The 112,007-nt window shown below is 69.2% G+C and carries 114 protein-coding genes (1 of these 114 running past the window's edge); 53 read left to right on the plus strand and 61 right to left on the minus strand.

Annotated elements, in window-relative coordinates:
- The first annotated feature begins 311 nt into the window (after window positions 1-311).
- Window positions 312-953: an HNH endonuclease signature motif containing protein gene (locus ACLJOO_RS12705; RefSeq protein ID WP_410787156.1), complete on the plus strand. Its 642-nt coding sequence runs from the start codon at window positions 312-314 to the stop codon at window positions 951-953.
- An 878-nt stretch (window positions 954-1,831) separates the two neighbouring features.
- Here the strand turns inward: ACLJOO_RS12705 and ACLJOO_RS12710 are convergent.
- Window positions 1,832-2,926, minus strand: a complete 1,095-nt coding sequence (locus tag ACLJOO_RS12710; RefSeq protein WP_410787157.1) for a ScyD/ScyE family protein — start codon at window positions 2,924-2,926, stop codon at window positions 1,832-1,834.
- 130 nt (window positions 2,927-3,056) lie between these two features.
- Window positions 3,057-4,022 (minus strand): heme o synthase, encoded by a 966-nt coding sequence (locus ACLJOO_RS12715; protein ID WP_410788663.1) that lies wholly within the window; start codon window positions 4,020-4,022, stop codon window positions 3,057-3,059.
- A gap of 222 nt (window positions 4,023-4,244) precedes the next feature.
- Here ACLJOO_RS12715 and tkt point away from each other — a divergent pair, with 222 nt between their 5' ends.
- The 8 genes from tkt to ACLJOO_RS12755 are packed head-to-tail and all read left to right on the plus strand — an operon-like array spanning window position 4,245 to window position 14,005.
- Window positions 4,245-6,413, plus strand: coding sequence for a transketolase (gene tkt, locus ACLJOO_RS12720; RefSeq protein WP_410787158.1), 2,169 nt, complete (start codon window positions 4,245-4,247; stop codon window positions 6,411-6,413).
- Between the two features lie 38 nt (window positions 6,414-6,451).
- A complete protein-coding gene (tal, locus tag ACLJOO_RS12725; protein ID WP_410787159.1) occupies window positions 6,452-7,561 on the plus strand; it encodes a transaldolase in 1,110 nt (369 codons plus the stop codon).
- A complete protein-coding gene (locus tag ACLJOO_RS12730) occupies window positions 7,558-9,138 on the plus strand; it encodes a glucose-6-phosphate isomerase (RefSeq protein ID WP_410787160.1) in 1,581 nt (526 codons plus the stop codon). Before tal ends, ACLJOO_RS12730 begins: the two co-directional genes overlap by 4 nt.
- Before the next feature lie 26 nt (window positions 9,139-9,164).
- Window positions 9,165-10,715, plus strand: coding sequence for a glucose-6-phosphate dehydrogenase (gene zwf, locus ACLJOO_RS12735; protein ID WP_410787161.1), 1,551 nt, complete (start codon window positions 9,165-9,167; stop codon window positions 10,713-10,715).
- Entirely contained in the window at window positions 10,712-11,821 is a 1,110-nt protein-coding gene (locus ACLJOO_RS12740) for a glucose-6-phosphate dehydrogenase assembly protein OpcA (RefSeq protein ID WP_410787162.1), read from the plus strand. Before zwf ends, ACLJOO_RS12740 begins: the two co-directional genes overlap by 4 nt.
- Entirely contained in the window at window positions 11,818-12,594 is a 777-nt protein-coding gene (pgl, locus tag ACLJOO_RS12745; RefSeq protein ID WP_410787163.1) for a 6-phosphogluconolactonase, read from the plus strand. The genes ACLJOO_RS12740 and pgl overlap by 4 nt, the downstream gene beginning before the upstream one ends.
- Before the next feature lie 45 nt (window positions 12,595-12,639).
- Window positions 12,640-13,455, plus strand: a complete 816-nt coding sequence (locus ACLJOO_RS12750; protein WP_410787164.1) for an oxaloacetate decarboxylase — start codon at window positions 12,640-12,642, stop codon at window positions 13,453-13,455.
- A complete protein-coding gene (locus tag ACLJOO_RS12755; RefSeq protein ID WP_410787165.1) occupies window positions 13,445-14,005 on the plus strand; it encodes a hypothetical protein in 561 nt (186 codons plus the stop codon). The genes ACLJOO_RS12750 and ACLJOO_RS12755 overlap by 11 nt, the downstream gene beginning before the upstream one ends.
- Here ACLJOO_RS12755 and ACLJOO_RS12760 read toward each other — a convergent pair.
- Window positions 13,964-14,581 carry an NADPH-dependent F420 reductase gene (locus tag ACLJOO_RS12760; RefSeq protein ID WP_410787167.1) on the minus strand — a complete coding sequence of 206 codons (618 nt, stop codon included), beginning with the start codon at window positions 14,579-14,581 and terminating at the stop codon, window positions 13,964-13,966. The two genes, ACLJOO_RS12755 and ACLJOO_RS12760, sit on opposite strands and share 42 nt — an antisense overlap.
- Window positions 14,582-14,646: 65 nt before the next feature.
- On the opposite strand from ACLJOO_RS12760, the gene ACLJOO_RS12765 reads away from it, so the two are divergent.
- The 3 genes from ACLJOO_RS12765 (at window position 14,647) to def (ACLJOO_RS12775) (ending at window position 16,548) form a co-directional block, all read left to right on the plus strand.
- Window positions 14,647-14,973, plus strand: coding sequence for a winged helix-turn-helix transcriptional regulator (locus tag ACLJOO_RS12765; protein ID WP_410787168.1), 327 nt, complete (start codon window positions 14,647-14,649; stop codon window positions 14,971-14,973).
- Window positions 14,974-15,016: 43 nt separating this feature from the next.
- A complete protein-coding gene (locus ACLJOO_RS12770) occupies window positions 15,017-15,832 on the plus strand; it encodes an LLM class F420-dependent oxidoreductase (protein ID WP_410787170.1) in 816 nt (271 codons plus the stop codon).
- Between the two features lie 110 nt (window positions 15,833-15,942).
- The gene (gene def, locus ACLJOO_RS12775; protein ID WP_410787171.1) at window positions 15,943-16,548 is read left to right on the plus strand and encodes a peptide deformylase; all 606 of its coding nucleotides are present in this window, start codon (window positions 15,943-15,945) and stop codon (window positions 16,546-16,548) included.
- Between the two features lies 1 nt (window position 16,549).
- Here def (ACLJOO_RS12775) and ACLJOO_RS12780 read toward each other — a convergent pair whose 3' ends face one another.
- The 7 genes from ACLJOO_RS12780 to cobT are packed head-to-tail and all read right to left on the minus strand — an operon-like array spanning window position 16,550 to window position 22,450.
- On the minus strand, window positions 16,550-17,089 hold the full coding sequence (locus tag ACLJOO_RS12780; protein ID WP_410787172.1) for a phosphotransferase-like protein: 540 nt from the start codon (window positions 17,087-17,089) through the stop codon (window positions 16,550-16,552).
- Between the two features lie 21 nt (window positions 17,090-17,110).
- On the minus strand, window positions 17,111-17,956 hold the full coding sequence (locus ACLJOO_RS12785) for an MBL fold metallo-hydrolase (RefSeq protein ID WP_410787173.1): 846 nt from the start codon (window positions 17,954-17,956) through the stop codon (window positions 17,111-17,113).
- Between the two features lie 56 nt (window positions 17,957-18,012).
- A complete protein-coding gene (locus ACLJOO_RS12790) occupies window positions 18,013-18,822 on the minus strand; it encodes a helix-turn-helix transcriptional regulator (protein ID WP_410787174.1) in 810 nt (269 codons plus the stop codon).
- 5 nt (window positions 18,823-18,827) lie between these two features.
- On the minus strand, window positions 18,828-19,352 hold the full coding sequence (locus ACLJOO_RS12795; RefSeq protein WP_410787175.1) for a GNAT family N-acetyltransferase: 525 nt from the start codon (window positions 19,350-19,352) through the stop codon (window positions 18,828-18,830).
- Window positions 19,353-19,362: 10 nt separating this feature from the next.
- The gene (locus ACLJOO_RS12800) at window positions 19,363-20,169 is read right to left on the minus strand and encodes a TrmH family RNA methyltransferase (RefSeq protein ID WP_410787176.1); all 807 of its coding nucleotides are present in this window, start codon (window positions 20,167-20,169) and stop codon (window positions 19,363-19,365) included.
- Complete coding sequence (gene cobA, locus ACLJOO_RS12805) at window positions 20,166-21,371, minus strand: uroporphyrinogen-III C-methyltransferase (protein ID WP_410787177.1); 1,206 nt, start codon at window positions 21,369-21,371, stop codon at window positions 20,166-20,168. Before cobA ends, ACLJOO_RS12800 begins: the two co-directional genes overlap by 4 nt.
- Window positions 21,368-22,450: a nicotinate-nucleotide--dimethylbenzimidazole phosphoribosyltransferase gene (cobT, locus tag ACLJOO_RS12810; RefSeq protein WP_410787178.1), complete on the minus strand. Its 1,083-nt coding sequence runs from the start codon at window positions 22,448-22,450 to the stop codon at window positions 21,368-21,370. Before cobT ends, cobA begins: the two co-directional genes overlap by 4 nt.
- Before the next feature lie 142 nt (window positions 22,451-22,592).
- Between cobT and ACLJOO_RS12815 the strand changes: the two genes are divergently transcribed.
- Window positions 22,593-23,123: a YbhB/YbcL family Raf kinase inhibitor-like protein gene (locus ACLJOO_RS12815; RefSeq protein ID WP_410787179.1), complete on the plus strand. Its 531-nt coding sequence runs from the start codon at window positions 22,593-22,595 to the stop codon at window positions 23,121-23,123.
- 3 nt (window positions 23,124-23,126) lie between these two features.
- Here the strand turns inward: ACLJOO_RS12815 and ACLJOO_RS12820 are convergent, their stop codons facing one another.
- On the minus strand, window positions 23,127-23,504 hold the full coding sequence (locus ACLJOO_RS12820) for a YchJ family protein (protein WP_410787180.1): 378 nt from the start codon (window positions 23,502-23,504) through the stop codon (window positions 23,127-23,129).
- Between the two features lie 39 nt (window positions 23,505-23,543).
- Between ACLJOO_RS12820 and ACLJOO_RS12825 the strand changes: the two genes are divergently transcribed.
- Window positions 23,544-24,407, plus strand: a complete 864-nt coding sequence (locus ACLJOO_RS12825) for a hypothetical protein (RefSeq protein WP_410787182.1) — start codon at window positions 23,544-23,546, stop codon at window positions 24,405-24,407.
- Here ACLJOO_RS12825 and ACLJOO_RS12830 read toward each other — a convergent pair.
- The gene (locus ACLJOO_RS12830; RefSeq protein WP_410787183.1) at window positions 24,396-25,343 is read right to left on the minus strand and encodes a DNA glycosylase AlkZ-like family protein; all 948 of its coding nucleotides are present in this window, start codon (window positions 25,341-25,343) and stop codon (window positions 24,396-24,398) included. The two genes, ACLJOO_RS12825 and ACLJOO_RS12830, sit on opposite strands and share 12 nt — an antisense overlap.
- 58 nt (window positions 25,344-25,401) lie before the next feature.
- Here ACLJOO_RS12830 and ACLJOO_RS12835 point away from each other — a divergent pair, with 58 nt between their 5' ends.
- Entirely contained in the window at window positions 25,402-26,271 is an 870-nt protein-coding gene (locus ACLJOO_RS12835) for a GNAT family N-acetyltransferase (RefSeq protein ID WP_410787184.1), read from the plus strand.
- 4 nt (window positions 26,272-26,275) lie between these two features.
- Here ACLJOO_RS12835 and ACLJOO_RS12840 read toward each other — a convergent pair whose 3' ends face one another.
- Window positions 26,276-26,785, minus strand: coding sequence for a hypothetical protein (locus ACLJOO_RS12840; protein WP_410787185.1), 510 nt, complete (start codon window positions 26,783-26,785; stop codon window positions 26,276-26,278).
- A 104-nt stretch (window positions 26,786-26,889) separates the two neighbouring features.
- Entirely contained in the window at window positions 26,890-27,351 is a 462-nt protein-coding gene (locus ACLJOO_RS12845; protein ID WP_410787186.1) for a winged helix-turn-helix transcriptional regulator, read from the minus strand.
- Between the two features lie 60 nt (window positions 27,352-27,411).
- On the opposite strand from ACLJOO_RS12845, the gene def (ACLJOO_RS12850) reads away from it, so the two are divergent.
- Both def (ACLJOO_RS12850) and ACLJOO_RS12855 read left to right on the plus strand, forming a co-directional pair.
- Window positions 27,412-28,041, plus strand: a complete 630-nt coding sequence (gene def / locus ACLJOO_RS12850) for a peptide deformylase (RefSeq protein ID WP_410787187.1) — start codon at window positions 27,412-27,414, stop codon at window positions 28,039-28,041.
- A 19-nt stretch (window positions 28,042-28,060) separates the two neighbouring features.
- On the plus strand, window positions 28,061-28,183 hold the full coding sequence (locus tag ACLJOO_RS12855) for a hypothetical protein (RefSeq protein WP_410787188.1): 123 nt from the start codon (window positions 28,061-28,063) through the stop codon (window positions 28,181-28,183).
- Window positions 28,184-28,248: 65 nt separating this feature from the next.
- Here the strand turns inward: ACLJOO_RS12855 and ACLJOO_RS12860 are convergent, their stop codons facing one another.
- Window positions 28,249-28,977: an SDR family oxidoreductase gene (locus ACLJOO_RS12860; RefSeq protein WP_410787189.1), complete on the minus strand. Its 729-nt coding sequence runs from the start codon at window positions 28,975-28,977 to the stop codon at window positions 28,249-28,251.
- A gap of 76 nt (window positions 28,978-29,053) precedes the next feature.
- On the opposite strand from ACLJOO_RS12860, the gene ACLJOO_RS12865 reads away from it, so the two are divergent.
- A complete protein-coding gene (locus ACLJOO_RS12865) occupies window positions 29,054-29,428 on the plus strand; it encodes a MerR family DNA-binding transcriptional regulator (RefSeq protein WP_410787190.1) in 375 nt (124 codons plus the stop codon).
- A 123-nt stretch (window positions 29,429-29,551) separates the two neighbouring features.
- Here ACLJOO_RS12865 and ACLJOO_RS12870 read toward each other — a convergent pair whose 3' ends face one another.
- Entirely contained in the window at window positions 29,552-29,902 is a 351-nt protein-coding gene (locus tag ACLJOO_RS12870) for a MerR family transcriptional regulator (protein ID WP_410787191.1), read from the minus strand.
- Between the two features lie 74 nt (window positions 29,903-29,976).
- Between ACLJOO_RS12870 and ACLJOO_RS12875 the strand changes: the two genes are divergently transcribed.
- Both ACLJOO_RS12875 and ACLJOO_RS12880 read left to right on the plus strand, forming a co-directional pair.
- Window positions 29,977-30,297 (plus strand): DMT family transporter, encoded by a 321-nt coding sequence (locus ACLJOO_RS12875; protein ID WP_410787192.1) that lies wholly within the window; start codon window positions 29,977-29,979, stop codon window positions 30,295-30,297.
- Between the two features lie 4 nt (window positions 30,298-30,301).
- Window positions 30,302-30,655, plus strand: coding sequence for a DMT family transporter (locus ACLJOO_RS12880; RefSeq protein ID WP_410787193.1), 354 nt, complete (start codon window positions 30,302-30,304; stop codon window positions 30,653-30,655).
- An 80-nt stretch (window positions 30,656-30,735) separates the two neighbouring features.
- Here the strand turns inward: ACLJOO_RS12880 and ACLJOO_RS12885 are convergent, their stop codons facing one another.
- The 5 genes from ACLJOO_RS12885 to ACLJOO_RS12905 form a co-directional block, all read right to left on the minus strand.
- Window positions 30,736-31,620: a carbohydrate ABC transporter permease gene (locus ACLJOO_RS12885; RefSeq protein WP_410787194.1), complete on the minus strand. Its 885-nt coding sequence runs from the start codon at window positions 31,618-31,620 to the stop codon at window positions 30,736-30,738.
- Window positions 31,620-32,582 carry a carbohydrate ABC transporter permease gene (locus ACLJOO_RS12890; protein WP_410787195.1) on the minus strand — a complete coding sequence of 321 codons (963 nt, stop codon included), beginning with the start codon at window positions 32,580-32,582 and terminating at the stop codon, window positions 31,620-31,622. Before ACLJOO_RS12890 ends, ACLJOO_RS12885 begins: the two co-directional genes overlap by 1 nt.
- On the minus strand, window positions 32,579-33,862 hold the full coding sequence (locus ACLJOO_RS12895; RefSeq protein ID WP_410787196.1) for an ABC transporter substrate-binding protein: 1,284 nt from the start codon (window positions 33,860-33,862) through the stop codon (window positions 32,579-32,581). Before ACLJOO_RS12895 ends, ACLJOO_RS12890 begins: the two co-directional genes overlap by 4 nt.
- A 218-nt stretch (window positions 33,863-34,080) precedes the next feature.
- Entirely contained in the window at window positions 34,081-36,216 is a 2,136-nt protein-coding gene (locus ACLJOO_RS12900) for a 3-hydroxyacyl-CoA dehydrogenase NAD-binding domain-containing protein (protein WP_410787197.1), read from the minus strand.
- Window positions 36,213-37,433: an acetyl-CoA C-acetyltransferase gene (locus ACLJOO_RS12905; RefSeq protein WP_410787198.1), complete on the minus strand. Its 1,221-nt coding sequence runs from the start codon at window positions 37,431-37,433 to the stop codon at window positions 36,213-36,215. The genes ACLJOO_RS12900 and ACLJOO_RS12905 overlap by 4 nt, the downstream gene beginning before the upstream one ends.
- Window positions 37,434-37,495: 62 nt before the next feature.
- Between ACLJOO_RS12905 and ACLJOO_RS12910 the strand changes: the two genes are divergently transcribed.
- Window positions 37,496-38,242, plus strand: a complete 747-nt coding sequence (locus ACLJOO_RS12910; protein ID WP_410787200.1) for a MerR family transcriptional regulator — start codon at window positions 37,496-37,498, stop codon at window positions 38,240-38,242.
- 1 nt (window position 38,243) lies between these two features.
- On the opposite strand, the gene ACLJOO_RS12915 is transcribed toward ACLJOO_RS12910, so the two are convergent.
- From ACLJOO_RS12915 to ACLJOO_RS12925, 3 genes are read right to left on the minus strand one after another with little or no spacing between them, the layout of a single operon-like run.
- Window positions 38,244-38,504, minus strand: coding sequence for a DUF6510 family protein (locus ACLJOO_RS12915; RefSeq protein WP_410787202.1), 261 nt, complete (start codon window positions 38,502-38,504; stop codon window positions 38,244-38,246).
- Entirely contained in the window at window positions 38,501-39,259 is a 759-nt protein-coding gene (locus ACLJOO_RS12920) for a ferredoxin reductase (protein ID WP_410787203.1), read from the minus strand. Before ACLJOO_RS12920 ends, ACLJOO_RS12915 begins: the two co-directional genes overlap by 4 nt.
- Complete coding sequence (locus ACLJOO_RS12925) at window positions 39,229-39,825, minus strand: sulfite oxidase-like oxidoreductase (RefSeq protein WP_410787204.1); 597 nt, start codon at window positions 39,823-39,825, stop codon at window positions 39,229-39,231. The genes ACLJOO_RS12920 and ACLJOO_RS12925 overlap by 31 nt, the downstream gene beginning before the upstream one ends.
- 274 nt (window positions 39,826-40,099) lie before the next feature.
- Here ACLJOO_RS12925 and ACLJOO_RS12930 point away from each other — a divergent pair, with 274 nt between their 5' ends.
- Window positions 40,100-40,888 (plus strand): GAF and ANTAR domain-containing protein, encoded by a 789-nt coding sequence (locus ACLJOO_RS12930; RefSeq protein WP_410787205.1) that lies wholly within the window; start codon window positions 40,100-40,102, stop codon window positions 40,886-40,888.
- Window positions 40,885-41,607: an ANTAR domain-containing protein gene (locus ACLJOO_RS12935; RefSeq protein ID WP_410787206.1), complete on the plus strand. Its 723-nt coding sequence runs from the start codon at window positions 40,885-40,887 to the stop codon at window positions 41,605-41,607. Before ACLJOO_RS12930 ends, ACLJOO_RS12935 begins: the two co-directional genes overlap by 4 nt.
- Window positions 41,608-41,833: 226 nt before the next feature.
- On the opposite strand, the gene ACLJOO_RS12940 is transcribed toward ACLJOO_RS12935, so the two are convergent.
- Genes ACLJOO_RS12940 through ACLJOO_RS12980 form a run of 9 tightly spaced genes read right to left on the minus strand, consistent with a single transcriptional unit; the run spans window position 41,834 to window position 49,025 of the window.
- On the minus strand, window positions 41,834-42,976 hold the full coding sequence (locus ACLJOO_RS12940) for an acyl-CoA dehydrogenase family protein (RefSeq protein WP_410787207.1): 1,143 nt from the start codon (window positions 42,974-42,976) through the stop codon (window positions 41,834-41,836).
- Window positions 42,977-42,989: 13 nt separating this feature from the next.
- On the minus strand, window positions 42,990-44,111 hold the full coding sequence (locus ACLJOO_RS12945; RefSeq protein WP_410787208.1) for a CaiB/BaiF CoA transferase family protein: 1,122 nt from the start codon (window positions 44,109-44,111) through the stop codon (window positions 42,990-42,992).
- Window positions 44,112-44,145: 34 nt separating this feature from the next.
- The gene (locus tag ACLJOO_RS12950) at window positions 44,146-44,535 is read right to left on the minus strand and encodes a DUF4345 family protein (RefSeq protein ID WP_410787209.1); all 390 of its coding nucleotides are present in this window, start codon (window positions 44,533-44,535) and stop codon (window positions 44,146-44,148) included.
- Window positions 44,532-45,257, minus strand: coding sequence for an SDR family oxidoreductase (locus ACLJOO_RS12955; protein WP_410787210.1), 726 nt, complete (start codon window positions 45,255-45,257; stop codon window positions 44,532-44,534). Before ACLJOO_RS12955 ends, ACLJOO_RS12950 begins: the two co-directional genes overlap by 4 nt.
- 18 nt (window positions 45,258-45,275) lie before the next feature.
- Window positions 45,276-46,184: an RNA polymerase sigma-70 factor gene (locus ACLJOO_RS12960; protein ID WP_410787211.1), complete on the minus strand. Its 909-nt coding sequence runs from the start codon at window positions 46,182-46,184 to the stop codon at window positions 45,276-45,278.
- On the minus strand, window positions 46,177-46,740 hold the full coding sequence (locus ACLJOO_RS12965; protein ID WP_410787212.1) for a DinB family protein: 564 nt from the start codon (window positions 46,738-46,740) through the stop codon (window positions 46,177-46,179). The genes ACLJOO_RS12960 and ACLJOO_RS12965 overlap by 8 nt, the downstream gene beginning before the upstream one ends.
- Window positions 46,737-48,188 (minus strand): cobyric acid synthase, encoded by a 1,452-nt coding sequence (locus ACLJOO_RS12970; RefSeq protein WP_410787213.1) that lies wholly within the window; start codon window positions 48,186-48,188, stop codon window positions 46,737-46,739. The genes ACLJOO_RS12965 and ACLJOO_RS12970 overlap by 4 nt, the downstream gene beginning before the upstream one ends.
- A gap of 4 nt (window positions 48,189-48,192) precedes the next feature.
- Entirely contained in the window at window positions 48,193-48,729 is a 537-nt protein-coding gene (locus tag ACLJOO_RS12975) for a YbaK/EbsC family protein (RefSeq protein ID WP_410787214.1), read from the minus strand.
- Window positions 48,726-49,025, minus strand: coding sequence for a GNAT family N-acetyltransferase (locus ACLJOO_RS12980; RefSeq protein WP_410787216.1), 300 nt, complete (start codon window positions 49,023-49,025; stop codon window positions 48,726-48,728). Before ACLJOO_RS12980 ends, ACLJOO_RS12975 begins: the two co-directional genes overlap by 4 nt.
- 52 nt (window positions 49,026-49,077) lie before the next feature.
- Between ACLJOO_RS12980 and ACLJOO_RS12985 the strand changes: the two genes are divergently transcribed.
- From ACLJOO_RS12985 to ACLJOO_RS13000, 4 genes are all read left to right on the plus strand, one after another.
- On the plus strand, window positions 49,078-51,843 hold the full coding sequence (locus ACLJOO_RS12985) for a hypothetical protein (RefSeq protein WP_410787217.1): 2,766 nt from the start codon (window positions 49,078-49,080) through the stop codon (window positions 51,841-51,843).
- A gap of 23 nt (window positions 51,844-51,866) precedes the next feature.
- Window positions 51,867-53,417 (plus strand): LuxR C-terminal-related transcriptional regulator, encoded by a 1,551-nt coding sequence (locus ACLJOO_RS12990; protein WP_410787218.1) that lies wholly within the window; start codon window positions 51,867-51,869, stop codon window positions 53,415-53,417.
- Between the two features lie 77 nt (window positions 53,418-53,494).
- Window positions 53,495-54,574, plus strand: coding sequence for a flavin-containing monooxygenase (locus ACLJOO_RS12995; RefSeq protein ID WP_410787219.1), 1,080 nt, complete (start codon window positions 53,495-53,497; stop codon window positions 54,572-54,574).
- A gap of 96 nt (window positions 54,575-54,670) precedes the next feature.
- A complete protein-coding gene (locus ACLJOO_RS13000; protein WP_410788664.1) occupies window positions 54,671-55,507 on the plus strand; it encodes a helix-turn-helix domain-containing protein in 837 nt (278 codons plus the stop codon).
- Here ACLJOO_RS13000 and ACLJOO_RS13005 read toward each other — a convergent pair.
- Together ACLJOO_RS13005 and ACLJOO_RS13010 are read right to left on the minus strand one after the other, a co-directional pair.
- Window positions 55,494-55,925 carry an organic hydroperoxide resistance protein gene (locus ACLJOO_RS13005; RefSeq protein ID WP_410787220.1) on the minus strand — a complete coding sequence of 144 codons (432 nt, stop codon included), beginning with the start codon at window positions 55,923-55,925 and terminating at the stop codon, window positions 55,494-55,496. The two genes, ACLJOO_RS13000 and ACLJOO_RS13005, sit on opposite strands and share 14 nt — an antisense overlap.
- Before the next feature lie 22 nt (window positions 55,926-55,947).
- Window positions 55,948-56,901, minus strand: a complete 954-nt coding sequence (locus tag ACLJOO_RS13010) for a quinone oxidoreductase family protein (RefSeq protein ID WP_410787221.1) — start codon at window positions 56,899-56,901, stop codon at window positions 55,948-55,950.
- A 62-nt stretch (window positions 56,902-56,963) separates the two neighbouring features.
- On the opposite strand from ACLJOO_RS13010, the gene ACLJOO_RS13015 reads away from it, so the two are divergent.
- Window positions 56,964-57,620, plus strand: coding sequence for a TetR/AcrR family transcriptional regulator (locus tag ACLJOO_RS13015; protein ID WP_410787222.1), 657 nt, complete (start codon window positions 56,964-56,966; stop codon window positions 57,618-57,620).
- On the opposite strand, the gene ACLJOO_RS13020 is transcribed toward ACLJOO_RS13015, so the two are convergent.
- The 4 genes from ACLJOO_RS13020 to ACLJOO_RS13035 all read right to left on the minus strand — a co-directional run bounded on the left by ACLJOO_RS13020 (window position 57,604) and on the right by ACLJOO_RS13035 (window position 61,051).
- Complete coding sequence (locus tag ACLJOO_RS13020; RefSeq protein ID WP_410787223.1) at window positions 57,604-58,350, minus strand: sulfite exporter TauE/SafE family protein; 747 nt, start codon at window positions 58,348-58,350, stop codon at window positions 57,604-57,606. The two genes, ACLJOO_RS13015 and ACLJOO_RS13020, sit on opposite strands and share 17 nt — an antisense overlap.
- A gap of 102 nt (window positions 58,351-58,452) precedes the next feature.
- Window positions 58,453-59,598, minus strand: a complete 1,146-nt coding sequence (locus ACLJOO_RS13025) for an SPFH domain-containing protein (RefSeq protein ID WP_410787225.1) — start codon at window positions 59,596-59,598, stop codon at window positions 58,453-58,455.
- A gap of 80 nt (window positions 59,599-59,678) precedes the next feature.
- On the minus strand, window positions 59,679-60,197 hold the full coding sequence (locus ACLJOO_RS13030; RefSeq protein WP_410787226.1) for an NfeD family protein: 519 nt from the start codon (window positions 60,195-60,197) through the stop codon (window positions 59,679-59,681).
- A 71-nt stretch (window positions 60,198-60,268) separates the two neighbouring features.
- On the minus strand, window positions 60,269-61,051 hold the full coding sequence (locus ACLJOO_RS13035) for an ABC transporter ATP-binding protein (RefSeq protein ID WP_410787227.1): 783 nt from the start codon (window positions 61,049-61,051) through the stop codon (window positions 60,269-60,271).
- A gap of 61 nt (window positions 61,052-61,112) precedes the next feature.
- Between ACLJOO_RS13035 and ACLJOO_RS13040 the strand changes: the two genes are divergently transcribed.
- The 3 genes from ACLJOO_RS13040 to ACLJOO_RS13050 all read left to right on the plus strand — a co-directional run bounded on the left by ACLJOO_RS13040 (window position 61,113) and on the right by ACLJOO_RS13050 (window position 64,651).
- A complete protein-coding gene (locus ACLJOO_RS13040; RefSeq protein ID WP_410787228.1) occupies window positions 61,113-61,847 on the plus strand; it encodes a hypothetical protein in 735 nt (244 codons plus the stop codon).
- Window positions 61,848-61,921: 74 nt separating this feature from the next.
- Complete coding sequence (gene serB, locus ACLJOO_RS13045) at window positions 61,922-63,139, plus strand: phosphoserine phosphatase SerB (RefSeq protein WP_410787229.1); 1,218 nt, start codon at window positions 61,922-61,924, stop codon at window positions 63,137-63,139.
- Between the two features lie 174 nt (window positions 63,140-63,313).
- The gene (locus ACLJOO_RS13050) at window positions 63,314-64,651 is read left to right on the plus strand and encodes a glycoside hydrolase family 16 protein (protein WP_410787230.1); all 1,338 of its coding nucleotides are present in this window, start codon (window positions 63,314-63,316) and stop codon (window positions 64,649-64,651) included.
- 121 nt (window positions 64,652-64,772) lie between these two features.
- Here the strand turns inward: ACLJOO_RS13050 and ACLJOO_RS13055 are convergent, their stop codons facing one another.
- Window positions 64,773-65,615, minus strand: coding sequence for a hypothetical protein (locus tag ACLJOO_RS13055; RefSeq protein WP_410787231.1), 843 nt, complete (start codon window positions 65,613-65,615; stop codon window positions 64,773-64,775).
- Between the two features lie 59 nt (window positions 65,616-65,674).
- Entirely contained in the window at window positions 65,675-65,803 is a 129-nt protein-coding gene (locus tag ACLJOO_RS13060; RefSeq protein WP_410787233.1) for a hypothetical protein, read from the minus strand.
- Between the two features lie 203 nt (window positions 65,804-66,006).
- On the opposite strand from ACLJOO_RS13060, the gene ACLJOO_RS13065 reads away from it, so the two are divergent.
- The 5 genes from ACLJOO_RS13065 to ACLJOO_RS13085 are packed head-to-tail and all read left to right on the plus strand — an operon-like array spanning window position 66,007 to window position 72,391.
- Complete coding sequence (locus tag ACLJOO_RS13065) at window positions 66,007-67,092, plus strand: cyanophycinase (RefSeq protein WP_410787234.1); 1,086 nt, start codon at window positions 66,007-66,009, stop codon at window positions 67,090-67,092.
- Window positions 67,089-69,890, plus strand: coding sequence for a cyanophycin synthetase (cphA, locus tag ACLJOO_RS13070; protein ID WP_410787236.1), 2,802 nt, complete (start codon window positions 67,089-67,091; stop codon window positions 69,888-69,890). Before ACLJOO_RS13065 ends, cphA begins: the two co-directional genes overlap by 4 nt.
- On the plus strand, window positions 69,887-71,053 hold the full coding sequence (locus ACLJOO_RS13075) for a Dyp-type peroxidase (RefSeq protein WP_410787237.1): 1,167 nt from the start codon (window positions 69,887-69,889) through the stop codon (window positions 71,051-71,053). The genes cphA and ACLJOO_RS13075 overlap by 4 nt, the downstream gene beginning before the upstream one ends.
- A 46-nt stretch (window positions 71,054-71,099) precedes the next feature.
- Window positions 71,100-71,621, plus strand: coding sequence for a SigE family RNA polymerase sigma factor (locus ACLJOO_RS13080; RefSeq protein ID WP_410787238.1), 522 nt, complete (start codon window positions 71,100-71,102; stop codon window positions 71,619-71,621).
- The gene (locus tag ACLJOO_RS13085; RefSeq protein WP_410787239.1) at window positions 71,618-72,391 is read left to right on the plus strand and encodes a hypothetical protein; all 774 of its coding nucleotides are present in this window, start codon (window positions 71,618-71,620) and stop codon (window positions 72,389-72,391) included. Before ACLJOO_RS13080 ends, ACLJOO_RS13085 begins: the two co-directional genes overlap by 4 nt.
- Before the next feature lie 3 nt (window positions 72,392-72,394).
- On the opposite strand, the gene ACLJOO_RS13090 is transcribed toward ACLJOO_RS13085, so the two are convergent.
- From ACLJOO_RS13090 to ACLJOO_RS13110, 5 genes are read right to left on the minus strand one after another with little or no spacing between them, the layout of a single operon-like run.
- Window positions 72,395-73,243 carry a hypothetical protein gene (locus ACLJOO_RS13090; protein ID WP_410787241.1) on the minus strand — a complete coding sequence of 283 codons (849 nt, stop codon included), beginning with the start codon at window positions 73,241-73,243 and terminating at the stop codon, window positions 72,395-72,397.
- A 40-nt stretch (window positions 73,244-73,283) separates the two neighbouring features.
- A complete protein-coding gene (locus ACLJOO_RS13095; protein ID WP_410787242.1) occupies window positions 73,284-74,969 on the minus strand; it encodes a Mur ligase family protein in 1,686 nt (561 codons plus the stop codon).
- A gap of 2 nt (window positions 74,970-74,971) precedes the next feature.
- Window positions 74,972-75,748, minus strand: a complete 777-nt coding sequence (gene fabI / locus ACLJOO_RS13100; RefSeq protein ID WP_410787243.1) for an enoyl-ACP reductase FabI — start codon at window positions 75,746-75,748, stop codon at window positions 74,972-74,974.
- 22 nt (window positions 75,749-75,770) lie between these two features.
- The gene (gene fabG / locus ACLJOO_RS13105; RefSeq protein WP_410787244.1) at window positions 75,771-76,475 is read right to left on the minus strand and encodes a 3-oxoacyl-[acyl-carrier-protein] reductase; all 705 of its coding nucleotides are present in this window, start codon (window positions 76,473-76,475) and stop codon (window positions 75,771-75,773) included.
- A 60-nt stretch (window positions 76,476-76,535) separates the two neighbouring features.
- Entirely contained in the window at window positions 76,536-76,748 is a 213-nt protein-coding gene (locus tag ACLJOO_RS13110) for a dodecin (protein ID WP_133788218.1), read from the minus strand.
- A 70-nt stretch (window positions 76,749-76,818) separates the two neighbouring features.
- Here ACLJOO_RS13110 and ACLJOO_RS13115 point away from each other — a divergent pair, with 70 nt between their 5' ends.
- Window positions 76,819-77,202: a DUF3099 domain-containing protein gene (locus ACLJOO_RS13115; protein WP_410787246.1), complete on the plus strand. Its 384-nt coding sequence runs from the start codon at window positions 76,819-76,821 to the stop codon at window positions 77,200-77,202.
- Window positions 77,203-77,392: 190 nt separating this feature from the next.
- Window positions 77,393-77,614: a hypothetical protein gene (locus tag ACLJOO_RS13120; RefSeq protein ID WP_410787247.1), complete on the plus strand. Its 222-nt coding sequence runs from the start codon at window positions 77,393-77,395 to the stop codon at window positions 77,612-77,614.
- A gap of 74 nt (window positions 77,615-77,688) precedes the next feature.
- Here ACLJOO_RS13120 and moaA read toward each other — a convergent pair whose 3' ends face one another.
- A complete protein-coding gene (gene moaA / locus ACLJOO_RS13125) occupies window positions 77,689-78,702 on the minus strand; it encodes a GTP 3',8-cyclase MoaA (RefSeq protein ID WP_410788665.1) in 1,014 nt (337 codons plus the stop codon).
- Between the two features lie 78 nt (window positions 78,703-78,780).
- Between moaA and ACLJOO_RS13130 the strand changes: the two genes are divergently transcribed.
- Both ACLJOO_RS13130 and ACLJOO_RS13135 read left to right on the plus strand, forming a co-directional pair.
- Entirely contained in the window at window positions 78,781-79,557 is a 777-nt protein-coding gene (locus ACLJOO_RS13130) for an SURF1 family protein (protein WP_410787248.1), read from the plus strand.
- A gap of 81 nt (window positions 79,558-79,638) precedes the next feature.
- A complete protein-coding gene (locus ACLJOO_RS13135) occupies window positions 79,639-80,412 on the plus strand; it encodes an SDR family oxidoreductase (RefSeq protein ID WP_410787250.1) in 774 nt (257 codons plus the stop codon).
- 3 nt (window positions 80,413-80,415) lie between these two features.
- On the opposite strand, the gene ACLJOO_RS13140 is transcribed toward ACLJOO_RS13135, so the two are convergent.
- Both ACLJOO_RS13140 and ACLJOO_RS13145 read right to left on the minus strand, forming a co-directional pair.
- The gene (locus ACLJOO_RS13140) at window positions 80,416-80,886 is read right to left on the minus strand and encodes a carboxymuconolactone decarboxylase family protein (RefSeq protein ID WP_410787251.1); all 471 of its coding nucleotides are present in this window, start codon (window positions 80,884-80,886) and stop codon (window positions 80,416-80,418) included.
- Window positions 80,887-80,951: 65 nt separating this feature from the next.
- Window positions 80,952-82,043: a DNA polymerase domain-containing protein gene (locus tag ACLJOO_RS13145; RefSeq protein WP_410787252.1), complete on the minus strand. Its 1,092-nt coding sequence runs from the start codon at window positions 82,041-82,043 to the stop codon at window positions 80,952-80,954.
- A gap of 168 nt (window positions 82,044-82,211) precedes the next feature.
- On the opposite strand from ACLJOO_RS13145, the gene ACLJOO_RS13150 reads away from it, so the two are divergent.
- The 6 genes from ACLJOO_RS13150 (at window position 82,212) to ACLJOO_RS13175 (ending at window position 92,040) form a co-directional block, all read left to right on the plus strand.
- Window positions 82,212-83,807 carry a M4 family metallopeptidase gene (locus tag ACLJOO_RS13150; protein WP_410787254.1) on the plus strand — a complete coding sequence of 532 codons (1,596 nt, stop codon included), beginning with the start codon at window positions 82,212-82,214 and terminating at the stop codon, window positions 83,805-83,807.
- 103 nt (window positions 83,808-83,910) lie between these two features.
- Window positions 83,911-85,638, plus strand: coding sequence for an FAD-dependent oxidoreductase (locus ACLJOO_RS13155; RefSeq protein WP_410787255.1), 1,728 nt, complete (start codon window positions 83,911-83,913; stop codon window positions 85,636-85,638).
- Entirely contained in the window at window positions 85,631-86,992 is a 1,362-nt protein-coding gene (locus ACLJOO_RS13160) for an adenylate/guanylate cyclase domain-containing protein (protein WP_410787256.1), read from the plus strand. Before ACLJOO_RS13155 ends, ACLJOO_RS13160 begins: the two co-directional genes overlap by 8 nt.
- A 72-nt stretch (window positions 86,993-87,064) precedes the next feature.
- Window positions 87,065-89,449 carry a lamin tail domain-containing protein gene (locus ACLJOO_RS13165; RefSeq protein ID WP_410787257.1) on the plus strand — a complete coding sequence of 795 codons (2,385 nt, stop codon included), beginning with the start codon at window positions 87,065-87,067 and terminating at the stop codon, window positions 89,447-89,449.
- A 62-nt stretch (window positions 89,450-89,511) separates the two neighbouring features.
- Complete coding sequence (gene msrB, locus ACLJOO_RS13170; RefSeq protein ID WP_410787258.1) at window positions 89,512-89,937, plus strand: peptide-methionine (R)-S-oxide reductase MsrB; 426 nt, start codon at window positions 89,512-89,514, stop codon at window positions 89,935-89,937.
- A 63-nt stretch (window positions 89,938-90,000) separates the two neighbouring features.
- Window positions 90,001-92,040: an AAA family ATPase gene (locus tag ACLJOO_RS13175; RefSeq protein WP_410787260.1), complete on the plus strand. Its 2,040-nt coding sequence runs from the start codon at window positions 90,001-90,003 to the stop codon at window positions 92,038-92,040.
- On the opposite strand, the gene ACLJOO_RS13180 is transcribed toward ACLJOO_RS13175, so the two are convergent.
- Genes ACLJOO_RS13180 through hemE form a run of 5 tightly spaced genes read right to left on the minus strand, consistent with a single transcriptional unit; the run spans window position 92,037 to window position 96,063 of the window.
- Window positions 92,037-92,414 carry a VOC family protein gene (locus ACLJOO_RS13180; protein ID WP_410787261.1) on the minus strand — a complete coding sequence of 126 codons (378 nt, stop codon included), beginning with the start codon at window positions 92,412-92,414 and terminating at the stop codon, window positions 92,037-92,039. The two genes, ACLJOO_RS13175 and ACLJOO_RS13180, sit on opposite strands and share 4 nt — an antisense overlap.
- Window positions 92,414-93,109: a hydrogen peroxide-dependent heme synthase gene (hemQ, locus tag ACLJOO_RS13185; RefSeq protein ID WP_410787262.1), complete on the minus strand. Its 696-nt coding sequence runs from the start codon at window positions 93,107-93,109 to the stop codon at window positions 92,414-92,416. Before hemQ ends, ACLJOO_RS13180 begins: the two co-directional genes overlap by 1 nt.
- Window positions 93,106-94,515, minus strand: a complete 1,410-nt coding sequence (hemG, locus tag ACLJOO_RS13190) for a protoporphyrinogen oxidase (protein ID WP_410787263.1) — start codon at window positions 94,513-94,515, stop codon at window positions 93,106-93,108. Before hemG ends, hemQ begins: the two co-directional genes overlap by 4 nt.
- Window positions 94,512-95,015 carry a GNAT family N-acetyltransferase gene (locus ACLJOO_RS13195; protein ID WP_410787265.1) on the minus strand — a complete coding sequence of 168 codons (504 nt, stop codon included), beginning with the start codon at window positions 95,013-95,015 and terminating at the stop codon, window positions 94,512-94,514. Before ACLJOO_RS13195 ends, hemG begins: the two co-directional genes overlap by 4 nt.
- Window positions 95,002-96,063, minus strand: coding sequence for a uroporphyrinogen decarboxylase (gene hemE, locus ACLJOO_RS13200; RefSeq protein ID WP_410788666.1), 1,062 nt, complete (start codon window positions 96,061-96,063; stop codon window positions 95,002-95,004). Before hemE ends, ACLJOO_RS13195 begins: the two co-directional genes overlap by 14 nt.
- 114 nt (window positions 96,064-96,177) lie before the next feature.
- On the opposite strand from hemE, the gene ACLJOO_RS13205 reads away from it, so the two are divergent.
- Window positions 96,178-96,780, plus strand: a complete 603-nt coding sequence (locus ACLJOO_RS13205) for a DUF3000 domain-containing protein (protein WP_131462042.1) — start codon at window positions 96,178-96,180, stop codon at window positions 96,778-96,780.
- Window positions 96,777-98,033: a ribonuclease D gene (locus ACLJOO_RS13210; RefSeq protein WP_410787266.1), complete on the plus strand. Its 1,257-nt coding sequence runs from the start codon at window positions 96,777-96,779 to the stop codon at window positions 98,031-98,033. The genes ACLJOO_RS13205 and ACLJOO_RS13210 overlap by 4 nt, the downstream gene beginning before the upstream one ends.
- Here the strand turns inward: ACLJOO_RS13210 and ACLJOO_RS13215 are convergent.
- Window positions 98,030-98,521, minus strand: a complete 492-nt coding sequence (locus ACLJOO_RS13215) for a glutathione peroxidase (protein ID WP_410787267.1) — start codon at window positions 98,519-98,521, stop codon at window positions 98,030-98,032. The two genes, ACLJOO_RS13210 and ACLJOO_RS13215, sit on opposite strands and share 4 nt — an antisense overlap.
- Window positions 98,518-99,204, minus strand: coding sequence for a hypothetical protein (locus tag ACLJOO_RS13220; protein ID WP_410787269.1), 687 nt, complete (start codon window positions 99,202-99,204; stop codon window positions 98,518-98,520). Before ACLJOO_RS13220 ends, ACLJOO_RS13215 begins: the two co-directional genes overlap by 4 nt.
- 167 nt (window positions 99,205-99,371) lie before the next feature.
- On the opposite strand from ACLJOO_RS13220, the gene ACLJOO_RS13225 reads away from it, so the two are divergent.
- Both ACLJOO_RS13225 and ACLJOO_RS13230 read left to right on the plus strand, forming a co-directional pair.
- Window positions 99,372-100,568 carry a thiolase family protein gene (locus tag ACLJOO_RS13225; RefSeq protein WP_410787270.1) on the plus strand — a complete coding sequence of 399 codons (1,197 nt, stop codon included), beginning with the start codon at window positions 99,372-99,374 and terminating at the stop codon, window positions 100,566-100,568.
- Complete coding sequence (locus ACLJOO_RS13230; protein WP_410787272.1) at window positions 100,565-102,676, plus strand: 3-hydroxyacyl-CoA dehydrogenase NAD-binding domain-containing protein; 2,112 nt, start codon at window positions 100,565-100,567, stop codon at window positions 102,674-102,676. The genes ACLJOO_RS13225 and ACLJOO_RS13230 overlap by 4 nt, the downstream gene beginning before the upstream one ends.
- Window positions 102,677-102,766: 90 nt before the next feature.
- Here ACLJOO_RS13230 and ACLJOO_RS13235 read toward each other — a convergent pair whose 3' ends face one another.
- From ACLJOO_RS13235 to dxs, 5 genes are all read right to left on the minus strand, one after another.
- Window positions 102,767-104,071: a peptidase MA family metallohydrolase gene (locus ACLJOO_RS13235; protein ID WP_410787273.1), complete on the minus strand. Its 1,305-nt coding sequence runs from the start codon at window positions 104,069-104,071 to the stop codon at window positions 102,767-102,769.
- A 61-nt stretch (window positions 104,072-104,132) separates the two neighbouring features.
- Window positions 104,133-105,614, minus strand: a complete 1,482-nt coding sequence (locus ACLJOO_RS13240) for an amino acid permease (RefSeq protein WP_410787274.1) — start codon at window positions 105,612-105,614, stop codon at window positions 104,133-104,135.
- Window positions 105,615-105,701: 87 nt separating this feature from the next.
- Entirely contained in the window at window positions 105,702-107,063 is a 1,362-nt protein-coding gene (locus ACLJOO_RS13245; protein ID WP_410787276.1) for a hypothetical protein, read from the minus strand.
- Window positions 107,064-107,129: 66 nt separating this feature from the next.
- Complete coding sequence (locus ACLJOO_RS13250; RefSeq protein ID WP_410787277.1) at window positions 107,130-108,464, minus strand: hypothetical protein; 1,335 nt, start codon at window positions 108,462-108,464, stop codon at window positions 107,130-107,132.
- 9 nt (window positions 108,465-108,473) lie between these two features.
- A complete protein-coding gene (gene dxs, locus ACLJOO_RS13255; RefSeq protein WP_410787278.1) occupies window positions 108,474-110,360 on the minus strand; it encodes a 1-deoxy-D-xylulose-5-phosphate synthase in 1,887 nt (628 codons plus the stop codon).
- A 109-nt stretch (window positions 110,361-110,469) separates the two neighbouring features.
- On the opposite strand from dxs, the gene ACLJOO_RS13260 reads away from it, so the two are divergent.
- The 3 genes from ACLJOO_RS13260 to ACLJOO_RS13270 all read left to right on the plus strand — a co-directional run.
- On the plus strand, window positions 110,470-110,970 hold the full coding sequence (locus ACLJOO_RS13260) for a DUF402 domain-containing protein (protein ID WP_410788667.1): 501 nt from the start codon (window positions 110,470-110,472) through the stop codon (window positions 110,968-110,970).
- Between the two features lie 193 nt (window positions 110,971-111,163).
- On the plus strand, window positions 111,164-111,472 hold the full coding sequence (locus tag ACLJOO_RS13265; RefSeq protein WP_410787279.1) for a hypothetical protein: 309 nt from the start codon (window positions 111,164-111,166) through the stop codon (window positions 111,470-111,472).
- 95 nt (window positions 111,473-111,567) lie between these two features.
- Window positions 111,568-112,007, plus strand: partial view of a DUF4132 domain-containing protein gene (locus tag ACLJOO_RS13270; RefSeq protein WP_410787280.1) — the beginning only. Its footprint extends 1,879 nt past the window's final position; 440 of the gene's 2,319 nt are visible here — the first part of the coding sequence; its start codon is at window positions 111,568-111,570; its stop codon lies beyond the right edge, outside the window.

The following is a 112,007-nucleotide window of genomic DNA, read 5'->3' on the forward strand; positions in this document are numbered from 1 at the left end:
CCATCCAAGCCATGGCCATCCTCGCCAAACGCAACACCCCCACCACCAACCCCGGCCCCGCAGACACTCCCGGCAACCCAGCTCCCCGCAACCCAGCTCCCGGCAACCCAGCTCCCGGCAACCCAGCTCCCGGCAACCCAGCGGACTGGGTCGGGTCATCGGGTTGTTCTGCGCCCGGCGCGCCTACGGATCCCGCACCGGTGGCGGTGCCTGCGAACGCCGGTCCGGCATCCGCGGACCCGAGACCGGATTCAGATCCACGCCCCACAGGCGTGTCCACTACTTGTGCGTCCGGCTCGGGTGGTGGTGCGATGAAGGTTGCCCGCACCGCCGAGCAGCGCCGCGCGGACGTGGCCGCCGACCTGTTCGAACACATCCTTCACAACGGCCTGGACTGGCTCGGCCGCCGGCTGCCGGACCAGCACCGCCGTCGCCCGCACATCGAGGTCGTCGTTCCGGCCTCCAGCCTGCTCGGCTTGGACGACGACCCCGCCGAACTCACCGGCTACGGACCCATCCCCGCCGACATGGCCCGCCGCATCGCCGCCGACGGCACCTGGCGCCGACTCCTCACCGACCCCGCCAACGGCACCGTACTCGAAGCCTCCACCACCCGCCACGACCCCGGCGCACTCGTCACCGAAACCCTGCTCGCCCGCCACCCAGTCTGTGCCTGGCCCGGCTGCAACCGCACCTCCCGCGACTGCGACCGCGACCACCTCACCCCCTTCACCCAGTCACGCCGCACAACCCTGACCGGACTGGCCCCGTACTGCGAATACCACCACGTCATCAAGGACACCCCCGCCTGGGGCTGGACCACCACCGCCCACCCCAACGGCTCCCTTACCCTCACCACCCCCACCGGCCACCGCTACACCACAATCCCACCCGCCCGCGGACCGATCGCGCCATCAGCAAGCCCACCGACGGATGATCCACCGCCCTTCTGAGCGGTCTCGCCGTCAAGAACGACCCCTGGCGGCAGCTGCCGCACGGCCCCTTCGACGATGCCAGGAAACCGGTCGGTGACGTCATGCCGGTTACGAGTCCGCAAGCGCGCCCGCGCGTCGACGCCCCTACAGACGGGCTTACCTCGACTTCCTGCCTGCGAGAGCGGAAACCGACGATGAATGACGCACTGTTGCACGCCATCCAGTCACTGCAGTGGGAGATCGGCACTGATGCGATCGAGTCGGCAGGTGCCGCCTCCGGGGCGGGTGTTTACCGTGTGCAGGTAGCGGGCGCCGCGAGGCGGCAGCTGCCCCGTGTACGCCGACCCGGCCGGACGCCCCTTCCGCCTCTGCGCAAAGGACGAATAGGCCTGGTTCGGCTTCAATCTCGACGACCCAGCTCAGTCGTTGAACAGCTGATGGGTCATCCATTGCGGCAGTCGCATGCCGCATCTTGCGCCCTCCGCGGCGCGGCCAACAGACCTCGCCCAGCACCGTCCGCGACTCCTCGCCGACATCGAGGCCAGCAGCCCGTTGCCCCCGTATGGCTCTCCCGCCGTGTCGTAGACAACGCGAACCCAGAGCGTCCACAACATGAAACACGGACCTTCATCTGCAAGTCGTCGACGTGATGTACGACCCTCTGCGACCTCAGATAACACGCGCCCTCGTCGACCGACAGCCCGGGCCGGCCGCCGCGGTAATGCCTGCCTGCCGTCGACGCCCCGCCTGCGATCGTGTCAACGGCCGGGTCTGACTGTTCTGGTCGGGAAGCCAAGGGTTCCAGGGAACGCGGGACACCCGCCACCTGACGGGCGCCCCGCGCGTCATTCAGTACTGCACTCGGGCAGCACTCAGTACTTCACTCTGGACTGCACTCAGTACTTGACTCTGTAGACCGCACCTGGGCCGAAGACCGGTCCGGCGACGAACAGCTGGCCCCACCTATTGAAGGCCGTGCCACCAGGCAGGTTCAGCTGACCGCGGACCAGCTCCCGCTTGTACCCAGCTCGGTGCCCCTTGCCCGGGTACTGCAGGTACAGCGAGCCGATGGTCGAGCCGCCCATCTCGAACTTGAGCCAGCTCTCCCGAGCCAGCTCGACGACGGCCAGCTTGCCGTGCGGACCACCGGCCAGGTCGACGATCGACGTGTAGCCGTCGGCATACCTCTTGCAGTTGCCCTTGTTCGGCTTGACCGGATCACACACCGCACCCACGGAGCCTGGCTTGATCCGCCAGATCTCCGACGTCCCGGGTGTCGCCGGGAAGCCACGGAGCTCACCGACGTACCAGTAGCCGTCCGAACCGACCGTCACCGATGTGGCGACGGCTTCGGCAGGGACCATCGTCCCGGCCGGCGGGGCGTCCGGTCCGAGTCCGGCCGGCGTCTTCACCACCCGCGGCTTCAACTTGGCGACAGTCTTGATGTGGCCGTTCGGCCAGACCCGGAGCAGGTCGTTGCCGGCGGCGTCCGAGACCAGGACCGTGCCGTCGCTCAGCGCGGCGACGCCGAACGGGTTGGAGTCGGTCGGGTTCTGCTCCAGGTCGTACGGGTCCGGGTCCTTCTTCTGGTACGCGCCGATGTCGGCGATCTTGACCGGCGCCTTCCCGTACCGCATCCGGTAGAGAGTGGTGCTCCCTGGCACCGGCGGCTGCCCCGGCTCACCGCCCGCGCCGGTCAGCGCGTACGTCGTACCCCACTTGTTCGTGTCGATCGCCGGCGGGAACCCGCCAGTGCCCGGCACGGTGCCGAGCTTCAGGGTCCGGTGCCCGTCGGTCACGTACACGGACCCGTCGGTGACGCTGTAAATGACCTTGTTCGCGTACGTCGAGACGCCGCGCGGACCGTTCAGACCTGTTGCCACCGGCTTCAGACTCGAGTGGCTGTGACCGGCGTCGGCCTGTCCCGCGACCAGAAGTGAACCGGTCAGTGCGAGTGCCGCGATCGCGGCGATGCGTGTTCGTACCCCCATGCGAATCCCCCTGCTGCTGTGTTGCCCAAGGCCTCCCCAGGCGTGGATCCCCTCCACAGGCAGAAGCCCATCGCAACATCAGATCACGATCAGGTCAACGGGAAAACTCCCCGCACCCGCGAAAGAACGCTCAGTGCAGGAGCGGATCGATCGCTGCCGCAATGAACAGCAGCGCGAGGTAGATATTCGAGAAGTGGAAGAGCCGCATTGGCCGCAGTGCGGCGCCGTCCGCACCGGTGTGGGCCCGGAGCAACAACCGGCGGGCCTCGCGGAGGAACACGAAACCGAGCACGATCGCGGCCAGCGGGTACACGAAGCCGGTGTCGCCGATCGGCCAGAGCGCGAGCGACGTGATCACCATGACCACGGAGTACGCCATGATCTGCCGCGCGGTCGCGACCGGGGTGGCGACGACAGGGAGCATCGGTACGTCGACGGACGCGTAGTCCTCGCGGTACCGCATGGCGAGCGACCAGGTGTGCGGCGGCGTCCAGAAGAAGACCACCAGGAACAGCACGACCGGCGTCCAGGCCAGCTTGCCGGTGACCGCGGTCCAGCCGATCAGGGTCGGGAAGCAGCCCGCGATCCCGCCCCAGACGATGTTCTGCACGGTCCGGCGCTTGAGCACCATCGTGTAGCCGAAGACGTAGAACAGGTTCGCCGCCAGCGCCAGGCCGGACGACAGCCAGTTCACGTAGAAGCCGAGCTCCAGGGTGGCCAGCACGCCGAGAACGACGCCGAAGATCGTCGCGGAACGCGGGCTGACCGCGTGCCGCGGCAGCGGGCGGCGTCGGGTCCGGCGCATCTGCTCGTCGATGTCGCGGTCGAGCACGCAGTTGATCGTGTTGGCGCTGCCGGAGGCCAGGATGCCGCCGATCAGTGTGGCCACGACCACTTCCAGACCGGGCACGCCACCGGCTGCCAGGAACATCACCGGCACGGTGGTGATCAGGAGCAGCTCGATGATGCGCGGCTTGGTCAGACCGACGTACGCCTTCACCACGTCGCGCACCGACGGACTCACCACAGCGGTAGCGTCCGGCAGCGGCGTCGGGTACGACGTCGTCGCGGCGGGACGCGGGTCGACGGCCGTCACGAACACCTCGAACAGAGTGGGTTGACGCCGGATGAGCGGCGCTGACGATTCAGCAGTCTACGACGCCCCGTAGGAGAGTTCTCGCACCCCCCTCCGATAGCTCGGGAACAGCCGGATTCGCTGAACGGTTGACAAACAGTCGAAGGGTGCACAGCGGAATGAGCAGGCCACAGTAGGCTCATCCTGAGCGAACAGATCATCATCGAGAGGAGCGCCGCCGGCGTGACGGAGAAGACCAGCCCAAAGCTTGAATGGACCGAGCTAGACCAGCGCGCGGTCGACACCGTACGGGTGCTCGCGATGGATGCGGTCGAGAAGGTCGGCAACGGACATCCCGGTACGGCGATGAGCCTCGCACCGGCGGCGTACCTGCTGTTCCAGAAGGTGATGCGGCACAACCCGGCCGACCCGCACTGGGCCGGCCGCGACCGGTTCGTGCTGTCCGCGGGACACTCCAGCCTGACCCTGTACATCCAGCTCTACCTGGCCGGTTTCGGCCTCGAGCTGGACGACCTGAAGTCGCTGCGGACCTGGGGCAGCAGGACCCCGGGCCACCCGGAGTACGCGCACACCCCCGGTGTCGAGACGACCACCGGCCCGCTCGGCCAGGGCGTCGGCAACGCGGTCGGCATGGCGATGGCTGCCCGCCGTGAGCGCGGCCTGCTGGAGCCCGAGGCCGGCGCCGGCGCGGGCGTGTTCGACCACCAGATCTACGTGATCGCGTCGGACGGCGACCTGGAGGAAGGCGTTTCGGCGGAGGCGTCCTCGCTGGCCGGGCACCAGAAGCTCGGCAACCTGACGGTGATCTACGACGCGAACAAGATCTCGATCGAGGACGACACCAACATCGCCTTCTCCGAGGACGTCGCGGCCCGTTACGCGGCGTACGGCTGGCATGTCCAGGACGTCGACTGGACCAACGGCGGCACCGGGTACGAAGAGAACGTCCAGGCCCTGTACGACGCCATCGAAGCGGCGAAGGCCGTGACCGACAAGCCGAGCTTCATCCGGCTGCACACGATCATCGGCTGGCCGGCCCCGACCAAGCAGAACACCGGCAAGATCCACGGCTCGGCGCTCGGCGCCGACGAGGTGGCAGCGACCAAGAAGGTGCTCGGCTGGGACCCGGAGCAGACCTTCCAGGTCGCCGACGACGTGATCGCCTACACCCGCCAGGCCGTCGACCGCGGCAAGGCTCTGCAGGACGACTGGAACGTGCGGTACGACGCCTGGCGGACCGCGGCACCGGAGCGCGCGGAACTGCTCGACCGGCTGAGCCGGCGTGAGCTGCCGACCGGCTGGCAGGACGCGCTGCCGAGCTGGGACGCCGACGCCAAGGGCGTGGCCACCCGGGCCGCCTCGGGTGAGGTGCTGACCAAACTGTCGCCCGGGCTGCCTGAACTCTGGGGCGGTTCGGCCGACCTGGCCGGCTCGAACAACACCACCCCGAAGGGCGAGCCGTCGTTCATCCCGGCCGAGCACGCCACCAAGGAGTTCCAGGGCAACGAGTACGGCCGGGTGCTGCACTTCGGCATTCGCGAGCACGCGATGGGTGCGGTGCTCAACGGCATCGCCCTGCACGGCTTGACCCGCCCGTACGGCGGTACGTTCCTGGTCTTCTCCGACTACATGCGCCCGTCGGTCCGGCTGGCTGCGCTGATGCGGCTGCCCGTCACGTACGTCTGGACGCACGACTCGATCGGCCTCGGCGAGGACGGTCCGACGCACCAGCCGATCGAGCACCTCTCGGCGCTGCGGGCGATCCCGGGCCTGGACGTCGTACGCCCGGGCGACGCGAACGAGACCGCAGCCGCGTGGGCCGCCATCCTCGAGCACACCGACCGCCCGGCCGGCCTGGCGCTGACCCGGCAGAACGTGCCTACGTTCCCGCGCGGCATCGACGGCTTCGCCACCGTCGCGAACGTCAGGAAGGGCGCCTACACGCTGCTCGACACCGACGGGACGCCGGACGTGGTCCTGATCGGCACCGGATCTGAGCTGCAGCTCGCCGTGGAGGCCCGCGGAAAGCTGGCCGAGGAGGGCGTCAACGCGCGGGTGGTCTCGATGCCGTCGCGTGAGTGGTTCGACGAGCAGGACGACGCGTACCGCGAGTCGGTCATCCCGGCGGACGTGCGGGCCCGGGTCTCGGTCGAGGCCGGGACCGCGCAGAGCTGGCACGACATCGTCGGCGACGCCGGCCGCTCGGTGAGCCTGGAGCACTACGGCGCGTCCGCGGCGTACCAGACGCTGTACGACGAGTTCGGCATCACCACCGACGCGGTCGTGCAGGCCGCGAAGGAGAGCATCGCCGCCGCCGCGGCGATCAGCGGACCGGGCGTACCGCCGGGCCGCGCCGCCGCCGGCCCGGTCGGACCGGCCGACGCCAACTGAAGACAACAACAGAACATGCGGAAGAAGGCATCGGACACATGAACGATCGCTTGAAAGCACTCGCTGACGCGGGTGTCTCCATCTGGCTGGACGACCTGTCCCGTGAGCGGCTGACCAGCGGCAGCCTGCAGGCGCTGATCGAGGACAAGCACGTCACCGGCGTGACCACCAACCCGACGATCTTCGCGAAGGCGATCTCGGACGCCGACGCGTACGCCGAGAAGATCGCGCACCTCGCGGCGCAGGGCGTCTCCACCGACGAGGCGATCCGGGTGATCACGACCGACGACGTCCGCGACGGCGCCGACGTGTTCAAGCCGACGTACGACGACACCGAGGGCCAGGACGGCCGGGTGTCGATCGAGGTCGAGCCGACGCTCGCGCACGACACGGCGAAGACCGTCGAGCAGGCCAAGCTGCTGTGGGACATCGTCGGCCGGGAGAACGTCTTCATCAAGATTCCCGCCACCAAGGCGGGCCTGCCGGCGATCACCGCCACGCTGGCCGCCGGGATCAGCGTGAACGTGACGCTGATCTTCTCGCTGGAGCGCTACAAGGCGGTCGCCGACGCGTTCCTGACCGGCCTCGAGCAGGCCGTCGAGAACGGTCACGACGTCACCAAGATGGCCAGCGTCGCGTCGTTCTTCGTCAGCCGCGTGGACAGCGAGATCGACAAGCGGCTGGACGCGATCGGCACCGACGAGGCGAAGGCGCTGAAGGGCAAGGCCGCGATCGCCAACGCCCGGCTCGCGTTCGAGGCGTACGAGGAGATCTTCGACACCGACCGCTGGCGCGAGCTCGAGACCGCCGGCGCCAAGCCGCAGCGGCCGCTGTGGGCGTCCACCGGCACCAAGGACCCGTCGTACTCCCCCACGCTGTACGTCGACAACCTGGTCACCCGCGGTGTCGTGAACACGATGCCGGAGGCAACGATCAAGGCGGTCGAGGAGCACAGCGAGATCACCGGCGACACGGTCCGCGGCGACTACGCGGGCGACCGCAAGGTGATCGACGACCTGGAGAAGCTGGGCATCTCGTACGACGAGGTCGTGCAGCTGCTCGAGGACGAGGGCGTCGCGAAGTTCGACGCGTCCTGGTCGGAGCTGCAGGACATCGTCGCGGCAGCCTTGAAGGCGGCAGCCAAGTGAGCGCTCCGAAGGTAAGCACGCAGAACGGCGACTGGGCCGAGGTCGTCGACAAGCTGGTCGCGGAGAAGATCGCGTCCCGGATCGCCGCGAAGGACGCGACGATCTGGGGCCCGGAGGCCGAGTCCGAGGCGTCGATCCGGCTCGGCTGGGTCGACCTGCACGACACCTCGCGGCCGCTGCTGGCCGAGATCGAGGCGCTGCAGGCGGACCTGCGGTCCGAGGGCCTGGACCGGATCGTGCTGTCCGGTATGGGCGGCTCGTCGCTGGCTCCGGAGGTCATCACCCGGACCGCGGGCGTGGAGCTCGTCGTACTGGACTCGACGGACCCGAGCGTCGTGAAGCGCGCGCTGGACGGTGACCTGTCGAAGACCGTCATCGTGGTGTCCAGCAAGTCCGGCGGCACGGTCGAGACCGACAGCCACCGCCGTACCTTCGCCAAGGCGTTCACCGACGCGGGCATCGACGCCGCCTCGCGGATCGTCGTCGTGACGGACCCGGGTTCGCCGTTCGAGAAGCTGTCGGCGGACGAGGGCTACCGCAAGACGTTCCTAGCCGACCCGAACGTGGGCGGCCGGTACAGTGCGCTGACGGCGTTCGGCCTGGTGCCGTCCGGTCTGGCCGGCGCGGACATCGCCGACCTGCTCGACCAGGCGGCCGAGGCGGCGCCGGAGTTGCAGGCCGACTCCACCGACAACCCCGCGCTGTGGCTGGGCGCGGTGCTCGCGGCGAGCGCGGGCCGGGACAAGGCGATCATCACGGCCGACGGCTCTGACATCGTCGGCTTCCCGGACTGGGCCGAGCAGCTGATCGCGGAGAGCACCGGCAAGAACGGCACCGGCGTACTCCCGGTTGCGGTCGAGGTCGGTGCGCCGGAGCTGCACAGCGACGCCGCTGACCTGACCAACGCCTTGCTCGCCGAGAAGGCCACCAGCGGGGTCCCGACGGCGCTGACGTCGGGCTCGCTCGGCGGTCAGATGCTGCTCTGGGAGACGGCGACGGCAGTGGCGGGCTACCTGCTCGGCATCAACCCGTTCGACCAGCCGGACGTGGAGAGCGCGAAGAAGGCGGCGCGTGGTCTGCTCGACGCGCAGCCGGAGCCGGAAGCGGCTGTGTTCACCGACGGCGCCGTGGAGGTCCGCGCGACCGATGGTCTGCTCGACGGTGTGGACTCGCTGCAGGGCGCGCTGGACGCGCTGCTGGGCAAGCTCGAGCCGAACGGGTACGTCGCAGTCATGGCGTATCTCGACTCGGAGCGGGATGCCGACCTGATCGCGATCCGGCCGGCGCTGGCGACCAAGACCGACCGTCCGACGACGTTCGGCTGGGGCCCGCGGTTCCTGCACTCGACCGGTCAGTACCACAAGGGCGGCCACCCAGAGGGCGTGTACCTGCAGATCACCGGTGCGCACCCGACCGACGTGGAGATCCCGGACCGGCCGTTCACGTTCGGCACGCTGATCTCGGCGCAGGCCGCCGGTGACGCGAACGTCATCGCGGAGCGCGGCCGTCCGGTGCTGCGTCTGCACCTCACGGACGTGGCGTCCGGCGTACAGCAGCTCCTGTCCCTGTTCAAGTAGGAACGACACTCGGAGGAAAGCGGCCCATGACCGCTGAGCTCGGCGAAGAGCCGACAGGTCCGGTGAACCCGCTGCGCGATCCGCAGGATCGGCGGCTGCCGAGGATCGCCGGGCCGTGCGGCCTGGTGATCTTCGGTGTCACCGGTGACCTGGCCCGCAAGAAGCTGATGCCGGCGGTCTACGACCTGGCGAACCGGGGGCTGCTGCCCCCGGGTTTCGCCCTGGTCGGGTTCGCCCGTCGGGACTACACCAACCAGGACTTCGCCCAGATCGTGCACGACTCGGTGAAGGAGCACGCGCGGACGCCGTTCCGCGAGGAGGTCTGGCAACAGCTCGCCGAGGGCTTCCGGTTCGTGCCGGGCGACCTGACCGACGACGAAGCGTTCAAGCGGCTCCGGGAGACCGTCGACGAGCTCGACGTCACCCGCGGGACCGGCGGCAACCACGCGTTCTACCTGTCGATCCCGCCGGGGCTGTTCCCGGAGGTCGTGCGGCAGCTGTCCGAGCACGGGCTGACCGACGAGAAGCCGGGCTCGTGGCGGCGGGTGGTGATCGAGAAGCCGTTCGGTCACGACCTGAAGAGCGCCCGCGAGCTGAACCAGGTCGTCGAGTCGGTCTTCCCGCCCGAGGCGGTCTTCCGGATCGACCACTACCTGGGCAAGGAGACCGTCCAGAACATCCTCGCGCTGCGGTTCGCGAACGCGATGTTCGAGCCGATCTGGAACAGCAACTACGTCGACCACGTGCAGATCACGATGGCCGAGGACATCGGCATCGGCGGCCGCGCCGGGTACTACGACGGCATCGGCGCCGCGCGGGACGTGATCCAGAACCACCTCCTCCAGCTGCTCGCGCTGGTCGCGATGGAGGAGCCGGTCAGCTTCGACGCCTGGTCGCTGCGCCAGGAGAAGAAGAAGGTGCTGAACGCCGTACAGCTGCCGGAGCGGCTCGACCTGCACAGTGCCCGCGGGCAGTACGCGGCGGGCTGGGCCGGCGGCTCGAAGGTGAAGGGCTACCTGCAGGAGGACGGCATCCCGGCGTCGTCGGCGACGGAGACGTTCGCGGCGCTGCGGGTCGACGTCGACACCCGACGCTGGGCGGGCGTCCCGTTCTACCTGCGCACGGGCAAGCGGCTCGGCCGGCGCGTCACCGAGGTCGCAGTGATGTTCAAGCGGGCGCCGCACCTGCCGTTCAACAAGACCGAGACCGAAGAGCTCGGCCAGAACGCCCTCGTTCTGCGGATCCAGCCGGACGAGGGCATCACAGTCCGCTTCGGCGCCAAGGTGCCCGGTACGTCGATGGAGATCCGCGACGTGAACATGGACTTCGCGTACGGCGGCTCGTTCACGGAGTCCTCCCCTGAGGCGTACGAGCGGCTGATCCTCGACGTACTGCTCGGTGATCCGCCGCTGTTCCCGCAGCACACCGAGGTCGAACTGGGCTGGAAGATCCTCGACCCGGTGCTCGACTACTGGGCCCGGCACGGCAAGCCGGAGCAGTACGCGTCCGGCGACTGGGGCCCGGACTCGGCCAAGGAGATGCTCGCCCGCGACGGACGTGCCTGGAGGCGGCCATGATCATCGACCTGACCGACACCACGTCGAGCGAGATCGCGTCGGCGCTGCTGAAGGCCCGCCGGAACGCGGGCTCGCCGGCTATGGGCATGGTCGGCACGATCGTGGTGGTCGTCGACGAGGCGTCCCACCACGACGCGATGAAGGCCGCGAACGAGGCCGGTCGCGAACACCCGTCCCGGGTCCTGGTCGCGATCCTGCGGCCCGGCCGCGGCGCGTCCGGGCTGGACGCCGAGGTACGGGTCGGCGAGGGCATTCCGGGTGAGGCGGTGCTGCTGCGGCTGCACGGTGAGCTGGCGAAGGTGCCGGAGTCCGTGGTCACGCCGCTGCTGCTGCCCGACTCCCCTGTCATCGTCTGGTGGCCGGGCGGTGGGCCCCGCGTGCCCGCCGAGGATCCGTTGGGCCGGCTGGGCCGGCGCCGGGTGACCGATGCGGCTGCGACGCGCCGGGCGTCGGTGGACTACAACGCGCGGGCCGAGGGATACGCGCCTGGTGACACGGACTTCGCGTGGACGCGGTTGACGCCGTGGCGTGCGCTGATGGCGGCCGCGCTGGATCAGTACCCGACGAAGGTGACCGGGGCCGAGGTCACGGCCGCTCGCGGGAACCCGAGTGCGGATCTGATGTCCGCGTGGTTGCAGTCGCGGCTGAAGGTGCCGGTGGAGCAGCGGAACTCGCGAGGTCCGGGTGTGACCGCCGTACGGCTGTTCACGCCCTCCGGTCCGATCGCGTTGACCCGGCCGGACGGTGCGGTCGCGACGTTCAGCGTGCCGGGCCAGCCGGATCGGCCGGTGGCGTTGAAGCGGCGTACGACGTCCGAGCTGTTGAGCGAGGAACTGCGGCGGCTCGATCCGGACGACGTGTACGCGAAGACCCTCGCCTGCATGGTCGAGCGGGACGCGATGCCGGCGGACGCCAAGAAGGTCACGGAGACGGCGCGGAAGTCCACGGCGGCCAAGGTGACCGCGGCCGGGAAGAAGGTCGTGGCCGCCAAGAAGGCTGCTCCTGCCAAGAAGGCTGCCCCTGCGAAGAAGACCGCGGCGAAGAAAGCCACTGTGAAGAAGACGGCGGCCAAGAAGGCTGCGGGTAAGAGAGTGGGGCGTTCATGACTGATGCATCCGCTCCCAGCCGGGTGGTCGACCCGGAGCTGTTGATCCACCGCGATGCCACGGCGTTGGCGCACGCGGTGGCGGCACGCTTCATCACCGCGCTGGTCGATGCCCAGAGCAACGGCCGGGTCGCGCAGGTGGTCCTGACCGGCGGCCGGGTCGCGGCCGCGGTGTACCGCGCCGTCGCCGAGTCGCCGGCCGGGGCGAGCATCGACTGGCAGCGGGTCGAGTTCTGGTGGGGCGACGAGCGGTTCCTGCCGCCCGGCGACCCCGAGCGCAACGAGACCCAGGCTCGCGACGCCCTCCTCGCGCACGTGGACGTCGACCCGGCTCGAGTCCACCCGATGCCCGCCGATACCGGGCAATCGGCCGAGGAAGGCGCCGACGCATACGCCAGCGAACTCGCTGCCGCCCTCTCGGCGTTGAACGACGACAAGCGTCGCGCCGTACCGGCGTTCGACGTCCTGATGCTGGGTGTCGGGCCGGACGGGCACGTGGCGTCGTTGTTCCCGGGCTACCCGCAGCTCGCCGTCACCGACGTGTCGGCGGTCGCGGTGCACGACTCCCCCAAGCCGCCGCCGACCCGCATCTCGCTCACGGTCCCGGCGCTGAACCGCTCCCGCGAGGTCTGGTTCGTCGTCTCCGGCGACGACAAGGCCGACGCGGTGGCCGATGCCCTGAAAGAATCCAGCACCCTCCCCGCCTCGGCCCCCAAGGGCCGCAACCGCACACTGTGGCTCCTCGACGAGGCGGCGGCCTCGCGCATCGAGTAGTACGGTGTGGCCCACGCCGAACTGTTGGGCTGGGAGACTCGGGGCATGACGTTCCGTGGGTTGCATGCTGGGCAGTTTGTGATGCCGAATGCTTGGGATGCGGGGAGTGCGGTGATCCTCGCGGCGGCTGGGTTTCCGGCGATCGCGACGACCAGTGCGGGGATCGCGTTCTCGCTGGCGAAGGGTGATCACACGCTTCCGGACGGGGCGCCGGCGGTGTCGCGGGAGGAGATGTTCGACCGGGTGCGGGAGATCGCCACGGCGAGCGCCGTACCGGTGAACGGCGACCTCGAGGACGGGTACGGCGCTGCGCCGTCACAGGTCGCGGAGACGATCGCGCTGGCTCGCGAGGCGGGGCTGGCCGGCGGGAACATCGAGGACTTCGACGGGCGGGAGCTGTACGACGTGGAGCTCTCGGTCGAGCGGATTGTGGCGGCGCGTGAGGCGGCGGGTCCTGATTTTGTGCTGACCGCGCGAACGGACGGGCAGTTGCTCCGTACGCCGACCTCGTTGAGCGACTCGATCGACCGGGCGAACCGCTTCCGCGAAGCCGGAGCAGACTGCCTGTACGTCCCGGGCGTCAACGACCTCGACACGATCCGCACGCTGGTCGCGGAGATCGACGGGCCGTTGAACGTGGTCATCGGCCTCGGTACGTCGACGCTGACCGTCGCCGACCTGCAGGCGGCCGGCGTCGTCCGGATCAGCCTCGGCGGCAGCATCGCTCGGGCGGCCCTCGGCTTCATCCGCCGTAGCGCGGAGGAGCTGGCGACGAAGGGCACGATCACCTTCGCCGCCGACCAGATCCCACAGGCTGACTTGAACGACCTGTTTGCGCGATCATCCAAGGGTGAGCACTGAGTCGCGGCTCCCGGTGGTGGCGAGAACCCACGGCATCGTGGGCCTCACCACCTGCGCCTGCCTGATCGTGTTCTACGCCGTCGGCGGCCCGTTCGGATTCATCAACGACATCGGCAACGCGCTCCTGGGCCTCCTCAGCGCCGCCCTCGCCTGGCTCCTCCCGCCGCCCTCACATCGGTTCCTGCTGTTTGGCGTGGCCGCGGTCGGGGTGGTGCTGACGATCGTGGGCACCGTGCTGGTGGTTGGCGACATCACCGGCTTCTACCTCGCCGGACTGTGGTCGAGTTTCGGGTTCGCTCTGATCGGGGTCTGGCTGGTCGGGATCAGCCGGCTCGGGTTGGCACGACTGCGGCGAGCGGCGTTGGTTGCCGGTCTGGTGATGATGCTGGGGCTGGTCGGCGTACCGGGGATCCCGATGGGTCTCGACGACATGGACACCGCCCCGGCCTGGACGTTCGTGGCCGGCGTGAGCTGGGCGGGGACCTATCTGCTGTTCCCCACCTGGAGCCTACGACTGGCCGGGCGGGACCGCACCGAAGGCGGCAGCTAGCGGCGGGAACATCTCGCGGACGTCTCCCCCGCTGACCCAGATCCCGATCGCCAGCGCAGCCGTTGCCTCCAGCAACCTCGCCCGCCGCAGTCCGCCCGCGGGCACCGGCGTACATCCCAAATCGCGCACCAGTTCCGCAACCTGCTCCACGCCGCCGTCGCCGCAGATCGGCACTCCGAGGCCGGTGGGCGGGTTTCGCCACACCGCGTCGGCCGCCAGGTTGAACGCCTTCACGACCTGCACCCCAGGCGCGGCCAGGCTGATCGCCTCGGCCGTCGCCGGCTGCGCCAGCGTGAAGTCCCGGTGATCCAGCGCATTCGTGCAGTCGATCAACGTCGTACCGGCAGGCACCACCCGAGCAACCTCCACCGCCGCCTCGGCCGGCACGGCCAACAACACCACCTCGCCGTACCCCGCAGCCTCCGCCAACGACCCAGTCGAGGCGCCGACCCGCTCGGCCACCTCCGCCGCCCGCTCCGCCGAGCGGCCGCCCACCATCACCTCATGCCCGGCGCGCACCCATTGCGAGGCGAGCGCCTCGGCCATCAACCCGTTGCCCAGTGTTCCAATTCGCATGGCGCCGACCGTAGACAGTTCGATGCGCACCTCCAGGTGTCCAACGGCCGACGCACAATGGACGCGTGGAGCCGAGATTCTTCGCCGACTGCCAGGCGCGCGTCGCCGCCGACCTGATCAGCGGACGCTGGCCGATGGTCGTGCTGTACTCGCTCTCGGACGGCCCCGCGCGTCCCGGCGAGCTCCGCAGGCAGATCGGCGGCATCAGCCAGAAGGTCCTCACCGAGACGCTGCGCCGCCTCGAGCACAACGGTCTCGTCGAACGCACCCGGTACGCCGAAGCGCCGCCGCGGGTCGAGTACTCGCTGACCGTCGCCGGCAAGGACCTCCTGGTCCCGATCCGCGCCCTCGGCGACTGGGCCGCCGTGTACGCCGACCAGCTCCCGACCTGACCTATCCGGAGGGTCCTCCGCAAAGCGGGATAGGATTCCGGGTATGACAGCTTCCGATTCCACCGACCGTCCGTACGGCGCGTTCCCCGTCCGGATCGGTCTGCAGGTCCAGCCCCAGCACGCCCAGTACGCCGACATCCGGCGGACCGTGGCGGCGGCCGAAGAGATCGGCGTTGACGTTGTATTCAACTGGGACCACTTCTACCCGCTCAGCGGTGAGCCCGAGGGTCTGCACTTCGAGTGCTGGACCATGCTGGCCGCCTGGGCCGAGGCGACCGAGCGGGTCGAGTTCGGCGCCCTGGTCACCTGTAACTCCTACCGCAACCCCGACCTGCTCGCCGACATGGCGCGGACGGTCGACCACATCAGCGACGGCCGGCTGATCTTCGGTATCGGCTCCGGCTGGTTCGAGAAGGACTACGACGAGTACGGCTACGAGTTCGGTACGGCGGGCGGCCGCCTGGACGCTCTCGGCGAGGCGCTGCCGCGGATCGAGGCCCGCTGGGAGAAGCTCAACCCGAAGCCGACCCGGGACATCCCGGTGCTGATCGGCGGCGGCGGTGAGAAGAAGACGCTGAAGCTCGTCGCCAAGCACGCGAACATCTGGCACGGGTTCGGCGACGCCGAGACGATCGCGCACAAGCACGCCGTACTGGACGAGCACTGCGCCACGATCGGCCGCGATCCCGGCGAGATCGAGCGTTCGGTCGCCGTCGGCGACAAGAAGCCCGAGCAGGTCGGCAAGTCGCTCCTCGACGTAGGCACCCGGCTCTTCACGGTGCACTCCTCCGGCCCCGACTACGACCTCGGCCTGCTCCGCGACTGGATCACCTGGCGCGACGAGGTCAACGCCAAGTAGCACCCGCCCCACTTCGATCACTTTGGGCACCCACCAACCATCCACGCGACCCGGAAACGGTTGGTGGGTGCTCAAAGACGCCGCTGGGGGTGGCGGTTAGGATTTCGGGCATGTCTACGTTGCCTCAGGACGGTTCGGTGCGGCCCATCACGCGGTGGGGCGAGGACGTCATGCATCGGGTCAATCAGCCTGTCACCGACTTCGGGGACGAACTGCAGACGCTCGTCGCCGACATGGTCGCGACGATGAACGCGGCCGAGGGCGTCGGCCTGGCAGCGAACCAGGTCGGCGTGGACCTGCAACTGTTCGTGTTCGACTGCCCCGACAAGGAGGGCAAGCGCGTCCAGGGCGTCGTGTGCAACCCGACGCTCGAGCTCCCGGAGGGCAAGGACCGCAACCTCGACGAGGGCGACGAGGGCTGCCTGTCGCTGCCCGGCGCGTTCACCAAGTGCGCCCGCCCCGACTTCGCCAAGGTCACCGGCGTCGACCAGCACGGCAAGCCGGTCAGCTTCGAGGGCGACGGCCTGCTGGCCCGCTGCCTGCAGCACGAGACCGACCACACGCAGGGCATGGTCTTCGGCGACCGCCTCTCCCGCAAGTACAAGAAGCGCCTGTTCGCGGAGGCCGAGGAGTTCGCCCCCGACTACCCGGCCGACTGGCCCGTCACCCCGATGGTCGAGCACGAGGACGAGCACGAGGACACGCCGGCCACCTGAGCTACCAGCGGGCCTTCTCCAGGTCGATCTCGTCGACGGTCTGCGCAGGGGTCTGACCGGTGGTGTCGAGCCACAGGCCCCGGCGTGGAGTCTCGTCGAGGCTCGTCATCAAGGCGCGTACGCCGTCCTCGAGTGAGGGTCCCCAGTCCCGGTACGAGTTGGCGCCGCCGCGGCCGATCTCTCGCTCCACGATCGACTTCGCCGACGGGACGAGTACGACGAGGTACGGGTCGACGTCGTGCAGACGGGCGAACCAGCGCTCGACGTGATCGCCCAGGATGATGTCGCTGCAGACGAAGTCGAAGCCGGCGTCGGCGTAGTGTTGTGCGACCAGGGCGCTGGCGTCGTACCGGAGTTCCAGTTGCCGCACCGCTTCGGCGGACGGCTCCGGCGTCATGATCTCGGCCCCCGCGACCACGCCCCGGTAGAACACGTCCCCGTCGAGCGTCGCGGCCGGCGGCCCCATCCGGGCGGCGAGAAGCGGCGCGATCGTGGACTTCCCGGCAGCCTGCATCCCGGTCACGAGGACTACCTTCTGCATGCTCTTATGTCATCACCATCGTCAATCGCTTTTGATCGCGCGGGCGGAGTTCCAGAGGACGCCGCGGTTCAGGCGGTCCGGGTATTCCGCGAGTACGGCGTTGTAGAGGTCGAGCGCGGTACTCGTACGGGTCTGCGCAGCGGCGAAGGCCTTCAGGTACCTGCGGGTCTCGTCGATGTACCGCGGGTCGTCGGAGGCGCCGGCCTGGCGGTGACCGGACACGACGGCAGCCGGGTGCAGAGCCTCGAGTACGTCGAGCGCGGCCAGCCAATGATCGATGCCACCGGCAACCGACTCGGCCAGGTAGAGGTGCACGTCGTCGTACACGGAGTCCCCCGCGACGACCAGGCCGATCGACGGGACGTACAACGCGGAAGTGCCGTCGGTGTCGGTGTGACCGAGGTCGATCGCCACCAACTCGGCACCCTCCAGCGTGAAGGTGTCGCCCTCCAGGGGTTCGGCGAGGACCAGTCGGCCGGGGAGTTGTCCGGGGAATCTGGCCCGCCAGAAGCCGTCCAGCCAGGCCGGGCTGAGCTGCTTCCGCATGCCCTCGACCACCGATGGCAGTGCGACCATCCGGGCCGTCGGGAAGCGGTCGAGCACCGGCGCGGCGCCGAAGAAGTGGTCGCCGTGGCCGTGCGTGACGAAGATCGTGGTCAGGTTCTTCCCAGTGGCCGCGATCCAGCCGGCCAGGTCCTCGCCTTCGGCCTGCGTCATCAGCGGGTCGACGAGGACCGCGTCGCGCTCGCCGGAGATCAGCGTGGCCGCGGTCGGCGACCACATCCGTCGTACCTCCCCCGGAGGCAGGTCGTTCGAGACCGCGGGCTTGGAGGGCGTTACGTAGGTGGAGTACGTCAGGTTCGTCATACGAACAGCCTCGAACCTCCCGCCGCCGCGGAGAAGGCCGCCTCTTCCTGGGTGCGTCACACCCAGGAAGTCAGTCGCGCCAACGCCTCCGCGCTCGCGCTGCCCGGTTCCGCCGTACCGACGAGCAGCTGCTGACCGGGCGCGGCCCGGACGTCGAAGGTCTGGTAGGTCAGCTCGATCCGGCCGGCCTGTGGGTGGTTGAAGATCTTGTACGCCCGGCTGAACCCGCGCGCCGTCCGGTCCTCCCACAGGGCCCGGAACTCGGGCGAGCGCGGCAGCAGGTCCGCCACCAGCGCGGCGATCTCGGCGTCGTCCGGGTACGCGGCCGCGTTGAACCGGACCGCGAACACGGCCCGCCGTACGACCGCCTCCCAGTCGCCGAAGATGTCCCGCGCCTGCGGATGCTCGAACATCATCCGCAGCATGTTCGTCATCCCGAACGGCGCCAGCAGCGCCTGTGCCACCCGGTTCGTCGCGAGAATCTCGTACGCCGGATTCAGCACGTAGGCGGCCGCGACCGGGAAGTTGTCCAGCAACTGCAGCAATGCCTGATGCACCTGGTCCCGAGCGGCTCCGAGCCCCGGCGTCGGGGCGAGACCAGCCAGCCGGAACAGATACGCGCGAGCGTCCGGGTCGAGCCGCAACGCGTGGGCGATCCCGTTCAGGACTTGAGCCGACGGATGCCGCTCCCGCCCTTGCTCGAGCCGGGTGTAGTAGTCCGCGCTGACGACGGCGAGTACGGCGACCTCCTCGCGCCGCAGGCCCGCGACGCGCCGGTCGCGACCAACCGGCAGACCCACCGCGGCCGGGTCCACCCGGGCACGCTCGGCACGCAGGAACGCGCCGAGGTCGTCCACCGCTCGCATGCCGGTCAGACTACGCGCCGCCAGGCATCGGCCGTGAGCGAGTAGACAGTGGCGTCGAAGGGTACGCCGTCGTCCTCGAGGACGGCCTCGTGGTCGAAGGTCATGCCGAGGCGGCGCATGACGGCGATGCTGCGTTCGTTGGGCGAGTCGGTGACGGCGATGACGCGCGGCAACCTCATGGTCGTGAACCCGTGCTCGATCCAGGAGGACGCGGCCTCGGTCGCGTAGCCGTGGCCCCAGTACTCGCGGGCCAGCCGCCAGCCGATCTCGAGATCGTCCGGGTACCACTTTTCCTTCGAGAGACCGCAGGCGCCGAGGAAGACTCCGTCCGTACGACGCTCGACGGCCAGGAACCCGTACCCCTCGGAGGCGTACAGCTCGTTGATCCCGGCCGCGTCCCGGTCGCACTCCGCCCGGCTCAGCGGACCCCCCAGGTACTGCGTGACGTCAAGATCCGCGTTCAACGCCGCCCACGGTTCCAGGTCGGAGTCGCGGAACGGGCGCAGTACCAGGCGTTCCGTCGTACGCACGGCTCCCCCCTCAGCTTCGAGTGGCGTAGAACGCTACTGCTGCTGAGGATGCCACGTTGAGAGAGTCGACGCCGCCGGCCATCGGGATGCGTACGGTCAGGTCTGCCTGTTCGAGCACGTGCGGTTTGAGGCCGTGGCCCTCGGTGCCGAAGATCAGCGCGAGCTTCTCGTCCTTGCGATCCGCGAGCTCGTCGAGCGTGATCGAGTCGTCGGCGAGCGCCATCGCGGCGGCGACGTACCCGTTGTCCTGCAGCTGCCGCAGGTCGCCGGGCCAGTTCTGCAGGCGGGTCCACGGGACCTGGAAGACGGTGCCCATCGACACCTTGATCGAGCGCCGGTACAGCGGGTCGGCGCAGGTCGGCGTCACCAGGACCAGCCCGACGCCGAGCGCGGCCGCGGCACGGAATCCGGCGCCGACGTTGGTGTGATCAACGATCTCGTCGAAGATCGCGATCCGGCGTACGTCGTCCGTGAGCAGGTCCGGCAGCGGTACGGCGGGTTGCCGCTTGTACGACGCCAGCGCGCCGCGGTGCACGTGGAACCCGGTGACCTGCTCGGCCAACTCCTCCGAGACGACGTACACGGGCTTGTCCGGCCATTTCTCCAGCACGTCCTGCAACGAGTCGAGCCACCGCGGCGCGAGCAGGAACGACCGCGGCTCGTACCCGGCGTCGGCCGCTCGCCGAATCACCTTGTCCCCCTCGGCGATGAACAACCCATGCTCTTCTTCAAGCAGCCGCCGAAGACTGACCTCCCGCAACCGAACGTAGTCCGCCAGCCGCGAGTCCCCCGCCTCCTCGACCGGAACCAGACTCACGCCTGACCTGCCACGTCCACCACGTTGCCGATGACAACGATCGCCGGTGCGCCGACGCCCTCGTCCGCCATCGCCTGGGCGATGCCGGCAAGATCCGAGGTCACCATCCGCTGCCCCGGAAGGGTGCCGTCGGCAATCGCCGCCGCAGGCGTCTCCGCCGCCCGGCCACCCTCGATCAACCGGGACGCGATCGCCGGCAAGTTCTCCACCGCCATCAGCAAAACCAGCGTCCCGCGCAACTGAGCCAACGCATCCCAGTTCACCAGCGAATCCGGATGCGACGGCGGAATATGCCCCGACACCACCGTGAACTCGTGCGTCACCCCCCGATGCGTCACCGGGATCCCAGAAACCGCCGGCACCGAAATCGAGCTGGTGATCCCCGGCACCACAGTCCAAGGCACCCCCGCCGCCGCACACGCGAGCGCCTCCTCGAACCCGCGTCCGAAGACATACGGATCCCCGCCCTTGAGCCGTACGACGACCTTCCCCTGCTGCCCGCGCTCCACCAGGATCCGGTTGATCTCCTCCTGCTGCGCCGCCCGCCCGCGCGGCAGCTTGGCCGCATCGAACAGCTCGACATCAGGATGCAGCTCGTCCAGCAACTGCTGCGGAGCCAGCCGGTCCGCGACCACCACATCCGCCTCGGCCAGCAACCGCCGCCCGCGCACCGTGATCAGATCCGGATCGCCCGGTCCCCCGCCGACGAGGTACACCCCAGGCCGCCGATCCACCTCCCGCGCCGCCAGCTCCCCAGTCCGCAGCCCCTCCAGGATCGAGTCCCGTACGGCGGCCGACCGCCGATGATCGCCACCGCCGAGCACACCGATCGTCACGTTGTCGTGCTGCCCCGACGCCGGCGTCCACGCGGTCGCACGGGACCGGTCGTCGGACCGTACGCAGAAGATCCGCCGCTCCTCCGCCTCCGCCGACACCTGATCGTTGACCGCGGCATCATCCGTCGCCACCACGACGTACCAGGCTCCGTCGAGGTCGCCGCCGGCGTACCCGCGCTCGATCCAGGTCAGCGCCGGGTTGCCGAGCAGTCCCTCGATCGTCGGCGTGATCGACGGCGAGACGAGGTCGATCCGCGCCCCGGACTCGAGCAGCCGCGGCAACCGTCGCTGAGCCACACCGCCGCCGCCGACGACGACCACGCGCCGCCCTTCGAGGACGAGACCGGACAGGTACTGGTTCGTCACGAAGTGATCCCCGCGTCCTCGAACGTGGCCATCTCGGCGAGCGCGCGGACCGCGCAGGTCAGGATCGGGTACGCGAGCACCGCGCCGGTTCCCTCCCCGAGCCGCAGGTCCAGGTCGACCAGCGGCTGCAGGCCGAGCTGCTTGAGCGCGACCGCGTGCCCGGGCTCCGCGGACCGGTGCCCGGCGACGCAGTAGTCGATCACGGCCGGGTGAAACGCCTGCGCCACCAGCGCGGCCGCCCCGGCGATCACGCCGTCGAGGATGACCGGTGTGCGATTGGCCGCCGCGCCGAGGATGTACCCGGCGAGCGCGGCATGTTCCAGACCGCCGTACGCCTGCAGAGCCTTGAGCGGCTCAGTCGGCGGTACGGCGTGCAGCGCGAGAGCATCCCGTACGACGCCGGTCTTGTGCGCGAGCGCCGCGTCGTCGATACCGGTCCCGCGGCCCGTGACGGCGTCGGCGGTCGCGCCGGTGAAGGTCGCGATCAGCGCTGCCGACGCGGTGGTGTTGGCGATGCCCATGTCGCCGGTCAGCAGGCAGCGGTACCCGTCCTGGACCAGCTGCTCGGCGAGGTCGAACCCGACCGCGATCGCTGCCCGTGCCTCGTCCTCGGTCAGCGCGTCGGTCTGCGAGAGGTCGCGCGTACCCGGGCGGACCTTCGCGTGCACGATGTCCAGCTGCTCGACCGGAGTCGCAACGCCGACGTCGACCACCCGGACGTCGACACCGTTGTTCTTGGCGAACGCGTTCACGGCCGCGCCGCCGCCGGCGAAGTTCGCCAGCATCGCGGCGGTCACTTCCTGCGGCCACGGGGAGACATTCTGCGCATGGACGCCATGATCGGCCGCGAACACCGACACCACGGCCGGCTGCGGCACTGCCTGCGTTCCGGTCATCCCGGCCACCCGGACCGACAGCTCCTCGAGCACACCGAGCGACCCGGCCGGTTTCGTCAGCTGCGCATGCCGCTCCTCGGCCGCCCGCATCGCTCCGGAATCCGCCGGAGCAATCCGCTCCAGGTACTCCTCCAGCGCGCCGTCCATCGCGTCCTCCATCCGTTCCCGTCCGTTCCCGTCCATTCCCACCCACCGGTCCGGCCGACGGTCCCGTCGTACCGCTCCGATCTTCGCATCCCCCAGAGTGTGCCCCGGGACGGACCGGCGGGATGTGGACAGTAGTGTCGGAATCACCACATCCCGCGAGATCCCGGAGGGCTCACAGATGTCGCTCGACCGTCCCGTCGCACCGGACCCGTACAAACTCCTCCCGGAGGTCGGTTCGTTCACCGTCACCAGCACCGACGTCACCGACGGCAAGCCGTTGGCGGACGATCACGCGTTCGCGGGCGGCAACACGTCGCCGCAGCTCAGCTGGTCCGGGTTCCCGGCGGAGACCAAGGCGTTCGTCGTGACCTGCTACGACCCCGACGCCCCGATCGTCTCCGGCTTCTGGCACTGGGTCCTGGTCAACCTCCCGGCCACAGTCACCGAACTCCCCACCGGCGCCGGCACCACCGAACGCCTCGACAACGGCGCCTTCCACGTCCGCAACGACTTCGGCACCAAGTCCTTCGGCGGCGCCGCCCCACCCGTAGGCGACCAGATCCACCGCTACTACTTCGTCGTCCACGCCATCGACGTCGAGGCCCTGGACGTCGACTCCGACGCCTCCCCCGCAGTAGTCGGCTTCAACCTGGCCTTCCACACGTTGGCCCGAGCCATCCTCACCCCGACCTACCAGATCGCGGAGTAGTCCTCAGAGGGCTGCGACGTAGACCCATTCGCCGGCTTCGCGGGTGAAGGTGCTGTTTTCGGATTGGGTGCCTGGGTTGCCGTTTCTGGTGTAGTGGGCGTGGAACTCGACGGTGCCTTCGGTGTGGAAGGGGCTGCCGCCGGTGGTGTTGACGATCTCCAGGCCGGTCCATTTCTGGCCCGGGGTGAAGTCGATGGTGGCTGGGCGGGTGGTGAGGGACCAGGTTCGGCGCAGGTACGCCGCATCGTGCATCACGAAGGCGGCGTACCTGGACCGCATCAGCTGCTCCGCCGTGGTGGCTGTCGCTTCGCCTCGGTGCAGGCGGCCGCAGCAGGCGGCGTACGGCAGGTCTTGTCCGCAGGGGCAGGTGGGAACTGGCATGTGCCGATTGTTGCCCATCCGCCGTGATCTACTGCGGTGATGGTGACCGAGGCGGCGCGCTGGCGACGGCAGATGGTGCGGCCAGTTCTCGACTGGTACGCCGCTGTGGAAGGCGTCGACGCGGTGATGCTGGGTGGGTCGACCGCCCGCGGGGATGCGGATCGCTGGTCGGATGTCGAGGTCGGCGTGTTCTGGCGCCGGCCGCCGACGCCTGCTGAGCGTCTCGCGGTTGCGGGGGCTGCTGACGTTCGGTTGGTGAACGTCGACGGGCCGCCGTGGGACGACCACCTGTACCTGGGCGCGCCGCGACCGGACGGGCTGATGGTCGAGGTCGCGCACACGCTGACGCAGACGGTCGAGAACGCCTTGGACGAGTTGCTCAACGGCAAGCCCGATGGCGAGGTCATGCAACTGGCCCAGGGGATCATCGACGGCCGCTCGGTGCTCGGCCCGCGAGCGGAGATCGTCACTCGATGGCAGGAGCGGGTGGCGACGTACCCACGGGATCTGGCGGTCGCCGTCGTACGGCACAACGGGAACATCGAGAAGTTCTGGCGCTGGCAGATGTTCTTCGAGCGCGACAACCCGCTGCTCGTTGCGCGTGAGTTCGTGCGCATGGTCAACCAGCTGCTCAACGTCCTCTACGCGCTCAACGGGCGGTACAGCGGTCACGTGCTGGCGTTCAAACGCCTCGATGCGCTCGACCTCCCCCTGGCACCACCGTCGCTCGCCAACCGCATCCGCACCGTCTTCGACCGGCCCGCCCCCGAAGGCGCCCAGACGCTGCACGATCTGATCGAGGAAACCTTCGACCTCGTCGAACGCCATCTGCCCGAGGTCGACGTCGATGCCCTGCGCGCCACGTTCCGCAGCGACCGCAAGCCTGTCGAGTCAGCGGACTGAAAGCCGCGGATCCCGCACCGGCAGGCTCGCCACCTCCGCGCACAAATCGTCGTACTGCTCCCGACTGAGCTCCTCCGACAGCACCACGTCGACGCGGCCGCCTTTCCGTCCCCATGCACCGACGATCCGCCCGTCGACCAGCAACCCGTTCGGATGGAAGGAATCGGCCGCCGCGGTCAAGGCCCGCAGACCGGGCGCGATGAACCGGCCGTCGCGGTCGCGACCGAACAACCGGAGATCCGGCGCGGCCAGCAACCGCACCCCACGCGGCGCCTCCGCCGACCACAAACGGTCCGCGTCGTCCCGAAGTACCCAACCGGGTACGCCGTCGAAGTCGACCTCGACCAACTCGTGAGCCAACTGGTCCCACACCACACGCGCATCCGCCGGCGACATCCCGGCCCACCACGCGAACACCTTCGGCGTCGTGGGCCCGAAGCAACGAACGTGCCGCCGGCACAGCTCCCGCCTCGCGTCGGTCAGGGAGATCTCCGGTCGCGGCACCTCACGCGCCCACAGCGACGTCGTGTCCCATCGCACCGCGATCCGCCCACTCGCACACGCCTCACGCAGCCCGTGAATCCCGGCCCCGCGTCGCTCCTGCCCGCCCAACGTCCGGCACACGTTTTCCGCGAGTACGTCGATCCGCCGCGAATCCAGCGGCATCCGGCCCAGCGTGAACACCCCGAAGTCCCGCGCCGGCAACACGTACACAGCTGCCCGCGGACTGTACGTCTGGATCAGCGCCGGGTGCTCCCAGTCCGCCGGCGAACACTCCGCCATCCGAGCATGCAGCCCGAGCAACGCGTCCCGCGGCGCAGTGTCCTGCAACCCGACGTACGCCGCCTCTTCATGCGACCCGCTCGGCAGTCTCTCCACCAGGTTGTTGACCTGCAGCCGGTAGGCAATGGCCTGCTCCCGCGTAACAATCCGCATAGCCTCGACCGTAGACAGAAAACACGCCACCGCCTGACTTGATTTCGAGGAGCACCCTGTGAAGACAGCCCGACTCGATCTCCTGGCGCTCGATCTCGACCGGGATCTCGGCGCGCTGCACGCGATGTTCTCGGATCCGGAGTGGGCGCGGGGCGGCTACATGACGCCGACCGCGTCCGTCGATGAGTCGCGGGAGCGGTTGGTGCAGGAGTTCGGGGACAACGGCGGGTGGACCTGGGTACTGCGGGTGCGGCCGGACGAGGACGCGGCGGGCGTGATCGGCGTGTTCTCGGATCAGGGCAGCTCGATCCGGGGCATCGGCTGGTACCTGAGGCGGGAGCACTGGGGTGCAGGGCTGATGAGCGAGGCTGCGCGTACCGTGATCGACCACCTCCTGCAGCAGCCGTCGATCACCGGGGTCGAGGCGTGGATCGACTCGCGCAACCTACGGTCGATCGCGGTCGCTCGGAACGCGGGTCTGGACCTCGTCGGCCGATTGCCGCGCACGCACTACGGCGAGATCGCACAGTCGGCCGTGATGGCCCGCGCCGCTGAGCCGAGCGACCCCGTGACGTTCGGGGTTTCCCCGGTTCTCGAGGTGCACGACGTCGCCGGCACAGTGCGGCTGTTGTGCGAACTGCTCAGCCTCCACGTCCGCTTCCAGTTCGGCGACTTCGCACGGCTCGGGTTCACCGAGTGGAACGGTCAGAGCGGGCTAGAGGTGCGACGGACAACCGGTGACGTCTCGCCCGCCACCGTCACCGTCGAGGTCGGCGTACTCGTCGATCCCCTGTACGACGCCGCGCTCGCCGCCGGCCTGGTCGAGTCGACGCCACCCGAGGACACACCATGGTCCCGGCGCACGTTCACCCTGGTCCTGTCCGAGGGGCACCGCGTGACGATCTCGGGGCCGCTCAGCGGAGCCTGAGCAGTCAGCTTCGGAAGTCGTAGTTGTAGACCATGATCGCGCCGACGCCCACGGCGAGAACGGCGAGGATCAGGCCAATCGCTGCCGCAGGCTTTCCGCGGCGGTTGCCGGCGAGCCCTGCGATCGCCAGCGCCAGTGCCGGTAGGGCGAACGGGAAGGCCAGGTACTGGCGGACCGGGAACCGGTCGATGAGGTTCGAGAATGGCAGCAACGGCGCGACCAACCCGGCCATCCCGAACAGCAGCGCGAGGACACTCGGCACGGCCGAGCCCATCGGCCGATGGGCTCCGGACGGCATTGCGGCAACAGGCTGCTGCGCGTGCTCCGGCCAAAGGTGCTGCGGGTACCCGGGGCCTGCGGGTGGAGGCGGCTGTTGTGGATAGGTGGTGGTCTGCCATGGGGGCTGGGCGGCACCTGATGGGGGATAGCCGGAGGTGGGGTGTTGCCCATAACCGGAGGCGGGTGATTGGGGTGCGGCGGGGCGGGGATCCGGCTCGGCCGGGCGGTCGGTCATGGGAGCTCCACACTCGGGGGGCCAGGCGCGAACTGTGCCTGGAGCGGATGGCATCTTCTCCGCTGACGCGGCGACTCCTGAGAAGGTTCCCCCGACCGGCGCGACTACTCCTCGTGCAGCGGGAAGGCGCGGATGATCACGGCGGTAGGGGTGCCGCTGGCGGGTTCGGTGGTGGTGAAGTCGCGGAGGACGCGGTGCAGGCGGGCGCGGAGTTCGGCGAGTTCGCCGTCCGCGAGGGTGACGACCTCGCTGAAGGCGAAGTCCTCGTCGTCGGAGGTTTTCGCGGCCAGCCAGCTCGCGTACGCGGTGTCCTCGAGTTCGCGGTTGAGCGTCGACTGCTCGGTCCGCACCCGGCGCCACGGCTTCACCCGGCCCGCCGCGCCTGGCTCCGGCTCGATCACCCCGAGCGCCTCCAGCCGGCGCAGGTGGAACGAGCACGAGCCGGTGCTCTCCCCCAGCTCGCGGGCGGCGATCGTCGAGGTCGTCGTACCGTCACGGTCGATCAGCGTCAGGAGCGCCTCGCGCAGCGGGTGCGCGCGGAGGACGTCGCGACGGTTGCTCTCCATGATGCGGCATCCTATCCTTCAGCTTTGCAAAGCTCGGACTTTGCAGAGTACGGTCTTTGTATGTCGACGTACATCCTGGGCCGCCCCAGCCGTCGCCTGCCCGAGCTGACCGACGAGGTACGGCGTGGCGAGTCGCTGCGCATCACGGAGTACGGCGAGGAGATCCTGCACCGCCCGTGCCGGCCGGTCACCGAGTACGGCGCCGCGCGGTGGGGCGGGCTGATCGACGACATGTTCACGACGATGTGGATCGCCGAGGGGTGCGGGCTGGCCGCGAACCAGGTGGATGTCGACGCGCAGCTCTTCGTCTACGACCTCACCGACGAGTACGGCGACCGCCACGTCGGGCACGCGTTCAACCCGCGGATCGAGACCGCTCCCGCCCTGGTCGGCACGCAACAGGGCACCGAAGGCTGCCTGTCCGTACCGGGCGCCAACGCCTCACTCGACCGCCCCGCCCGAGCCACTCTCCACGCGTACGACGTCGACGGGCACCCGTTCACGCTCGAGTCCACCGGCTACTTCGCCCGCTGCCTGATCCACGAAACCGAACACCTGGGCGGCACCGTCTACGTCGACCACCTCTCCCCCAGCGTCCGCGATCAGACCCTGGCCCAGTCGGCCGACCGCCGCCCGTCCGTGCTGGCCCATCGCGCCGCCCGCCAGAATCAACTCGCCGCGGTCCGCTGAACGCGTTACCGTCCGAGGCGTGGAGGACCCGAAGCAGGTCGTACGACGCGGCTACGACGTACTCTCGCACCGCTGGTCCTTCGTCCCCGAAGGCTCCGGCGGCCACACCCTGTTCTGGACCCACCGGCTTTCCGGAACATAACTGCCACCAGCTGACGGTTATGTTCCGGAAAAGCTGGGTCGGTGTGCTGACCTCGCGGCGACGGCTCAGGCCGGCATCAGGGTCGCCAGGGCGCGGTCCATCGCGGCGTTGAACTCTTCCGGCGTCAGCGACAGCCGGGACTTGATGTCCCGGCTCCACTGGTCGGCGAGGACCTCGGCGGAGCTCGCCTCGACACCGTCGAGCGCGGCGTCGGCCAGGTCCGACGGGGCGATCTTGTCCACGGGCCAGCCGGCCGCCATGTCGGTGTCGGCCAGACCCAGGTGGACGGCCGTCACGAGGGTCCCCTGCTCGGCGAGCTCCAGGCGGACGCTGTTGGTCATGGCCCACGCGGCGCCCTTGCTCAGGTGGTAGGCGTGGCCGCCGCCGGTCCCGAACCACGACATCGCAGAGAGGACGTTCACGATCGCACCCCCGCCGTTCCTGGCGAGGGCCGGCGCGAACTCCCGAATCAGCCCCAGAGGGCCGAGCATGTTGGTCTCCAACTCGAGCCGGATCGCATCCAAGGAACCGGTCACGAGGTCGGTCCCCGTCTGGATGCCCGCGTTGCTGACGAGCAGCGAGACGTCGGGGGCCGCCGCGGCCGCTGCCTGCACGGACGCGGGGTCGGTGACGTCGAGGGCCAGCACCTCCACGCCGGGCAGGTCCACACTCTCGGGACGGCGGGCCGTGGCGTAGACCTTGCGCGCGCCCCGCTCGAGGAGACGCTGGGCGAAGGCGCGGCCCAGGCCGCGGTTGGCTCCGGTGACAAGGGCCACTGAGTTGTTGATGTCCATGTCCGGTACGCTAAAACCTGACGTTGACGTCAGGGGCAAGTGCTGGACGTCCGGAGTCGGTGTGAGAGGAGTCACCGTGACCACGGAGACGGCGGCCGAGCGGCTGGTCCGCATCGGCGAGGTGGCGCGGGGCGCCGGCGTCTCGGTACGCGCCGTGCGCTACTACGAGCAGCAGGGGCTGCTCACGGCCGAGCGCAGCCCGTCGGGCCAGCGTCTCTACCGTCAGGACGCCGTCACTCTGGTGCGCTTCTTCCAGCAGATGTATGCCGCCGGCCTGACCAGCCAGAGGATCTTGGAGCTCCTGCCGTGCTGGGACTCCGGGCACACCGACGCCGAGCAACGAGCCATGCTGCGCGCCGAGCGCGACCGCATCCAGGCCAAGGTCGACAACCTGCAGGCCGCCTTGGACCGCCTCGACGAGGTCATCGGGAGCACAGACACGCACCCATAGGGCCGCTCGGCTGGCCCTGAACGACCACCCCCACCACCCGGGGTTAACCCTTCGAGTGGTGGGTTCTCTGCTCGTCTGTCATCGGAGAACCCCCAACGCCGTGGGATATCCGTTCGTGTGGGGTCAGCGGGGCGCGGTGGTTTCTTGGCGTAGCGCTTGGAGTACGTCGAGTTCTCGGTCGATCTCGCGGCGTTTGGCCTCGAGGCGCTGAACCTCCTGGGCAAGGAGCACCTCTAGTACGCCGGTGCGCTCTTCAGGTGGCGCGTCGAGGCACGGCAGCAGCTCACCGATGACCGCACTGCCCAGCCCGGCCGCGAACAGGTGCTGGATCATCACCACCCGCTCGACCATCGACTCGTCGAAGTCCCGCCAGCCGCCAGGGGTGCGACTCGAGCGGATCAGGTCCTGCTCCTCGTAGTACCGCAAAGAGCGTGTGCTCACACCGGTCGCCTCGGCGAGCTCTCCGATCCGCATGGGCCAAGTGTTGCACCTGACACCAGTGTGAAGTTCCACCCTGAGGTGGTCGCACCATCCCCGGAAGGAACCTCATGCACTGGCTCTACCTCGCGATCGCCGTCGTGTTCGAGATCGCCGTCGCGATCTCCGCCGGCAAGGCGCAAGGCTTCAAGCACCGCGGCTGGACCGCCGCGACCCTCGTCACCGGCGGCCTCGGCACGTACTTCCTGAGCCGCGCTCTCCTCACGTTCGACGTCGGCGTCGGGTACGCCCTGTGGACCTCACTCGCCGGAGTCGGCATCACCCTGCTCGGCGCACTCCTGTTCGGCCAGAAACTCACGTGGCACAAGGCCATCGGGATCGCGCTGGTCATCGGAGGCGTCGTCGGGCTCCAGCTCTCGAGCGGATCGTGATCGCATGAACACCAAGCCTCAGTCTTCCCGTACTGCGTGGCTCACGCTGCTGCTCGCCGGCGCCTTCGAAGTCGGCTACGCGCTCTCGGTGGGTGGCAGCCACGCCTTCACCGTCTGGCAATGGTCTGTCGCAGCTGCCGTGTTCTTCCTGCTCACCCTCTGGGCCCTAAGTCAGGCCCTACGCACCATCGAGGTAAGCATCGGCTACGCCACCTGGGCAGGCCTAGGGTCAGCCGGCGCCGCCCTACTAGGCCCAGTCTTCTTCAACGAACCCCTCACCCCCACCAAAACCCTCTGGCTAACCATCACCATCACAGGAGTCATCTACCTAAAACTCGCCGACCGCCAACCCACCTGACCCCACACGCCGGACACCGCTCCCTAACACTCCAGCTGGGGTGATGGCGGGGAGCCTGGTGGACTCCCCGCCGGTCGGGGTTAGTCCTTGATGCCGGATTGGGTTACGCCTTGGATCAGGTAGCGCTGGAGGAAGGCGAAGATCAGGACGAGCGGCAGGATCGAGACCGCGACTGCCATGAACAGTTCGTGGATGTTGATGGTTTGGGCGGTGATGAACGTGGACATCGCGACCTGGATGGTCCACGAGGACGAGTCCTGGCCGATCACGAGCGGCCACAGGAACGAGTTCCAGTTGCCGATGAAGGTGATCGCCGCGAGGGCCGCGAAGAACGGCAGGGAGTTCGGTACGACGATCCGCCAGAACACCCCGAAGTACCCGGCGCCGTCCACCCGCGCCGCCTCCTCCAGCTCCCGCGGAAATCCGAGGAAATACTGCCGGAAAAGGAACGCCGCGAACCCGCTGAACAACGTCGGAATGATCAGCCCGCGCAGCGACGACACCCACCCGAGCGACGACACGACGATGAACGAGGGGATGAACGTCACCGCACCCGGGATCATCAGCGTCGCCACGATCGCGTAGAAGATCTTGTCCGCGTGCCGGTACGGAATGCGCGCCAGCCCGTACCCGGCCATCGATGCCAGCAGCAACTGTCCCGCCGTACCCAGGATCGCGACGACGGCGGAGTTGTACAGCGCCCGCGCCATCGGCACCGTGGTGTCGTTGAACAGCTCGCTGATGTTGCTCCACTGCAGGTGCGAGGGGAACAGCGTCCAGTCGGGCGCGGTGATGTCCTGTTCGGTGGACAACGCGTTGCGAAGGATCAGGTAGAACGGGATCAGGAACAGCACGACCGCGACGAGCAGTGCGATCCAGCGCAGCACCAGCCCGACCCGGCCCCACGGGCTCCGGCTGAACCCGATCGGCTGCGGAGTTCCCGTCGTACGTTCGGAGACAGCCATCAGTCGCCCGCCTTTCCGAAGCCGAAGATCCGGTTCTGCAGCAGCGTCACGAGCATGATGATCACCGCGAGGATCAGCGCGCCGGCCGAACCGTGCCCGAGGTCCTGGATCGACCCGAGTGAGATGCCGTACAGGTAGACCAGCGGCGGCCGCGCGTAGTTGACGTTGCCGACCAGGTTGTAGAACTCGTCGAACGCCTGGTACGCCGCGATCAGGTTCAGGATCAGTACGGCGACCGACGTCGCCCGCAGCTGCGGCAACGTGATGTACCGGAACACCTGCCAGCCGGGCTTCGCCCCGTCGACGTACGCCGCCTCGTACAACGTCGGCGAGATCCGCTGCAGCCCCGCGATGAACAGGATCATGTAGAACCCGAGCTGCAACCACAGCCGTACTGTCACCAGCGGGATCCAGTACCACGGCGGATCCACGGTCGACAGCCAGGCGATGTTCTCGACGCCGAACCAGCCGAGCACGGTGTTCGCGAGACCGAACCGGACGCCGTTGAAGATCGACAGCTTCCAGATCAGCGACGCGACGACGTACGAGCACGCGGTCGGCAGGAAGAAGACCGACCGGAAGAACGCCCGCGCGATCTTCACCTGGTTGACCAGCAAGGCCAGCGCGAGCGCGAGCACGAACGTCAGCGGCACGATGAACACCGCGAAGATCGTGAACGTGCCCAGGCTGGACAGGAAGTTGTGGTCAGTGAGCATGTCGACGTAGTTGCGCAGCCCGACGAACTTCGACGGCGTCGCGGTGTTGTACGCCTCGAAGAAGCTGAGGACCAGGCTCCAGATGATCGGCAGGTACGAGAAGATCAGCAGCCCGACCACGAACGGCCCGACGAACACCCAGAACCACAGGGCGTTCCCGGCGATCCCCTTCTGACGACGCCGGCGCGAACCCTGCCGCTCACCAGTGGCAGCGGGGTCCGCGGACGTCTTGGCCGGAGCGCTCATCCGAACAACCGGGACAGCTCGGCATTGACGGTCTTCTCGGCCTTGGCGATCTCGGCGGCTGGGTCAGCTCCCTTCTTGATGCAGTTGGTGAGCAGATCGGTGAACGCCGTACCCATCTTCGGGGTCCACGCCGGGTTGTCGGTGTGCCCGTAGTCCTGGTTCAGCTTGACCGTGTCGGCCGCGACACCGCTCTGCAGCTTGGACGCCTTCGCCGCGAGGCTCTTGCGCGGCGGGATGTGGAACCCGTAGCTGAGCGACCAGTCCTCCTGGTACTCCGACTTGTCGATCCACAGCCACTTGACGAACTTCTTCGCCGCGTCGACGTTGGCGCTCTTCGACGACACGAACTGCGTCCAGCCGCCGGAGTAGACGGCCGGCTTGCCTTCCGCGTCGAGCTTCGGGAACGGGATCACGCCGATGTCGTCACCGAGCACCTTCTGCATACCCGGCACGGCCCACATGCCGATCCACTGCATCGCCACCAGGCCCTGGTTGATCGCGGTCGGGTCCCACCAGTCCGTGGGCGCGCCGAGCAGGACGCTCTTGCTCGCGTAGAGCTCGTGCAGCTTGCCGAAGGCCTTCGCGGCGCGGTCACCGGTGAAACCGGGCTTGTTGTCGTCGGTCAGGTAGCTGCCGCCGGACGACCACAGCGCCGGGCCGCCCATCGCGTTGCCGCCGTCGTTGCCGACGAAGATGCCCTTCACCTTGTTCGTGGTGAGTTCCTTGGCCGCGGCGATCAGGTCGTCGACCGTCTCCGGCGGTTTGATGCCGGCCTTGTCGAGCAGCGACTTGCGGTAGTAGATGACCTGCGGGTCGATGATCATCCGGACGCCGTAGATCTTGCCGTCGATCGTGTTCGTGGCGAGGTCACCGGGCAGGAAGTCGTCCTTGACGTCGGCCATGATGTCGTCGAGCGCCACCACCTGGTTGCTCTTCACCATGCCGATGTTGAACTGGCTCTCGAACACGTCCGGGCCCTTGCTGGACAGCAGCCCGGACGACAGCTTCGCGCCGTAATCACCCGGGGTCCACTGCACGGTGACGTTCGCGTCGGTGTAGGCCTTGGCGTACTTGAGCGCCGCCTGCTGGGTCCCGGTCTCGCCGTACTGGTGGTACCACTGCGCGAGGTTGACCTTCGCGCCGCCGCTTCCGCCGCCGGACGACGGTCTGCCGGTATTGCCGCCACAGGCCGCGGTGAACGCGGCGAGGGCGGCCAGCCCACCGGTCCGCTTGAGCAGATCCCGCCGGGTCAGACCGGCGTTCGGAACATGAGCAGGCATGAAATCCACCTTCCCGAGAGGGAACGTCGCACGGGTACGACGCACGGTTCCGAGTTACTTAACCATGTTAAGCATCTCTGATGTTGGCACACGCTACTACAGGTCAATCGTTGTAGAAGTGCCAGCACAATGTCTCAAAAGCGCGCCCGGCGCAAGACCGGGCGCGCTGTTCTTTGTTCGAATGTGTGGAGTTTGCTTGATTTGGTATCAGCCCGTGATCAGCCGAAGATCTCGCCCGCTGCCGCCTTCCGCAGCAGCAGTGCGGGCGGCTCGAAGCGAGCGCCGTACGTCGCTGCCAACGCGCGTGCCCGCTCCGCGAACGCAGACAATCCGTAGGCGTTCACATACTGCAGGGCACCACCATGCAGCGGCGGGAACCCGATCCCGAAGATCGACCCGATGTTGGCGTCCGGCACCGAGCGCAGCACGCCCTCGTCCAGGCACTTCACCGTCTCGAGCGCCATCGCGAACAGCATCCGCTCCTGCAGATCGACGAGCGGAACGTCGGCATCAGCAGCGAAGTGCTCCCGCAAGCCGGGCCACAACTGCTTCGGGCCGTCGGCCGGGTAGTCGTAGAACCCCGCACCGGCAGCCTTGCCCCGCCGGTCGAACTCGTTGACGAGCCGGTCGGTCACCGCCATCCCAGGGTGGTCGTCGAACGCACCCGCACTGTCACCCGCCGCCCGCGCGGCGTCCCGGATCTTCTGCGGCAGCGTCAGCGTCACCTCGTCCAGCATCGCCAGCGGCGGCGCCGGGAACCCGGCCTGCGTCGCGGCACGCTCGATCATCACCGGGTCGACACCCTCGGCGACCATCGCGGCGCCCTCCATCACGAGCGTCCCGAAGACCCGCGACGTGAAGAACCCGCGGCTGTCGTTGACCACGATCGGCGTCTTCTTGATCTGCCGTACGACGTCGTACGCCTGCGCGATCGCCCGGTCCGAGGTCTTCTCCCCCACGATCAACTCGACCAGCGGCATCCGGTCGACCGGCGAGAAGAAGTGCATGCCGATGAAGTCGTCCGGCCGGTCGATGCCGTCGGCGAGCGCGGTGATCGGCAGCGTGGAGGTGTTCGAGCAGAGCAGCGCGTCGGGCTCGACCACGTCGGCGATCTCCGCGAACACCTTCTGCTTGAGCCCGCCGTCCTCGAACACGGCCTCGATCACCAGGTCGCACCCGGCCAGGTCGCTCGGGTCCCCGGTCGGCGTGATCCGGCCGAGGAATTCCTCGACCTGTGCAACGGACGTCCGGCCTTTGGCGACCTGTTTCGCCAGCAGCTTTTCCGAATATTCCTTTCCGCGTGCAGCCGCCTCCAACGAAACATCTTTGAGCACAACCTCGATGCCGGCCTTGGCGCACACATACGCAATCCCGGCGCCCATCATCCCGGCGCCGAGCACCCCGACCTTCCGCGCCCGATAGGCAGGTACGCCGGCCGGCCGCGACCCGCCCGCGTTGATCGACTGCAGGTCGAAGAAGAACGCCTGGATCATGTTCTTCGCGATCTGGCCGGTCGCCAGCGACACGAAGTACCGCGACTCGATCCGCGAGGCGGTCTCGAAGTCGACCTGGCTGCCCTCGACTGCGGCACTCATGATCGCCCGCGGCGCCGGGTACGGCGCGCCCTTGAGCTGCTTGCGCAGGTTCGCCGGGAACGCGGGCAGGAACGCGGCCAGCTTCGGCGAGGACGGCGTACCACCGGGGATCTTGTACCCGTCGCGGTCCCACGGCTGCTTGGCGTCGCCGTCGTACGTCGAGATCCACCGCCGGGCCGCGTCGAGCAGCTCACCGGCCGGCACGACCTCGTCGACGATCCCGACCGACAGGGCATGCGCGGGCTTCATCCGCTGGCCCTGCAGCAGCACCTTCATCAGCGCGTCCTGGAGTCCGAGCATCCGGACCGTGCGGGTCACTCCCCCGCCGCCGGGCAGCAGGCCGAGCGTCACCTCGGGTACGCCGAGTTCGATCCGGTTCTCGTCGGCAACGATCCGGTGGTGACAGGCGAGCGCGATCTCGAGCCCACCGCCGAGCGCCGATCCGTTGATCGCGGCAACCACCGGGACGCCCAACGTTTCCAGGGTCCTGAGCTGTCGCTTGACCTCCTCGACCGTCTCGAACACCTGCGCGGCGTCCGACGGCTGGATCTGCGACAGCTGCTGCAAGTTGCCGCCGGCAAAGAACGTCGACTTCGCCGACGTCACGATCACGCCCTTGATCAGGGCCTTCTCCGCGGTCAGGCGCTCGACAGTCCGACCCATCGCCTCGACGTACGCGTCGTTCATTGTGTTCGCCGACGCGTCGGGATCGTTGAGCGTCAGCGTGACAACGCCCGCGTCGTTCTTCCACTCGATCATGCGGCGAGCCTTTCGATGATGGTTGCGACGCCCATACCGCCGCCGACGCACAGGGTGGCCAGTCCGTAGCGGAGCTCGCGGCGCTCCAGCTCGTCCAGCAGGGTTCCGATCAGCATCGCGCCGGTGGCGCCGAGCGGGTGGCCGAGGGCGATCGCGCCGCCGTTCACGTTCACCTTCTCGTGCGGTACGCCGAGATCCTTCATGAAATGCATGACCGCGGCCGCGAACGCCTCGTTCATCTCGAACAGGTCGATGTCGCTCGCATCCAGACCCGCGCGAGCCAGCGCCTTCCGGGCGGCCGGCGCCGGACCGGTCAGCATGATCGTCGGATCCGCGCCGCTGACGCCGGTCGCGACAACCCGGCCGCGCGGTGCCTGGCCGAGCGCTTCCCCGGCCTTCTCGTTGCCGACAGCAACCAGGGCCGCACCGTCGACGATCCCCGACGAGTTGCCCGCATGGTGCACATGCGAGATCCGCTCGACGGTCAGGTACTTCTCCAGCGCGACCGAGTCGAACCCGCCGTGCTCCCCGATCGCCGCGAACGACAACGGCAGCCCGGCCAGCGTCTCGACCGACGTCCCGGGCCGGACGAGCTGGTCGTGGTCCAGGATCCGCAGCCCGTTCCGGTCCACGACCGGTACGACGGAACGCGCGAAGTACCCGTTCGCCCACGCCTTCGCGGCCCGCGCGTGCGACTCGGCGGCGTACGCGTCGACGTCGGTACGGGAGAAGCCGTCGAGCGTCGCGATCAGGTCCGCGCTGATCCCCTGCGGGATGAAGCCAGTCTCGAGAGCGGTCTCCGGATCCATCGCCCACGCACCGCCGTCGGAGCCCATCTTCACGCGGGACATCGACTCGACGCCGCCGGCCAGGATGAAGTCCTCCCACCCGGACCGCACCCGCTGCGCCGCCTGGTTGACGGCTTCGAGACCCGAGGCGCAGAAGCGGTTCAGCTGCACGCCACCGGTCGTCTCGGGATAGCCGGCCATCAGTACGGCGGTCCGCGCGATGTCCATGCCCTGGTCGCCGATCGGCGTCACCACGCCGAGCACCACGTCGTCGATCGCTGCCGGATCCAGATCGGGATGCCGGGTCCGCAGTTCCTGCAGCAGTCCGGTGATCAGCTGGATCGGCTTGACCTCGTGCAGCGCACCGGTGGGCTTGCCCTTGCCGCGCGGTGTCCGAATCGCGTCGTACAGGAAGGCTTCGCTGGTCATGCAGCCGATTGTGACAGTAATGCTGTCATGGTGGTCAAGTGGGGGCCGTTATGATCTGCGCCATGTCGGAAGTGGCGGGGGCAGCATCACGTGAAGGCGTGACCCTGACAGTCGATGAGCTGTCGACTCGGGTCGGGATGACTGTGCGCACGTTGCGGTTCTATGCGGGGCGAGGGCTGATACCCCCGCCCATCCGGCGCGGGCGGGTCGGGTACTACGGGCCGGAGCACATCGCGCGGCTCGATCTGGTGCGTGAGCTGCAGGCGCACGGGTTCACATTGCAGGCGATCGAGGGGTACCTGGACCGGATCCCCACCGACGCGACACCGCAGGACATCGCGCTGCACCGGACCCTGCTGACGCCGTGGATGCGCGATCTGCCGGAGACGCTTGATCGGGCAGCACTGGTACGGCGTACCGGCCGGGAGCTGAACGACGACGACATCGAGATGCTCGTCGCGCTCGGGGTGGTCGAGCCGACGCCGGATGAGGACGTGTTCCAGGTCGCGACCGCTCATCTGAGTCTCGGCGTGGAACTGCTCGACCTGGATCTCCCGGTCGAGGCGGTCCTGGCCGCCGGCCGGATCTTCACCGAGCACGGCCGCGCGATCGCCGAAGAACTCACCGAGGTCTTCCGCACCAAGGTCTGGCCCCACTACCGCGACTCCGGCGGCCCCCCGGAACACATCCAGCAACTGGTAGAACGCTTCAAACCAGTCACCATCCAAGGCCTGGTCCTAGCCTACGAACGAGCCGTAGGCGAAACCCAACGAGACACAATCCGCCGAACCCAACACAAACCCCGCTGATCTACGAGTTGGGCACGCGGAGGTAGGTGAGGCCTCGGAGGTCCAGGTAGGTGTTGGTGGGGGTGGTTACTACGCGGAGCAGGACTGTGTCGCAGCCTGCGCAGCGGGCGATCATGCCGGGGGCGTCGGCGTAGACGCGGGACTCGGCGAAGACGGCGGTGTGGCCGCAGCCGTTGCATTGGGCGATCGCCGTCGTCACGTCGACTGCGAACAGTTCGCTCAACGCCCCAGCGGCCGCGTTGCCGTCCAAGTAGTCGGTCATCGAGGTCCTCCTGTCGGGCCGAAACGTTCAGTTCTGACGCGGGCCGGGTCGTGCCCGGCCGCGACCAGCAGGTCCGCGACCGCCTCCACGAACGGGGTCGGGCCGCACACGTACGTCGTCGCGCCGTCCTCGGGCTTGAACGCGTACTGCTCGATAACGTCCGCGTCGATCCGCCCGACCCGAGGCTCGCCGGCCGGCGCCTCCCGCGTGTACACGAGCCGTACGTCGACATCGTCCGACGCGGCGAGCTCCTTCAGATCGCTCACGTAGATCACCGACTCCGGCCGCCGCACGGAGTACAGCAACCGCGCAGGCGTCGTACCAGCGACAGCATGAGCCTGCAGCATCGCCCGCAACGGCACGACACCCGATCCCCCGCCGATCAGCTGCACCGGCCCTTCCTGCTCGGGCTTCCACACGAACCACCCGCCGACCGGTCCGCGGATCTCCAACGGATCCCCGGCCTTCAGCACGTCGACGAGGTACGGCGACACCTCACCGCCCGGCACCTGCTCCACGGTCAGCTCGATCGTGTTCGAGGACGACGAGGACCAGGCCGACGCGAGAGAGTAGGACCGCGACGCCCGGTACCCGTCCTCCGCGGTCAGCCGTACGTCGAGATGCTGTCCCGCGAGATGCCCCGGCCAGTCCGGTACGTCGAGCACGATCGTGCGAGCCGTCCCGGTCTCCCGCCGTACGTCGATCACTGTGGCAACCTGCCACGTCAGTCGCCGGCGTATCGCTGTTCTTTCCATGGGTCTCCGTACTCGTGATAGCCGGCGGTCTCCCAGAAGCCGAGGTCCTCGGTGTCGGACAGCACCAGGCCCCGGACCCATTTGGCGCTCTTCCAGAAGTACAGGTGCGGAACGAGGAGTCGCGCGGGTCCGCCGTGCTCGGGGTCGAGCGGCTCACCGTCGTACTCGTAGGCGATCCAGGACTGCCCGTCGAGCAGGTCCTCGAGCGGCACGTTCGTGGTGTAGCCGCCGTAGCTGTGCGCCATCGCGAAGTCCGCGCCGGTCTCGACGTCCGCGAGCAGCGTGTCCAGTGAGACGCCCTTCCAGGTCGTCTGCAGTTTGGACCACCGGGTCACACAGTGGATGTCCTTGGTGATCTCCTCGGCCGGCAACGCCGTCAGCGCCGCCCAGTCCCACTTGTACTTCTCGCCGGTCTCCGTGGTGACCGTGAACTCCCAGTGATCGGTCAGGATGTGCGGCGTCGGTCCCGCCGACAGCACCGGAAACTCGTGCGTCAGGTACTGCCCCGGCGGCAGATCCTTCCCACCGCCGCGCCGACCTGTGAACCCCGGCGACACGATGCCCATAACGACCTCCCTCGGCTCCTGGAGGCAGTCAATCACGGTGGACCTGCGCGCAGGGAGTGCCACGGGCCGAACGCGGGCCTAGACTGCGGATGGGGAGCGCGGCATCGGGTACTGGTCATACTCAGGCGGCCGGACCGGCGGAGCTGGGGACCGGACAGGGGCGCGGCCGCAGAAGAGTCTCTTGGTGACGTGCGGCGCTATGAACAACCTTCCTACGATCCGACCGCTAGGGCGGGCCATCTGCCCAGTGGCGGTTCGAGTCTGGACGGATTGGGTGGATCACGACCGCAGCGCGAGGGTGTGGGGAGCGGTCAGAGCCGTTGCGAACGGCGCGACCCCGTCGCTGGCGCACGCCGTGACGGCCTGCGCCCAGGCCCTCTCCGCGACCGGCGCCGGGCTCGCGATGACGCATGACGGCGGGCTGCTCGAGCCGGTGCTGGCCACGGGCCCGGAGATCCGCGAACTGGACGAACTGCAGTTCGAGCTGGGTGAAGGGCCGAGCGGTGAGTCGGCGGCCACCAGTACGCCGGTGCTCGAGCCGGACCTGGCCGCGATCGCGGCCGGCCGGCGGTGGCCGGCCTTCGCCGCGGCTGGTGGCGCACGCGGTATGCGCGGCGTCTTCGCGTTCCCGGTCGCCGCCGGCGCCGCGCGCGTCGGCGTACTGACCGTTTACCGGCGGGAGCCGGGACCGCTGCAGCGTGAGCAACTGGAGGAGGGGTTGGTGTTCGCCGACACCCTCCTCGTCCTCGCCCTGGACAGCCGCGAGGGCGTCAGTGCGGACCTCGACGAGGTGATCGAGGCGGCCTTCACCGCTCGCCGGGCCGAGGTCCACCAGGCCGCGGGCAGACTCGCCTCCCAGCAGAGCATCAGTGTCACCGACGCGCTGGCCAGGCTGCGCGCCTACACCTACAGCAGTGGCCTGTCGTTGTACAAGGTGGCCATCGACGTGATGTCCGATCGCCTGCACCTCGACGGTGACCGGCGCCCCGGCAGCGATCCACCGCCGAAGCCGCAGCCGACAGACCCCGAAACGGCCGAGAAGGAACAGGAGGAGGACCGATGAGTGCATCCGATCGCAGATTGCGCGAGGTGTTCATCGAACTGTCGGACACGCTCGTGGACGACTTCGACGTCATCGAGTTCTTGGACCGGCTCGCCGCTCGTTGCAGCGAACTGCTGGGGGTGTCGGCCTGTGGGATTCTCCTCGCCGACCATCACGGTGCGCTGAACCTGGTCGCGGCCTCTACCGAACAGGCACGGCTGATCGAGCTGATCCAGCTGCAGAACCTCGAGGGCCCGTGCTTCGACGCGTACAGCACCGGCCGCCCGGTGCAGCATCCGGACCTGCGGACCGCTCGCGACCGCTGGCCGCGCTTCACCGCCGCCGCGGTCAGCACCGGCTACCTCTCGGTGCAGGCGTTGCCGATGCGCTTGCGCGACACCGTCCTCGGGGCGGTAGCCCTGTTCAGTCCGGCCACCGGGGAGCTGGATGCCGACACCATCACCCTGGGGCAGGCGCTGGCCGACGCGGCCACGATCGGCATCGTGCACCAACGCGCGATGGCCCGCCAGGAGATCGTCACCGAGCAGCTCCAGACCGCTCTGGACAGCCGGATCGTGATCGAGCAGGCGAAGGGATTCCTCAGCCACAGCCTCGACATCGACGTCGACGAGGCGTTCGCTTTGATGCGTTCGTACGCCCGGGCGAACAACCGCCGCCTGACCGATGTCGCGAAGGACGTCGTACAGGCCAGGCTCACGCTCACCCGGACGCCGGAGTAGTTGCCACGAGCCATGGTGCCCCGACTGCCCTACCGGCTAGGCTGAATGCGCCTGTTCGGGCACGCCCAAGACCCCGGCGCCAAGGTGTGTCGCGCTGCTGGGAGGGGTCGGGTACGACACACGGTGATACTCAGCCCAGGACGTTCGCACCGCCTGGCTGGTGAGCAGGCGCAGGATCCGTCGCAACGGCCACCCGCGTGCGGACCGAGCGACGGTTCCCCTGCGTCTAGACGCCCATCGACCGACCGATGATTTCCTTCATGATCTCGGTGGTGCCGCCGTAGATGGTTTGGATGCGGGTGTCCAGGTAGGCCTTGGCGATCGGGTACTCGGTCATGAAGCCGTAGCCGCCGTGCAGCTGCAGGCACCGGTCGACGACCTTCTTCTGCAGCTCGGTGGTCCACCACTTGGCCATCGCCGCCTCGGCCACGGTCAGGGTGCCTGCGTTCAGCTCCTGGATGCAGCGGTCGACGAACACCCGGGCGATCTGGGTCTCGGTGGCGAGCTCCGCGAGGACGAACCGACTGTTCTGGAACGACCCGATCGGACGGCCGAACGCCTTGCGGTCCTTCACGTAGCGCAGCGTGTCCTCGAGGAGGTTCTCGCAGGCGGCGGCCGCGACCACCGCGATCGTCAACCGCTCCTGGGGCAGCTTCTCCATCAAGTAGATGAAGCCCTTGCCCTCCTCGCCGAGCAGGTTGTCCACAGGGACCCGGACGTTGTCGAAGAACAGCTCCGCGGTGTCCTGCGCCTTCAGCCCGATCTTGTCCAGGTTCCGCCCGCGCTCGAACCCGGGCATCCCCCGCTCGACCACGATCAGCGAGATCCCCTGCGCACCGGCATCCGGATCGGTCTTCGCCACGACGATCACCAGGTCGGCGAGGATCCCGTTGGAAATGAACGTTTTCTGCCCGTTCAGCACGTAGTGGTCGCCGTCGCGCCGCGCGGTGGTCTGAATGCCCTGCAGGTCGCTGCCGGCCCCGGGCTCGGTCATCGCGATCGCGGTGATCGTCTCCCCCGAACAGAACGCCGGCAGCCAGCGCGCCTTCTGCTCGTCGGTCGCGTAGTCCAGCAGGTACGCCGAATTGATGTCGGTGTGGATGGTGAAGCCGACCCCGCTCGCGCGAACCCGGGTCAGCTCCTCGATCAGAACGGTATTGAACCGGAAGTCACGCACGCCGCCACCGCCGTACTGCTCCGGCATCATGAAGCCGAGCAGGCCCGTCTCGCCGGCCGCGGTCCACAGCTCGCGCGGGACGATCCCGGCGTCCTCCCAGCTGTCGTGGTGCGGGACGATCTCCTTGTCGCAGAACGACCGGACGGTCTCCCGGAAGGCGTCGTGATCGGCGTCGAAAAGCTGACGTTCCACGGGCGGTTTCCTCTCACTCCTGTACGGCGGCGCCGACGTCCAGCAAGTGCTCGATGTCGGTGATTCCCCAGTCGGCCAAGGCTTCCCGGGTGTGCTCCCCCGGCCGCGCGGGCGGTCGGTCGAGGCTGGTCGGCGTACGGTCGAAGCGCGGCGCGGGGGCCGCCTGCCGCATGCCGTAGTGGTCCACAAAGGTGCCTCGGGCAACAAGATGCGGATGGTCGCCGGCCAGCGGCAGTACCGGTGCGACACAGGCGTCCGAGCCGTCGAACAGCTCCGTCCACTCCGCCTGCGTCCGCTGCCGGAACGTCTCGGTCAGCACCTTCCGCAACTCCGGCCAGCGCGAAGAATCGTTGCGGTCGGGCGCGTCCAGACCAAGCTTGTCGATCAACTCGGCGTAGAACTGCGGCTCGAGCGCCCCGACCGCGACGTGATTCCCGTCCGCGGTCTCGTACACGTCGTAGAACGGCGCGCCGGTGTCCAGCAGGTTCGTCCCACGCTCCTGCCGCCACGACCCGGCGGCGAGCGCCCCGAGCAGCATCGTGGTCAGGTGCGCCGAGCCGTCGACAATCGCGGCGTCCACGACCTGTCCCTGACCGCTGCGCTGGGCCTCGTTGAGCGCCGCGAGTACGCCGATCACGAGGTACAGCGATCCGCCCGCGAAGTCACCGAGCAGGTTCGCCGGCACCTGCGGCGGTCCACCGGCGCGCCCGATCAGATGCAGCGCGCCGGACAGCGCGAGGTAGTCGATGTCGTGCCCAGCCGCCTGCGCGAGCGGCCCGTCCTGCCCCCACCCGGTCATCCGCCCGTACACCAGCCGCGGGTTGATCGCGTGACAGTCCGCCGGCCCGAGCCCGAGCCGCTCGGCTACCCCGGGCCGGAACCCTTCGACCAGTATGTCGGCCTGCGCGACCAGCCGCCGTACGACGTCGACCGCGGTCGGCTGCTTGAGGTCCAGGGCCGCGCTGCGACGCCCGCGGTTGACCAGATCCAGCTCCGGCGGGCCCATCGACGCCCCGCCGCCGGGGCGATCGATCCGCAGCACCTCGGCGCCGAGCTCGGCCAGCATCATGCAGGCGAACGGCGCCGGACCGAGGCCGGCCAGCTCGACAACCTTCACGCCCTCGAGTGGACCCATGGACGCTATTGTGACAGTCCTACTGTCACAGTCGTCAAGTCAACGTGCGCGTCCCCGGCAAAGCGGTGAGCGGCAGCACCACCATCAGACTCACGAACACGGCCAGCACGATCGACCAGCCGGGCTCGTGACCGTCGAGATGACCGAGGTGGAAGACCGTGTGCGGCACCGAGAACGCGAGATAGGCCAGTAGTGCCAAGGTCACGAGGTAGCGGTCGAGGCGGATCGCGGCGGCGGTCAGGACGATGCCCAGGCCGAGTGACGCCGCACCGAAGTCGCGGAACGCGTGCTCGGCGAACGGCGGATCCCAGTCGACCGTCGGCACGTTGTCGTAGAACGTCTTCGGCGCGAACGTCAGCCAGACGCCGAGCACCAGCTGGAGCGCGGCCAAGACGATCAGCACCGCGCGGACATAGGCCCTCATCCGAGGTAGTCCGCGAACGTGATCCGCCCGTACGCCGGACCGTCGACCGTCGCCGCGCCGGCGGCGAACGCGCGGAATGTCTTGCCACCCAATCGCAACGGCACCACCGGTCGGTGCGACGACCGAGACCGCTTCCACATCTGGGCCAGTTCGACGACAGGCCGGCGCTCCGGGCCGCCGATGTCCGCGGCGCGCCCCTTGAGCGGAGGCGCGTCGACGAGCTCGGCGAGCCGGACCGCGACGTCCTCGACGGCGATCGGCTGCAGCGTGATCGCGGGGGCGAGCACCACCGGCAGGAAGCGTTGGCTGGTGAGAACGCGGTCGACGAGGTTGTGGAACTGGGTCGCCCGCAGGATCGTGTACGGCACGCCCGACTCGGCGACCAGGCGCTCGGCCTCGAGTTTGTGCTTGTAGTACGCCAGCGGGATGCGGTCGATGCCGGCAATCGACATCACGATCAGGTGCTGCACACCCCCGGCGGCTTCGAGCAGGTTCCGGGTCTGCTGGATGTCCCGGCGGCCCTGACTGGTCGCCAGGTGCACGATCACGTCCGCTCCCCCGGTGGCCGCCGCCAGTCCCACGCCGGTCGTCAGGTCTGCGACGACCCGGTCGGGTCCGGGCTTCCGGCTCAGTACGCGGACCTGATGGTCGGCGGCGCGCAGCCGGGCCACGGTCGGCCGGCCAAGCGTGCCGGTTCCGCCGGTGACAAGGATGGAAGTCATGTACTGGATTCCTTTCGGTTACCAGCTAAGACCTCGTGGCCCTCCGATTCGTGACAGCTGCCCGACCGCGTACCTGAGCTTGTCCGGGTTCATCACGAACCGGAGGTCGGTCATGCCGTCCGGTCCGGCCTCGATGAAGCAGACGGCGACCACGCCGTCGGGCATGGCGGCAACCAGTGCGGGACCACCGTTCGCCTCCACCAGGTACGGCTCGATCCCGGCGCCGAAGCGATGGAGGGTGCCGATCACGTAGCGTGCGACCCGCTCGCGGCCGAAGACCTGCTTCCGCGCGGCGGTCACCTCGCCACCGCCGTCGGCCGTGGTCACGACGTCCTCGGCCAGCACCCGCTCGAGCGCCTCGATCTCCCCGGACTGGGCCGCGGCCAGGAACCGCTCGACGAGTTTCTGCCATTCGGCCCGGTCGACCGGTCGCTCCTGGCGCGGCTCGGCGGCGAGCCGCTTGCGAGCACGCGACGCCAATTGCCGCGCGTTCGCCTCCGTCGTGCCGATCAGCTCGGCGACCTCGCGGTACCCGTAGGCGAACGCCTCGTGCAGCACGTACGCCGCTCGCTCGGCCGGCGTCAGCCGTTCGAGCAGGAGCAACAGCGCGAACGACACCGACTCCCGCTCCGCCACAATCTCCAACGGCCCGAGTGCATCGAACTCGGCCCGCCCGGTCAGCACAGGCTCCGGCAGCCACTCCCCGACGTACAACTCCCGCCGTGCCCGCGCCGACGTCAACTGGTTGATGGACAGGTTGGTGACCATCTTCGCCAGGTACGCGTCCGGGTTCTGCACCGAGGAACTGTCGACATCCTGCCAACGCAGCCACGCGTCCTGCAGAATCTCCTCGGCATCGGTCGCCGTACCGGTCATCCGGTACGCGATCCCGAACAACCGCCCCCGCAGCCGCTCGAAATCATCCATCCCGGAACGTCTCCGCGGCTCGCTGGATCTTCGCGTAGTAGTCGGTCCAGGCGGCCTCGTCGAGCAGGTCGGCGTCCTTCCCGCCCTGGCCGTCGATCAGTTCGCGGACGATGTCGGCGTGGCCGGCGTGGTGGGCGGTCTCGTCGACGACGCGGACCAGCAGGGCACCGAACGTCGTACCGCGCTTACCCTCGGCCCAGTGCGGGACCTCCGCCGGATGGTCCAGGTCGAGCTCGGCGATGGAGCGGTCGCTGTGGGCGCAGGCCTCGCGGTAGAGGCCGGTGATGTACTCCGTCGACTCATCCGGCTTCGCCCACATGTCGGCGCCCTCCCACACCGATCCGTCCGCCTCCCACGGCAGTACGTCGGCCGGCGGGCGACCCACGCTCGTCCCGAGGTACACGTACTCGATGCCGACCAGGTGCTTCACGAGCCCGAGCAGATTGGTCCCGGACGGTACGAGCGGACGCCGCCGGTCGTACTCACTGATCCCGTCGAGCTTGGCGAGCAGCAGCGCGCGGGTGTCCTGGAGATACTGCTGGAGGTGGGACTTCACGGCGCTCCCGGTGGGATGAATGGGACGGGTGGCGCGCCGTGCTCGATCAGGTGCAGGAGCGCGGCGGTGTCGGCGTACTCGTCGATCATGTCGGCGAGGCGGTCCAGCCGTTCCTCGCGCAGGCCAGCGAAGGAGACCGAGCCGTCGGGTGCGGGCTTGCCGGTGAGCGCGGCGACCTCGGTGAGGAACGTATGGCGTGCGGCATCGTCGTCCAGCAGACCGTGCCAGATCGTGCCCCACGTGTTCCCCGCCCGGCAGCCGCCCGGGAACTCGTCGGCGTCACCAACTACCTCGACAACGCCGTGGTGGATCTCGTACGCCGTTCGCGCCGGACGGGCCAGCGTCTTCTCGCGGGCAAACGTGGTTGCTACCGGCAATAACCCGAGACCGGCCGACGAGCCACCCGACTCGACCCCGTGCGGGTCGGAGATCGTTGCGCCGAGCATCTGGTAACCACCGCAGATGCCGAGCACCGGACGGCCATCAGCGACCCGTGAGGCCACAGCGTCGGCGAGGCCGAGTGACCGCAACCACTCCAGGTCGGCGCTGGTCGCGCGCGAACCCGGCAACACGACCAGGTCGGCGTCGCGGACCTCGCCCGGGCTCGTGGTGAAGAACACGCTGTTGGTCGGCTCCACCGCCAGCGCGTCGAGGTCGGTGAAGTTGCTGATCCGCGGGAACCGCACCACCGCGATCGTCAACAGATCGCCCGGCGAGGTACGCCGTACCGGGATGTCCAGCGCGTCCTCGGAGTCCAGCCACAGCTCGGGCAGCCACGGCAGTACGCCGTACGTCGGGCGGCCGGTGACCGACGCGAGCATGTCGATCCCCGGCTGCAGGAGCGAGACATCGCCGCGGAACTTGTTCACCAAGAACCCGCTGATCAGCGCCTGATCGGCGGCGTCGAGCAACGCGACAGTCCCGAACATCGACGCGAACACTCCCCCGCGGTCGATGTCGCCGACCACGACGACCGGAGCCCTGGTGTGCTGCGCGAGCCCCAGGTTCACGTAGTCCGACTGCCGCAGGTTGATCTCGGTCGGGCTGCCCGCGCCCTCGCTGATCACCACGTCGTACCTCGACGCGAGATCGTCGTACGCCGCGAACGCCGCCTTCGCCAGCTCCGCGCGCTCGGTCAGGAAACCGCGGGCGGACAGCTCACCCCACGGCTCGCCCATCAGGACGACGTGGCTGCGCCGGTCGCTGCCCGGTTTGAGCAGCACCGGGTTCATCGCAGCCTCGGGCTCGGCGCCGGCGGCAACGGCCTGGATCCACTGCGCGCGGCCGATCTCGGTGCCGTCCGCGCACACCATCGAGTTGTTCGACATGTTCTGCGCCTTGTACGGCGCCACCCGCACACCCTGCCGCGCCAGCCACCGGCACAGCCCGGTGACGACGGTCGTCTTCCCGGCGTCGGACGTCGTACCGGCGATCAGCAGCGAACCCACTCGGTCAGCTCGCGGGTGAGGCTAGTTGCAGTACTTCGGCGGTGGGGAGCTTGGCCAGGTCGGCGCCGTCGATGAGGAGTTTGGAGGCGCGCATTCCGCTGCCGATCACGACCGGGCCGGCGTTCGCGACGGCCTCGTCGACCAGGACGGGCCAGTCCGCGGGCAGCCCGACCGGCGTGATGCCGCCGTACTCCATCCTGGTCGTGCTGACCGCGTCGTCCTGCGCGGCGAACGAGATCTTCCGGACGCCGAGGTGCTTGCGGATCACCCCGTTCACGTCGGCCCGGTGGGTGGCGAGCACCATCACCGCGGCGTACGTCGACTCCCCGGCCCGCTTGCCGTGGACGATCACGCAGTTCGCCGACGCGGCCATCGGTACGTCGTACTCGGCGCAGAACGCGGCCGTGTCGGCCAGGCCGGGATCGATCGCGGCTGCGTACGCCGGGATCGACCCGAGAGCGTCGCGAACCGGCTCGGCCAGCAGCTCCGGGACCTCGGCGGCTGCCTTCCACTCGAGCTTGCCCAGCACTGGCGCCGTCACTCGGCCGCACCCTTCACGAGGTCGGCGTACTCGGTGTGCTCGGCGAGGAAGTCGATGTAGAACGGGCAGAGCGGCTTGACCTGGAGCCCGAGGGCCCGTGCGTCGTCGAGCGACTCGGTCGCGATCCGGCCGGCCACACCGCGGCCGCGGAACTCCGGCAGCGTCTCGGCATGGATGAAGCTGATCACTCCGGGGTGCAACCGGTAGTCGACGAAGCCCATCAGGTTGCCGTCGGAGTCGACCGCCTCGTACCGGCTCCGGTCCTTCGCGTCCACCACGCTGATCTCGTTCTCCATGCCCGCCACTCTAGCCAGCCGCATTGGACCGACCGTGTCCTAGTGTGCCGCGGTGCCCTTCACCGAGCTCCCGACCCCTGCGAGCGGTCCTGACCACGTCCTGACGGCATTGCAGAACGCCGACTGGACGGCGTTCGAGCCCTCGCGTGACCTCCCTCCACTGCGCACCGCTCTCGCTGAGCTGCAGCAGGAGTACGGCGTGACGGACGCGCACCGGTTCGCGACCGAACAGATCCGGTCGGCCGGTGCGGTGCTCCGCCACCCCGACGGGCATCTGGTCGAGATCGACGCCTTGGCGCTCAGTCCCTGCGGGCGTTACCTCGCGGTCGGCTCGTGGTGCGGCGACGACTACGAGCGCGGAGGAGTGCTGCAGGTCTGGGAGCTCGACACCGGGCGCTGCGTCAACAAGCTGGACGGAGTCCCCGGTGGCGTGGGCTGGCCAGGGTACGCACGCAGCATCCAGTGGTCGCCCGACGGGCAACGGGTCGCGTTGGCGTTCAACACCAACATGGTGGGGTTGTGGGACCCGTTCGGTACGGACGGCGAGGAGCCGATCGGCGATGCCTCGGTGACCGACGGCGGTTCGCGCCCGCCGGACTTCGCGTTCGCGCCCGACGGAACGCACGCCTACATCGGGATGCGGGCCCCGCGCGAGGTGCACGGCTGCATCGCGCGGCTCGACGCGAAACACTTCTTCTACAACGCGTACGACGAGAACGGTCCGCAGCCCACGTGGCTGGCCGAGACCCTGCCGGCACCGATCAAGGCACGGCTCGGCGACGACGAACTCTTCTTCGAGCAGGTCTTCTGGTCGCGGGACGGCTCGCGGATCTACGGCTACAGCCGGCGCAGCTGGGCGGCGTCGATCGACGTACGCAGCGGCCAGGTGGTGTGGCTCGACGGTGCCGACACGCACGGTCAGTCTCCGGCTTGGAGCCTCGACGAGCGCCTGGTGGCGGTTCAGCTGAACGGGCGCCTGCTGATCGCCGACGCCCAGACGGGCGCGCTGGTCGGCGAGCTCCCCGGACTGCCGGGGGCCCACCTGTCGTGGGGACCCGGTGGCCGGTTGGCCGTGGTCCTGAACGACCACCACTTCCCTCGCGTGGTCGTGCACGACCCTGACGGACGCAGCCACCACCTCCACGTGGCGCCCAAGGAAGCGGACTGGGAGCTTCCCGACGCAGGAGTCTGGGCATGGTCGCCGGACGGCGAGTTCGCTGCCTGCCTCACCTCGGCCGATCAGATCGAGATCTGGTCGCCTGGGGCGTACCCCGAGGCCGTGGACATCTTCGACGTACCCGAGGACATCGCCGGTGTGCTCTGGGGCGCGGAAGGCGTGCTCGTCGCGGTCGGCCGGACCAGGCTGCGATTCATCGAGGCCAGTACGGGTGACGTGCTCGGCGAGTACCGCTTCCTACGCGAGCCGTACGCCTCGCGTCCGCTCGAGCTCGACGGTGACGACATCGGCGCCGACCTCCAGTACGAGGAGCATGGAGACCCCTCGTTCGTCCTCGACGACGACACCTGGGCGGCGGCGTTCGCGCCGGGACTGGTGATCGCCCCCGACGACCGGCGCGACGACCTGGACGAGCTGCTCGCCTGGGTGGTCGACCGGCGGTACGCCTGGCCCACCTGGTGGGGCGAGCTCGACATCGTTCCGGACGCGGCGACCGCGGCCGGACGCCTCGGAGCGCCGTACGACGAGTACCTCGAGCCGTTCGTCGACGCACCCGAACCCGCGCCCGCCGAAACCTGGCCGCCGCCGAACACGGCGACCGTGGAGGACCTGTTCCAGCTAGCGCTGGAGTCGGTCCGGCCGTTGTACACGGGCTGGGATCACCATGTCAGCGAGAGCCTCCGGCACGCGGCCCGGCTGCGCGCGCGGCGCGGTGAAGCGCGCGGCGCGATGGAACTGCTGGCGGCTGTTCCCACTCCGAGCCAGCGGCTCCGCGGCACGGCCGATGTCGCGCTGATCCTGGCCGCTGCCGGCCGGCTCGACGATGCCCGGGCCGTCTTCACCGTGACCGACGCCGACATCGACGCCGTACTCGACGAGTACAACGTGCCGTTCATCGCGTCGTCGATCGGCGGCGCGTACACCGCACTCGGCGACGCCGCCCGGGGCGATGCCTGGTTCGCCCGCGCCCGGGCCGCGATCGAGCCCGAGACCAATCCGGGCGAGCACCGCCTGGCCGTAGCGTGGGCGCTGATCGAATGCGGCCGCGTCGACGAGGCCCGCACCGTCTGGCAGGGCGCAACCACCACGCCGTCGACGTTCTACACCACGCCCTTCCTGGCGTACCTGGTGCGAACGGGACGAGACGACCTCGCCCGGGAGCTGTTCACGCTCAAGAGCACGTCGGGGACGGACTACGTCTCCTATTCGGAGGACGGTACGCAGGAATACCTTGGACACCTCGACGAGGGCTGGTTCGACGGCTGGGAAGGCGTGGAGGTGCTCGCGGCTCTGGGGCGTCCGGACCTTGTTCGTGACTGGGCGCAGGTCTTCGGCGATGGCTACGCGTGGGAAGACTTACTCGCCAAAGCCGAAGCCGCCGCGCGCGACCGAGGTCCCCGGCCGACACCGGCTGAGATCTCCGGGCTGGTGGACGAGTACGGCACGCTGCTGAAGACTCCGCGCGCCCGGCGTGAGCACCCGACCCAGCTGCTCGTCCGGCAAGCTGCCGAATGCGGTCACCTCGGCGCGGTTCTGAACCTGATCCCGGCGCTGCCGGACGACGACTTCAACGGTCAGCCCGGATCCGCCTTCCGCGCCCTCTGGATCGCGGCGACAGGCGTCGACGTCGAACCCTGGTGACCTCCGCGGGTAACTTGTGATGAATGGAGCAGCACGACTGGCCCGCTGAGTACGCCGAGCTGACGGCGGCCGATCGGCGCGCTCCGCTGCCGCCCGCGGATCTCGACCGGCTCGCGGTCGCCGCGTTCGTCCTCGGTCACGACGACGAGGTCGCGACGTACCGCGAGCGGGCGTACGAGGAGCATCTCGCGCGCGGTGATGTGGTGGCCGCGATCCAGAGCGGCTTCTGGCTAGGGTTCCAGCTACAGCAGCACGGCGAACTCGCCCGGGCCGCGGGATGGCAGGCGCGGATCGAGCGACTGGTGCCGGAGGACCTGCCGCAGCTCGGCGGGCTGGTGGCCATGGCCAACGCGGCGTTGCTGATGAACTCCGGCGACGCCGCCGCCGCACTGCCCTTGTTCGAACAGAACATGGGGTGGGCCACCGAGCCCGACGCGATCGCGCTGGCCGCCCTCGGCCGCGGCAACTGCCTGAACATGCTCGGCCGCGGCGCCGAGGCACTCAAGGCACTGGACGAGGCGATGGTGCACGTGACCGCCGGCCAGGTCCGCCCGGAGGTCACCGGGATGGCGTACTGCTCGGTGATCGCGCTGTGCATGGATCTCTACGACATCCGCCGCGCCCAGGAGTGGACCCAGGCGTTGACCGGTTGGTGCGACCAGCAGTCCGGCCTCGTCCCGTACCGCGGCGCGTGCCTGGTGCACCGCGCCCACATCCTGCAGCTGCGCGGCGCCTGGACCGACGCCGCCGGCGCCGCCGAAGATGCGTGCCAACGGTTGCCGGCCGGCACGGTCGGGCCGGCGTGGTACCGGCTCGCGGAGGTCGAACGGCAACGCGGGCATCACCAGGCCGCGGAACGCGCGTACCTCGCGGCGGCCGCCGACGGGATGGACGTCCAGCCCGGTCTCGCTCTCCTCCGCGCCCTGCAGGGCCGTGGCGATCTGGCGATCGCAGGGCTCGAACGAGCGCTCGCCGAGGACGCGCTCTCCCCGAACCGGCCGATGCTGCTGGCCGCGCGGGTCGAGGTCGCAGTGCAGTTGGGCGACCGCGAGACCGCACGCAAAGCGGCCGCCGAGCTGAACCAGTTGGCGCGCGCGGACGCGCCGTACCTGCAGGCGCTCGCGGCGTACTGCGAGGGCGCGGTGCGGATCGCGTGCGGCGATCCACAGGGCGCGATCCCGTTACTGCGGCGGGCCTGGACGCTGTGGCAGCGGCTCGACATGCCGTACGAAGGCGCGCACACCCGGTTGCTGGTCGCGCAAGCCTGCCGCGCACTCGGTGACCTCGACGCGGAGCAGATGGAGCTCGACGGCGCGCGAACCGTCTTCGAGCGGCTGGGGGCGGTGGTCGACCTCGCCGCGTTGGAGACCGGCCGCAGCGGCGGGCTGAGCCAGCGGGAGCTGGAGGTACTGCGGTTGCTCGCAACGGGAGCCACCAACCGGGCAGTGGCCGAGCAGCTGTTCCTCAGCGAGCGAACGGTCGCTCGGCACGTCAGCAACATCTTCGCGAAGCTCGGCGTGAACAGCCGGGCGGCCGCGACGGCGTACGCCTATGAGAACGGGCTCGCTGGGTAGAAATGACCAATCGCGGGCGCGGGGTTGGCGTGGTCGGTTGATGTGCCGGGGTGCCCGGTCGACCTAACTTGAGGGTTATGGAACGGATTGGGACTGTGGTGATCGGCGCGGGGCAGGCCGGTCTGGCGATCGGGTACTACCTGCGCGAGGACTTCGTCATCCTCGACGGGCACGAGCGCGTCGGCGACTGCTGGCGGGAGCGGTACGACTCACTGCGGCTGTTCAGCCGGCCGCGGTACGCGAGTCTCCCGGGGTTGCGGATCGGCACGCGGGACTGCCCGAGCCGCGACGAGATGGCCGACTACCTCGAGCAGTACGCCGTACATCACGAGCTGCCGGTGCGGACCGGCGTACGGGTGACTCGGGTGTCGCGGGGCGACGACGGGTTCCTGGTGGAGACGACCGGAGGTGATTGGCGGGCGGACCAGGTCGTGGTAGCGGCCGGGATGCACAGTGTGCCGCGGTGGCCGGCGTTCGCGGGCGAGCTCGACCCGTCGATCCGGCAGGTGCACTCGCTGGAGTACCGGAATCCGGAGCAGTTCGCGGACGGGACTGTGCTGGTCGTTGGTGCGGCCAACTCTGGCACCGACATCGCGCTGGAAGCCGTGAAAACGCATCGCACGCTGCTCGCCGGACGGCACCCGGGACAGGTACCGGTCGACATCGACTCGCCTGCCGGGCATCTGTTCACACCAGTCGTGATGTTCCTGTTCAAGTACGTGCTCACCCGCCGTACGCCGATGGGCCGCAAGGCGATCGCGAACGCTGTGGACAACGGCCTGCCGCTGACCCGCAACAAGCTCGAGCATCTCGACGCGGCCGGGATCGAACGGATCGCGCGCATCGAAGGGGTCCGCGACGGCAAGCCGGTGACCGCGGACGGCGACGTACTCGACGACGTCCGGACGGTGGTGTGGTCGACCGGGTCGGATCCCGACCATGGATGGATCGACCTGCCGGTGTTCGACGACGCCGGGCGACCGCGGCACGAGCGGGGCGTGTCGGCCGACGTACCGGGTCTGTACTTCCTCGGACTCGACTTCCAGTACGCGATCGCGTCGGCGAGCATCCAAGGCGTGGACCGCGATGCTCGCTTCCTCGTCAAACATCTCGCTCGGCGGCGTACTCACCGGGCCATACCTGTGGACAGGCGGTAGCATCACCCGCTGGAATGGGTGGGTGGCTGGGCGTGGGTCAGGTTGAGTGAGCAGACGGTGAGCGGTGGCGAAGGCGGTCCTACCGCTCTTCGGATCATGCTCGGTGGGCAGTTGCGGCGGATGCGTGAATCCGCCGGGATCAGTCGCGCCGACGCGGGCTGGCAGATCCGGGCGTCCGAGTCGAAGGTCAGCCGGATGGAGCTCGGCCGGGTCGGGTTCAAGGAACGCGACGTCAGCGACCTGCTCGAGCTCTACGGGATGGCCGACGAGGACGAGCGCTTCCGGTTGATGGAGCTGTCCCGGGCCGCGAACAACCCCGGCTGGTGGTCCCGGTACGGCGACGTGATGCCGAGCTGGTTCGCGAACTACGTCGGGCTCGAGGTCGCCGCGACGCTGATCCGGACGTACGAGGTGATGTTCGTCCCGGGCCTGCTGCAGACCGAGGAGTACGCACGGTCCGTCGTACAGATGGGCAAATCGTTCCTGCCGCATCAGGAGGTCGACCAGCGGGTGGAGCTGCGGGTGACCCGGCAGCAGATCCTCACCCGGCCGAACCCGGCCCGGCTGTGGGTCGTCATCGACGAGTCCGTGCTGCGCCGGCCGGTCGGCGGCGAGGACGTGATGCGGGCGCAGATCGAGCACCTGCTCAAGTGGTCGCAGCAGCCGAACATCACCCTGCAGGTGATGCCGTTCAGCAGCGTCGGGTACCCCGGCGCCGGCGGCGCGTTCAGCTTGCTGCGGTTCGCGGACGGCGACCTGCCGGACATCGTCTACATCGAGCACGCGGCGAGCGCGGTCTACCTGGACAAGCTCGAAGAGGTCGACGAGTACGTCGCGATCATGGAAGGACTGACGATCTCCGCAGCCCCGGTCTCCGCCACCGAGGGCCTCCTGGAAGAGGCCCTCGCGCGGATGCGAGTCAGGCGACCTTGAGGTCGACCTTGATGTTGCCGCGGGTGGCGTTGGAGTACGGGCAGACCTGGTGCGCCTTGGCGACGAGGTCCTCGGCGACCGCGTTGTCCAGGCCGGGCAGGCTGACGACCAGCGCGACCTCGAGGCCGTAGCCGGCGCCGCCGTTGATCGGGCCGATGCCGACCTCGGCGGTGACGGTCGAACCGTCGACGTCCAGACGGGCCTTGCGGGCGACGACCTTCAGCGCACTGTGGAAGCAGGCCGCGTAGCCGGCCGCGAACAGCTGCTCCGGGTTGGTTCCGTTGCCGGAGCCACCCATCTCGGCCGGCGGCACGACCAGGACGTCGAGCTTGCCGTCGTTCGTCGCGACCTTGCCGTCGCGGCCGCCGTGGGCGGTGGCGTGGGCGGTGTACAGAACCTTCTCAACAGCGATGGTCATAACTGGTGTCTTCCTATCCGATTCAGTGAGTGGGGTTGAGTAGGAGCTTGCCGACGGTCCGGCGAGCTCGCATGTCTTCGTGGGCGGTGGCGACGTCGGACAGCGCATACTCGCCGCCGACGATCGGGCGGAGCTTGCCGCCCGCGGTCAGGTCGAACAGCTCGGCCAGCGGGCCGCCGAGCAGCTGCGGGTTCGCGAAGCAGTCGGCCAGCCAGAAGCCGGCGATGGTCTTCGAGCCCTTCATCAGCCGGCTCGAGTCGATCGGCGCGGCGGACTGCCGGGACGCGGCACCGAAGGTGACCAGGCGACCGAAGCGGCCGAGTGCGGCGAAGGACTCGTCGAAGGTCTGACCGCCGACCATCTCGAGCACGATGTCGACGGGCTTGCCGCCGTTCGCCTCGAGGATGCGGTCCTTCAGGCCTTCCGGCGTACCGTCGATCGCGGCGTCGGCGCCCAGTTCGAGGACCTGCTTGCGCTTCTCCTCGCTGGAGGCGGTCGCGATCACGCGGCCGGCGCCCCAGAGCTTGGCGAGCTGAACGGCGAGCGAACCGACACCGCCTGCACCGGCGTGCACCAGGACGGACTCGCCCGGCTGCAGGTGCGTCGACGTCTTGAGCAGGTGCCACGCCGTGGTGCCCTGCAGCACGAGCGCCAGCGCGTCCCCGTCACTGACAACTTCCGGGACATCCCAGGCGTACGGCGCGTGCGCCACGGCCTGCTCGGCGTACCCACCGGAACCGATCAGGGCGACCACGCGACGACCGTCTGCGGTGTGCCCGACGACCTCACCGCCCGGGATCAGCGGGAGCTCGGTCTTGGAGAGGTAGCTGTTCTCGACCTGGTGCGTGTCCGCGTAGTTGATGCCCGCGCGGTCGACCGTGATCAGGACCTGCCCGTCGCCGGCGACCGGCGCCGGGACATCGCTGACCTTGAGGACCTCGGGTCCGCCGAACTCGGTGATCTGAATGGCTCGCATACACCGTACTATACACTGTACGTTAGGAGCAGCTGTAGTAGTTGAGGAGGGAGATGGGTCACATGGCGCGGACACCGCGGAACACCCTGAGCGCCGACCTGATCGTGCGGACCGCGCTCGAGCTGATGGAGGCGAAGGGCACCGACGCGTTCAGCCTGCGCGGGGTCGCCGGCGAGCTCAACGTCGGCCCGATGGCGCTCTACACGTACTTCCGGAACAAGGACGATCTGTACGACGCGGTTCGCGATCACCTGATGGGGCTGCTGCCCGCCGTACCGTCGGACGAGCCGTGGCCGGACCAGGTACGGGCGGTGTGCCGGTCGCTGCGGCTGCTGATGCTGCAGCACCCTTGCCTCGCGCAACTACTCGCGAGCCGGCCGCTGGCCGGGGACGAGACCGCGCGGGTGGCCGAAGGCCTGCTCGGCGTACTGCGGTCTGCCGGGTTCGACCCGGAGACGGCCGCGCGGACGCACACGACCCTGTTCACCTACGTGCTCGGAGCCGCGTCCTGGGAGATCCAGATGGCGGCCGAGCGGCGCGACCCGGAGGCCTGGCGACGGCTGCGGACCACGATGGAGTCGTTGTCGGCGCGAGACTTCCCGACCGTCGTCGAGCTGGCATCGGAACTGGCCCGCACCACCGGCGGCGACGAGCAGTTCGACTACGGCCTGGATCTCTTGCTGGCGGGGCTACAGGTACAGGTCAGAACACCATCGTGACGATGGCGAGAACGCCGATGCAGACGATCAGCGCGCGGAGTGCGATCGGCGGGAGCTTCCGGCCGTAGCGGGCGCCGATGAAACCGCCGATCGTCGACCCGACCGCGATCAGACCGGCCGCGAGCCAGTCGATGTCGTGCACGATGATGAACAGAATCGCGGACGCCGTGTTCACGACCGTGGCGAGGACGTTCTTCAGGCCGTTCATCCGCTGCAGGTTCGAGTCCAGGCCGAGGCCGAGGATCGCCATCAGCAGCACGCCTTGCGCTGCTCCGAAGTACCCGCCGTACACACCGGTTGCGAAGACGGCCGGGATCACCCACCACGCGCCGCGGTGCTGATGCGACGGCACGCTGATCCACTTCGAGAGCCACGGCTGGAAGGCAACCAACAAACAGCCGAGCAGGATCAGGACCGGTACGACGGCGTGGAACGCGGAGTCGGGCAGCGTGAGCAGCAGCACTCCCCCGACGATGCCGCCGGCCAGCGACGCCGGCACCAGACGGAGCAACCGGCCGCGCTGCCCTTCGAGCTCGCGACGGTAGCCGATCGCGCCGGCCGCCGTACCGGGGGCCAGACCGACCGTATTACTGACGTTCGCCAGCACCGGAGGGATGCCGACGGCAAGCAACGCGGGGAAGGTGAGCAGCGTGCCCGACCCCACCACGGCGTTGATCGTTCCCGCGCCCATCCCCGCCAGCAGGACGAACACCGCCTCGAACCATGTCATCGCTGCAGAACTCTACGCACCTGACCAGGCCCTCGCAGATCTGTCCGACGATTGAACACGCAAGAGCCCTCCCGGAAACGCTCCGGGAGGGCTCTGGTGTTCTCAGCGTTGCGGCGGTTCCTGCGCCGGCGGCTCCTGGGACGGGGCCGGAGGCGGAATCGCCGGTGAGCTCGGCGCAGCCTGGCTGCGGCTGCTCACGGCCGCGGACTCGGCCGCGGCGATCGCTTCGCGGACCGCGTTGTCGGCCTCGGCCACCGCTGCCGGTGCGGCGCTGTCGATCTCCGGCACCTGGCCGTTGTCGAGCTGCGGCGCCTCCCAGTTGCCCTCGGCCTGCTGCGCGATACCGGCCACCTGGCCGACCGCGCTGCCGAGACCCTTGAGCGCGTCGCCGATCTCGCTCGGCACGATCCACAGCTTGTTCGCGTCGCCCTGGGCGATCGACGGCAGCATCTGCAGGTACTGGTACGCGAGCAGGCCCTGGTCCGGCTTGCCGGCGTGGATCGCGTTGAAGACCGTGGTGATGGCCTGCGCCTCACCCTGCGCCTTCAGGATCCGGGCCTGCCGCTCGGCCTCGGCGCGGAGGATGCGGGACTGCTTGTCACCTTCGGCGGTGAGGATCGCGGACTGCTTCTGGCCCTCGGCGGACAGGACGGCCGACTGCCGCATACCTTCCGCGGTGAGGATCGCGGCGCGCTTGTCACGGTCGGCGCGCATCTGCTTCTCCATCGAGTCCTGGATCGACGGCGGCGGGTCGATCGAGCGCAGCTCGACCCGGTTGACCCGGATGCCCCACTTGCCGGTCGCCTCGTCCAGCACGTACCGGAGCTTCTCGTTGATCTCCTCACGCGAGGTCAGCGTCTGCTCCAGGTCCATGCCGCCGATGATGTTCCGCAGCGTGGTCATCGTGAGCTGCTCGATGGCCTGGATGTAGTTGGAGATCTCGTACGTCGCGCGCACCGGGTCGTTCACCTGGAAGTAGATGACGGAGTCGATCGACACCATCAGGTTGTCCTCGGTGATGACGCCCTGCGGCGGGAACGCGACCACCTGCTCGCGCATGTCGATGGTGTAGCGGACCTTGTCGACGAACGGGGTCAGCAGGTTCAGGCCCGGCTGCAGGCCGGTCTTGAACTTACCGAACCGTTCGACGATGCCGACGGTCTGCTGCTGCACCACCCGGACGGACTTGACCAAGGTCACGATCACCACCAGGGCGACCAGTGCCAGGACTATGAGGAACGCGGTCACTCGACCCTCCACTCGAACGCTCAGACGGGCAGTCTGCCGCCTACCTCCGACACTACTGCGAGTAGGGGACCACTCAACGCTCAGGACTGCGGCGGGTCCTGGGGTTTCGGGGGTTCGGTGCTGCCGAGCTGGTGGTGCAGCGGGTCGCCGACCGGGTACACGACCGCGGTCGCGCCGTCGATCGACATCACCTCGACCCGCGTCCCCGGGGCGATCGTCGACACCTCGTCGTACGGGCGGGCCGTCCACAGCTCACCGCCGAGCCGGATCGAGCCGCCGCCGTCGGGATGGATCTCCTTGACCACGATGCCGGACTTGCCGATCACATGGGCCGAGCCGGTCTTCAGCTCCTGGCCGTGATGGATCTTCCGGACGATCATCGGCCGGATCGCGGCGAGCATCGCCGCGGCGGTAATCAACCCGACGACGATCTGCAGCCACAGCAGCCCGGGGAGGAACGCCGCCACACCGGCCGCGGTGAGCGCACCGGCGGCCAGCATCAGCAACGTGAAGTCCAGCGAGGCCAGTTCGGCCAGGCCGAGGACGGCAGCGATCGTCAGCCACGCCGCCCACATATTGTCCCGCAGCCAATCCATCATTTCCCAAGCCTATCTACCTCGGGGGCTTTCAAGCAGATGTTGGACGCGTCGGGCACCCGGTGGGATCCGGGTCAGAGGGCGCGGGCGGTGTAGCGGCCGTCTTCCTGCTTGAGGGTGAGGGCCAGATCGAAGGTCTCGCTGAGGGTCTCGGCGGTCAGCGCCTCGTCCATCGGGCCGGCGGCGACGATGCGGCCCTGCTTGAGGAGGAGGGCGTGGGTGAAGCCGGGCGGGATCTCTTCGACGTGATGCGTGACCAGCACCATCGCGGGCGCTCCGACCGCAGTCGCGATCGAGCTGAGCGAGCGGACGAGCTGCTCGCGTCCGGTCAGGTCGAGACCGGCCGCGGGTTCGTCCATCAGCATCAATTCGGGGTCGGTCATCAGTGCGCGGGCGATCTGGACGCGTTTACGCTCCCCCTCGGACAGCGTGCCGAACGTCCGGTCGGCCAGGTGCGCGATCCCGAGTTCGGCCAGCAACGCGGTGGCGCGTGCGTGGTCCAGTTCGTCGTACTCCTCGATCCAGCGGCCGAGGACGGCGTACGACGCCGACATGACCACGTCGGACACCCGCTCGCTCTTCGGCAACCGGTCGGCGAGCGCGGCGCTGGTCAGCCCGATCCGCGGTCGCAGCTCGAAGACGTCGACCGCGCCGAGCACCTCACCGAGCAGTCCGGCGACGCCGGCCGTCGGGTGCAACTGGGCGGCGAGGATCTGCAGCAGCGTCGTCTTGCCGGCGCCGTTCGGCCCGATCACCACCCACCGGTCGGCCTCGTCGACCGTCCAGTCGATCCCGTCGAGCAGCCGCGCGCCACCGCGGACGATCGTCACACCGGCCAGCTCCACCACTGCAGTCATGCACAAAACCTAAGGGGTCGCCGTCTGCGGGCGGTCGTCGGGTGGTGAGAGACTTGCGGGCGTGCTGACGACCTCCGCCTCGGTTCGGTTCACGGTGTGGACCAACGCGATGCTGACCGGTGCCTGCGACCCCGATACCGCCGCGCAGAAGATCCTGGGCGACGACGTCGGTCACCACGTCGCGGGCCTCGCCGGGCATCCCGAGCCGGCCACGCTGCCGGTCGCTCTGAATCTGCTCCGGGCCGCGGGGACGACGCAAGCACATCTCGCGCTGCCGGTGCCGGGTGATCCGATCGGCCTGGCCGGACCGCCGACGTTCAACGAGGCCGCGTTGGAGACCGGCGAGGCCGTCGTACTCACAGGGCCGGAGCTCGGACTCGTTCCGGCGTACGTCGGTCCGGCGGTGCAGTGGACCGTGCTACCGGCAGCTTCGCCGCTGCCTGCTGACTTAGGTGAGGCAGACCGCGGGCTGCGGATGGCGCTGATCGACGCGGCCGAGTCGTTGGCCGCGCTGGATGTCGCGCGCTGGAAGCCGGAGGTCGCTGACGCGCTGATCGACATTCGCCGGATCGGTCAGGGACGTGGTGACGATCTGGCTCCGGGGTACGAGCCACGCGCGGTGAAAACCGCGGCGACGGCCCGGCGTTGTCTGGCGATTGCGGATGCGGCGCTGGAGGACGACGGCGCGGCGGTCACCGGAGCCGAGGCGGACGCCCGCCGGCGGGCCCTCCTCGGGCTGGCCGCCGCGGCACGCCGCGCCCTCGTCGCGGCGTGCGCCCCGCCGATCCACGCCTGACGGGCACCTCGTTCATGCTTGAGATCTGGACCGGACACTGGACCGTCATCTCATTTAGGTAGCGTTTGGGTTCGATGACAGAGCTCAGTGAGGTTGAGACCGCGTCGGCCGACCGGCCCACGTTGCTGGTGACGTTGACGGGCAGCGACCGGCCGGGGCTGACATCCGCCGTACTCTCGACGCTCGCGACGCGCGGGCTCGACGTGATCGACGCCGAGCAGGTCGTGCTCCGGGGCCGGCTGGTGCTCGGCGTACTGCTGTCCGCGCCGCGGGACCACAAGAGCCTGAAGGAAGAGCTGAAGGCGCTCGCCACGGTCCTCGATGTCGAGATCTCGGTGAAGAAAGGTGTCGGCGACAACGAGCCGCGGCGCAAGGGCCGCAGCCAGGTGACCGTGATCGGCCACCCGCTGTCGGCGGCCGGACTCGCCGCCGTCGCCGGCCGGATCGCCGACACCGGCGCCAACATCGACCGGATCAGCCGCATGGCGCGGTATCCGGTGACCGCGATGGAGTTCGCCGTCTCCGGCGCCGATCCCGAAGCGCTGCGGACCGTCCTCGCGCAGGAAGGCGTCCGGCAGGGCCTCGACATCGCGGTCCAGGACGGCGGGCTGTACCGGCGGGCCAAGCGGCTGATCGTGATGGACGTCGACTCGACGCTCATCCAGGGCGAGGTCATCGAGATGCTCGCCCACCACGCCGGCCGGCTGGAGGAGGTCGCCGCCGTCACCGAACAGGCGATGAGCGGCGAACTGGACTTCGCCGACTCGCTGCAGAACCGGGTCGCGGCGCTTGAGGGCCTACCCGCGACGGCGCTCGACGAGGTGTACGCCGCGATCGAGCTGGCACCCGGTGCGCGCACGCTGGTCCGCACGCTCAAGCGGCTCGGGTACCAGTTCGCGATCGTCAGCGGCGGATTCAGCCAGATCACCGACAAGCTGGCCGCCGAGCTCGGCATCGACTACGCGAAGGCCAACGAGCTGGAGATCGTCGACGGCATTCTCACCGGCCGCGTCGTCGGCGAGATCGTCGACCGCCCCGGCAAGGCGACCGCGCTGCGGCAGTTCGCCCAGCGGTCCGGTACGCCTTTGTCCCAGACGGTCGCGATCGGCGACGGAGCCAACGACCTCGACATGCTGGCCGCCGCGGGTCTCGGCGTCGCGTTCAACGCCAAGCCGGTCGTCCGCGCCGCCGCCGACACCCACCTGAGCGTTCCGTACCTGGACACGATCCTCTACCTGCTCGGCATCACCCGCGAGGAAGTCGAAGTCGCCGACGCGGAAACCCCAGCCTGATCCGTTCGGTGACGAGGTGTTGACACGTTGAGATGAGAGCGCTCTCATTGGTGGCATCCCCCGGCCGGCGGTCTGGTGAGGCGCCGGCCTCGACTGTGGAGGTCGATCATGCGTTCCCGCCCCAAGCGATCCCCCCGCCGTGCTCTTCTCGCAGCACTCGTAGCGCCTGTCCTGGTGGCCGGCAGCCTTGCGGTCGCCGCCCAGGCGAGCGTTCCGCCGCCCGCCGCCGGCTGGACGACTGTCTGGAGTGACGACTTCGACGGTGCCAGCGGCGCACTGCCGTCCGCGGCCAACTGGATCATCGACACCGGCCACGGCTACCCGGGCGGTCCCGGGAACTGGGGTACCGGCGAGATCCAGAACTACACGAACAGCCCGAACAACCTGTCCCTCGACGGCACCGGGAACCTGCGCATCACGCCGCGGCGTGACGGCGCCGGCAACTGGACGTCCGCCCGGGTCGAGACGCAACGGAGCGACTTCAAGCCGCCGGCCGGTGGGGTGCTGGCGATCGAGAGCCGGATCCAGATGCCGAACGTCACCGGTGACGCCGCGCTCGGGTACTGGCCCGCATTCTGGGCGCTCGGTGCGCCGTACCGCGGGAACTACTGGAACTGGCCGGGGATCGGCGAGTTCGACATCATGGAGAACGTCAACGGGATCAACTCCGTCTGGGGCGTCCTGCACTGCGGCGTGAACCCCGGCGGCCCGTGCAACGAGACCAGTGGGATCGCCAACAACCGGGCCTGCCCGGGTGCGACCTGCCAGGCCGGGTTCCACACCTACCGCTTCGAGTGGGACACGAGCATCTCGCCGAACCAGTTGCGCTGGTACGTCGACGGACAGCAATTCCACTCCGTCAGTCAGGGCCAACTCCCGGCCGACACGTGGGCGAACATGACCTCGCACGCCGGCTACTTCGTCCTGCTGAACGTCGCCATCGGCGGAGCGTTCCCGGATGCGCTCAACGGCCCGACCCCGCGCGCCTCGACGGTGCCCGACAGGCCGATGATCGTGGACTACGTGGCCGTGTCGTCGAAGGGCGGCGGCACCACCCCGCCGACCACGCCTCCGCCGACGACTCCCCCGCCGGGCGGTGGCGGCAGCGCGTACAGCACCCTGCAGGCCGAGTCGTTCCAGCAGCAGGGCGGAACAGGTGTCGAGACGACCACGGACAGCGGCGGCGGCCAGAACCTGATGCAGGTCGGCAACGGCGACTGGGCCCTCTACCGCAGCATCGACTTCGGCAGCACCCCGGCAACCCAGTTCGTCGCCCGCGTGGCGTCCGGCGCGGCAGGCGGAGTCAGCGGGCTGGTCGAAGTACGCCTGGACAGTCGAAGCAACGCACCGATCGGCAGCTTCGCGATCGCCAACACCGGCGGCTGGCAGTCCTGGCGATCGGTCCCTGCCAACATCAGCGCGGTCACCGGCGTCCACGACGTCTACCTGACCTTCACGAGCGGCCAGCCCGCCGACTACGTCAACGTCAACTGGTTCACGTTCGGCCACTAACCCGCCGTACCGAACGCCCTCCCCACTTTGAGAAGCCACCAACCACGAATCGCCGCCAAGAATGGTCGGTGGCTTCTCAAAGTCGATGTCGCGGCGCGGTGCGGGGGTGGGGTTAGCTGGATTACGCGGCGTGGAGCCATTGGGCGGGGTCGTGCGGGGCCGGGGCCCGCCAGGTCGGCGGGTCGCCGGGGCGGGAGCTGCCTCGTGCGAAGGCCGCGCGGAGGCGGGCGATCAGGTCCGATCGCGGATCGAGGACGTCCTCCCAGCCGAAGTGCACGAGCTCTACGGCCCGATCGCTCAGTCGCTGATCGCGCCGGTAGCTGCGGCGCAACCGCCGGCGCCGTTCCTCGGGGCTGTCGCTGTCGTACTTCGCGAGGCCATCGGCCTCACCGATCGTCCGGAACTGCGGCCACCAGAAGTCCACACGCTCGGGCATCCACGAAAAGCCGTCCCAGAACTGCGCCTGGAGGATCGGCACGGGCATGCCCGCGAGCGCGAAGACTGCTCGGGCTATCGACTCGAGCACCGACTCCGACCTCGGATCGCCGAAGCCGATCGTGTTCCGCGCCCGACGGATTCCCGGCCACTGGAACTGCCGCTCCATCACGCTTTCGAGATCACCGACGGAGGTACCGCTGCGCAGTGCGTCGTCGACAGTCACGATCGCCTCGCGGAACGGCAAGGCGCGAGCGAGATCCACCACGGTCCTCGCCGCGCTGGTGACCGGCAGCCACAGGTGCCGAGACACATCGGCCGGGTCCAGGGTTGCACGTCGTACGACGATGTCCTGGCGGCGCTGGTTCCGCTTCGTCGTGGCCGGCCGTGTCAACCAGACCGCGGCGGCGGGAGGCGCCGACCGACGCCGGCTGTCCGTCCAGGTGCGCAGTCCCGCGAGGCCGGCCGCGCTGAAGTGACTGACAACCGAGCCTGGGTGCAGTGCCTGCGCGCAAGCTGTCCGTGCCACCTCCTCGTCCAAGCGACTGTCGATGTAGTGCCCGTGGTGGTGTTGCAGAACCTGCCTCCTCAGGAGGCGTCGCAGGTCGACGTCTCGCAGTCCGGCCGCGAGAAGAACCTGCCGGTCTCGCGGCGTCCGAACGAGCTGCAGCACTCGTTGACGAACATCCTCAGCCAGCCGATCCACCCGGCCAGCATGCGCCACAACCCATCCCCGGCGCGCCGCACTTCCCGTCCCGCTGTGGATAACTCCCCTCACCGAACCTCGCCGAACCGACTTTGAGAAGCCACCAACCACGGATCGAGGCTGAGAATGGTTGGTGGCTTCTCAAAGTCGGGTGGTGGAGCGGGGCGGCGACCGGGATGCGGTGTGGCGCGGCGTGAGCACCTATTCTTCGCGTATGTCTGAACTGCAGGGTGGGCCCGGAGCCCTGTTTGCGATCGGTGGCGCCGAGGACAAGCTGAAGAAGCGGACGGTGCTGCAGGAGTTCGTCGAGGCCGCGGGCGGGTCCAAGGCGCGGATCGTGGTGGTGCCCACCGCGTCCGCGCTCGGGCCCGACGTCGTCGACGTGTACCGGGCGCTGTTCGCGGCGCTCGGCGCCGAGAGCGTGGTCGGCGTACGCCCGGAGAACCGGGAGGACGCGGACGACCCGGCCTTCATCGCCCCGCTGAACGACGCCACCGGGATCTTCATGACCGGCGGCAACCAACTGAAGCTCGCGGGCGTTGTCACCGGTACGGCGTTCGGCCGCGCGGTCACCGCCGCTCATGCGCGGGGTGCGGCCGTCGGCGGTACGTCGGCCGGCGCGAGCATCCTGGCCGAGCACATGATCGCGTTCGGCCGCTCCGGCGCCACCCCGCGGCAGCGGATGAGCCAGCTGTCCAACGGCCTCGGCCTGGTCCAGGGCGCGATCGTCGACCAGCACTTCGCCCAGCGGAACCGGTACGGCCGGCTGCTGTCGCTCGTCGCCCAGTCCCCCGGCCTGCTCGGGATCGGCGTCGACGAGGACACCGCTGCCGTTGTCCGCGGCACCCATCTGGAGGTCGTCGGCCGGGGCGCGGTGACGATCTTCGACGGCACCCGGATCACGTCGAACGCCCACAACGCCAAGCGGTCCGAGCCGATCCTCGCGTCCGGCGTCGTACTGCACGTCCTTCCGGCCACCGCGACGTTCGACCTGCAGAACCGCGTGCTGCTGTCGTACGGCCCGCAGCCGCCGGCGGAGGAGATCGCCGAGATGGCGGCCGCCGAGGCCGACCTGCGCAAGCTCGCGAAGGAGATCGCCGCCGAGGGCGTGTCACCGAGGTACTACGAGGAGCACAAGCGGCGCGCGGGCCGCCGTACGGCGAAATCCGCCAAGACTGCCAACACTGCCAAGTCGTCGATAGGGGCCGGGGAGTCCAGACCGGGGGCGACCGAGCCGATCAGGGCCGGCGCCGACACCGACTCCCCCGACCCGACGCAAGCAGACAGCGGAAACCCATGACCGAAACGCACGGCACTCCGGCTCCGGACCTGAAGATCATCGAGACCCGCGTCTACCGCGGCCCGAACATCTGGAGCTACGACCCCGCGATCCACCTGGTCGTCGACCTCGGCTCGCTCGAGAACTTCCCGTCGAACACCATCCCCGGCTTCACCGAGCGGCTGCTCGCCGACCTCCCCCGGCTCGACCAGCACCACTGCTCGCGCGGCCGCAAGGGCGGGTTCATCGAGCGCCTGTACGAAGGCACCTGGCTCGGCCACATCGCCGAGCACGTCTCGCTGCAGCTCCAGCAGGAGGCCGGCCACGACATGCGCCGCGGCAAGACGCGCCAAGTGAAGGGCTCGCCGGGCATCTACAACATCACCTACGCGTACGCCGACGAAGCGGTCGGGCTCGCGGCGGGTGAACTCGCCGTACGGTTCGTGAACAATCTCGTCCAGCCGGATCCGGCGTTCGACTTCACCACCGAGCTGGAGAAGTTCATCAAGCAGGCCGAGCGGACCGCGTTCGGCCCGTCCACGCAGGCGATCGTGGACGAGGCGGTGTCCCGGGACATCCCGTGGATCCGGCTGAACAAGGCCAGCCTGGTCCAGCTCGGGCAGGGCGTGCACGCGAAGCGGATCCGGGCCACCATGACGTCCGAGACCGGCTCGATCGCGGTCGACGTCGCCAGCGACAAGGACCTGACCACGCGGCTGCTCGCCTCGGCCGGTCTGCCGGTGCCACGGTCGGAGTCGGTCCGCACGGTCGAGGATGCCGTCTCGATCGCCACCAAGATCGGCTACCCGGTCGTGTGCAAGCCGCTCGACGGCAACCACGGCCGCGGGGTCTGCCTGAACCTGCAGGACGCGGACGCGGTCCGAGAGGCGTTCCCGATCGCGGCCGAGCAGTCCCGGCGCGGGTTCGTGATCGTGGAGAACTTCGTCACCGGCAAGGACTACCGGTGCCTGATCATCAACGGCCGGATGGAGGCGATCGCCGAACGCGTGCCCGCGCACGTGGTCGGCGACGGCATCCACACCGTGGCCGAGCTCGTGGACATCACCAACGCCGACCCCCGGCGCGGTGTCGGCCACGAGAAGATCCTGACCCGGATCACGATCAACAACGCGGCTCGCCAGCTGGTGCGCGACCAGGGTTTCGAGCTGGACGACGTACCGCCGGAAGACGTGATGGTGAAGCTGACGCTCACCGGCAACATGTCCACCGGCGGGATCTCGATCGACCGGACCTGGGAGGCGCACCCGGAGAACGTCGAGATCGCCGAGGAGGCGGCCCGGATGATCGGGCTCGACATCGCCGGCATCGACTTCATCTGCCCGGACATCACCCAGCCGGTGCGGGAGACCGGCGGCGCGATCTGCGAGGTGAACGCGGCACCCGGGTTCCGGATGCACACCAACCCGACGATCGGCGAACCGCAGTACATCGCGAAGCCGGTGGTGGACATGCTGTTCCCGCCCGGTGCGGTCAGCCGGATCCCGATCGTCGCGGTCACCGGGACGAACGGGAAGACCACCACCTCGCGGATGATCAGCCACGTCTTCAAGGGCATGGGCCGCAAGGTCGGGATGACGTCGACCGACGGCATCGTGATCGACGAGCGGCTGGTGATCCGGCAGGACGCGTCCGGCCCGAAGTCCGCGCGGATGGTGCTGCAGAACCCGCGCGTCGACTTCGCGGTCTTCGAGGTGGCGCGCGGCGGGATCCTGCGCGAGGGACTCGGGTACGAGCGCAACGACGTGGCCGTCGTCCTGAACGTGCAGCCGGACCACCTCGGCCTGCGCGGGATCGACACGCTCGAGCAGCTGGCCGACGTGAAGGCCGTCCTGGTCGAGGCGGTGCCGCGGACCGGGTACGCCGTACTGAACGCCGACGACCCGTTGGTGCGGAAGATGCGCCGGAAGTGCTCGGGGCAGGTCGTGTGGTTCAGCATGGCCGAGCCGGGCAGCGAGGTCCGCGACTACATCGAGGGCCACTGCCGTCGCGGCGGGCGGGCCGTGGTGCTGGAGCGTTCGGACCTGGGCGACATGATCGTGGTGAAGCACGGGCGGCGGTCGATGCAGCTGGCGTGGACGCATTTGCTGCCGGCAACGTTCGGCGGGCGGGCGATGATGAACGTGCAGAACGCGATGGCGGCGGCCGCGGCGGCGTTCGCGGCGGGTGCGCCGTTGCACGACATCCGGCAGGGGCTGCGGACGTTCAGTACGTCGTACTACCTGTCGCCGGGCCGGCTGAACGAGATCGACGTCGACGGGCGCACCGTCCTCGTCGACTACTGCCACAACGCGCCGGCGATGCGGATGCTCGGCGACTTCGTCGACCGGCTCGGGGAGAGCCTGAACGCGTCGTCCGAGGTCGGGCGGCCGTCGCGGATCGGCGTGATCGCGACCGCGGGCGACCGGCGCGACGACGACATCCGCGAGCTCGGTGAGGTCGCGGCGCAGCACTTCGACGTGGTCATCGTCCGCGAGGACGCCCGGCTGCGCGGGCGCAAGCGCGGCGAGTCGGCGGGCCTTGTGCAAGCCGGCGTCCGGGGCGCGATGGAGAGCGGCGCGCGGTGCCGGCGGGTGGACGTCGTACTCGACGAACTCGAGGCGGTGCGGTTCGCGCTGGAGCGGTCGAACCCGGGCGATCTCGTGGTGTTGTGCGTCGATCAGCATCAGTCGGTTCTCGCGGAGCTCGAATCCGTGTCGCACCTGGCGCAGGCCGGAGCGCGGTCCGGTGACGAGGGCGGTGACCCCGACTTCGTGCAACCCGACGAAGAGATCACCGAGGAGACGCCCAGCGTCAAGTGACCACCAGGCGACAGTTCTTCGGGTACGCCGGAGCGGCAGCTGCCGGCGCTGCGGCAGCCGGTGGTGCTGTCGTTGCTCTCGACAGGAACGGAAGCACCGAGGCACCTGTCTCTCGGACCATTTCGCCGTACGGCGAACATCAGGCCGGGATCGCGCGCTCCGCGCCTGCGGTGGGTGAGTTGGTGGGGTTCCGGGTGCGGACCGATCGGGCCGGGCTCGGGCGGTTGATGCGGCTGTGGACGAGTGATCTCGTCGCGTTGGCCGATGGACGGCCGGCGCCTGGGGATACCGCACCCGAGTTGGCGGTGGCCAACAAGGGCCTGACAGTGACGGTCGGGTTCGGGCCGCGGGTGTTCGAGCTGACCGGGCAACGGCCGCCGGGCCTCGACGACCTGCCGGTGATGAAGCACGACCGGCTCGAGCACGCCTGGTCGGGCGGTGATCTCCTGGTGATGGTCGGCGCGGACGACGCGGTCAGCGTCGTGCACGCCGTACGTCGATTGATCGCGCACGCGAAACCGTTCGCGACCCCGCTCTGGCGCCAGACGGGCTTCTGGGACAGTGCCGGCGCCGACAGCAAACCGGTCACCGGCCGCAACCTGTTCGGCCAGGTCGACGGCACCGGCAACCCCGCCTTCGGTACGCCGGAGTTCGACCAGACCGTGTGGTCCGCCGACGGCCCCGACTGGTTCCGCGGCGGCACGACGCTCGTCGTACGACGGATCCGGCTGAACCTCGACACCTGGGACGAACTCACCCGCTCCGAGCAGGAACGCGCCGTCGGCCGCAAACTCTCCACCGGCGCACCGCTCACCGGCACCGCCGAGCACGACGAACTCGACCTCGAGGCCCGCGACGCCGACGGCCGGCTCGTCATCGCGCAGAACGCACACGCCCGCCTCGCGCACCACAGCGAGAACGACGGCCGCCGCATCTTCCGCAAGGGCCTGAACTACGTCCACGACACCGGCGCGACCCGCGAGTCCGGCCTGATCTTCCTCAGCCACCAGGCCGACGTCGCGGGTCAGTTCCTCCCACTGCTCGCCCGCCTGGACGCGGTCGACGCCCTCAACGAGTGGACCACCACGATCGGCTCCGCCGTCTTCGCCCTCCCACCCGGCTTCCAGCCCGGCGAATGGCTCGGCCAGAAACTTCTCAGCTGAGCTGTCACCCTGCAACGCTGTCCAGGGCGTTCTAAGGGGTGTGCCGATGAGAGCCGAGCATGACTTCGACGAGTTCGTTCGGGCGCGGTGGACCGCGACCGCGCGACTCGCCTACGCGCTCACCCTGGACCATCAGAAGGCGGAGGACCTGGCGCAGGACGCGTTCACCAAACTCTGGTTCCACTGGCGGAAGCTGCAGAACGGGAACCCCGAGGCCTACCTGCGAAAGATCGTCGCCAGCGGTTTCCTGTCCGGTCGCCGCCGCCGCTGGCTCGGCGAACGCCCCACGGACGCACCACCGGAAGCGGTCGTCGACCCCGGCACCGCCCAGGTGGACGAGCGCCTCGCGCTCCGCCAGGCGATGGCGCGCCTCAGCCCACGACAACGCGCTGCCGTCTACCTCCGATACGCCGAGGACCTGTCCGAGCGCACTGTCGCGGAGGTCCTCGGCTGCTCGGTGGGCGCCGTGAAACAGCACACCCGCCGGGGCCTGGAGGCGCTCCGCGCCGACATCACGTTCGCCACTCCGGACGAACTGGCCGACCTGACCGAAAGGGGCATCTCGTGAACCTCGACCGCCTGCCCGACGATCTGGGCGCCAAGCTCGCAGTGCTCACGGACGAACGTCCCGAACCCGCAGACCCCGCGGCCACGGTGCGGCTGCGGATCAAGCGCCGCCAGGTGCGTCGCCGTACGACGGCCGCTGCCGTGTGCGCGACGGCCGCGACGGCCGCGGTCATCGTGGTGAGCTCGGTCCTGGGCTCGACCCGGTCCGCAGAGCCCGGTGTCGCGACTCCCTCGCCGAGCCCCACACGAGTGATGGCAACCCAGAACCTCGGGTTCGGCTACACCCCGCTGCCCGAGCCGTGGTCCGACAAGGAGGCGTTCACGACGCAGCCGGACTCGCTCAAGTACGCACCCGCCTTCTATGTCGCCCGCGGCAGCATCCCCAACGAGAGCTGGGCGGTCGCGTCCTACTACAGCCGCGGCTGCCTCGTCGTCACCGACGAAGGCCCCGCGAAGGCCTTCGGCGGTACCAAGGACTGCTTCTACGAGAACTGGCAGCCGGACCAGCGGGCCCAGTACCGGACCATCCCGGCGGTCGTACCGAACCTGTCGTCCCCGATGCACTTCACGATGGTCATGGGCGCGGTGTCCGCCGAGGCACGCAAGGTCCGGATCAGCGCCGGCGGCAAGACCTACACCACGGACGCGATCGGTACGCCGAACAGCAGCCGGTTCAGGTTCTTCGCACTGGTGATCGACGCCGCCGAATCCGATCTCACCGCAGTGACGCCGCTGACTGCCACCGGGCAGCCCGCGCCCAGCCCAAGCTGACTCTCAGGAGGCGGGCTGGCGGCGTGCCAGAAGGCGGCGGCGGGGTTCTTCCTGGTCGATCCAGTCGAGGTCGTCGGAGAGTACGGCGTCGTTCGACTTGTCGGCGTACGGGTCCGCGGGCGGCGGTGGCGGCGGGAGGGCGCGGAGCTTGAGCGCGACCATCGGGATCGCGAGCAGGACGCCGACCACCATCCACGGCCAGTACTCGCGCAGCAGCGGCTCGAACGACTGGAAGAACGCCTCCGTTGACGCGTCGCCGACCGCGTCCATCGGCTTCCCGGTCGACTGGCTCACCAGCCGGACCGACGCGACGATGCCGAAGCACGCCAGGTAGAACCCGGTCAGCGGGATCCACGACCCCACAGACCGCCAGCCGCGCTTCCAGCACGCGACGTACAGCAGCACCGCGAGGCCGGCGCCGACCAGCAGGCCGTTCAACTGCCACAGCCACCGCCAGTCAGTCAGCTGCTCGGCCGGCCGCAGCGCGGTCCAGGCCACCGGCAGCGCCAGCGCGAACGCCGCGACTACCGTGCTCCGGGTGCCCAGGGCACCGAAGAACCCGCCGAGAGCGCTTGCCATCAGCAACGTGACCAACAGCTGCTCGCCGAACGAGTTCCCGGTCAGCCACCACATGCCCGCGGCAACGATCAGCACGACCGGTACGGCGATCCGGATCCGCCCGATCAACAGCCCGGCCAGCACGCCGCCGGCGATCCCACCGAGCACCACCAGATCGATCCGCGGCGGCACGAAGTACGTCGTACCTTCCGGCAGCCCCTTCAGATACGTTGCGGAGAAGCCGCCCACGAACCAGGCGACCACCGCGGCCGGAACCGACCACAGGTAGCGCATCACACAACCCCGTTCCCACCCCAACCAAGGGCGGAAGGGGCTAGTGCTGGGCTCTCTCGACCTTGCTCTTCAAGGTCTCCGGTGTGTCGACAGTAGCTCCCTCGGACCGCAACCAGCCGTCAAGACTCGCCCGATCCTGAAGAGACATGACCGCCACCACATCCCCCGCCCGCGCCTCGGCAACCAATGCCTGCGCCGCGGCGAGCTCGGTCGGGAACGCCGGTACGTCGTCCACGCCGACCGACGCGGCGCCCTCGCGGAACACCGCCTCGAGCTCCGCCGGCGGCCGTCCGCGCAGGTAGTCGCTCTTGTGGCCGATCGCGATCCGGTCAGTCCCCCGCGCACCCATCGCACCGAGCGCCGCGACCATGTCGTCGGCCCGGTCTCCCGGCGATCCGAGCGCCAGCATCAGCCGCCCGCCGGCCGGCCGGACGCCGTTCATGATCTCGAGCAGCGCCTCCAGCCCGGCCTCGTTGTGCGCGAGGTCGATGACGACGGTGAAGTCGCGCAGCGAGTACATGTTCATCCGGCCGGGGTTGTTCTCGTTCGGCGCGAACGTGCTCAGGCCCTCGATCACCGCCGCCCGCGGCAGCCCGAGGCCGAGCGCCGCCGACGCCGCGGCCAGGGTGTTCTCGACGTTGTAGTGCGACAGGCCGGACAGCGTCATCGGTACGTCGACGACCTTGAGCAACGGCTCCGGATCGCGCGACTGGTCGAGAACGGTCACGTACCCGTCGAGCACCGTCGTCGCCCGGCCGCCCTCGTCGAGCACGGTCCGGATCGACGGCGAGTCGGGGTCACGGGAGAACACCCAGCACTTCGCCGGCGAGCCGAGCCGCATCGCGAACGTCCGCGGATCGTCGCCGTTCACCACGCACCAGCCCCGCGGCCGGGTGATCTGCGTGATCACCGCCTTCACCTCGGCGAGCTGGTCGACGGTGTCGATCCCGCCCAGGCCGAGATGGTCCGCGCTGACATTGGTGACCACCGAGACGTCGTTGTACGCGACGCCGATCCCGCGGCGCAGGATCCCGCCGCGGGCGGTCTCGGTCACCGCGAGCTGGATGCCCGGCTGGGACAGCACCTGCCCGGCGCCGCTCGGCCCGGAGAAGTCGCCGTACTTCACCAGTTCGCCGTCGAAGTACACGCCATCGGTGCTCGACCAGCCGACGTGCAGTCCCGCGGCCCGCCCGATGTGCGCGATCATCCGCGACGTCGTCGTCTTGCCGTTCGTCCCGGTCACCGCGACCACCGGCACCTTCGGCCGCAGCGTCGGCGGCGGGTTGCCCGGCGGCTCGTCCCGGACCCGCTCCCCGACGGTGTGGATCAGCTCGCTCAAATCTTCGGCACCGAACGCGTCCAGCACCTCGACGATCGCCGCCCCGAGCGCCCGCGCGCGTCCTTCGTGCGCCCACGGGAACGCCACCACGAGCCGCCGTACGTCGGACTCCGGGCGGACCCGGACGCCGATCCGTCCGATCCCGGCGTCCCGGGCGATCCGCCGTACGACGTGACCGACGACCCGGATCGCGAACCGCTGCCGGAACCCGGACCCGATCCGGCCGGGCCGGGTGGCGCCGAGACCGATCGCCTGTCCGTACGCTTTCGCCGCCGGAGCAGGCGCGTCCGCGATCGCCGACACGTCCAGCGTCAGCTTGATCGCGGCCCGGCTGAAGTAGAGATTGGCACCGTCGAGAACGCGGAGCTCAACCAGCGATGTAGCCACTATCACGCACCCATCGCGTGGTAGCCGCCGTCGACGTGCACGATCTCGCCGGTGGTCGCGGGGAAGAAGTCACTGAGCAGCGCGACGATGGTGCGCCCGGTCGGCTCCAGGTCGGACGGGTCCCAGCCCAGCGGGGCGCGGTCCAGCCACGGCTCCTCGAACTTCTCGAAGCCCGGAATCGCCTTCGCGGCCAGGGTCTTCAGCGGACCGGCTGACACCAGGTTGCAGCGGATGCCCTGGGCGCCGAGGTCGCGCGCCAGATACCGGCTCGTGGACTCGAGCGCGGCCTTCGCCACCCCCATCCAGTCGTACCCGGGCCAGGCCACGGTCGCGTCGAAGGTCATCCCGACCACGCTGCTGCCGCGGCTCATCAGCGGCGCGCAGGTCACGGCCAGCGCCTTCAGGCTGTACGCCGACACGTGGACGGCCTGCGCCACGTCCTCCCACGGTCCGTCGAGGAACTTGCCGCCGAGGATCGTCTCCGGGTTGCCGTACGCGATCGAGTGCACGACCCCGTCCAGACCGTCGACGTGCTCACGCACGGCCTCGGGCAGCGCGGCCAGGTGCTCCGCGTTCGTGACATCGAGCTCCAGCACCGGAGGCTCGGTCGGCAGGCGTTTCGCGATCCGCTTGGTGATGCTCAGCGCGCGGCCGAAGTTCGAGATCAGCACGGTCGCGCCCTGCTCCTGCGCCACCTTGGCCGTCGCGAAGCCGATCGACGAGTCGAGGGTGACTCCGGCGACCAGGATCCGCTTGCCGTCGAGGATGCCCACCGGCATTACCTTTCTAGATCAGTGATTTTCAGTTGCCCATGCCGATGCCGCCGTCGACCGGGATCACCGCGCCGGTGATGTAGCCGGCCTCCTCCGACGACAGCCAGCGGACCGCGTTCGCGATCTCCTCGGTCAAGCCGAAACGGCCGAGCGGGATCTGGCTCAGGTACTGCTTCTGGGTCTCTTCCGGCAGGACCGCGGTCATGTCGGTCTCGACGAAGCCGGGAGCGACCACGTTCGCGGTGATGCCGCGGCTGCCCAGCTCGCGGGCGATCGAGCGGGCCATGCCGATCAGGCCGGACTTGCTGGCCGCGTAGTTCACCTGGCCGGGTGAGCCGAGCAGGCCGACCACGGAGGAGATGAACACAATCCGGCCCTTGCGCAGCCGCAGCATGCCCTTGGCGGCGCGGCGGGCGACCCGGAACGACCCGGTGAGGTTGGTCTCGATCACCGAGTCCCAGTCGTCGTCGGACATCCGCAGCAGCAGCGTGTCGCGGGTGATGCCGGCGTTCGCCACCAGCACCTCGACCGGCCCGTGCTGCTCGGCGATCGTGTCGAAGGCGGCGTCGACCTGCTCCTGGTCGGTGATGTCGCATTTCACCCCGAGGAAGCCCTCCGGCGGCGGACTCGTGTTGTACGTGACTGCGACCTGGTCGCCCGCCTCCTGGAACGCGGTCGCGATCGCCAGCCCGATCCCCCGGCTACCGCCGGTCACCAACACAGACCTACCCACAAGCCCTCCTCACATCGCCGGACGGAGGAACGCTATCCCACCGGGTGCGGGGATTCCGACTTAGGAGTCTTCGAGGCGGAAGCCGACCTTCATGGTCACCTGGTAGTGGTCGATCTGGTTGTCCTCGATGTGTCCGCGGATCTCGCTGACCTCGAACCAGTCGAGGTGCCGCAGCGTCTCCCCGGCGCGGGCGATCCCGTTGGTGATCGCCTGGTTCAGCCCCTCCTTCGACGTGCCCACGATCTCGGTGACGCGGTAGGTGCGGTCGGTCATTTCACATTCCTCCCTGCCTGGCTGCGCCGGGGCGATCAGCGCGGCGTACCGTTGCTTGTGAGGAGGATAGATGTCGAAACGCCATGAGCGGAGCGACGCGACGGTCATCTCGGTGACGAGTGCGCAGCCCGGCCGGTCCGCGGACCTGGACAGCCGGATCGCGCGCTACGCGTGGATGATGTCGATCCGGATCGTCTGCTTCGTGCTCGCCGTCATCACCCCGTCGCCGTGGCGCTGGGCTTTCGTGGTCGGCGCGATCGCGTTGCCGTACTTCGCGGTGGTGCTGGCGAACGCCCATCGGTCCGTGACGACACCCGCCGCGGACCCGTACGTGGCGCCCGCGAGGCCCTCGATCGGGGAGCGTCCGACGGTCGTCGTACCCGCTGACGATGACACTTCCCGGGACACTCCTCGGGACACTTCTCAGGACCGTCCGGCCGACACCGAAAAGTGATCTTGGCCGGGACTGGAAAACTTGGACTGATCCGTGTCAGAATCTCCCGCGTGCTCTGAAGTTCATGAGTGGAATTCAGGGACTTGATGCGGCGTCGGACGGCTCCCCCCGTGGCTGTCCGACGTCGCTTCATTTTGCCCAGGCTATTGATTATTGAGGCATCAGGAATGCAGAGGAATGACACCCGCGGATGACTGAAGAAGCCGCACCGACTGCACCGACCCTGCCGAGCGCCTGCTCCGCCAGGGGCTGCGGGAACCCTGCCACCTGGGCGCTGCTGTGGAACAACCCGAAGATCCACACGCCCGACCGGCGCAAGACCTGGCTGGCCTGCGACGAACACAAGGACAGCTTGTCCGACTTCCTCGACCGCAGGTCATTCCTGCGGTCGGTCGAGCCATTCAGCGGATGAATGCGACGTAGCGAAAAACTGTATTTCCGGATTGGGCCGGAACAGCATGGGATTGGGAGCTCCGCTCCGGGCACTCAACCGCCGATCGCGGACATCGGCCGGGAGGGTTGCAGGAAGCTCGGGTCGTTGATGCCGTGACCCGGAAGTTTGTTGAGCATCGCGCGACGCCAGCGGTCCGCCAGTTCGGCGTCGTCGGCGCCGTTCCGTAGCGCGGTCCGCAGATCGGACTCGGTGCGCGCGAACAGGCAATCCCGGACCTGTCCGTCGGCCGTCAGCCGGACCCGGTCGCAGTCGCCGCAGAACGGGCGCGTCACGGACGCGATGATGCCGACCGTTTGCGGTCCGCCGTCGACCAGGAACGACTCGGCCGGCGCACTGCCGCGTTTCGACGCGTCGTCCGGCGTCAGGTGGAACCGCTCAGTCAGTTGGGCGAGAATCTCGTCGGCGGTGATCATCGTCGTCCGGTCCCAGCCGTGCTGCGCGTCCAGCGGCATCTGCTCGATGAACCGCAGTTCATAGCCGCGCTCGAGGCAGAACTCCAGCAATTGCGGCGCATCCGCGTCATTCACGCCGCGCATGAGGACCGCATTGACCTTCACCGGCGTCAGGCCGGCGTCGTGCGCGGCCTCCAGCCCCGCGATGACGTCGTGCAAACGGTCCCGCCGGGCCAGTTTCTTGAACGTTTCCTGGTCGACGGTGTCGAGGCTCACATTCACCCGGTCCAGGCCGGCGTCCTTCAGAGCGACGGCCTGCCGGGCGAGGCCGATGCCGTTGGTGGTCAGCGACACCTCGGGGCGGGGCGCGAGTTCCGTCGTACGGGCGACGATGTCGACCAGACCGCGCCGGAGCAGCGGTTCGCCGCCGGTGAAGCGGATCTCGTGCACGCCCAGGTGCGTGACCGCGACCGATACCAGGCGGACGACCTCGTCGTCGGTGAGCAGTTCGGGCTTCGCGAGCCAGTCCAGGCCCTCTTCCGGCATGCAGTAGGTGCAGCGCAGATTGCAACGGTCCGTGAGCGACACCCGCAGGTCGGTCGCGGTCCGGCCGTAGTGGTCCGCCAGACCGGTTCGCGTCCCGTCCTGGATCATCGCCGTCTGGATCGCTGTCACGACCCCAGCGTACGTGCCGCGCGTCGGTCGTTTCAGGGCATGGCTTAAGTTCGAGACGTGCGTCGCCTCATGAACATCCGCTGGATCGTCGCCGCGCTGGCCGTCATCGCACTCGCCGGCGTGTGCGTGGAGCTCGGTCGCTGGCAGCTGCACCGCCTCGACGAGCGCAAGGCGCGCAACACGGTGACCCGGACCAACCTGGCCGCCCCGGCGGCCCCGATCGACCAGATCCTCGGTCCCCCGGGCGTCGTCGGCGACCAGCACGCCTGGCGCACCGTCGTGCTCTCCGGGCGGTACGACGCCTCGAAGCAGGTGATCCTGAAGTACCGCAATGTCCAGGACAAGCCGGGCTTCGAGATCGTGACGCCCCTGGTGCTCGCGGACGGGAAGGCGGTGCTGGTCGACCGCGGGTTCCTCGCCCGGCAGAGCTCGGAGCTGATGCCGCTTCACGTCCCCGCCATACCGCCCGGCGAGGTGACCGTCACCGGCCGCCTGCAGCGCAGCGAACGCGGCGGCCACACGAACGGCGGAACGCCGGACGACGGTACGGCGCGACTCATCAACGGCCCGGACTACGCGAAGGTTCTCGGGCTGAACTTGTACGACGGCTACGTCACCGTGGACAAGCAGGAGCCGGCGAACGACCCGGCGTTCGGCTCGTTCCCGGGCCCGGAGATCGACGACGGGCCGCACTTCTTCTACGCCCTGCAGTGGTTCTTCTTCGCACTGCTTGCCCTCGGCGGACTCGTGTACTTCTCCCGGCAGCAGGCGACCGCCGCCAAGCCCGCAGAACAGGAGCCCGAAGCCGCCGAACGACCCGCGGCACACGCCTGAGCTGCTCGTTGCCTTGCGCAACGACGGTTCTTGCCGTGGGCACGAGATGCGCCACGGGGTGCGGTGGGGCAGGATGGTGTTGTGGACCTCGGACTGCGTGATCGCACCTATATCGTCACCGGCGCGAGTGCCGGACTCGGCTTCGCCACGGCCAAGGCGCTCGCCGCCGAAGGCGCCCGGCTGGTGATCTCCAGCCGCAACGAGGAGTCGATCACGCGGGCCGCTGCGGAGCTGAACGCGCTGCCAGGGCTCGGCGGGAACGTCGTCGGGATTCCGGTCGACAACGCCGACCCGGACAGCGCGGAGCGACTGGCCGCGACCGCGATCGCCAAGTGGGGCGAACTGCACGGCGCCCTGATCAGCGTCGGCGGACCGAAGGCCGGGACCGCGCTGGACACCGACGAGGAGGACTGGCGGTCGGCGTTCGACAGCGTGTTCCTCGGCGGGCTGCGGATCGCTCGCGCGGTCGCGCGGGCCGGCGCCGAGGACACCTCGATCGCGTTCGTGCTCTCGTCGTCGGTGAAGTCCCCGATCGCCGGCCTGGCGATCTCGAACGGTCTGCGGCCCGGCCTCGCGATGGTGGCGAAGACACTCGCCGACGAGCTCGGACCGAACGGGATGCGGGTGAACGGCCTGATGCCGGGCCGGATCGCGACCGACCGCCTGAAGGAGCTCGATGCTCGCGGCGGCGACCCCGACGCGGCCCGGCGGGCCTCGGAGAAGACCATCCCGTTGCGCCGCTACGGGACCCCCGAAGAGTTCGGCCGGGTTGCGGCGTTCGTCCTCTCCCCCGCGGCGTCGTACCTGACCGGCGCCATCATCCCCATCGACGGTGGCGCCCTCCGTACTTTCTGAGGCTCAGCCCCACTGACCGGGGACGTAATCGCCGGCGGGCTGCTGGGTGATGACGTTGATGCGGTTCCAGGTGTTGATCCCGGCCACGGCCGCGATCAGGGCGCCCAGTTGCTCCTCGTCGTAGTGCTTGGCGGCGTTCAGCCACACGTCGTCGGGAACTCCGGCGGAGTCGGCGATCCGGGTGCCGGCTTCCGCAAGCGCGAGCGCGGCCCGTTCCGCCTCGGTGTAGACGGTGGCTTCGCGCCACGTCGCGACGAGGTTGATCCGGACGGAGGTCTCGCCGTGGTGCGCGAGATCCTTCGAGTGCATGTCGACGCAGTACGCGCAGCCGTTGATCTGGCTGACCCGTAGCTCGACCAGCTCGAGCGTGGCCAGCGGTACGCCGGCGTCCAGCGCGACCCGGGCTGCGGTGTTGAGGTGCTTGATGAACTTGCCGAGGACGGGGTTGGTGAACAGATCCAGACGAGCGTCCATAACAGGTATCTCTCCTTGCGAATGAGTACGTTGACACCCATCCGACGAGGCAGCCCCGCAAAGTGTCAGTCGGGCGCGATCCGGTTGCCCTGCTCGTCCCAGTGCTCGGCGACCTTCTTGCTCGGCTGGACCCGCGGCGGCTCGCCCGGCATCTTCGGGTAGTCCGGCGGGAAGTTCAGCTCGCCGCCGGGAAGCTCGTCCCAGAGCCGCAGCAACGGCTCCAGCGGGTATGCCGTGTCGTCCATGTCCGCCCACGGGTCGCCGTCGGCGAGGTACTCCGGAACCGTGTGCAGGTTGAACGCCCGCGGATCGTCGACCTCGGCGAGCCGCTCCCAGGTCATCGGCGTACTCACCGGCGCCCCCGGCCGCGGCCGGAGCGACCAGGCGCCCGCGACGGTGCGGTCGCGGAGGTTCTGGTTGAAGTCCAGGAAGATCGAGGCCTCGCCGCGTTCCTCCTTCCACCAGGCGGTGGTCACGCCGTCGTCGCGGCGTTCGAGCTCGCGGCCGAGGCCGATCGCGGCGTGCCGGACCTCGTCGAAGCTCCACTCCGGACGGATCCGGACGTAGATGTGGATGCCTCGGTTGCCGCTGGTCTTCGGATACCCCCGCAGGCCGAGCTCCTCGAGGAGTTCACGGGCGACGCCGGCCACCCGCCGCGCGTCGGCGAAGGTCGCGCCGGGCTGCGGATCGAGGTCGATACGCAGCTCGTCGGGGCGGTCGAGATCGCTCTTGCGGACAGCCCACGGGTGGAAGGTCAGCGTGCCCATCTGCGCCGCCCACACCGCGGCCGCAGGCTCGCTCAGGCACAGTTCGTCGATCGGGCGTGCGTTCGGAGTCAGCACGCGGCAGGTCTCGAGCCAGTCGGGCGCGCCCTTCGGGAGGCGCTTCGAGTAGAAGCCGTCCCCCGTCTGGCGGCCGGTCGCGTCCACCGACAGCGTCATACCTTCGCGCCACCCGCCGGGCCAGCGTTCCAATGCGACCGGGCGGTCGCCCGACGCCCGCATGAACGCGGGAGCCACCGCGGTGAAGTACTCGCAGACCTGCAGTTTGGTGACCTCCGGAGCCCAGTCGGTCGCCTCGTAGGCCACCCGATCGGGGCTGGACACCCGGACCTCCCGGTCCCCCACGGTGAGCATCACCGCTGTGCTCTTCGCCATGCGGTGACCGTATCGCTCCGGCGGGACAAATCCGCAGGATTTCCGTTGGGCGCACGGGAAAGGCAACTTTTCTCGAGCTCTGGCCACGGTAGGTGACCGGGCGGTAACGTTCCTGCACCTCGTTCCTGGGGCGTGAGGCCCCCGGGACACCTGACAAGGAGCGCGAGGATGAACAGATCCGCCCTGATCGCCGCTGCCACCGCAGTGGTGACCGCTACCGCCCTCGGACTGACCAGTGCCACCACAGCAACCGGTGCGCCAACGGCCTCCCCTGTCCCCACGCCCGCCGCGGCCGTCGCCAAGGCCAAGGAGGCGATCAGCAGCAACCTTCCCGCGTTGCGGGCCACGACGGCCGACGCGTTCGTGGTCAAGGACGTGATCGTCGACAAGGACGGCTCCAGCCACGTCCGGATGGACCGCACGATCGGGGGCCTCCCGGTCCTCGGCGGCGACGTGGTCGTGCACCAGACCAAGGACGGCGCCTTCAAGGGCGCCAGCCTGTCGCTGGGCAGGAGCGCGAACGTCGCCCGTACGCCGAAGGTCAGCAGCGCGACCGCGGCCACGAAGGCGCTCGCCAAGGGTCTGAAGGCCGACGGCAAGCCGAGTCTGGTGATCGAGGCCCGCAAGGGCGCGCCGCGGCTGGCCTACCTGGTCACGGCGGTCGGCACCCAGGCCGACGGTACGCCGAGCCGCATCACGACGACGGTGGACGCCCTGACCGGCGCGAAGCTGGTCAGCGAGCAGCACATCGAGACCGCGACCGGCGACGGCAAGAGCCTGTACAGCGGGACCGTGCCGCTCCAGACCTCGACCGCGACCGGCGGCTTCACGCTGACCGACGCGACCCGTGGCGGCGGCTACACCGCCGACGCGAACAACAAGACCGACTCGCTCCTGTGCCAGCTCTTCGGCTTCGGCTGCACGGCCCCGACCCGTTTCACCGACGCGGACAACCACTGGGGCACCGGCGTCAACACGGACCGCGCCTCGGCCGCCGTCGACGCCCACTACGGCGCCGCGACGACGTACGACTACTACAAGAACGTGCACGGCCGGAACGGGATCTTCGGCGACGGCAAGGGCGTCCCGAGCCGCGTGCACTACGGCTCCAACTACGTCAACGCGTTCTGGGACGGCAAGCAGATGACGTACGGCGACGGCGACAACGTCGTGGCGGGTCCGCTGGTCTCGATCGACGTGGCCGGCCACGAGATGTCCCACGGCGTCACCGAGCACACCGCGAACCTCACCTACTCGGGTGAGTCCGGCGGCCTGAACGAGGCGACCAGCGACATCTTCGGCACGCTCGTCGAGTTCTACTCGAACAACGCCTCCGACCCCGGTGACTACTACATCGGCGAGGAGATCATGAAGGACCGCCCGGCCCTGCGGTTCATGGACAAGCCGAGCAAGGACGGCAACTCCGCCGACTGCTGGTCCTCCGGTGTCGGCAACCTCGACGTGCACTACTCCTCCGGCGTCGCGAACCACTTCGCCTACCTGCTCGCCGAGGGCACCGGGGCCAAGACGATCGGCGGTCTGCCGCACAACGGGTCGACCTGCAACGGCACGACGCTGAACGGCATCGGCCACGACAAGCTCGGCAAGATCTGGTTCCGCGCGCTGTCGACGTACATGACCAGCGGTACGACGTACGCGCAGGCCCGGACCGCGACGCTCAACGCGGCCACCGACCTGTACGGCGCCAGCAGCCCCGAGCGGGCCGCCGTCGCCGCCACCTGGTCCGCTGTCAGCGTGAACTGACAACCTGAGAGTTCACCGGTCCTGTCCCACTGGGGCGGACAGGACCGGTGAACAAACGTTTTGACCATTGCCACCCGGTTTGTGCGCACCTACCGTCACACACATGGGTGGGGTGCCCGGGGATGGGCCGCGGCTACGTTCAGCGCGGCCGGTACTGCTGGTCGTCGACGCTGACCCGGAGCGTCTGGAGCGGTGCGAGACCGAGTTGGATCGCGGCTTCGGCGCGGACTTCCGGGTCCGCGGCGAGCTGACGGCGGCGGCCGCGCTGGACTGTCTACGGCGTGCGCACGAGTGGGAGCAGCGGGTCGCCGTGGTGATGGTCGACCATGCGCTGCCCGACGACGACCGGGCCGAGATTCTCGCGGCGTCGCGGACGTTGCACCCGGACGCTCGGCGGGCGCTGCTGATCGAGTGGGGTGCCTGGGCGGAGCGTACGACGGCGTCGGCGATCCTGACCGCGATGTCGGTCGGCGACATCAACTACTACGTGCTGAAACCGTGGATCGCGCACGACGAGCTGTTCCACCGCACGGTGGCCGAGTTCGTCCAGGAGTGGTCGCGGTACGAGGTCGCCAACCTCCGTGAGGTGGTCGTGATCGCGGCCGGTACGTCGGTGCGCGGCCAGGCCGTGCGCAGTCTGCTGGCCCGCAACGGGATCCCGAGCGCGTTCCGGGAGAGCGGTTCGGCGCTCGCGAACGACGTACTCGAGTTCATCGGGGAGCCGGATCCCGGCGACGGGGTGCTGGTGTGGATGCCGGCGGTGGGCGGTGCGGTCCTGCACGATCCGACCGACGCGGAGATCGCCGAGGCGTGGGGCGTCCCGACCTCGCTGGCCCCTGACGCGGACCGGTCGTTCGACCTGCTGGTCGTCGGGGCCGGACCGGGCGGGCTGGCGGCGGCCGTGTACGGGTCGTCCGAGGGATTGCGGACGCTCGTCGTGGAACGTGAGTCGATCGGTGGGCAGGCCGGGACGAGTTCGCTGATCCGCAACTATCTCGGGTTCTCGCGCGGCATTCGCGGGTCGGAGCTGGCGCAGCGCGGCTACCAGCAGGCGTGGGTGTTCGGGGCGCACTTCGTGCTGATGCGGACGGTGGAGCGGCTGGAGAAACGGGGCGATCGGTTCGTCGCCACCATCGGCGCAGTGGGTGAGGTCACGGCGCGAGCCGTCGTGCTGGCGAGCGGCGTGTCCTACCGGCGGCTCGACGTACCGTCGCTGGAGAAGCTCGTGGGGGCCGGGGTGTACTACGGCGCGAGCGTCTCGGAGGCGCATGGGTTGCAGGATCGGGACGCCTGCGTGGTCGGTGGCGGGAACTCGGCCGGGCAGGCGGTCCTGCACCTGGCGCGGTACTGCCGCCGGGTGCTGCTGGTGATCCGTGGCGAGGACCTGGCGGCGAGCATGTCGCAGTACCTGATCGACGCGATCGATGCCGCCGACAACGTCGTCGTACGGGCGTCGAGCGAGGTGACCGGCGGCGGGGGCGACGGCCGGTTGCAGGAAGTGGTATTGCGGGATCGGCGGACCGGTGACGAGGAGACGGTTCCGATCGACGGGCTGTTCGTGATGATCGGAGCGGTTCCCGGTACGGAGTGGCTGCCGTCCGAGGTGGGGCGGGACGCGCGTGGGTTCGTGCTGACCGGATCGGATGCCGCGGCGGATCCCTTGTGGCCGGAGGATCGGCCGCCGCAGCCGTACGAGACGACCGTGCCGGGGCTGTTCGCGGTCGGAGATGTGCGGTGCGAGTCGGTGAAGCGGGTGGCTTCGGCGGTCGGCGAGGGTTCAGTGGTGGTCTCGCAGATCCACACGCACCTCAAGGTCCGGTCGGATGCCTGAGCGGAAGTTCGTCTACACGCCGGCGATGGTCGGGCTGACCGCGCTGGTGCTGGTGTTGCCGCTCGTGGGACTCGCGCTGGTGTTGCAGCAGCCACGGCTCGACGTGCATTGGGAGCATCATCCCGCGCACTTCTGGCTGGTCTTGCTGACTGCCGCCCTGAGCGCCGTACTCGCCTACACGACGGGCGCCGCTGCACTGCGGCGAGGTGACGCGCGGGTGCTGTTCGTGTCGCTGGCATTCCTGTCTGCGGCAGGCTTTCTGGGGCTGCACGCGCTGGCGACGCCGAAGGTGCTGCTGGACACGCCGAATGTCGGTTTCACGCTCGCGACGCCGGTGGGTGTCGCGCTGGCGTCGGTGTTCGCGTTCCTGTCGAGCCTGACCGTCTCCGGAGTCGCGTGGGGGCGACGGCTGCGGATCGGTTTGCTCGTGCTGATGGCCTTGTGGGCGGCAGCTTCGGTACTGCGGTTGTGGCCGCTGCACGCGACGTCCGTCCCGGAAGTTGCCGACGGCATCCTCACGGCGCTCGCCGTACCCACGGTTCTGCTGTACGGCGTTGCCGCCGCGAGGTACCTGCGGACGTGGTGGGCGCGGCCGTCGCTGATGCTGCTGTCGATGATCGCCGCGTTCGTACTGCTCGGCGAGGCGATGGTCGCACTGGTGTTCGCCCGGAACTGGGCGTTGTCGTGGTGGGAGTGGCATGTGCTGATGCTCGGCGCGTTCGTGCTGGTCGTCGCCGGGGTCCGGATCCAGTGGTACGAGGAGCGGTTCGCGGACCTGTACCAGGAGGACACGGTGTCGGGACGGCGCGAACTGAGCGTGCTGTTCGCGGACCTGCAGGGGTTCACGTCGTTCTCGGAGCAGCACGATCCGTCCGAGGTCACGGCGATGCTCAACACGTACTTCCAGGTCGTCGTACCGGAGGTCGTCCAACGGCACGGCGGCGTCGTGGACCGGATCATCGGCGACGCGTTGATGGTCACGTTCAACAAGCGCGGCGACCAGCCGGACCACGCGCAACGAGCAGCCGAGGCCGGACTGGCGTTGCAGGAGGCGGCGGCCGCCGTACTGAAAGCGCATCCGAGCTGGCCGCGGTTCCGGGTCGGGATCAACAGCGGGATCGCGTCCGTGACGCTGCTCGGGACGGAGGGCGGGAGAACGCATACCGTCATCGGGGACACCGTGAACGTCGCGTCGCGGATCGAGGGGAAGGCTCCGGGCGGGGCGGTCGCAATCGGCCCGGCGACGAAGGCGTTGCTGCCGGACGCCCGCACCGAGTCCCTCGGGCTGATCACTCTGAAGGGAAAGGCCGAACCGGTCGAGGTCTACCAGCTGCTGGCATTGCGCGGCGAATGATCACCCCTGCCTTCGGCCCGTGTTCACGTGTTGGACCTTGGAAGGACCGCATACCGGTGTGAGAATCCGGGAATGTCTGCCCTGTACCGATCACGGCGCCGCCTGGGCGCTCTCGTGGTCACTTCGAGTCTCGTCTTAGCCGGCGCTGCTGCACTCGTCGCCCGGCCTGCCGACGCTGCATCCACTGACGTGGTCATCACCGAGGTGTACGGCGGTGGCGGCAACAGCGGCGCGCCGTACACGAACGATTTCGTGGAGCTGACCAACAACAGCTCGGCCCCGATCGACGTGAGCGGCTGGTCGATCCAGTACGCCTCGTCGGCCGGCTCGACGTGGCAGGTCACGAAGCTGACCGGCAGCATCGCGCCCGGTGCCGCGTACCTCGTCCAGGAGGGCGGCGGCGCCAACGGCGCGCCGATGCCGACGCCGAACGTGACCGGGACGATCCCGATGTCCGCGACCGCCGGCAAGGTCGCCCTGGTCACCAACCAGACCGCGCTCGCCTGCGGCGCCACCTGCCACGCGGATGCGGGCGTCAAGGACTACGTCGGCTACGGCACCGCGGGCGACTCCGAGACCGCGCCCGCGCCGGGCCTGTCGAACACCACCTCGGCCGCGCGGACCGACCCGAAGCAGGATACCGACAACAACAGCGCCGACTTCGTCGCGGGCAACCCGTCGCCGGGCACGCTGACCGGCGGTCCGGCCGAGCCGCCGTTGGACGCGAAGATCCACGACATCCAGGGCGCTGCGCACCGTTCGCCGTTGGACGGCAAGAAGGTCGCGAACGTCACCGGTGTGGTGACGGTGAAGGGCAGCAACGGGTTCTGGTTCCAGGACCCGCAGCCGGACGCCGACCCGGCCACCAGCGAGGGCCTGTTCGTGTTCACCAGCACCGCGCCGACGGTCTCCGTGGGCGACGCCGTGACGGTCGAGGGCTCGGTCGCCGAGTTCCGCCCGGGCGGCTCCGGCGGTACGACGAACCTGACGACCACCGAGCTGACCAACGCGAAGATCACTGTCACCGGGACCGCCGCCGTACCGGCGCCGACGATCGTCGGACCGGGCGGCCGGGTGCCGCCGTCGACCATCATCGACAACGACTCGTCCGGTGACGTCGAGACCACCAGCACGGCGTTCGACCCGGCGCAGGACGGCCTCGACTTCTGGGAGTCGCTGGAGGGCATGTGGCTGGGCATCGACCAGCCGGAGGTCACCGGCCCGACGAGTTCGTTCCGCGAGCTGTCCGTCGTACCGGCCGGTGCGGGCGTACGGACGGTGCGCGGCGGGATCCTGCTGCAGAAGACCGACAGCAACCCGGAGCGGGTGCTGCTGGACGACGTACTGACTACGATCCCGGACGCGAAGACCGGCGACAAACTGGCCGGGGTGGTGACGGGTGTCCTCGACTACTCGTTCGGCAACTTCAAGCTGCTGCCGACCACGACGCCGACCGTGATCGACGGCGGGGTCAAGCGCGAGACGACCAAGGCCTCGTCGCCGGTGCAGCTGTCGGTGGCGACGTTCAACGTGGAGAACCTGGACCCGTCCGACGGCGAGGCCAAGTTCAAGGGGCTGGCCCAGGCGATCGTGCACAACCTCGCGTCGCCGGACATCCTCGGTCTCGAGGAGGTCCAGGACGACGACGGCGCGGTCAACTCCGGCGACACGTCCGCGGACAAGACGCTCGGTCTGCTGACGGCGGCGATCGTGGAGGCGGGCGGACCGCAGTACGCCGCGAAGCAGATCGACCCCGTGAACAACCAGGAGGGCGGTGAGCCGGGCGGCAACATCCGGGTCGCGTTCCTGTACCGGACGGACAAGGCAGTGAAGTTCGTCGACACTCCCGGCGGGACCTCGACGACGCCGACCACGATCGTCACGGACCGCCGCGGCATGCCGCACCTGAGCGCCTCGCCGGGCCGGATCGACCCGGCGAACCCGGCCTGGGCCGCCACCCGGGTGCCGCTCGCGGGCGAGTTCAAGTGGCACGGGCAGACCGTGTTCGTGGTCGTGAACCACTTCAGCTCGAAGGGCGGCGACAACCCGCTGTGGGGCCGCTTCCAACCGCCGGTGCAGGTGACCGCGGCGAAGCGGCACCAGCAGGCCGCCTCGGTGCGCGGGTTCGTGGACCAGATCCTGGCCAAGGACAAGGGCGCGAACGTCGTCGTCCTCGGTGACCTGAACGACTTCGACTGGTCGGAGACCGCGGACATCCTGGTCGGCTCGGGCAAGACCGCATTGATCGACCTGCCGCGGACGCTGCCGCTGCCGGAGCGGTACAGCTACGTGTTCGAGGGCAACAGCCAGATCCTGGACCAGATCCTGATCTCGCAGAACCTGCGGCCGGCGTCGGCGTACGACGTCGTGCACATGAACGCGGAGTTCCCGGACCAGATCTCCGACCACGACCCGCAGGTGGTGAAACTGATCCCGCTACCGTCCTGGGTGCGGTAACCGGAGTCTTACGTACGGCGGCCGGGCGGGGTTTTCCTTGCCCGGTCGCCGATACTTGACTCGTGACAGATGACACCAAGCAGTACGCCGTACAGAAATCCGACGCGGAGTGGAAGGCCGAGCTCTCCCCCGCCGAGTTCCACGTGCTGCGCCAGGCCGGCACCGAGCGGCCGTTCGTCGGTGAGTACACCGACACCAAGACGGTCGGCGTGTACAAGTGCCGGGCCTGTGACGCGGAGCTGTTCCGGAGCGAGACCAAGTTCGACTCGCACTGCGGCTGGCCGTCGTTCTTCGCGCCGCTCGCCGAGGACCGGGTGGAGTACATCGAGGACCACGACCTCGGCATGAAGCGCGTCGAGGTCCGCTGCGCCAACTGCGGCTCCCACCTCGGCCACGTCTTCGAAGGCGAGGGCTACGGCACCCCCACCGACCTCCGCTACTGCATCAACAGCATCAGCCTCACCCTCACCCCGGCCGACCCCGCCTGACCAGCGAGTTGCCCGGTCGGGTTCTAGACTGGGTCGGCTGGTGGATCCTGGGGAAGGAAATTGGTGGCTGACGACGTCCGTAGTCCGCGGGTTCTCGATGTGCTGGCGGCGGAGGAGCCATGGGAGGTGCCGGGCGAGTGGCTGACGCGTGTCCGGGTGCAGCTCAAGGCGTGGGCCGACGATCCCGAGGCGCTGCGGCCGTTGCGCCCCGAGGCGTTCCCGGACTTCGTGAAGGGCACGCCCGCCGCGGTCTGGTACACCCATCAGGTCGCTCCGCTGCTGACCGGCTGGATCCCGGTCCTGCACGGTGAGTACGCCGACCTGTCCACCGAGCTGACCCACGAGTTCTACCGGCCGTCCTCTCGCCTCGGCGGCAGCGGCCACGTGATCTACTCGGCGCCGACCGACTGGCACCTGCAGGCGATCGCCGGCGCCCGTGGTTTCCGCGAGAACGGGCGCAGGCACGCCCTGCAGCTGTCCCGCAACGTCGCGGCGCTGTTCGTCGATGCTCCCCCGATGGCAGCCCGCGCCACGGCACTCACCGCCGCGTTCGACCGCGTCCTGGCCAACCGTGAGATCACCGAACTGCACGTCACCGGCGAGTACGACGACATCGCGAAGTACTGGCGTACCGAGGCGCTCACGGACCCCGAGCGCGCCGTACTCCCCGAGCTCGCCGGCCCCACGGCCGCGCTGCGCTACTCGCTGAACGCGGTCCGGGACACGCACGCCCGGATGCTGATGCTGAGCCCGGACGAGTACGCCGGCGACTTCGCGCAGGTGCTGGCGGAGCTGATCCTGGCCACCGGGCTGCGCGGTATCCCGCAGTCCGTCGCGAGCATCCTCGGCGACTCCGCGATCGACGTACACAAGGCGCTCCAGGAGATCGACCCGACCTTCTCGCTGCAGACCTGGCACGGCCACGTCAACCAGTGGATGTCCCGCGCGATCCGCAACGGCCAGGCGCCGCTCGCCCGGTCCTGGGGCGCCGCCGCCGCGCGGGTCGGCGTACACCTGTCCGGGGTACTCAATCGCGCGCCGTGGCCGGAGCCGGAGGTCCCGGACCTGACCACGCTGTTCCGGATGCTCGACCGGGAGCGCTGGAGCGCCCTCGAGAACAAGGCCGCGGCGAACCAGGAGGCCTCGCTCTCGGCCGCCTGGATGAACGTCAAGCAGGATGAAGACGAGAACGCCGCCGCAGCAGCGGAAGGCGGCACGCTCGACGATCCGCTGCCGAAGCCGCTCGACTTCAGCGACAACCCGCTCGCCGAGCTCGACTCGCTGATCGGCCTGGAGTCGGTGAAGGACGCGGTCCGCCGGATGGTCGCCGAGGTGAAGACGAACCTCCGCCGCACCGAGCTCGGGCTGCCGAGTCACGAGCGCGCGCGGCACATGGTGTTCGTCGGCAAGCCCGGTACGGCGAAGACCACGATCGCCCGTCTGCTCAGCCGGATCTACCACCAGCTCGGCGTCCTGGAGAAGGGTCACGTGGTCGAGGTCGACCGCTCCGACCTGGTCGGCGCCGGCGTCGGTTCGACCGCGCCGATGACCGCGGCCAAGTTCCGCGAGGCGCTCGGCGGTGTGCTGTTCATCGACGAGGCGTACAGCCTGACGCCTGAGAACACGCCGGGCGACTACGGCCTGGAAGCGGTCGCGACGGTCCTGAAGCTGATGGAGGACCACCGCAACGACTGCATCGTGATCGTCGCCGGGTACCACCGCGAGATGCAGCGGTTCATGGAGTCGAACACCGGTCTGCAGTCCCGGTTCCCGAAGCTGCTGTCGTTCAGCGAGTACGACACCGACCAGCTGGTCGCGATCTTCGAGTTGCAGGCCCGGCAGAAGGGCATGATCTACGGCGAGGAAGTCCTGGACAAGGTCCGCGCCGTCATCCCGCCCGCGCCGCGTGGCCACAGCTTCGGTAACGGCCGTTTCATCCGGAACGTGCTCGAGGAGGCCGTCTCCAACCAGGCCACCCGGCTGTCGGCCAGCGACCCGGACAAGCTCACCGAGCGGGACCTGCGCGAGCTGATCCCGTCCGACGTCCGGCCGCCGACGTCGATGCGCGCCGAGGACTACCTGCTGCAGAAGCCGGGAACCTAAACCGGGGTCGCGAGCGCTACCGGGTTGCCCTCGGGATCGGCGAGGTACGCCTGGCGTTCGCCCCACGGCATCGTGGCCGGCTCCTGCAGGATCGGGTGGCCGGCCGCGCGGAAGCGTTCCACCTCCGCGTCGACGTCGTCGACGTACACGAACAGCTCGAAGCGCGGCGCCGTACCGACCGTGATGCCGAGCTGGGCCTCGGGCCAGTTGGCGTCGGACAGGCCGAGGGACGACTCGCCGCGCTCCAGGCCGACGTAGTGCGGGTCGCCCTCCAGCGGGAACTGGTACGTCGGTTCGTAGCCGAGGAGCGTGTAGAACTCGACGGATCGGCGGACGTCGGCGACGTACAGCACCGGGAAGGCCTTGCGATGCATCACACCAGGTTAGCGATCAGTTCGCTGATTTCTGCGCGTTTGCCGGTGTAGAACGGGATCTCCTCGCGGACGTGCCGGCGAGCCGTCGACGCGCGCAGGTCGCGCATCAGGTCGACCATCCGGTGCAGCTCGTCGGCCTCGAACGCGAGGATCCACTCGTAGTCGCCGAGCGCGAACGACGCCACGGTGTTCGCCCGCACGTCCGGGTAGGTGCGCGCCATCTTGCCGTGCTCGGCGAGCATGAACCGGCGCTCCTCGTCCGGCAGCAGGTACCACTCGTAGGACCGGACGAACGGGTACACGCAGATGTACGGCCGCGGCTCCTCGTCGGCCAGGAACGCCGGGATGTGGCTCTTGTTGAACTCGGCCGGCCGGTGCAGCGCGAACTGCGACCAGACCGGCACCAGGTGCCGCCCGAGCCGCGAACGGCGCAACTGGTGGTAGGCCTTCTGCAGTGCGTCCGACGTCGGCGCGTGCCACCAGATCATGAAGTCGGCGTCCGCCCGGAAGCCTTCGACGTCGTAGAACCCGCGGATCACCACGTCGTCGGCGGCGAGCTTCCCGACCAGGTCGTTGAGCTCGGCGGTCAGTTCGTCCCGGTCGACGTCGCCGAGCGGCGTCTCGACCTTGAACACCGACCAGAGGGTGTAGCGGATGACGTCGTTGAGCTCACGGGCTTTCGGCTTACCAGTCACGACTTCATTGTCTCCAATGCGTTCAGGTGTTCCCGCACCCGGGTGGCCGCCTTGCCACCCGAGGCCACACACGCGGCGATCCCGACACCCCGGTACGCCGCCCCGCAGACCGCCAGCCCGGGTACGCCGGCCACCGCGGCCTCCACCCGGGCGACGCGATCCAGGTGCCCGACGGCGTACTGCGGAAGACCGCCGCCCCACCGCGTCACCAACGAACCAACTGGAGGCGCCTGGAGCCCGATTGCTTGCTTCAGGTCGGCCATCGCAAGCTGTACGAGCTCTTCGTCGGACCGCTGCAGCACGTACTCCTCGCCGAGCCGCCCGACCGAGGCACGCAGTACCGCGAGCTCTCCCCCGGCCTCCCCGGACCACGCCCACTTGGCGTGCGAGTACGTCGACGCCTTGATCGTCCGGCCCTCCACGGACGGCACCAGGAACCCGGACCCGGCGGCCTCCGACGGCCAGTCCCGCTTCCGGACGGCGAGCGTGACGATCGCCATGCTCGCGTACTCCACCGCCGCCAGCTCGGCCGATGCCGCGGGCGCCAGCTCTTTGAGCATCCGCCCGGCCGGAGCGGCCGGTACGGCGACCACGACCGCATCCGCCGAGAGGTACGTCGGCGCGGGCACCGGTCCCGCCTCCAGCTCGAACCCGTCGGCGGTCCGCGAGATCCGGCGTACGGCGAGCTTGGTGCGGATCTCGACGCCGCGGGCGGCCAGGTCCTGCTCGAGGGCGCCGATCAGGCGGTTGATGCCGCCGACGATGCCGGCGAACACCTGCTGGCCGGCGCGCTTCTGACCCAGCTCGCGCAGCTCGGCCGTGGCGGCGAGCAGGCTCGGCGCGGTCCGCAGCTTCGCGTACAGGTCGGGCACGGCGGCGGCGAGCGAGATCTCCTCGGCCTTCCCGGCGTACACCCCGCCGAGCAGCGGGTCGATCAGCTTGTCGGTCACCGCGGACCCCATGCGCTCGGCGACGAACCGCCCGATCGCCACGTCCTCCGTCAGCGCGGGCGCGGGCAGCTCGGCCTCGTGCGCGACCTGCTCGGCGGCCGCGTTCCCGAGGACGTCGGCGGTCGCGGCCGGATCGACCGGGACGCCCATCACAGTCGGCGGGATCGCGCGGATCCGGTCGCCGACCCACAGCCCGGCCGAGGTCGTTGCCGGATGCACCAGGTCGTCCCCGAGCCCGACGGCCCGGATCAGCTCGACCGCCTCCGGGCGCCGTGCCAGCACCGACTCGGCGCCCAGGTCGACCGGCACGCCCTCGATCGCGTCCCCGGCCAGCTTCCCGCCGAGCCGCGGCGACCCTTCGAGGACCGTGATCCGCGGCGGATTCGGCCCGGTCGCGAGCGCATACGCCGCCGCCAGTCCACTGATCCCGCCACCGACCACAACGACCCGGTTCACACGTTCTCCAAGGTCAACTCGTACTTCGTGCCCGGCCCGAGGTCGGTGCTGCTGCTGCCCACTGGCCGGAACCCGGTGCGCGTCAGCACCGCCTGCGAGGCGCCGTTGTGGTTCGAGGCCCCGGCCGAGAGCGCGGTCAGCCCGTAGGTCGGCGCAAGCTCGATCAGCGCTCGCACCGCAGCCGTCGCGAGGCCCTTCCCGGCCCACTTCTCGGCGATCCGGTAGCCGAGCTCGGCCGACCCGTTCTCGAGATCCATCAGGTTCACCCGGCCGACCACTGCTCCGGAGCCGTCGACCAGCACGTGGAAACGGCAGACGCCGGCCTCCTGCTCGGCGAGCAGCGCGGCGTACCGAGTCGCGTAGTCCGTGAAGAACTCGTCGCCGCGGTCCCACACCCACGAGGCGAAGTACTCCCGGTTCTCCCGCTCGAAGGCGAGGACTGCGTCCGCGTGATCCGGTCGCAGCGGCTCCAGGGTGACGTCGTGGTCAGGCAGGTACATGGGCCGACTTCGCCTGGACGTACTGCGTGATCCGCTGCAACACCTCGGGATCGGCGTTCGGCGGGACGCCGTGGCCGAGGTTGAAGATATGACCGGGCGCCGCCTTGCCCTCGGCGAGGATCCGGTCGATCTCCGGCTCGATCGTCTCCCACCCGGTGAACAGCAGGGCCGGGTCGAGGTTGCCCTGCACCGGCTTCGGGACGCCCCCGGCGGCAGTAACCCGACGTACCGCCTCGTCGAGCGGGACGCGCCAGTCGACGCCGACGACATCGGCCCCGGCCTCGCTCATCAGACCGAGCAGTTCACCGGTGTTCACGCCGAAGTGCACCCGCGGTACGCCGTACTCCTTGAGCGCCTCGAACACCTTCGCGGAGTGCGGCTGCACGAACCGCTCGTAGTCCCGCGGCGACAACCCGCCGGCCCACGAGTCGAACAACTGGATCGCGGACGCGCCGGCCTCGACCTGCACCGCGAGGTACGCGATCGCGACATCGGCCAGCCGGTCGGCGAGCGAGTGCCACAGCGACGGGTCGCCGTGCATCATCGCCTTGGTCTTGGCGAAGTCCTTGCTGGGCCCGCCCTCGACCAGGTACGACGCGACCGTGAACGGGGCGCCGGCGAACCCGATCAACGGCGTACCGCCGAGCTCGGAGACGAGCTGCTGGATGGCTTCGGTGGTGAAGGGCACGTCGGCCGCGGTGACCGGGCGGACCGCCGCGACCCCGGCGGCGTCCCGGATCGGGTCCGCCGCCACCGGGCCGATGCCGGGCTTGATCTCGATGTCGTAACCGGCGAACTGGAGCGGGGCGACGATGTCGGAGAAGAAGATCGCCGCGTCGACGCCGTAACGGCGGACCGGTTGCAGCGTTATCTCGACGACGAGGTCGGGACGCATACAGGACTCGAGCATCGTGATGCCCTCGCGCACCTTGCGGTACTCGGGCAACGCGCGCCCCGCCTGACGCATGAACCACACCGGAGTATGCGGCACCTGCTCACCCCGGGCGGCGAGCAGGTACGGCGAACGGTCCAGCGGAGCGGGCGTCAGAGGCACACACAGATGATCCCACGCGGGTCCGAAGGGCCGTGCGCCGGTCAGACACCGCCTGTTACCGGCGCGTCTAAACAAGCGTCGGTGAGTAATCAGTCGTAGGCTGCCGACATGGGTGCCCGCAAGCAGGTCGACGCGCCACCCGCGGAGTTCGCCGAGGCAGTCTCGCAGTTACGAGGTGCCCGGTTCCGGCCCGAGGTTTTCGTCGAGGAGATGCCCGCACCGCAGCGGATCGCACCGCATGCGGCGGCGGTCAGCGCCGACGTGACGGTCGACGGTGACGATATCGCCACCGGCCGTCTGGTCGTCCTCTACGACCCGGCCGGGAACGACGCCTGGCAGTCGACCTTCCGCTGTGTCGCATACGTGCGCGCCGCCGTCGAACCGGAGATGGTGACCGACGCGCTGCTCGGCGGCGTGGGCTGGACCTGGCTGATGGAGGCCCTGGCGGACCGCGGTGCCGACTTCCTGGCCCCGAGCGGTACCGTCACCAGGGTGGTATCGGAGAGCTTCGGCGGCATGGCCGACGACGACGCGACGGCGGAGATCGAGATCCGCGCGTCCTGGAGTCCCGTGCCCGGCCCCGGTGGACTGGTGGACGTGACCCGGCACGCCGAGGCGTGGGGCGAGGTGCTGTGTACGGCGGCCGGACTGCCGCCGGTGCCGCCGGGGGTGGTCGCGATGCCGACCCGGCGTGGACAGCGGGGCCGATGAGCCCAGCTGACACCCAGCCGTCCGCCCCGGACGACCCCATCGCGAACCTGCCCCTGCTGGAACTCAGGGACGGGTTGTCGGAGGTGATCGACTCCGACCCCGCGCTCACCGACACCGTCGAGGCGTTCCGGTCTGGCACGGGTCCGGTGGCTGTCGACGCCGAGCGCGCGTCCGGCTACCGCTACTCGCACCGCGCGTACCTCGTCCAGCTGCGCCGTGAGGGCTCCGGCTCCGCGCTCGTCGACCCGATCCCGTTCGGCGACCTGTCCGCGCTCGGCGACGCGATCGTCGACACCGAGTGGATCATCCACGCCGCGAACCAGGACCTGGCCTGCCTGGCCGAGGTCGGGATGGTGCCGCGGCAGGTCTTCGACACCGAGCTGGCCGGCCGCCTGCTCGGGTACCCGAAGGTCGGACTCGCCTCGCTCGTGAGCGAAGTACTCGGCTATCGGATGCGCAAGGAGCACTCCGCGGCCGACTGGTCGACCCGGCCGCTCCCGGCGCCCTGGCTGGTGTACGCCGCCCTGGACGTCGAGATGCTGATCGAGCTGCGGAACGCGATCGAGCAGGAACTGCGCCGCGAAGGCAAGTGGGACTGGGCGCAGCAGGAGTTCGCCGCGATCCTGGACGCTCCCCCGCGGGAGCCGAAGCCGGACCCGTGGCGCCGTACGTCGGGTATGCACCGCGTCCGGAACCGCCGCAGCCTGGCCGTCGTCCGGGCGCTGTGGGAGGCCCGCGACCAGATCGCCGAGTCCGCCGACATCTCCCCCGGCCGCGTGCTGCCGGACGCCGCGATCGTCGAGGCCGCGTCCGCGATGCCGACCGACCGCGACACGCTGCAGAAGCTCACCGCCTTCAAAGGCCGCGGCGCCCACCGCCACATGCGGACCTGGTGGGAAGCGATCGACCACGCCCGCAAACTCCCCGACTCCGAACTCCCCAAGCAGGGCCCGAGGTACGACGGCCCGCCCCCGGCCCGCGCCTGGGCCGACCGCGACCCCGACGCCGCCGCCCGCCTGTCGGCCGCCCGCACCGCCGTCGCCGAAATCGCCGAGGCCCACCGCCTCCCGACCGAGAACCTGCTGGCCCCGGACACGATCCGCCGCCTGGCCTGGTCCCCGCCCCCGGATGTCAGCCTTGAAGTGGTCACAACGTTCCTCCGCGACCACCACGCCCGCGACTGGCAAATCGCCCTCACCTCGGAAGTCCTCGCCGCAGCAATGACCTCCGAGGCGAAGAAACCCCTCGACTAGCGCTTCGGGAGTTGGGCCTCGATGGCGGTGATTACCTCTTCCGACTCCGGTTCGGTGCGGGGGCGGAAGCGGGCGGCGACGGTGCCCTCCGGGGTGATCAGGAACTTTTCGAAGTTCCACTGGATGTCGCCGGATTCGCCTTCGGCGTCGGGGGTCTGGGTGAGCTCGTCGTACAGCGGGTGCCGGCCTTCGCCGTTCACCTCGAGCTTGTCGAGCATCGGGAACGTCACGCCGTACGTCGTGGAGCAGAAGGTGTCGATCTCCTCGGCGGTGCCGGGCTCCTGGCCGCCGAACTGGTTGCACGGGGCGCCCAGCACGGTGAAGCCGCGGGACGCGTACTTCTTCTGCAGGTTCTCCAGGCCTTCGTACTGCGGCGTCAGACCACACTTCGACGCCACGTTCACAACCAGCACAGCCTTGCCCTTGTACTCGCCGAGCGAGGTCGATGCACCGGACAGAGTGGTCAGCGGAATGTCATACAGGCTCATACGGTGAAGCGTACGGCCTCCGTCTGAACACTCTCAGGCACCGGTCTCGGCTGGGGTTGCGGCTGGGGCACCCAGGCCTTGGTCTCGGCGATGGCGTCGAGGAGGAGTTGGTACAGGCGGTCGTCCGGATCCGGTACGCAGGCCTGCGAGATGCCCTCGACCGCGCACGAGACCGCGCGTGGCGCCGTACGGCGGGCGAAGTCGGGGTTCGCGCGGCGTGTGCGGTTGGTGAAAGACCGCGCCCACTTCGTCGCCGACGGGACCGCCTCCAGCACCGCGAGGGACTGCGGCTCGATGTCGTCGGGCGGGCGGCCGTCGAGCAGCGCGAGCTGCTTCTCCCCCACCAGCAAGGCGACGGCCAGGATGTACTGGCGTTCCTGCGAGACGACCGGCAGCGCGTGCTGGATGCAGCGCGCGGTCACCCGCGGTACGACGTGCGGGTCATCCGGGGTCAGGCCGATCACCGACGGGATCAACGGAGCCAGCCGGGACCGGCCGGAGTCGGTCGTGCAGTCGTTGACGTCGCGCGCGACGCCGGCCAGCAGCGCATGCGTGCAGGACGGATGGTCCGACCACGGCTCACCGGCCAGGTAGGACGCGAACTCCATGAAGCAGGCGCCCTTACGCGGGCTGCGATGCTTCCCCCGGCTCAGGACCGGCACGGACAGATCAAGATTGTTCATGGAACAACTCCAGTAACGCGGACCTTGGAGACCAGCATGCGCCCATTCGCGCCGCATTGCCACGGGTAACAGCTTTGTGAGCCGACGCACAGGCGTGGGTACTTTGGCGGTTCTGTTACCGACGGGTAGCATCGGGGTAGCTTTCCCGACCCCCAAGGAGGGCCCTCGTGCCCCGTGAGATCCGCGATGTCGTGTACGTCGACGGCGTTCGCACCCCGTTCGGCAAGGCCAAGGGCCAGTACGCCGAGACCCGCGCCGACGACCTGGTGATCAAGTGCATCCGGGAGCTGCTGCGGCGGAACCCGGGTCTCCCCCCGGAACGTGTGGACGAGGTCGCGATCGCGGCCACCACCCAGATCGGCGACCAGGGCCTGACCATCGGCCGGACCGCCGCGCTGCTGGCCGGCCTGCCGAACACCACGCCCGGCTACGCGATCGACCGGATGTGCGCCGGCGCGATGACCGCCGTCACCACCACCGCCGCCGGGATCGCGTTCGGCGCATACGACGTGGTCGTGGCCGGCGGTGTCGAGCACATGGGCCGGCACCCGATGGGCGAGGGTGTGGACCCGAACCCGCGGATCATCTCCGAGAAGCTGGTCGACACCTCGGCCCTGGTGATGGGGTCGACCGCGGAGAACCTCCACGATCGGTTCCCGTCGATCACCAAGGAGCGCGCCGACGCGTTCGCGGTCGCCTCCCAGGAGCGCGCCGCGAAGGCCTACGCGAACGACCTGATCCAGCCCGACCTGGTGCCGATCGCCACGCGTTCGGCCGAGCTCGGCTGGGGCTACGCCACCACCGACGAGCCGATGCGCCCGGGCACAACGATGGAGGACCTGGCCAAGCTGAAGACCCCGTTCCGTCCGCACGGCCGGGTCACGGCAGGCAACTCCGCGGGGATCAACGACGGCGCGACCGCCGCGCTGATCACGTCGGCCGAGGCCGCCGAGGAGCTCGGCCTGAAGCCGAAGATGAAGCTGGTCTCCTACGGTTTCGTCGGCGTCGAGCCCGAGGTGATGGGCTTCGGGCCGGTACCGGCGACCGAGAAGGCGCTGAAGCTGGCCGGCCTGACCATCGACGACATCCAGGCCTTCGAGGTCAACGAGGCGTTCGCGGTCCAGGTGCTGGCGTTCCTGGAGCACTACGGCATCGCCGACGACGACCCGCGGGTCAACCCGTACGGCGGTGCGATCGCCTACGGTCACCCGCTGGCCTCGTCCGGCATCCGGCTGATGACCCAGCTGGCCAAGCAGTTCGAGCTCAAGCCCGAGGTCCGCTACGGCCTGACGACGATGTGCGTCGGCCTCGGCATGGGTGGAACGGTCATCTGGGAGAACCCGAACTGGGAGGGTCAGAAGTGAGCCTGCAGGAACTGATCGACAGCGCGTCGGCGCTCTCGACCGACGAGGTCGTCACGCTGGCCCACTCGCGGGACGTCGTACTGCCGAACAAGGCCGGCACGATGGCGCTCATCACGCTGGACAACGGGCACGACCACACCAAGCCGAACACCTTCGGGCCGAAAGGCCTGGGCTCGCTGAACGCGGCCATCGACGCCGCGCTGGCGCGGGACGAGATCGTCGCGATCGGTGTCACCGGCAAGCCGTTCATCCTGGCCGCGGGCGCGGACCTGACCGGCGTACCGAAGCTGACCGACCGGGAGCAGGCGCTGGCGCTCGGCAAGATCGGGCACGGCGTGATGCGGAAGCTGGTCGACGGCGGCAAGCCGTCGTTCGCGTTCGTGAACGGCGTCGCGCTCGGCGGCGGGCTCGAGGTCGCGCTGCACGCCACCTACCGGACCGTGTCGGTGGCCGCGGGCATGCTGTCGACGCCCGAGGTCTTCCTCGGCCTGATCCCGGGCTGGGGCGGCAACTTCCTGCTGCCGAACCTGATCGGCGCCGACAACGCGGTGAAGGTCGTCGTCGAGAACGCCCTGAACCAGAACAAGATGCTCAGCGGGCCGGAGGCGGTGAAGCTCGCCATCGGCGACGTACTGCTGGAGTCGGCGGACTTCCTCGAGCAGTCGCTGATCTGGGCCTCGAAGGTCCTGACGGGCTCCGTGGCTGTTGAGCGCGCTTCGATCGACCGTGGAGATGCGTGGGACGCGGCGGTTGCCCGGGGCAAGGCCTTTGCCGATCTCAAGGTCAGTGGCGCGGCGCCGGCGCCGTACCGGGCGCTGGACCTGATCGCGGCCGCTCGCGACAACGACCGGGACCGTGGTTTCGCGGCCGAGGACGAGGCGCTCGCCGACCTGATCATGAGCGAGGAGCTGCGCAGCGGCCTCTACGCATTCGACCTGGTGAACAAGCGGGCCAAGCGGCCGGCCGGCGCGCCGGACAAGTCGCTGGCGCGGCCGGTCTCGAAGGTCGGTGTCGTCGGCGCGGGTCTGATGGCGGGTCAGCTGGCGCTGCTGTTCGCGCGGCGGCTCGAGGTTCCCGTCGTCCTGACGGACCTCGACCAGGAGCGCGTGGACCGCGGCGTCGGGTACGTGCACGGGGAGATCGACAAGCTGCTCGCGAAGGGCCGTCTGCGCCAGGACAAGGCAAACCAGCTGAAGGCACTGGTCACCGGGTCGGTCGACCGCTCAGTGTTCGCGGACGCGGACTTCGTGATCGAGGCCGTGTTCGAGGAGCTGCAGCTGAAGAAGACGATCTTCGCCGACCTGGAGAAGATCATCCGGCCGGACGCGATCCTGGCCACCAACACGTCGTCGTTGTCGGTGACGGAGATGGCGGCGGATCTGGAGCACCCGGAGCGGGTCGTCGGGTTCCACTTCTTCAACCCGGTCGCGGTGCTGCCGCTGCTGGAGATCATCCGCGCGGACCGCACCGACGACGCGACGCTCGCGACGGCGTTCGCGGTCGGCAAGAAGCTGAAGAAGTCCTGCGTGCTCGTCAAGGACGCGCCGGCGTTCGTCGTCAACCGGCTGCTGACCCGCTTCCTCGGTGAGGTCAGCGCGGCGGTGGACGAAGGTACGCCGATCCCGGAAGCTGATCGTGCCCTCTCCGCTCTCGGCCTCCCCATGCCTCCGTTCGTCCTGCTCCAGCTGGTCGGACTGCCGGTCGCCCTGCACGTCGCGGAGACGATGAACCGGGCGTACCCGGAGCGGTTCGCAGTGTCGGAGAACCTGGCGAAGGTCGTCGCCGCGGGCAAGAGCTCGTTCTACATCTGGCCGGAGGGCAAGCCGGTCGTGGACCCGGAGGTCGAGGCCCTGGTGGCGGTCGGCGACAAGCCGTCCACCGCCGACGAACTGCGCACCCGCGTCCTCACCGCCCTCGCCGAAGAAATCAAGATCATGCTCGACGAAGGCGTGGTGGCCGAGGCCCAGGACATCGACCTCTGCCTCCTCCTCGGCGCCGGCTGGCCCTTCCACCTCGGCGGCATCACCCCGTACCTCGACCGCTCCGGAATCGCAGAGAAGGTCAACGGCACCCGCTTCCTCCCCAAGGGCGTCGCCGGCCTCACCTGATCCGCTGGGGGTCGGTCCGGAGCCGGAAGCCCGGTCCGGCCCCCAGCACAAACCCCACCCCGCCCCGACCGAGGCGAGGGGCGGGGGCTTCTATCCCTTGAACTTCTTGGCTCCTGCGACTATCTGGGCTGCCGTCAGGCCGGTGTCCTTTTTCAGGACCGCCTCGCCGTGTTGGGCTAGGTCGACGTAGAGGGTGGCGAGTTTCTTTTCGCCTAGTTTGTCGGCCAGGTATTCGACGATCCACCAGCTGGTTCCGTAGGCCTGGTCGGCGTCGTCGGCGAAGACGGTGTAGCTGGGGAGCGCCTTCAGGTTGGACAGGTACTTCGTCCGGACGCGCTTGCGGTACGGGTCGACCGACCAGTGCGGATCGTCCTCGATCGACCGGCAACGAACATACTCCGCGAGGCCTTCGACCGCCCAGATCGGGGCGTTGAGGCCCAGGGTCGCCGTCGCCACATGCGTCATCTCGTGCACGAGCAGATCCTTGTCGAGCTTCTTGCGAAACGCCGGGTTCACGACGATCCGACTACCGATCGGACGCCCGATCGGCTTGCCCAGCTGCTCCCCCTCGAACAGCGTCACGGCCTTCGCCGCGATCGTCCAGCCGTCGCCGCTGCCGGCGGTCCAGAGCGTCGACATCACCCGCTCCTGCGGCATCGCCACGACCAGCACCGCCCCGTTCCACGGACGCTTCCAGTGCTTGCGGACCGACGTCACGGCCTTCTCCGCGACCTTCGCGACCTTCGTGCCGAGGCTCGCCTCGCGCTTGTCGACGACCACGACGACCGTGCCCCGCCGTACCACCTGGACCTCGTCGAAGTCCCACGGCTGGCGGTGCCCGGCCTCGGTCAGCAACTCGTCGATCCCGGTATCGTCGACGAGCACCCAGGACCCGACCCGCGGCGCGAAGGTGTACCCGAGATCGGTCTGCACGGGCCGCGGATCCAGCCCGGAGATCTGGTACCGCATCATCACCCGCGTCGAGAACGCCGTCGCCCCGAACTTCTCGACCAGGGCCGGCACCGCATCGAACCCGTCGGCGGTGAAGTACTGCAGCGTGCTGAACCCGAACTTCCGCAGGTTCGTGAACAGCATCCGCTGCCGCGCGACAAGCTCGGTCTGCTTCGGGTCGATCGAGGCCAGGAACCCCTTCAGATCGCCCTTGAGCACGGCATCCGACCGTCGGGCCAGGATCACGTCCAGCGCCTTCTTGCGGGCGGCCTTCTGCGAAGCGGTGAGCTGTCCAGGCGTCGTACTGGGCGTCGTCGCCCGCACGGCGAGCACGCTGGTGCCGGATGCAGCGTCGCCGCGCCAGGCCCGGACAGCGACAACCGCGCCGGACGCGGTGAGCGCCAGCGCGGCAACGCCTGCGTACAGGCGTTTCGGGTGATTCATTGGTGTCCCCCTCGGACGGTCGGCTGATCCTAACCGCAGCCGACCGTCCCGGGGACCAGAATCAGGCCTTCTGGACTTCGCCCGTGCTCTGCTCCAGGCCGACGCGGCTCTTCCGGTAGCCGTACAGGCCGTAGATGACGAAGCCGAGCACCATCCAGATCGCGAACCGCAGCCAGGTCTCCAGCGACAGGTTCAGCATCAGGTACAGGCAGATCAGCGCCGCCAGGATCGGGACCACCGGGCTGCCCGGCACCCGGAACGAGCGCTGGATGTCGGGGCGGCTCTTGCGCAGCAGCGGCACCGCGATCGACACCAGGGTGAACGCGGCCAGCGTGCCGATGTTCACCATCTCCTCGAGCTTGCCGATCGGGGTCACCCCGGCCACGATCGCGACGACCACGCCGATGCCGATCGTCAGGCGGTACGGCGTACCCCACTTCGGGTGCGTCTTGCCGAGCTGCCGGGGCATCAGGTGGTCGCGGCTCATCGCGAACACGACGCGCGCGGCGCCGATCATCAGGGTCAGTACGACGGTGGTCAGACCGGCGACCGCACCGGCCGAGATGAGTGTCGCGAAGCCACCGCGGCCGACGGAGCGGAACGCCTCCGCGAGCGCGGCCTCACCGCTGATGTCGGTGTACTTCACCATGCCGGTGATGACGATGCAGACCAGCACGTAGAGGACCGTGCAGATGGCCAGCGAGCCGATGATGCCGCGCGGCAGGTCGCGCTGCGGGTTCTTGGCCTCCTCGGCCGTGGTCGCGACCACGTCGAACCCGATGAACGCGAAGAACACCAGCGAGGCGCCCGACACCAGGCCCATCACGCCGAACGTCGACGGCGTGAACCCGAACAGCGCCTGGAACAGCGGCGTGGTGATGGTGACCCCCGCGTCCGGAGTCTCGACACTCGGCGGGATGAACGGCGTCAGGTTCGAGCCCTTGATGTAGAACAGGCCGGCGATGATCACGAACAGCACCACGAACAGCTTGATCGCGACCAGCACCAGGTTGACGCGCAGCGACTCCTTGATGCCGATGGTCGCGAGTGTCGCCAGCACCAGGACCAGCAGCATCGCCAGCACGTTGACGTTGCTGTCCGGTCCGATCGACGACGGCCAGCCCAACCCGATCTGGTCGAGGAACAAGGCGGCGTACGTCGACCAGCCCTGCGCCACGACGCTTGCCCCGAGCATCAACTCGAGCAGCAGGTCCCAGCCGATGATCCAGGCGAAGATCTCACCGAGCGAGAAGTACGAGAACGTGTACGCCGAACCCGACACCGGCACGGTGGACGAGAACTCGGCGTAGCACAGTGCGGCCAGCGCGCAGCAGACGGCGGCCAGCACGAAGGACAGTGCGATCCCCGGACCGGCGTACAGCTTGGCCGCGCGGCCGGTCAGGGTGAAGATGCCGGCACCGATGATGACGCCGATGCCGAAGACGGTCAGATCGACCGCGGTGAGGCGTTTCTTCAGCTGGTACTCCGGCTCGTCGGTGTCGGCGATCGACTGCTCGATCGTCTTCTTCCGCACAAGACTCATTACGCCTCCTCGACTGTGTCTTATTGAAAGACGCGGACGGAACCCATTCGAGATTGCTCCTCTGACAGCGCGAGGTCAAACCGCCACTCAGCGTTGGGGTCGGTATGTCGTGAGTGACGTCCACAACGTCGCCTCGGTGAGCCCGGTGCGACTCAGCAGGATGCGGTCGCGGGACGCCTGGTCGGTGCCGTTGCGCGCCATGTCCTCGTACAGTTCCTCGACCTGGCCGAGTCCGATCCGCTGCACGAGAAGGCGGACCGCCAGCCAGCTGACGCCGTACACGTCGGCGGAGTTCTGGTAGAAGCCCAGGTCGCTCGGCAACGCGGTCAGCTGCGGTATGGCGTCGTCGATGACCTCCTGCTCCCACTTGCCGACCTCGCCCGGTCCGCTGACGGCCTCGATCCCGCGCCAGGACACGTACTCCGCGGCGCCTTCGGCCAGCCACAGCGGCTCGTACCCGCCGAGGTGCGCGGTCGCGACGTGGGTGATCTCGTGCGACAGCAGGATCTCGTCGACGCGGTCGCGCTCGTTCGGGTTGATCACGACGTACCCGCCGGCGACCGTGCCGTCGGCGGTGTCCTGACCGGGCAGCGAGGAGAACGCCGTACCGGTGCTCGCCGCGGACTCGATGTCCTCGTCGGCGAACTTGGCGTCGCGGACCTCGGTCTCGTCGAGCGCGATCACGAACACCGCGCCGGTCCACTTCAACGGCCAGTACGTCGCGACCTCGTGCAGCCCCTCGGCCGCCTCGGTGGCGATCGCCCGGCCGCGGGTCGTGTCGCCCTTCTCCACGACGACGAGGACGCGCGGACCGCGTTGCACCTCGATCCGGCCGAGGTCCCAGGCCTCGCGATGCGCGCCCGGCCCGAGGTCGTCGTCGAGTTCGTCGTCCGCGGTGAGCAGCCAGCGGCCGCCGCGGGCGATGAACGTGTAGCCGAGCTCGGTCGTCACCGGCGTGAAGTCGACCTTGGGAATCTGGTACCGCATCAGGATCCGGACCAGGTACGTCGTACCGCCGTGCGCCTTGAGGATGTCCGGGTTGAAGCGCTCCTCGGCCTGGCTGTAGCCGAGTTCGGTGAAGCCGATCTCGACCAGGTTCGCGAACAGGATCTTCTGCGCGGCGCGGAGCTTCTTGTTGGCCGGGTCGACGTTGGCCAAGAACTGCGCCTCGTTGCCGGTCTGCACGGCCTGGGCGCGGCGGAGCAGGATGGTGTCGATCGCGACCCGCCGGGCGGCGACCGCGGCGGCGATCCGGGACGGCTTCGTGGCCTTCGGCGGTGCAGGCGTCGGCGAGGCGGTCTGCGTGGCGACGGTCCGCTCACGGGCGTCCTGCTCGCGCTGTTCAACGGTGTAGACGACGCCGCCCGACACCAGGGCAACCGCCAGCACCAGTCCTAACCAGCGGCGGGGACCGGCAGGCAGCCCGTCATTGGGCGTCGTCGCACTCACTTCGGGTCGTTCTCCTCCGAGTACCCGATCGTTGCAGCCGGGCTACCCTACTCGACGCTCGCCGCTTTACGCTGCCGCTGCGGCCTTGAGCGCGCGGAAAAGTCCCGCCTCGGTCATCCCGACGTGCTCGAGCATGATCCGGTCACGTTCCTTCTGGGTCGATCCGAGCGAGGCCAGCTCGCGGTACAGCGTGCCGACCTCGACGCCGCCGAACCGCGTGAACAGGTAGTCGAGCGCGAGCCAGGACAACGGGTACGAGCTGTCGGCCTGGTCGAAGAACGTGGCGTCGGCGGGCAGGCTCTTCGCCTTCGCGAGGTACTTCGTCCGCACGTCCAGCCGGTACTGCGTGATCGCCAGGTCCTTCTGCCCGTCCATCGGCAGGAACTCGACGTACGTCGCGGCGCCCTCGACGAGCCACCGTGGCGCGTACGGGCCGTACGGCGCGGTGGCGACGTGGGTGAACTCGTGGGCCAGCGTGCGGGCGTCGACCTTGTTCCGGTTGTGCGGGTTCACGACGACGTACGAGTCGGCGCGCTGCCCCTCGCCGGTGACCTCGCCGGGCAGCGTGCGGTACACCCAGGTCGCCATCGCGAGCGCGTCCTCGGCGTTCTTCGGCTGCGTGTAGTCGGCGCCGCGGACCATCTTGTCGTCGAGCGCGATCACCACGCCGGAGCCGTTCCAGCCGCCTGGCCAACTCTTCGAGACTGCCTTCACCGCACTGAGCGACATCGTGACGAACTTGTCCGCGAGGGCGTCCTGGCCCTTCTCGACGACCACGAGAACGCGTGCGGCGCGCTTCACGAGGACCGCGCTCATGTCCCACGCCTCCTGGTGGGATCCGCGCGGCAGGCGCTTGTCCAGGTCGGAGTCGGAGACCAGCATCCAGGTGCCGTTCGGCCGCTGCGTGAAGGTGTAGCCGAGCATCGCGCGGACCGGGACCAGGTCGATGCCGCGGATCTGGTACGTCATCGCGACGGCCACGAGGTACGTCGACGGACCGTGCTTCTGGGCGATCGTATCGTCGTACTGCTGGGCCAGCTGCTGGTAGGTCAGCTTCGCGAAACCGAACTGGCGGAGGTTCGTGAACAGGGTGCGCTGGCTCGTGACGAGCCGCTTGTTGCCGGGGTCGACGTCGGCGAGGAACGCCTGCTCGTTGCCGGCCAGGACGGCCTGCGAGCGGCGCTGCAGCACCTGGTCCACGGCCGCGGACCGCGCGGCCTGGTCGACCGTCGGCGTACTGGTGGCGGCGTCGGCAGCGCGACCGTCGGTCTGGCTCGAACGGTGCAGGGCAAGACCACCGGCCACCGCGACCGCTACCAGGACGAGCGACAGCAGGACCGGCCAGACGCGCGATCGCCGGCGCGCGGCCGCGTGGCGGCTGTGTCGCCCTGCCTCAGCCACGGTCCCCTGCTACGTACCCGGGCGGTCGCCGGCGGTGTCCGGCTCGCTGAGAGCTTCCGCGTGCTGTGTGAGCTGCTCGGTGATCTCCCGGGCCACCTCCTGGCCGGTGAGCCCGATCGCCTGCAGTACGGCGGCGCGCTTGGCGTGCTCGAGGAACTCCTGCGGCACGCCGAAGTCGCGGAACGGTGTCTCGACGCCGGCGTCACGGAGGGCCTGGGCGATCATCGTGCCGCAGCCGCCCGCGCGGCCGTTGTCCTCGATCGTGGCGACCAGCTCGAAGTCCTTGGCCAGCTCGACCAGCTGCGGGTTCACCGGCTTCACCCAGCGCGGGTCGACCACGGTGACGCCGAAACCGTGCGCCTCCAGGCGCTGCGCGACATCCATCGCGGTCGCCGCCATCGCTCCGATGCCGACCAGCAGCACGTCCTTGCCGGATCGGTGGAGTACGTCGATCTGCCCGACGTGGTCGATCGCCTCGATGTCCGGGAACACCTCGCCCTTCGCGTACCGCAGTACGGTCGGGGCGTCGTCGACCTCGACGGCCTCGTTCAGGAGCTCCTGGACCCGCTTGCCGTCCCGCGGCGCGGCGAGGCGCAGTCCGGGGACGAGGTTGGCCAGCGACATGTCGTAGATGCCGTTGTGGGTCGGGCCGTCATCACCAGTGACACCCGCACGGTCGAGGACGAACGTCACGCCGCACTTGTGCAGTGCGACGTCCAGCAGCAGCTGGTCGAAGGCACGGTTGAGGAACGTCGAGTAGAGCCCGACGACCGGGTGCAGGCCGCCCATCGCGAGGCCGGCGGCGCTGGTCACCGCGTGCTGCTCGGCGATCCCGACGTCGAAGATCCGGTCCGGGAACTCCTCCGCGAACGGCGCGAGCCCGGTCGGGTGCAGCATCGCCGCGGTGATCGCCACCACGTCCGGCCGCCGGTGGCCGATCTTGATCAGCTCGTCGGAGAACACGTCCGTCCAGCCGCGCGGCTTGTTGACCGGGCGGATCTGGTGGAGGTTGTCCTCCTCGTCCTGCTCGGCGGCGGCGTACCCGAAGCCCTTCTTGGTCACCGCGTGCACGATCACCGGTCCGCCGAACGCCTTCGCGTTGCGGAGCGCGTCCTCGAGCGCCTGCCGGTCGTGACCGTCGACGGGACCGACGTACTTGAGGCCGAGGTCCTCGAACATGCCCTGCGGGGCGAGCATGTCCTTCAGGCCCTTCTTGACGCCGTGCAGCACCTCGTACATCGGCGGGCCGACGTACGGCGTCCGGCCGAGGTTCTTCTTGATCAGGTCGAGGATCTTCTCGTACCGCGGGTTGGTGCGCAGGCTGGTCAGGTGGGTCGCGAGGCCGCCGACGGTCGGGCTGTACGACCGGCCGTTGTCGTTGACGATGATGACGAGGTTGAGGTCCTTGGCGGCGGCGATGTTGTTCAGCGCCTCCCAGGCCATGCCGCCGGTGAGCGCGCCGTCGCCGATCACCGCGACCACGTGCCGGTCCTCGCCGCGCACCCGGTACGCCTTGGCCAGGCCGTCGGCGTACGACAAAGCCGTCGAGGCGTGGCAGTTCTCGATCACGTCGTGCTCGGACTCGGCCTGGCTCGGGTACCCGGACAGGCCGCCCTGCTGACGGAGCGTGCCGAACTCCTGCGCCCGGCCGGTGACGAGCTTGTGCACGTACGCCTGGTGGCCGATGTCGAACAGGAGCCGGTCCCGCGGGGAGTCGAACACCCGGTGCATCGCCAGGGTGATCTCGACCATGCCGAGGTTCGGGCCGAGGTGACCCCCGGTGCGGGTCACCGTCTCGACCAGCACGTCCCGGATCTCGGTCGCCAGATCGGTCAGCTGTTGATCGGTCAGCTTCTTGAGGTCCGCCGGACCCTCCACCGTCTCCAGCACGCGCATCGAGCTCCTCCCGCGGGTCGTCGTCCAATGCTCCCATATTCCAAGACGCCGGCCGGGTGTGCCCTGTTCGGAGGTGTGGTAGGTCTCACTTAGGGTGATCGGTGTGGAGATGGTGAGGACCCTGTTCCGGAAGTACGACGGGCAGCCGCATCGGCTGGTCGAGGCGGTCCGGCTCGGCGAGGACGAGCACGGCCTGTGGGTCGGCTCCGCTCCTGGTACCCGCGGGCAGCGCGCCGACGGCAGCTGGACCACGATCGACCACCACCGGGTCCGGCTGTTCCCGCGCGGCCAGTGGTGGAGCGCGCTGTTCAACGACGAGCCGCATCAGACCGCGATCTACTGCGACATCACGATGCCGGCCGAGTTCGGCGTCGACTCGGTCACCGCCGTCGACCTCGACCTCGACATCCGCCTGCTCCGCGACGGCACCGTGCATGTGATGGACGAGGACGAGTTCCACGAACACCAGGTCCGCTACAACTACCCGCCCCAGGTGATCGCCACCGCTCGAGCGACCTGCGACCACCTCGCCGCCACCATCACCACGGCAGAACCGTTCGTCACGGCGTACAAGCCGTACCTCGAGCAGATCCGCGCGCTGGGTCGCTGAGGGCGGCAACCGGCTCCCGTCGGCTAGGAGCCCCCCTGAACCAACGAGAGCCGGTCACGATGACGACCTCTGGGCCGGCACCCCACCATGCTCCGTCGCATTCCGCGATCGGTCCACTCCTCAGAGCAAAGTTGCAGCAAGTTGCAGGGTCGTCGGGCTCCTCGCTGGGCTTGCGGCTGACTATGCTGCGCCGGTGGGGATCACGGTGAAGATCGTCGAGGTGTCGGGGGCAGGGCAGGTCGGTACGACGACGCTGCTGGAGCTGGTTTCGAGCAGGATCACGCTGCGCGACCTGATCGTGACGCGTGTCCGGGAGGAAGTGGCGAAGCAGCTGCAGCCCGACTGGGAGCGGCAGGCCGATCGGGCGATCGAGGCGTTCGGGCGCAACGGGTTCTTCGTGCTGGTCGACGACCGGCAGGTGACCGAGCTCGACGAGGAGCTCGAGTTGACCGCGGACTCCGATATCCGCTTCGTCCGCCTGGTCCAGCTGGTCGGCGGCTGAGCATGGCAGCCGATGGTGAGGCCGCCACGCTGGTGGCTGCGGCGCTGAAGGCCCTTCGTAGCCGGTCGTGGACCGCTGACGCAGACGCTCGGGCAATGCCTGAGGTCCAGGTGATCCTGCAGGCCGCGGAACCGCTGCGGCTGGAGTGCATCCTGATCGTCTCGGAGCGGGTCGACAGTTATCACTGCGCCCAACTGTTGTCGGTGATCGCGCGGAAGCGCCTCCAGCTGTCGCCGGAGCACATCGAGCGGTTGCTGACCCCGCGCATCGGGCAGTTCGAGCAGTCCCAGGCGTGGTGGAGCAGCGAAGCTCTCCGCGCGGTGAGCCGCCAGATCGAACACGCGTACGCCGCGCTGCCCGACGCGGAGCAGGAACCCTTGAGACCACTGATCGGACGTGCGGCCGAGCACGCTCAGGACGCGGCGACGGCGACCAGGCTGCGGAAGCTCGTAGGCCCTGAGGAGGGGCTGCGCGTCGACCTGATCGACGAGAGCGACGACATCGGCCCTCGCCTGCGCAGTGCGTTCGAGGCTGC

The sequence above is a fragment of the Kribbella sp. C-35 genome (genome assembly GCF_046549195.1).
GTDB lineage: Bacteria > Actinomycetota > Actinomycetes > Propionibacteriales > Kribbellaceae > Kribbella.

Excerpts from the sequence above, each read along its gene's own strand:
- ACLJOO_RS12705 (WP_410787156.1), top strand. The coding sequence starts at position 312 with ATGAAGGTTGCCCGCACCGCCGAGCAGCGCCGCGCGGACGTGGCCGCC.
- ACLJOO_RS12710 (WP_410787157.1), bottom strand. The coding sequence starts at position 2,926 with ATGGGGGTACGAACACGCATCGCCGCGATCGCGGCACTCGCACTGACC.
- tal (WP_410787159.1), top strand. The coding sequence starts at position 6,452 with ATGAACGATCGCTTGAAAGCACTCGCTGACGCGGGTGTCTCCATCTGG.
- zwf (WP_410787161.1), top strand. The coding sequence starts at position 9,165 with ATGACCGCTGAGCTCGGCGAAGAGCCGACAGGTCCGGTGAACCCGCTG.
- ACLJOO_RS12740 (WP_410787162.1), top strand. The coding sequence starts at position 10,712 with ATGATCATCGACCTGACCGACACCACGTCGAGCGAGATCGCGTCGGCG.
- pgl (WP_410787163.1), top strand. The coding sequence starts at position 11,818 with ATGACTGATGCATCCGCTCCCAGCCGGGTGGTCGACCCGGAGCTGTTG.
- ACLJOO_RS12750 (WP_410787164.1), top strand. The coding sequence starts at position 12,640 with ATGACGTTCCGTGGGTTGCATGCTGGGCAGTTTGTGATGCCGAATGCT.
- ACLJOO_RS12760 (WP_410787167.1), bottom strand. The coding sequence starts at position 14,581 with ATGCGAATTGGAACACTGGGCAACGGGTTGATGGCCGAGGCGCTCGCC.
- ACLJOO_RS12770 (WP_410787170.1), top strand. The coding sequence starts at position 15,017 with ATGACAGCTTCCGATTCCACCGACCGTCCGTACGGCGCGTTCCCCGTC.
- def (WP_410787171.1), top strand. The coding sequence starts at position 15,943 with ATGTCTACGTTGCCTCAGGACGGTTCGGTGCGGCCCATCACGCGGTGG.
- ACLJOO_RS12780 (WP_410787172.1), bottom strand. The coding sequence starts at position 17,089 with ATGCAGAAGGTAGTCCTCGTGACCGGGATGCAGGCTGCCGGGAAGTCC.
- ACLJOO_RS12785 (WP_410787173.1), bottom strand. The coding sequence starts at position 17,956 with ATGACGAACCTGACGTACTCCACCTACGTAACGCCCTCCAAGCCCGCG.
- ACLJOO_RS12790 (WP_410787174.1), bottom strand. The coding sequence starts at position 18,822 with ATGCGAGCGGTGGACGACCTCGGCGCGTTCCTGCGTGCCGAGCGTGCC.
- cobT (WP_410787178.1), bottom strand. The coding sequence starts at position 22,450 with ATGGACGGGAACGGACGGGAACGGATGGAGGACGCGATGGACGGCGCG.
- ACLJOO_RS12815 (WP_410787179.1), top strand. The coding sequence starts at position 22,593 with ATGTCGCTCGACCGTCCCGTCGCACCGGACCCGTACAAACTCCTCCCG.
- ACLJOO_RS12820 (WP_410787180.1), bottom strand. The coding sequence starts at position 23,504 with ATGCCAGTTCCCACCTGCCCCTGCGGACAAGACCTGCCGTACGCCGCC.
- ACLJOO_RS12825 (WP_410787182.1), top strand. The coding sequence starts at position 23,544 with ATGGTGACCGAGGCGGCGCGCTGGCGACGGCAGATGGTGCGGCCAGTT.
- ACLJOO_RS12830 (WP_410787183.1), bottom strand. The coding sequence starts at position 25,343 with ATGCGGATTGTTACGCGGGAGCAGGCCATTGCCTACCGGCTGCAGGTC.
- ACLJOO_RS12840 (WP_410787185.1), bottom strand. The coding sequence starts at position 26,785 with ATGACCGACCGCCCGGCCGAGCCGGATCCCCGCCCCGCCGCACCCCAA.
- ACLJOO_RS12845 (WP_410787186.1), bottom strand. The coding sequence starts at position 27,351 with ATGGAGAGCAACCGTCGCGACGTCCTCCGCGCGCACCCGCTGCGCGAG.
- def (WP_410787187.1), top strand. The coding sequence starts at position 27,412 with ATGTCGACGTACATCCTGGGCCGCCCCAGCCGTCGCCTGCCCGAGCTG.
- ACLJOO_RS12860 (WP_410787189.1), bottom strand. The coding sequence starts at position 28,977 with ATGGACATCAACAACTCAGTGGCCCTTGTCACCGGAGCCAACCGCGGC.
- ACLJOO_RS12870 (WP_410787191.1), bottom strand. The coding sequence starts at position 29,902 with ATGCGGATCGGAGAGCTCGCCGAGGCGACCGGTGTGAGCACACGCTCT.
- ACLJOO_RS12875 (WP_410787192.1), top strand. The coding sequence starts at position 29,977 with ATGCACTGGCTCTACCTCGCGATCGCCGTCGTGTTCGAGATCGCCGTC.
- ACLJOO_RS12880 (WP_410787193.1), top strand. The coding sequence starts at position 30,302 with ATGAACACCAAGCCTCAGTCTTCCCGTACTGCGTGGCTCACGCTGCTG.
- ACLJOO_RS12885 (WP_410787194.1), bottom strand. The coding sequence starts at position 31,620 with ATGGCTGTCTCCGAACGTACGACGGGAACTCCGCAGCCGATCGGGTTC.
- ACLJOO_RS12890 (WP_410787195.1), bottom strand. The coding sequence starts at position 32,582 with ATGAGCGCTCCGGCCAAGACGTCCGCGGACCCCGCTGCCACTGGTGAG.
- ACLJOO_RS12895 (WP_410787196.1), bottom strand. The coding sequence starts at position 33,862 with ATGCCTGCTCATGTTCCGAACGCCGGTCTGACCCGGCGGGATCTGCTC.
- ACLJOO_RS12900 (WP_410787197.1), bottom strand. The coding sequence starts at position 36,216 with ATGATCGAGTGGAAGAACGACGCGGGCGTTGTCACGCTGACGCTCAAC.
- ACLJOO_RS12905 (WP_410787198.1), bottom strand. The coding sequence starts at position 37,433 with ATGACCAGCGAAGCCTTCCTGTACGACGCGATTCGGACACCGCGCGGC.
- ACLJOO_RS12910 (WP_410787200.1), top strand. The coding sequence starts at position 37,496 with ATGTCGGAAGTGGCGGGGGCAGCATCACGTGAAGGCGTGACCCTGACA.
- ACLJOO_RS12915 (WP_410787202.1), bottom strand. The coding sequence starts at position 38,504 with ATGACCGACTACTTGGACGGCAACGCGGCCGCTGGGGCGTTGAGCGAA.
- ACLJOO_RS12920 (WP_410787203.1), bottom strand. The coding sequence starts at position 39,259 with ATGGAAAGAACAGCGATACGCCGGCGACTGACGTGGCAGGTTGCCACA.
- ACLJOO_RS12925 (WP_410787204.1), bottom strand. The coding sequence starts at position 39,825 with ATGGGCATCGTGTCGCCGGGGTTCACAGGTCGGCGCGGCGGTGGGAAG.
- ACLJOO_RS12935 (WP_410787206.1), top strand. The coding sequence starts at position 40,885 with ATGAGTGCATCCGATCGCAGATTGCGCGAGGTGTTCATCGAACTGTCG.
- ACLJOO_RS12945 (WP_410787208.1), bottom strand. The coding sequence starts at position 44,111 with ATGGGTCCACTCGAGGGCGTGAAGGTTGTCGAGCTGGCCGGCCTCGGT.
- ACLJOO_RS12950 (WP_410787209.1), bottom strand. The coding sequence starts at position 44,535 with ATGAGGGCCTATGTCCGCGCGGTGCTGATCGTCTTGGCCGCGCTCCAG.
- ACLJOO_RS12955 (WP_410787210.1), bottom strand. The coding sequence starts at position 45,257 with ATGACTTCCATCCTTGTCACCGGCGGAACCGGCACGCTTGGCCGGCCG.
- ACLJOO_RS12960 (WP_410787211.1), bottom strand. The coding sequence starts at position 46,184 with ATGGATGATTTCGAGCGGCTGCGGGGGCGGTTGTTCGGGATCGCGTAC.
- ACLJOO_RS12980 (WP_410787216.1), bottom strand. The coding sequence starts at position 49,025 with ATGGAGAACGAGATCAGCGTGGTGGACGCGAAGGACCGGAGCCGGTAC.
- ACLJOO_RS12990 (WP_410787218.1), top strand. The coding sequence starts at position 51,867 with ATGGAGCAGCACGACTGGCCCGCTGAGTACGCCGAGCTGACGGCGGCC.
- ACLJOO_RS12995 (WP_410787219.1), top strand. The coding sequence starts at position 53,495 with ATGGAACGGATTGGGACTGTGGTGATCGGCGCGGGGCAGGCCGGTCTG.
- ACLJOO_RS13000 (WP_410788664.1), top strand. The coding sequence starts at position 54,671 with ATGCTCGGTGGGCAGTTGCGGCGGATGCGTGAATCCGCCGGGATCAGT.
- ACLJOO_RS13005 (WP_410787220.1), bottom strand. The coding sequence starts at position 55,925 with ATGACCATCGCTGTTGAGAAGGTTCTGTACACCGCCCACGCCACCGCC.
- ACLJOO_RS13010 (WP_410787221.1), bottom strand. The coding sequence starts at position 56,901 with ATGCGAGCCATTCAGATCACCGAGTTCGGCGGACCCGAGGTCCTCAAG.
- ACLJOO_RS13015 (WP_410787222.1), top strand. The coding sequence starts at position 56,964 with ATGGCGCGGACACCGCGGAACACCCTGAGCGCCGACCTGATCGTGCGG.
- ACLJOO_RS13020 (WP_410787223.1), bottom strand. The coding sequence starts at position 58,350 with ATGACATGGTTCGAGGCGGTGTTCGTCCTGCTGGCGGGGATGGGCGCG.
- ACLJOO_RS13030 (WP_410787226.1), bottom strand. The coding sequence starts at position 60,197 with ATGATGGATTGGCTGCGGGACAATATGTGGGCGGCGTGGCTGACGATC.
- ACLJOO_RS13035 (WP_410787227.1), bottom strand. The coding sequence starts at position 61,051 with ATGACTGCAGTGGTGGAGCTGGCCGGTGTGACGATCGTCCGCGGTGGC.
- serB (WP_410787229.1), top strand. The coding sequence starts at position 61,922 with ATGACAGAGCTCAGTGAGGTTGAGACCGCGTCGGCCGACCGGCCCACG.
- ACLJOO_RS13060 (WP_410787233.1), bottom strand. The coding sequence starts at position 65,803 with ATGCTGGCCGGGTGGATCGGCTGGCTGAGGATGTTCGTCAACGAGTGC.
- ACLJOO_RS13065 (WP_410787234.1), top strand. The coding sequence starts at position 66,007 with ATGTCTGAACTGCAGGGTGGGCCCGGAGCCCTGTTTGCGATCGGTGGC.
- cphA (WP_410787236.1), top strand. The coding sequence starts at position 67,089 with ATGACCGAAACGCACGGCACTCCGGCTCCGGACCTGAAGATCATCGAG.
- ACLJOO_RS13080 (WP_410787238.1), top strand. The coding sequence starts at position 71,100 with ATGAGAGCCGAGCATGACTTCGACGAGTTCGTTCGGGCGCGGTGGACC.
- ACLJOO_RS13090 (WP_410787241.1), bottom strand. The coding sequence starts at position 73,243 with ATGCGCTACCTGTGGTCGGTTCCGGCCGCGGTGGTCGCCTGGTTCGTG.
- fabI (WP_410787243.1), bottom strand. The coding sequence starts at position 75,748 with ATGCCGGTGGGCATCCTCGACGGCAAGCGGATCCTGGTCGCCGGAGTC.
- ACLJOO_RS13110 (WP_133788218.1), bottom strand. The coding sequence starts at position 76,748 with ATGACCGACCGCACCTACCGCGTCACCGAGATCGTGGGCACGTCGAAG.
- ACLJOO_RS13115 (WP_410787246.1), top strand. The coding sequence starts at position 76,819 with ATGTCGAAACGCCATGAGCGGAGCGACGCGACGGTCATCTCGGTGACG.
- ACLJOO_RS13120 (WP_410787247.1), top strand. The coding sequence starts at position 77,393 with ATGACTGAAGAAGCCGCACCGACTGCACCGACCCTGCCGAGCGCCTGC.
- moaA (WP_410788665.1), bottom strand. The coding sequence starts at position 78,702 with ATGATCCAGGACGGGACGCGAACCGGTCTGGCGGACCACTACGGCCGG.
- ACLJOO_RS13140 (WP_410787251.1), bottom strand. The coding sequence starts at position 80,886 with ATGGACGCTCGTCTGGATCTGTTCACCAACCCCGTCCTCGGCAAGTTC.
- ACLJOO_RS13145 (WP_410787252.1), bottom strand. The coding sequence starts at position 82,043 with ATGGCGAAGAGCACAGCGGTGATGCTCACCGTGGGGGACCGGGAGGTC.
- ACLJOO_RS13150 (WP_410787254.1), top strand. The coding sequence starts at position 82,212 with ATGAACAGATCCGCCCTGATCGCCGCTGCCACCGCAGTGGTGACCGCT.
- ACLJOO_RS13155 (WP_410787255.1), top strand. The coding sequence starts at position 83,911 with ATGGGTGGGGTGCCCGGGGATGGGCCGCGGCTACGTTCAGCGCGGCCG.
- ACLJOO_RS13160 (WP_410787256.1), top strand. The coding sequence starts at position 85,631 with ATGCCTGAGCGGAAGTTCGTCTACACGCCGGCGATGGTCGGGCTGACC.
- ACLJOO_RS13165 (WP_410787257.1), top strand. The coding sequence starts at position 87,065 with ATGTCTGCCCTGTACCGATCACGGCGCCGCCTGGGCGCTCTCGTGGTC.
- ACLJOO_RS13180 (WP_410787261.1), bottom strand. The coding sequence starts at position 92,414 with ATGCATCGCAAGGCCTTCCCGGTGCTGTACGTCGCCGACGTCCGCCGA.
- ACLJOO_RS13195 (WP_410787265.1), bottom strand. The coding sequence starts at position 95,015 with ATGTACCTGCCTGACCACGACGTCACCCTGGAGCCGCTGCGACCGGAT.
- ACLJOO_RS13205 (WP_131462042.1), top strand. The coding sequence starts at position 96,178 with ATGGGTGCCCGCAAGCAGGTCGACGCGCCACCCGCGGAGTTCGCCGAG.
- ACLJOO_RS13210 (WP_410787266.1), top strand. The coding sequence starts at position 96,777 with ATGAGCCCAGCTGACACCCAGCCGTCCGCCCCGGACGACCCCATCGCG.
- ACLJOO_RS13215 (WP_410787267.1), bottom strand. The coding sequence starts at position 98,521 with ATGAGCCTGTATGACATTCCGCTGACCACTCTGTCCGGTGCATCGACC.
- ACLJOO_RS13220 (WP_410787269.1), bottom strand. The coding sequence starts at position 99,204 with ATGAACAATCTTGATCTGTCCGTGCCGGTCCTGAGCCGGGGGAAGCAT.
- ACLJOO_RS13235 (WP_410787273.1), bottom strand. The coding sequence starts at position 104,071 with ATGAATCACCCGAAACGCCTGTACGCAGGCGTTGCCGCGCTGGCGCTC.
- ACLJOO_RS13240 (WP_410787274.1), bottom strand. The coding sequence starts at position 105,614 with ATGAGTCTTGTGCGGAAGAAGACGATCGAGCAGTCGATCGCCGACACC.
- dxs (WP_410787278.1), bottom strand. The coding sequence starts at position 110,360 with ATGCGCGTGCTGGAGACGGTGGAGGGTCCGGCGGACCTCAAGAAGCTG.
- ACLJOO_RS13260 (WP_410788667.1), top strand. The coding sequence starts at position 110,470 with ATGGTGAGGACCCTGTTCCGGAAGTACGACGGGCAGCCGCATCGGCTG.